We start from the raw sequence: 112,524 nt of genomic DNA on the forward strand, positions 1-112,524 counted from the left end.
GGCCCCTTGCGCATCCGCGCCTCGTCGACGTTGATCGATGCCCAATAGGGCAATTCGACGTCGGATTGCGCGGCGGCCGGCCCCACGGCGGCAGCGAAGGCTAGCAATGTTAGGATCTGGCGGCTGGTCATCGCTCTGCCTTGTCAAACTCGTCCGCGCTTTACAACCGTTCGCCGCGCGAAAGGCTGCGTCTGTCCCCAGCCTTTTCCACCGCCAGCCCCTTGACCCTTCGCCGCGAGCGCGCTCTATCGGCGGCCATGCCCGATTCATCCCGCCCCAAACGCCCGCGCGTTATCGTCACCCGCCAGCTGATGCCGCATGTCGAGGCACGCATGGCCGAATTGTTCGACGTCGCGCTCTCGGCAAACGACCATGCGTTCACCACCGACGAGCTGAAGGCCGCGGTCGCCGATTGCGACGTGCTGGTGCCGACGGTGACCGACGAGATCGACGCCGACGTGCTGAGCGCCGCGGGCGACCGGCTGAAGCTGATTGCGAACTTCGGCGCGGGGGTCGACCATATCGACCTGTCAGCCGCGCGCGCAAAGGGCATCATGGTGTCGAACACGCCGGGCGTGTTCACCGAAGACACGGCCGATATGACGATGGCGTTGATCCTGTCCGTCCCGCGCCGCCTTGCCGAGGGCGAGAAGCTGATGCGCTCGGGTCAATGGGCCGGCTGGGCGCCGAGCGCGATGCTGGGACACCGCGTCGGCGGCAAATTGCTCGGCATCATCGGCATGGGGCGCATCGGCCTCGCCGTCGCCCGCCGTGCGCGCGCCTTCGGGCTGTCGATCCACTATCACAACCGCCGCCGCCTGCCCGAGGCGATCGAGGAAGAATTGGGGGCGAGCTATCACGCCAGCGTCGATACGCTGCTCCGCATCAGCGACATTGTGACGCTTCACTGCCCGCACACCGCGGAAACGCACGAGATGGTCAACGCCGCGCGCATCGGATCGATGAAGCCGACGGCGTATCTCATCAACACCGCGCGCGGCGAGATCGTCGATGAAAAGGCCCTGATCGCGGCGCTTCAGACGGGCCGCATCGCCGGCGCGGGGCTCGACGTCTATACGCACGAACCCGCGGTCGATCCCGCGCTGCTCGCGCTCCAGAATGTCGTGCTGTTGCCGCATCTCGGCTCGGCGACGATCGAGGGCCGCGAGGCTTCGGGCGAAAAGGTCATCGCCAATATCCGCGCCTGGTGCGACGGGCACCGGCCCGCCGATCAGGTGCTGGAGGGGTGGGCCTGAGCGCCACCCCCAAAGCGGTCAATCCCCCGTCAGAATCCGGTCCACCAACTGCTTCACCGTCGGGGTGAAGTTGTTCGAGTAAAAGGGATCGGTCTTGAAATTGAAGGCGGCGTGGCCCGCAAACATCAGATTCTGTTCGGGATCGCCGCCGTGCGCGATATCCTGCAGCGTCTTCTGGATGCAAAAGCTGCGCGGGTCGGCGAGGTAGCCGGTGGTGTAATCGTCATGGTCCTTCCACGACGAAAAGCCGCAATGCGACAGGCAGCCCATGCAATCGGTCTGGTCCTTGCGGATCACCGCCTTGTCGGTCTCGGTAACGAACACCACCGTGTTGTCGGGGGTCTTCAGCGCCTCGGTATAACCCTCGGCCGCCCAGTCGCGCGCGCGCGCGCGCGGTCGTGCGGCGTGACCCAGAAATTCTTGCCCTTCACCCCGACATCGAGCTGGACGATATGATCGCCGGCTTCCTGTTTCGAATAAGGAATCTGGCGCTCCGAGCGCGCTTCCAGGTCGCGCAAAAAGGGTGTCCGCACCGCGCTGGAGTAGAATCCGGTGGGCGAGAAACGGTGGAGCAGCACGTCGCCGTCATCGAGGGTGCGGAGGCGGTCCTTCCACGCCTGCGGGATCGGGCTTTCTTCGGTCAGCAGCGGCCGCGTGCCGTACTGGAAAACGATCTGGCCGAGTTCGGGATTGTCGATCCAGTTCTCCCAGTCGCGCAGGTACCAGACGCCGCCCGCCATCACGATCGGCACATCGTCCGAAATGCCCTCGGCGCGCATCGTTTCACGCACCGCGGCGACGCGCGGATAAGGATCCTGCGGCACCAGCGGATCCTCGGCGTTCGACAGGCCGTTGTGACCGCCGGCGAGCCAGGGATCCTCGTAAACCACCGCGCCCAGAAGGTGCGGGACCTTGTGATACGCCCGCTTCCAGAGCGCGCGAAAGGCGCGCGCCGAGCTGATGATCGGCAAATACATGACATTATGCCGCTCTGCGATTTCGCTGAGCTTGTACGGCATGCCCGCGCCGCAGGTGACGCCGGCAACCATGCCCTTGGTCCGCGCCAGCACGCCTTCCAGGATCTCCTGCGCACCGCCCATTTCCCAGAGCACGTTGATGTTGATGGCGCCCTTGCCACCCGACACCTCATAGGCGCGTTCGACCTGCGCCACCGCGCCTTCGATGCCATAGCGGATCAGCTCTTCGTGCCGTTCGCGCCGCGTCAATGCGCTGTAAACCTGCGGGATGATCTTGCCCTCGGCGTCATAGCTGTCGGCGTTGACCGCCGACACCGTGCCGATGCCGCCCGCCGCGGCCCAGGCGCCGCTCGACATATGGTTGGTCGCCGACACGCCCTTGCCGCCCTCGACGAGCGGCCAAACTTCACGTCCACCATAGAGGATGGGCTTCAGACCTTTGAACACATGAACCTCTTTCTCTCCGCCGATCGCTTGCTCGCCGACCGACCCCGATACGGCTTCGCGTAAGCGGAAACCGGCAGGGAAAGTCAATGGTTGCACGCCCTATTCGGGAGAGAAGAGGCGGCGTCCCTTCAGCGCGCGACCATAGAGATTTTCATAGGCCGCGACCATGATTGATTCGTCGAACCGCGCCGCCGCGACGTCGCGGTTGGCGTGGCCGATCCGCGCGCGCAGCGCCGCATCGCCGACGAGCGCATCGAGCGCTTTGCGGAAGCCATCCTCGTCCGTTGCGATGAACGGGAAATTCTGTCCCGACACCATCGCCGCGACATCGCCGACATCGGGGCTGACGACGGGGAGGCCCGCCGCCATCGCCTCGATCACCGCGATCGGCGCCTGTTCGCTTCGCGACGATAACGCCAGCAGGTCGAAATGACCGATCCAGCGCGCTGGGTCGGTCATGAAGCCCGGCATGACCAAACGATCCGTCATGCCGCATTTCGCTGCTTCGGCGGCGATCGCCTCGCGTTCGGGCCCTTCGCCGACGATGACGAGCCGGACGGTTGCAGGCAATGCGGCGACGGCTCGCACCAGCCGCGGCAGGTCCTTGACCTTGCGCAGCCCGGCGACGGTGCCGATCCATATCTCGCCCTTGCGCCGTCCCACACCGGGGATCGGTACCGACGGCCCGTTGGCATAGGCGGCGACGTCGATCCCGTTGCGGATCAGGTGGACGCGCCGCCGTTTCCTCCATTCGTCGGCGGCGATCCGTTCGAGCAGGGTCGAAGGCACGACCAGCGCGTCGGTCGTCGGCAGCGCCAGGTGGCGGAAGGCGTTGCGCTTCCAGTTGCGCTTGATGCTCTCGTCCTCGTTGAATCCGTCCTCGTGATGGATCATCGGCGGCAGATGCAGGAACAGCGAAAACAGCCGGTGCGCCATCACTGCGTCCATCGATCCCCAATTATAGCTGAGGACGAGGTCGAAACGGCGCATATAGCGAACGAGCGCGCGATAACGCACGAGCCCGGGCTTGCCGTACAGCGGCGGCGCATCAGCCGGAAACCGAACGTCGATCGCCGGATCGATCGCATCGCGCGCACCCATGGCGTCGGGAACGGCCGACAGGATGACGTGGCGCGCGCGCGGCCCCATCAAATTCATCAGCCGGACGGCGCGCGCCTCCTTGCCGCCCAGCGAGAAGCTGGAATGAAGGTGCAGGAGACGCACGGGAGCGCGGGCGCCGGTCACGCGGCGGGCAGCTCCGATACCCAGCTGTCGATCGCCGCGCGCGCTTCGCTTTCGTCCATGGTCGGCGCGTGGCCGACGCCGGGCACTTCGACGAGCCGCGCTTTGGGTAGCGCGTCGGCCATTTTCTTCGACGCCGCGCCAGAGAGAATATCGGACAGCTCGCCGCGCAGGATGAGCAGCGGAATATCGCCGAGTGCCTGAAAGACGGGCCACAGGTCGACGCCGGCATCGCCGCCCCCCGGCACACGCAGCGGCGCCGCGATCTGCTTGTCGTAGTCGGTCACGATCCGCCCCTCGGGCGTCAGCCGGTGCGTGCGCTTGGTGATGCGCAGCCAATCGTGGATGTCGTAATGCGGATAAATGGCGCCGTTGAGGTCCGAATAGGCGCGCGCCGCGTGAATCCAGGTCGGCTGGCTGCCGCCCGAGCCGATATAGTCGCGGATGCGTTCCAGCCCTGCGGTCTCCAGCTCGGGTCCGACATCGTTGAGGACCGCGCCGACGACCCGCCCCGACTGCGTCGCTGCGAGCAGCATCGATATGAGTCCGCCGAGCGACGTACCGACCGTCGCGAAGCGCTGGATCTCCATCCCGTCGAGCAGCGCAATGACATCCTGCACATAGGTCAGCGGGACATAGGTCATCGGATCCTTGGCATAAGCGCTTTCGCCGCGCCCGCGGAACTCCACGACAATGACACGCCGTTTTGCTGCCATGAACGGCGCGACCCCTTCGAAATCGCGGGCGTTACGCGCGAGACCAGGCATGCAGAGGATCGGGGGTGCGGTTTCGCTGCCCGCGGGTCCGGCATAGATGCGCGCGTGCAGCCGGACGCCGTCGTGCGACCACCAATAGTGATCGTCCCAATCGCGCTTGATGTCCTGCCTCGCCGAAATCGCGCATCCCCTTCCGTCTCGCCCCGCCCGTCTATCGCCAACCAGCGCTCGCGGCGCAAGCCATCCGTGACCAAATGGGCCGGACCGGTTGCCGCCGCCGGTTTTCACCGATAAGACGCTAGTGACCATGAGCGAAGACCTGCTTTCCTTCGAACCCGCGACCGGCGACGAGCTATGGCGCGGCCCGGTGAGCAATGTCGATCGGGAAGTCGCGATCGCCCGCCGTGCCTGGCCCGAATGGGCCGCAAAAGCCGTCGCTTTTCGTTCCGAGACGCTCCGCCGCTTTGCCGACCGCGTAAAAGCCGAAGGCGAAGTGCTGGCCGACCTGATCGCGCGCGAGACCGGCAAGCCGCTGTGGGAAGCGCGTACCGAAGTCGAATCGGTCGCGAACAAGGTCGATATCTCGATCAAATCCTATGCCGAGCGCACCGCCAACCGCCGCATCGAAGGAGCCATGGGGCTTCGCAACGCGGTGCGCCACAAGCCGCATGGCACGCTGGCCGTTCTGGGTCCCTATAATTTTCCGGCGCACCTGCCGAACGGCCATATCGTTCCGGCGCTGCTCGCGGGAAATTCGGTGGTGTTCAAGCCCTCGGAAAAGACCCCGGCAGTTGGCGCAAAGCTGGTCGAGCTGTTCCACAGTGCCGGCGTGCCCGAAGAGGTGTTGCGGCTTGTCATCGGTGGGCCCGAGACGGGCAAGGCCTTGGCGGCGCATGACGGCCTCGACGGGCTGCTGTTCACTGGCTCGGCGCAAACGGGCGTCGCGTTGAATCGCCAGTTCGCCGACCGGCCGGGCAAGATCCTCGCGCTCGAAATGGGCGGCAATAATCCGATTGTCGTCTGGGACACGGCCGATATTGCGACTGCCGCCATCCTGGTCGTCCAGTCGGCGTTCCTCAGCGCCGGACAACGCTGTAGCAACGCGCGCCGCCTTATCGTCAAGGAAAGCGTGGCCGAAGCGCTGCTCGACGAAGTCAAGACGCTGGCGGGCCGATTGATTGTCGATCATCCGCACGCCGATCCCGCACCCTATATGGGGCCGGTGATCGACAATGAGGCGGCCGACCATCTGACCGAAAGCTTCCTGATCCTGATGTCGAACGGCGGGAAGGTTATCCGCCACATGGCGCGGCCCTTCCCGGGCCGCCCCTTCCTCACCCCCGGCATCATCGACGTGACGTCATTGCCCGAACGTCCCGACATAGAGCTGTTCGGCCCGCTGCTCCAGGTCGTCCGCGTCGACAGCTTCGAGGCGGCAATCGCCGAAGCCAACAACACCAGCTTTGGCCTGTCGGCGTCGCTGATCGGCGGCACGCCCCAGCTTTACGACCAGTTCTGGGCCAATGCCCGCGCCGGGGTAATCAACTGGAACCGGCCGACCAACGGCGCCTCCTCGGCGGCGCCGTTCGGCGGCATAGGCCTGTCGGGAAACCATCGCCCCAGCGCCTTCTATGCTGCCGACTATTGCGCCTATCCCGTCGCGAGCGCCGAAAGCGACGCGATCCGTGCGTCGATTGGCGTGGGCGTACGCGATCCCGAAGGGTCGCAGCTGGTGACCAAGAAGTATCTTTAGCCATCCTCCGACGTGACGGCGGCGGTTGAATAGCGACCCAATTTTACCTTCATCACCGTCAATAAAGCCTGCTTTGCGATTCCAGCGGCACGGGATCATCTATGCTGCATGGAAAAGACTCCCTCCCCTGCCGGTAAACTCTGGCTTGTCGGCGCCGGTCCCGGCGATCCCGACCTGCTGACGCTGCGCGCGGCGCGGCTGCTGACCATGGCCGATCTGGTCGTCCACGACGGGTTGGTCGGCGACGGCGTTCTTGCGCTGATTCCGCCGCATGTCGAACGGATCAGCGTCGCGAAGCAGCGCAGCCGCCACACGATGAAGCAGGAACTGATCAACGACCTGCTCGTCCGCGAAACGCTCGCGGGCAGACAGGTCGTACGGCTGAAGGGCGGCGACCCCTTCATCTTCGGCCGTGGCGGCGAGGAGCTTGAGGCCGCACGTGACGCGGGCGTCGCGTGCGAAGTCGTCCCCGGCATCACCGCCGCAGCCGGCTGCGCCGCACAGGCTGGTATGCCCCTAACCCACCGCGAGGACGCCAGTGCAGTCAGTTTCGTCGCTGGCCAGTGCAAGGACCTGACCGATCAGGACTGGTCGGGCCTTGCGGGCCATGGCCGCACGCTCGTCATCTATATGGGCCTCGCGACTGCCAGCGCGATCGCAGACAAGCTGATCGCCGACGGCGTATCGCCCGACCTGCCGGTCGCAGTCATCGAACGCGGCACCACCGCCGAAGCGCGCGTGCTGCGTACGCTTCTGACCGATCTCGGCGACCTTGTCGCGCGCGAGAAGATTGCCAGCCCGGCGCTGATCATCGTCGGCAAGGTCGCTGCGCGCGCCGACGCGCTCGATTGCCTCGGAGCACCCGGCGTTGCTGCAAAAATAAGGGACTTCACATGAAACTTCTCACGGGCAACGACCTGAAAACAGGATTTGTCACCTGGTGGACCGGCGCCGACTGGTCGCTGCATATCGAGGACGCCGCCGACGTCGGCGAGCATGGCGAGGCGATCCTTGCCGCCGAAGAAGGCGCGCGCCGCGTCAATGCGCCCTATATCATCGCGGGCGAGGCAACCGACGAAGGTCCGCGCCCCGCGCATATCAAGGACCGCATTCGCGCGCTCGGCCCGACCGTGCGCCCCGACCTGACATTGAAACCCGCCGATCCCGCGGCCGGCGACTGGGTGATCTGACATGTATAAATATGACGAATATGACCATGCGATGGTCGATGCGCGCGTCGCCGAGTTCAGCGACCAGGTGCGCCGCCGCCTCGCGGGCGAAATCACCGAGGATCAGTTCAAGCCGTTGCGCTTGATGAATGGCCTTTATCTCCAGCTTCACGCCTATATGCTGCGCGTCGCTGTGCCTTATGGCACGCTCGACGGGCGCCAGATGCGCATGCTCGCGCATATCGCGCGCAAGTACGACCGCGATTACGGCCATTTCACCACGCGCCAGAATATCCAGTATAACTGGATCAAGCTGGAGGACGCGCCCGCGATCCTCGCCGATCTGGCATCGGTCGAGATGCACGCGATCCAGACGAGCGGCAATTGCATCCGCAACATCAGCTCGGACCAGTGGGCCGGTGCCGCCGCCGACGAGATCACCGATCCGCGCCCATGGGCCGAACTGCTTCGCCAGTGGTCGAGCTTTCACCCCGAATTCAGCTATTTGCCGCGCAAGTTCAAGATCGCGGTGATCGCCGCCGATGAAGATCGCGCCGCGATGCGGCTTCACGATATCGGTATCCAGATCGTCGAGAAGGACGGCGTGCACGGCGCCGCTTTCTATGTCGGCGGCGGGATGGGCCGCACCCCGATGATCGCGCCGCTGATCAAGGATTTCGTGCCGCTGGGCGATATGCTGAGCTACGCCGAGGCGTGCCTGCGCGTCTACAACCGCTATGGCCGCCGCGACAATATCTACAAGGCGCGGATCAAGATCCTGATCCACGAGCTGGGCGCCGACGCATATCGCCGCCAAGTCGAGGAAGAATTCGCGCATGTGAAGTCGCTTGGCATCGACCCGCCAAAGGCCGAGTTCGATCGCATCGCCGCCCAATTCGCGCCGCCGCCGCTCGATGCCTCTGCTGCGGACGCGATCGACCGCAGCGATCCCGACTTCGCGGTGTGGGTCGACCAGAATGTCGCGAAGCACAAGGTGCCCGGCCATGCGATCGTCAACATCAGCCTGAAGCCCGTCGGCGGCATCCCCGGCGACGCCAGCTCGTCGCAGATCGACCTGATGGCCGACCTCGCCGAAAAGTACAGCCATGACGAGCTGCGCGTAACCCACGCGCAGAACATCGTGCTGCCGCACGTTCGCAAGGCCGACCTGTTCGCGATCTGGCAGGCGCTCGACGCCGCGGAGCTCGCGACGCCGAATCTCGACCTGATCAGCGATATCATCGCCTGCCCCGGCCTTGATTATTGCAGCCTCGCCAACGCGCGATCGATCCCGGTCGCGCAAAAGATCGCACAGCGTTTCGCCGACCCGGCGCGCCAACGCGACCTGGGCGAGCTGAAGCTCAAGATTTCGGGCTGCATCAACGCCTGCGGGCATCACCATGCGGGCCACATCGGCATTCTCGGCGTCGACCGCAAAGGCACCGAAAATTACCAGCTTCTGCTTGGCGGATCGGGCGCGGAGGACGTCAGCCTCGGCACGATCACCGGCCCCGGGTTCGACGAGGACGGGATCGTCGACGCGATCGAGCGCGTCACCGACAAATATCTGGCCGAACGGACCGATGGCGAACGCTTCGTCGATACCTATCGCCGCGTCGGCATGGCCCCCTTCAAGGAGGCGATCTATGGTTGAGCATATCCATTCGGACGGCGAGGAACCCTGCGTCACGCTCGACGCTTTTCTCGAGCAATCGAACGCGACCGCAGTGCGGCTCGAATCGGATGAGGACGCGCGTGCGCTGATTCCCTATCTCGACCGGCTCAAGCTGATCGAGGTCGCTTTCCCCAAGTTCCGCGACGGCCGCGGCTATTCGTCGGGGCGCATATTGCGTGAGGCGGGTTATGTCGGAGAACTGCGCGCGCAGGGCGACGTCCTCGTCGACCAGATCGCCTATTTGAAACGCTGCGGCTTCGACAGCTTTGCGCCGGAAAAGGACCTCAACCCCGCCGATGTCGAAGCAGCGCTGTCGCGCTGGCCCGAACATTATCAGGGCGCTGCCGACGGCGCGGTGCCGATCTGGAAATTAAGGCATGGCTGACGTGAAGACCTCTCCCCCCGATAACCGGACCGACCGCACCCGCGACCGGATCGACGTCGCGCCGCGTTTCACCCAATCCGACGTGATCCGCCTGAACAACCTGTTCCGTGGCCAGGACGCCGCCGAAGTCGTTGCAAGTGTGATCGGTGCGGGACTGCTCGGCGATACCGCGATCGTCTCCAGCTTCGGCGCCGAGAGCGCCGTGTTGCTCCATCTCGTGAGCCGCGCCGCGCCCGGCATGCCCGTGCTGTTTCTCGACACCGGCAAGCATTTCCCAGAAACGCTCGCCTATCGCGACGCGCTCGCCGCGCGGCTACAACTCAACATTGTCAACCTGACGCCCGATGCTGCCGATCTTGCCGCCAAGGACGCGACCGAGCTGCGCTGGTCCTATGATCCCGACGGCTGCTGCGAAATCCGCAAGGTGAAGCCGCTTGAAAAGGCGCTGGCCGATTTCGACACGTCGATCACCGGCCGCAAGGGATTTCAGTCTTCGACCCGCCAGGGCCTGCCGCGCTTTGAGCTCGACGGATCGACCGGACGCCTGAAATTCAACCCACTGGCCAACTGGACACGCGACGAACTCGACGCTTATTTCGACGCGCATGAACTGCCGCGCCATCCGCTGGAAGCCGACGGCTATCCGTCGATCGGTTGCTCGCCCTGCACGTCGAAGGTGCAGATCGGCGAAGACCCGCGTTCGGGCCGCTGGCGCGGCTGGGACAAGACCGAATGCGGCATCCATGAGGCGGTGTCGCCGATCGACGACAATCCGGCGAACGACCCGGCGTTCTGACGCCTATTCATAGTCGTCATATGCCATCGCATCATCCGCGAGGTCGCTGAACTTCGTCGTCTTCGCTTCGAAGTGCATGCGGATTTTGCCCGTCGAACCATGGCGCGATTTCGCGACGATCACTTCGGCCAGCCCGAAGACGCGTTCCATCTCCGCCGCCCATTCCTCATGCTGCGCGTGGATCTTGACATCGTCGCCTTCGATCGGCCGCTTGGGTTCGCGCGCCGCGACATAATAATCCTCGCGAAACACAAAGAGTACCATGTCTGCGTCCTGTTCGATCGAGCCCGATTCGCGAAGGTCGGAGAGCTGCGGACGCTTGTCTTCGCGGCTTTCGACCTGACGGCTGAGCTGCGACAATGCCATCACGGGTAGATTCAGTTCTTTCGCCAAAGTCTTGAGACCACGCGAAATTTCCGAAATTTCCTGGACGCGATTATCACCGCTCTTCGACGAGCCTTGCAGCAGCTGCAGATAGTCGACGACGATGAAGCCGATGTCATGACGGCGTTGCAGGCGGCGCGCGCGGGTGCGTAGGCTTGCGATCGTCAGACCCGGCGTATCGTCGATGAACAACGGCAAAGTCTGGAGCGTTTGCGCCGCGCGGCTCAGCTGCTGGAACTGCTCCTTGCTGATCTTGCCCATGCGCAGCGCTTCGCCCGACACGCCCGACTGTTCGGCAAGCACGCGCGTCGCGAGCTGATCGGCCGACATTTCGAGGCTGAAGAAAGCGACCTTCGCGCCCATATTCTTTTCGGGCGGAATACCGTCCTCTTCGTCGCGCCGGAACCGTTCGGCGGCATTATAGGCGATATTCGTCGCCAGCGAGGTCTTGCCCATGCCCGGACGCCCGGCAAGGATCATCAAGTCGCTGTTGTGCATGCCGCCGATCTTGGCGTTCATGCTGCCGATACCGGTCGTGATGCCCGACAGGTGACCGCCCGAATTGAGCGCGCGTTCGGCGGCCTGCAGCGCCGTCAGGCTCGCCGCGCTGAAGCTTTTGACCGATCCCATCTCGGCCTCACCGCCCGCGACGCGATACAGCGCGGTTTCGGCCTCTTCGATCTGCGCATGCGGATCGACGCTCTCGCTCGTGTCGAGCGCGCTGTCGACGAGCGTGCGGCCGACGCCGACCAGTTCGCGGAGCAGCGCGAGGTCGAAAATCTGCCGGGCAAAGTCGCGCGCACCGATCAGTCCCGCGCCGCTGCCAGTCAGCTGCGCCAGATAGCCGACGCCGCCAACCGCTTTCATCGCTTCATCGGCCTCGAAAAACGGCTTGAGAGTCACCGGCGTCGCAATGCTGTTGCGTTCGATCAGCGCCATCGCCTGCTGAAAGATGCGCCCGTGCAGCGGCTCGAAGAAATGCGCCGCGTTGAGCTGCACCGGCAGATCCTCGACGACTCGGTTGTCGATCAGGATCGCGCCCAGAAAAGCGGCCTCGGCCTCAATATTGCGCGGTAATTGACGCTCTTCCCCGGCGTTTGCCGGAGTGGCGAGACGGACGACATCTAACATGTGCGCTTCATGCTCCGTCACCCCGTTCGGTGCAACCGGTGATACTGTGCTGATCGGCAGAGCGGGGGGTGCTTCTGGGGATAAGTCCCCTTGCCCTTCAGGCGCGGCCAAGTAGAAGCACAGACAGCATGACCGACGCCGACCCTTCCCGACAGCGCATCATTTCCGTCGAACTCGATGAGGGCTCGATCGTCTGGCGCAATCCCGATGTCGAGCAGGAGCGGCGCGTTGCGATCTTCGACTTGATCGAAGACAATAAGTTCGTGCCGCAGCGCGGCCATCCCGACGGCTATGCCGGCCCCTACCGCCTGATGCTCCGCGTCGAGGAAGGTCGTCTGATCTTTGAAATCAGCCGCGAGGACGGCACGCCGCTCGAGGCGATCATCCTCGGCCTCGGCCGTTTCCGCCGTCCCATCCGCGACTATTTCGCGATCTGCGATTCCTATTATCAGGCAATCAAGACCTCGACCGCGCAACAGATCGAAACCGTCGACATGGCGCGCCGGGGGCTCCACAATGAAGCCGCCGAAATGCTCATGGACCGTCTCGACGGAAAGATTGCGGTGGATTTCGACACCGCACGGCGGCTGTTCACGCTGATCTGCGTGCTGCACATCAAGGGCTGACGATGGCAAAGGGGGCAGCCAGAAAGGCGACCACGGCGGCGCGCGACTGGCGCAGCACCGTCGCGCATTTTCTGCGCCGCGTTGCGGGCGGACTGCTGGCGCTGATCCTGCTGACCGGCCTGGCGCTGTGGTGGGCCGCGCGCTGGACGCCCGACCGCACCGATTTTCCGACCCAGGGCGTGACGATCAGCGCCGACAATGGCGAAGTCCATTGGGGATCGATGAAGGCCGCGGGCGCCGATTTTGCCTATATCGCCGCCACCGATGGCGCCGAAGGGCTCGACCCGATGTTCACCCGCAATCTGACGCACGCACGCGAGATCGGCGTTCAGGTCGGCGCGATCCACCGCTACAGCCTGTGCCAGCTCGCAACCGATCAGGCGGCAAATTTCATCCGCCACGTCCCGCGCCGAGCCGACGCGCTGCCCGCCGTTGTCTGGCTCGACTATGACGACCGGTGCCCCGATCGCCCGACGCGCGCGCTGCTGCTCTCCGAACTCGCGACCTTCCTCGCGCAGATAGAGGCGCACACCGGCAAGCGCAGCCTGATCGCTCCCGGCCCGTCGTTCGAGGCCGATTATAAGGTCACACAGGGTATCGCGCGCACAACGTGGCTTCGTCGCGACTTCTTCGAACCCGATTACGGCGCACACCCATGGGCGATGTGGCAGGCGAACAACTATATTCGCCTGACCGGGGCCGAAGGCACAGTCGGCTGGAACGTGCTGCGCCCGCAAGGAGAGATGCGATGAGTGAGACCCTCGACGAACTGATCGCCGCTGCGCGCGACGCGGCCAGCCGGGCCTATGCCCCCTATTCCAGCTTTCATGTCGGCGCCGCGCTGCTGCTCAAAAATGGCGACATCGTCACCGGCGCCAATGTCGAAAATGCCAGCTATGGCCTTACTCTCTGTGCCGAAACCGCAGCGATCGCAAAGATTGCGAACGAGGGCTGGATCGGCGAACTCGCCGAAGTCGCCATCGTCGGCGGCCGTCCGGACGGTGACGCGCTGATCGGCAGCGATCCCGTCAATCCGTGCGGCCGCTGTCGCCAGATACTGAACGAGGCCGCCGAGCGGTCAAAGACTGACATCCTTGTCCACTGCGCCTCGGGCGACGGTAAGGAAATCCGGACCTACCGGCTCAGCCAGTTGCTGCCCGCGGCGTTCGGGCCCAAGGATCTGGGGCTTATCGACTGACCGCTTGCGCAAGACGTACAGGACCGACAAGAAACACGCATGGCCATACTTTCCGACAAATGGATTCGCGAAGCCGCCCAAACGCAGGGCATGATCGAGCCGTTCGTGGAGGCGCAGCGCCGCGACGGCTGCATCAGCTACGGCCTCTCCTCCTATGGCTATGACGCGCGCGTCGCTCCCGAATTCAAGATTTTCACCAACGTCGACAGCACGATCGTCGATCCCAAGGATTTCAATCCGAAGAATTTCGTCGACCGCGAAACCGACGTCTGCATCATCCCGCCGAACAGCTTCGCGCTTGCCCGGACGGTCGAATATTTCCGTATCCCGCGCGACGTGCTTGTCATCTGCCTCGGCAAGTCGACTTACGCGCGCTGCGGCATCATCGTGAACGTCACGCCGCTCGAGCCCGGCTGGGAAGGCCATGTGACGCTCGAATTCTCGAACACCACGCCGCTGCCAGCAAAGATTTACGCCAACGAGGGCGCGTGCCAGTTCCTGTTCCTGCAAGGCAATGAGCCATGCGAGACGAGCTATGCCGACCGCGCGGGCAAATATATGGGGCAAAAGGGCGTTACCTTGCCCAAGCTCTGAATTCCAAGAGATCGTGATGGCGAACGGTGGAACAGCGCGTAATCCGGCGTCTCATAAATCGCCCCGGATTGCTTCGCACCGACCGCAGGGACGATGAGCGGTTGCCTCGGAGTCAAAGCATGATAACGTTCCCAAAAATAGAAACACGGGGACGAGGCCATGAAATTACGTTCGATCGCACTTGCCGTCGCTGCGTTGCTTTCCTCCGCCACTGCGCGCGCGGAAGGCTATCTGAAGGTCGAGGGCACCCAGATCGTCGACGACAGCGGCAAGCCAGTGATCCTGCGGGGCATGGGGCTCGGCGGTTGGATGCTGCAGGAAGGCTATATGTTGCAGCTCGGCGAGGTCGGGCAGCAGCATATAATCCGCGCCAAGCTCGTCGAACTGGTCGGTGAGGACCGAACCGCGGACTTCTACCGCGCCTGGCTCGACAACCACACGACGCGCGCCGACATCGACCAGATGGCTAAATGGGGCTTCAATTCGGTGCGTCTGCCGATCCATTTCGACCAGTTGACGCTTCCCGCAGACAAGGAACCGACGCCAGGTCAGGACACATGGCTTGAAGACGGCTTTCAGCGCATCGACCGCCTGCTCGAATGGGCCAAGGCGAGCCGCATGTACCTGATCCTCGACCTGCACGCCGCGCCGGGTGGTCAGGGCAACGACCTTGCCATCTCCGACCGCGATCCGACGAAACCGTCGCTGTGGGAGAGCGAAGAGAACCAGCGCAAGACCGTCGCGCTGTGGAAGAAACTGGCCGCGCGCTACAAGGACGAGCCGTGGATCGGCGCGTATGACATGATCAACGAGCCCAACTGGAGCTTCGCGACTCCGGGCAAAGGCAATGGCTGCGACGAAACCCAAAGCGAGACGGTGTGGGCGCTTCAACAGCGGATCACCCAAGCGATCCGCGAGGTCGACGCAAAGCATATCGTGATTATCGAGGGCAATTGCTGGGGCAATAATTACAAGGCCCTGCCGCCCGCGTGGGACGCCAATATGGCGATCAGCTTCCACAAATACTGGAATCGCAACGACATTGCGAGCATCGCCGACATGGTGAAAATGCGCGCGAGCTATGGCCGCCCGATCTGGCTCGGTGAGTCGGGCGAGAACAGCAATGTCTGGTATCGCGACGCCATTGCACTGGTCGAGGGCGAAGGCATCGGATGGAACTTCTGGCCCCTCAAGAAGATCGGCTTCAACCAGCCCCTCGAGATTGAACCTGGCCACGGCTGGGCAAGGATTGTTGCGTGGGCAACAGGAAAGGGGCCAAAACCCGACGCCGACGAGGCCTATGCCGCGATGATGGCGCTTGCTCGCAACAGCCGGTTCGACCGCAACATTCCGAAGCCCGATGTGATCGATGCGATGTTCCGCCAGCCGCATGGTGCAAGCTACACGCCGTTCGTCGCGCGAACTCTTGAAGGAGTGCCGTTGACAACAGGTGCTGCCGACTATGACCTCGGCTCTGCCGGGGAAGCCTATCATGATAGTGTCGACGCCAATTATCATGTCGCAACCGGCGGCAAGCGGGCGCCGTGGAACAATGGCACAACCTATCGCAACGACGGCGTCGACATCGCGCTTGCCGCCGACGGCGCCCCCTACGTCACCGACTTCGTCACGGGCGAGTGGATGCGCTACAGCGCCGACGTCGCGAAGGCGGGCCGGTGGACCGTCACTGCGCGCGTGCGCTCGGCAAAGGGCGGTCGCATCGGCATCGACGAAAGCGGCGTCGCCATTCCCGCCGGCACCGCGTGGCAGGTTATAAAGCTTGCCGAGCTGGACCTGCCCGCCGGACCTGGCACGGCCACCCTCCGCGCGATCGATTGCAGCGACTGCGAGGTCAGCGCGTTGATCTTCACGCCACGCTAGGCCGGAACTTCCCCTGCCCTTCGCGCGTCCTAACCGCAGAGGCGGAGGGGCACGCAAAGGAGGATGCCCCATGTCCATGATCGCCGTTTTCATCGGCCGCCTGTTCATTGCCGTGATCTTCGTCGTTTCGGGGATCAACAAGCTGATCCATGTCAGCGACACCAGCGCGATGATTTCCGCCGCCGGTTTGCCCGGCGGCCTGGCTATACCGACCGGTCTGTTCGAGTTGATTGCGGGTACATGCATCGCGCTTGGCATTTATGCCCGGCTCTTTTCGTTGCTGCTCGCCGGTTTCGTGCTGATGACCATCCTCTTTTTCCACCGCGAGTTTACCGATCCGATGCAAGCGATGGCCGCGATGAAGAATCTCGCGATCGCGGGCGGTCTGTTGTGCCTGTTCGGTTATGGCCATACGCGCTGGAGTTATGACGGCCTGCGCCAGCGTCGCCGCGACGAACTCGCCGCACACGACGCCGAACTCCGCGCCGTCCGCGCTGAAGCCCGTGCGGAAGCCGTGGATACGCCGGTTGCGGTGCAGCGCCCATGGTGGCGCCGCTGACGCTTCGCGCTTGGCATCGCGCGCGGTCTGCGCTAGCCTCTACTTAACGTTTACGTAAAGGGAGGGTTTGCCATGACCGCGGGCCGCGATCTCGATATCATCGTCTATGGCGCGACGGGCTTTACTGGTCGCCTTGTCGCCGAATATCTCGCGCACGACTATAAGGGCCGCAAGGACGCGCCGAAATGGGCGATGGCGGGGCGCAGCCTCGACAAGCTCGCGGAAGTCCGCGACCTCATCGGCGCGAGCGAAGAGACGCCGCTGATCGTCGCCGACGCAAGCGATCCCGCGAGCCTCGACGCGATGGCCGCGAGCACTCGGGTCGTGCTCACCACTGTCGGCCCGTACCAGCTCTATGGCAATGAACTCGTCGCCGCCTGCGTCCGTGCGGGTACCGCTTACGCCGACCTTTGCGGCGAACCGGGCTGGATGCGCGAGATGATCGACGAACATGAGGCGTCGGCCAAGGCTTCTGGCGCACGCATCACCTTCAGCTGCGGCTTCGACTCGATTCCGTTCGACCTCGGCGTGCTGTTCCTTCAGGCCGAAGCTGTGAAGCGTCACGGCAAACCGGCGCCGCGCGTCAAGGGTCGCGTGCGCAAGATGGCAGGCGGCGCGTCGGGCGGCACGATCGCCAGCCTGACCGAAACGCTGAAAGCGATCGCCAAAAAGCCCTCACTCGCGCTGCTGCTAAAATCCTCCTTCGCGCTGACACCCGGCTTTGAAGGTCCATCGCAGCCGACCGGATTGATGCCCGAATATGACAGCGCGACGGGAACCTGGACCGCGCCGTTCGTGATGGCTCCGATCAACACCAAAAATGTTCACCGCACCAATTTCCTGCTCGGTCACAAATGGGGCGACGATCTGGTCTATGACGAAATGGTGATGACCACGATCGGCGACGCAGGCAAGGCAATGGCCGAGGCGATGGCAAAGGCAAACCCCTTCGACCCGAGCATCAAACCCGGCGAGGGTCCAAGCAAGGAAGCGCGCGAAAGCGGATTCTATGACGTGTTGTTCATCGGCGAATATCCCGACGGCACGACAGTGCGCGCGAGTGTCCAGGGCGACCGCGACCCCGGCTATGGCTCGACGTCGAAGATGCTGGCCGAGACGGGTATTGCGCTGCTTGAAAACAAGGGCGCGGGCGGCGTCTGGACACCGGGTGCGCTGCTCGGCGATGCTTTGATCGCGCGACTGACTGCCTATGCCGGACTGACGTTCCAGATCGAGGAATAAGCTTCCCATGACGACCTCTCCCAGCGCGCTCGACGCGCTTCTCTCCACCGTGCGCGTCGAAGGCGACGTCGCCAAAGCGCATATCGACGAAGGCTGGATGCAGGGCCGCACCGCCTATGGCGGGATCAGCTCGGCAGTCGCGCTTGCGGGCACGATGGCGCTTCATCCGACCGATACACCGCTCCGCTATGCCCAGATCAGTTTCGTGGGCCCGGTCGGCGGCGATTGCACAGTAAGCACCCGCGTGCTCCGCCAGTCCAAATCGAGCCTGTTTATCGATGCCGGCGTGTCGAGCGATCAGGGCTTCGGCACCGCAGCCGTCTTCGCTTTCTCGGGCGACCGCGTAAGCCATCTCGACCACAACCGCCTGACGATCCCCGACACGCCTGATCCCGATACCTTGCAGCCGGTTCCCGATCATAAGGCGCGGCCATCCTTCACGCGCCATTTCGACATGCGGCCGACGACCGGGCCGAGGTTCGACTGGAAGAGCGAGGTCGGCGAATATCTGACCTGGGTCCGCTTCGTCGAAGAGCCGGCGTGCCATCCCGCGGTGGCGCTGCTCGCCATGGGCGATGCGCTGCCTCCGGCAGCGATGGCGCTTTTCACCGAGTTCGGCCCGATCAGCTCGATGAACTGGACGATCAACATGCTGACCGGCACGCCCGAAACCGACGACGGCTGGTGGCTGCTCTCGGCGAAGACCGGCTATGCGCGCGGCGGCGTGTCGGTGCAGGACATGATGCTGTGGAACCGCGACGGCGAGCCGGTACTGAGCGGCAGTCAGGCGATTGCGATCTACGCCTGAAGCGGCAGCGCAATGACCGCGTCGAGCCCGCCGCCCGCGCGGCTCGCAAGCGTCAGCGTGCCGCCCTCGCCACCCGCGATCTCGCGAGCGATCGAGAGGCCCAGTCCCGCACCGCCGGTTGCGCGGTTGCGCGACTGCTCGCCGCGCGCGAACGGTTCGATCAAGGTCCGGATCTGCTCGTCGGTCAGGCCGGGGCCGTCGTCCGATATGATGATCCGCGCGTCGCCACTCTCGCTTGCAACCGACAGTCGCGCGCGGATGCCATAGGCGAGCGCATTGTCGACCAGATTGCGTAGCGCGCGGCGTAGCAGCATCGGCCGCGCGAAAACCGCCGCATCGACAATCTCGCCAAGGCCGACGTCCTTGCCGCGCTCGCGGTAATCTTCCGTCAGCTCGCGCACCAGCGTGCGCAGGTCGATGCGCTCCTGCGCTTCGGTTCCCGCGCCCGATCGTGCGAGCGCGAGAATGTCGGTCAGCATCGCGGTCATCTCTTCGATCGAGGCGATCATCTTGTCGCGCAGCGTCTCGTCCTCAACCCCCTCGACGCGGACGCGCAGGCTCGCGAGCGGCGTGCGAAGGTCATGCCCGACCGCGCCGAGCATCCGGTCCTTGTCCGACAACATCGTACCGATGCGGATACGATAGGCGTTGAACGCGGCGATCAGGTCGCGGACGTCGGAGGGCCCCTCTTCCTCCAGCGGGATTGTGTCACGCAGCGCCGGATTGGCGCGCGCGGCACGGGTCAGGTCGCGCAGAGGCCGCGCGGCACGGTAGGCAATCACGATGATCGGGATCAGCAACAGCAGGTATAACGACAGCGTCTGCCAGACGAGGAAGCCCTGAAGCCGGTTACCCCCTGCGGCGATACGCGTGCGCACGGCAAAATATCGCCCGTCGACCTTTGCCACCACAGTCACGGCCCGGTCGGGAAAAGCCGCGCGCTGCAATCTTTGCCGCTGCCGAGGCGGCAGCACCCAGGCGTCGACCGTCTCGGCGTGGATATCGGTGTCTGCGAGTAGCCCGCTGACATAGCTGGACAAATCGGGAAGGCGCACAGCACCCGTCGGCAGTGGCGGCGCCTGGTCCGAGATCGACATTTTCGACGCGCGCTCGCGCGCCTCCTCATCGTCGCGATCGCGCGGCCGCCTGAAATCGCCACGCCGGTCGCGCTCCATCGCATCGATGATGCGCGCCACCGCCATGCCGCCGCCGTGCGCAAGCGTCTGTTGCTTCATCCCGCGGGCCAGCAGGACAAAATTGATCGCCTGTGCGAGAAACAGCATCACCGCGACCGCAAAGACAAGCTGGCCGACAAGGCTCTTGGGCCAGAGGCGCAGTTTCACGCCACCGGACCCATTCGCCTTACCTCGCATGCGAGCGTATATCCGCCGCCCCATACGGTCTTGACGATCTGGGGATGCGCGGCGTCGACCTCGATCTTCTTGCGCAGGCGGCTGACGAGATTGTCGATAGCGCGATCGAAGATGTCGGCTTCGCGTCCGCGGACCAGGTCGAGCAGGCGGTCGCGGCTCATCACCTGGCGCGGATGGCGCACCAGCGCGTGAAGTAGATGATATTCGCCCGACGACAGCGCCACTTCCTCGCCTGCCTCGTCGACGAGGACGCGCTCAACCTCGCGCAGCACCCATGGGCCGAAGGCATAGCTTGTTCCGCTGTTGTCGAGCGCACGGCCGTTCGCCTGCGTCCGGCGCAGGACGGTGCGGATGCGGGCAACCAGCTCGCGTGGGTTGAACGGTTTCACGACATAATCGTCGGCACCAATTTCCAGCCCGATAATCCGCTCGGTGTCCTCGGCGCGCGCCGTGAGCAGGATAACGGGAATGCTGCTCGTCTCGCGCAGATGGCGCGTCAACGACAGTCCGTCCTCGCCGGGCATCATGATGTCGCTGACCACCAGATCGACCGATTGCGCGCGCAAGATCGACCGCGCCTCGGCAGCACTCGCGGCGTCGGTCACGGCAAAACCCTGTGCCTCCAGATATTCGGAGAGGGGTTCGCGAATCGAAGGTTCGTCGTCGATCAGCAGGATGCGCGGCGTGTCGGTCATCGTCGATCCGTCATTCAGATACAGTAGTTCGCCCACCGATCCAAACGGACCGGTGGGCGATGCTGGCAGGGGCCGACGGCAAAGGCAATGCCGGGAGGGGGGTAGCCTGCGCTTCGCGCGGCGGCCCCTGCCAAAAGATTATTCGCTGGCCGGGGCCGCGGCGCGCTTCGCACGCCATTCAGCGGCCTTGGCTTTCCACGCCTCGCGCTGCGCTGCGCGTTCCTCGGCGGTCACCTGGCCATCCTTGTTGCCGTCGGCCGCATCGAAGCGTGCGAGCGCCGCAGTCTGGAACTCTGCCTGGCTGATCGCCCTGTCGCCATCGGTGTCGGCGCGAGCCATCATCCTGCCCTCGCCCATGTCATGACCACCACCGCGCTTGCCATGATGGCCGCGCATGCCGTGCCGTTTGCCTTCGCCGGGTCCACCGACATCGGCATGCTTCTCGCCGCGTTCGTCGCGCTTCGCTGCGCGGTCGGCGCCATGCTGGTCCCATTCGGCCTTGCTGATATTGCCGTCCCTATTCGCGTCCAGACGCTCGAACATCTTGGCCTGCGTCTCCGCGCGCTTCGCTGCGCGATCACTTGCGTCGAGCTTTCCGTCCTGGTTGGCATCAAGCTTCGCGAATTTTTCGGCGGCGTGCGCCTGAGCTTCGGTGCGGGTCAGCGTGCCGTTTCCGTCGAAATCGCCGCGCGCGCCGGCACCCGGAGCAGCAAGAACGGGCACGGCGATCAGCGCAGCGCCCAGCGTCAAAAGGGAAATCTTCTTTTTCACGTAACGAACTCCTCGTCGGAGGGACATCAAGGTGCCCCGATGAGGTCGTTCTAGATGCGAGTTGTCCCACTCCGTTGCCGGAAGAGCACAAAATTGTCGCAAATTGTCGTGAAATCGCGGCGCCGTTCATATCGGCGCAAGGGGAAGTCTCCCTAAACGAGTAAGCCCCGTCGCATTTCTGCGGCGGGGCTCCCTAGCTTCCGTCCTGAGACGGGAAGCATTATCTACCGTCTCTTTCGATCAGATAGACTGTTGAAACGCCTGCATGGCCGAATGGTTCCCGAGAGCCGCGAAAATTTTCGCGTTGCAAAGCTCAGGTGACTTTCCGCGCTGCAGCAGCGCCAAGGATGACGAACAGGACGACTAGCGCCAGCCCGATGAAGAACAGGATTTTGGCGATGCCGCCAGCCGTGCCGGCGATGCCGCCAAAGCCCAGCAGCGCGGCGACCAACGCGACCACGGCAAAGATCAAAGCCCATTTGAACATGTGAAGTCTCCTAGTTCGCCGACGCGCAAATCCGCTTCCGCAACCGGCGTGAAGAAGCCGAGTGCCGAAGCGCGGGAGAAACCGCCGCGCCGTTTTTTCGTGCATCGTAAGTGCGGTGATTAAACGGCGGCGGCGCCCGAAAGTTCCTGTTGGACAATCGACGCGCGAAGCGTGACCATCGGGACGCCGTCGCAGGAGTCGATGCGCGCAGGGGAGAAAGCGCCATGGTCACGCGTCCATTTCAATTTTCGGGATCGACCGGGAAACAGCTTTCGGGACGAATGGAATTGCCCGACGGGCGGGTGCGCGGCTGGGCAGTGTTCGCGCACTGCTTCACATGCGGGAAAGACAATCGCGCCGCGGTACGCATCGCGCGTTTGCTCGCACGCCAAGGGATCGGTGTCCTGCGCTTCGACTTTGCCGGGCTCGGCGAAAGCGAGGGCGATTTCGCCGACAGTCGCTTTTCCTATGACGTCCAGGATCTGCAAGCGGCGGCGCGCGCCTTGGCAGCCGACGACAAAGCGCCTTCGCTGTTGATCGGACACAGCCTGGGCGGCGCCGCCGCGATCGCTGCGGCGAGCAGCCTCCCCTCGATCCGCGGGGTCGCGACGGTGAATGCGCCCTTCGACGTCGCGCACACGCTGCACCAGTTCGACCCTGCAGCGCTTGCAGTGATCGATGCCGAAGGGGCGGCGGACGTGCGGCTTGCCGGGCGGCCTTTCCGCGTCGGCAAGGGATTGATCGACGATCTTCGCGGACAGGATCAGGGCGCGCGCATCGCTGCTCTTCGCCGCCCCCTGCTGGTTATGCACGCGCCGCTCGACGATACGGTTGGGATCGAGAATGCGACCAAGATCTACGTCGCCGCGCGTCATCCCAAGAGTTTCGTCTCGCTCGACGACGCTGATCATCTGCTCAGCCGTCCACAGGATGTCGAGCGCGTCGGAACGATGATCGCGGCGTGGGCCACGCCCTATCTGACGGCACCGATCCATCCGCCCGCGCCGACGGTCGATGCCGAAGCCGAAGAGACAGGCGACGGGAAGTTCCAGGTTGCGATCACGGCGGGCGATCATGTCTTTCTGGCAGACGAGCCTGCAAGTGTCGGCGGCCTGGGCTCCGGCCCCAGCCCCTTCGACCTGCTTTCGGCGGCGCTCGCTGCCTGCACAACGATGACGCTGCGTCTCTATGCCGACGGCAAGAGCCTGCCGGTAACGCGGATCCGCACGGTGGTCGGCCACCAGAAGGAAGTGAGCAATCCTCAGCCCGATCTTTTCAATGTTCGCGTATCTATCGAAGGCGCGATCGACGACAGCCAGCGGGCAAGGATGATGGAAATTGCCGAGCGCTGCCCAGTCCACCGGACGCTCGAACGCGGCGCGCGCTTTGCCATGGCAGAAGGCGAACCGCCCGCTCCGTGCGAACCGCCCGAAGCGCATATGGAAGCGATGGATCGCGCGACCGGGGATCGATGCGCAGGGCCATGATCATGATCCTGCTCGCGAAAACCGCGGCCGCTTGAAGCAGCGCCGCCTGCAAATCTCGCGTCACCAGCAAGTTGAGCGCGTGGATCAGGCCGAACAGGATGCAACCGTGCGAGAGCTCAACCGCGAATGATCGCGCTGTTTTCCGACCAAATTTGCGTGCGCGTCGGCGTCATAGTCGGGCTTGAGGCCCAGATTGCATTCGAACCGGGTGACAGCGGAGATGTCGGCTCGCACATCACCTTCGACCCAGATGGTCGCGTGCGACAGCAAGCCTGACCACCCCTGGCGCTGGCGGAACAATGACGCAGTACCCGCAATTTTCCGACCATCGACGATGATATTGAAACGGCCGTCGCAATGGCTCCGGGCGATCGCGCCCGTGGCGGCCGAAAATCCCAATGATCGCAGCGAACCCGCCAGATCGTCCGCGAACCGCCGAAAGCGATCGACGACGCCAATCTCGTCCGAACGCCATATGTCGAACCGGCTGGCGTTGAGCATTCCGGGTCGGTGGACAACCGTAGTCCCGCCGGATCGTCTGACAAACACCGGCCATCCCCGAGCATGGCTTTGCACTGCGGCGTCGTCGAAGTCCCGCATCGCTGCGAACCGCCGGGTCGTGACAAGGCACGCGCTATTGGTCCAGAGCCGCATGACCTGCCGCTCCTGCTGCTCGCCGAGCAGGCGATCGAGGCGATGGACATCCTCGTCGATCGCCGCGGCGCCGTGCCCTGGCTCGACCGGAATATCGGGAGCGATCGCTCGCGCGACCCGTTCCAGCAGCGGCGGAGGCCCTTGCGCTTCAATCGATCCGGGCAACGACTTGATCGGCCACGACTGGTGCCTCTGCCGCTACCGTTATGTAGAGCGTGCCTGAGGTGGGGGCGGGGAGTTCGTGGGTGGTTTTTTCCACCATGATCTCCGCAATCACGGCGCCTTCGGCGACGGCATCACCGTCGGCGTAGAACCACGCCGAGATCGCGGCTTCGTCGCTTTCGCGCCATAATCCGGCAGGGACACGCACATCAACCATCGACAGCGAACTCCATCATTTGCAGGGCGGCCGCCGTCACCTTGTCGGCATCGGGCAACACAAAATGCTCCATTACGGGCGTGAACGGCACGGGAATATCGGGGTGGGCGATGCGCGTGGGCGGCGCGCGCAGCGTGATGCCCGCTTCGCAGATCGTAGCGATGACTTCGGCGCCGACGCCATAGCTCGTATAATCGTCATCGACGACGAGCAGCCGGCCGGTCTTGCGCACCGATGCGCGCAGGGTGTCGCGGTCGAGCGGCGCGATGCTGCGCAGGTCGATCACCTCGGCCGAATGGCCCGCTTCGGCCAGACGCAGAGCGGCATCGAGCGCGTGGTGGACGCTGAGCCCCAGCCCGACGAGCGTGATGTCGCGGCCCTCGCGCACGACCGCCGCCTGCCCGAGCGGGACGTCGTAATCCCCATCGGGCACATCGGTGATCGAGCGCTGGACGGTGCCGAGCCAGCCCATGCCCTGAAGCGCCTTGTGATACATGAAGACGACGGGGTTGGGATCGCGGATCGCCGCGCGCATCAGCCCCTTGGCGTCATAGGCGTTCGACGGGATCACGACCTTCAGTCCCGGCAGGTGGCCGAAGGTCGCGTATAGCGCCTGGCTGTGCTGCCCGGCATCGCCATAGCCGCCGCCGACGCTGGTCATGAGCACCATCGGGCACGGCACCTGCCCGCCCGAGAAATAGCATTGCTTGGCCGCGAGATTGTAGATCGCATCCATGCACACGCCGAAGAAGTCGACGAACATCAGCTCGACCACGGGCCGCATTCCCGATGCCGCGAGGCCGACCGCGGCACCGATGAAAGCCGTTTCGGAGATCGGCGTGTCGCGTACCCGGTCGGGTCCGAATTTGTCGAGCAAGCCGGTGGTCGTGCCGAACACGCCGCCAAGCTTGCCAATATCCTCGCCCATGACGAGGACAGCCGGATCGCTCTCCATCTCCTGCCCGATCGCTTCGGCGATGGCGCGGGCGATGGTCAGCCGGCGGGAGGGCTTGGCGAGAGTGGCAACGTCAGGCGAAGACATGGGCAAAGGCCTCCTCGGGATCGGGATAGGCCGCCGCGCGCGCCGCGACGAAAGCGGCGTCGACGTCGGTCCGGGCCTGCGCTTCGGCGCGGTCGAGATCCGCCGCATCGAAACCGTCGGCGAGCAGGCGGTCGCGATAGGCCGGGATCGGATCGCCAGCCTTCAGTCGTGCGACCTCGCCTGCGGGGCGATACCCTTCGGCGTCGCCCATGAAATGGCCTTCGAGCCGGCAGGTCTCGATCTCGATCAGCGACGGTCCCTCGCCTCGCCGCGCTCGCGCGATAGCTTGACCGGCAATCGCGTGCACCGCGTCGGCGTCGTTGCCCGCAACATGATGCCCGGGCATCGCATAGGCGGCGGCGCGGTCGGCGTTGCGCTCGACCGCGGTGCAATCGCGCTTGGCGACCGAAATGCCATAACTATTGTCCTCGATCACGAAGATCGCAGGCACCTTCCAGACCGATGCCAGATTGAGCGACTCGTGAAACGCGCCCTGGTTCGCCGCGCCTTCGCCAAGGAAGGCGACCGCCACATGATCCTCGCCGCGCAGCTTCGCCGCGAGAGCGGCGCCGACCGCCGGGCCGAGCCCCTGGGCGATGATCCCCGAACAGGCAAAGTTCACCCGCGCGTCGAACAGATGCATATGCCCGCCGCGCCCACCCGACAGGCCCGTCGCCTTGCCGAAGATTTCCGCTGTCATCGCGTCGAGATCGACGCCCTTGGCAATAGCAATATGGTGCGGACGATGCGTCGCGGTCACCGTGTCGCCGGGGCGCAGATGCGCGCAGACGCCGACCGCGCAGGGCTCCTGACCGTCCGAAAGATGCATTTCGCCGGGGAGCGGCCCCTTCGCCATATTGAACACCGGGCTCTTGCCTTCGAAATAGGCCGGCTTGATCAACGCCTCGAAGTGGCGGCTCTTGACCATCGTGGCGTACATCCACAGTCGATCATTGCGATTGCCCAGCCCGCTCATCGCGCCACCCATCCGCCGTCGATGACCAGTTCGATGCCAGTCACGAAACGCGCCTCGTCGCTGGCCAGATAGACCGCGCCCATGGCGATATCCTGGGGGCTGCCCACAGCGTTCAGCGGGCAGAGCGACGCGACGGCCGCCCAGGGATCGTCGGCGGGGATCGACCCTTCGCGTACCCAGCCCTCGACGGCCATCTCCAGCATCGGCGTGCGGATGCAGCCGGGGTGAATCGAGTTGCAGCGGATCGGCAGCCCGTGCGCTGCCCATTCGATCGCGAGGCTCTTGGTCATATGGCGCACTGCGCCCTTCGACGTGTTGTAGGCGAGCTGATCGGGATAACCGACAAGGCCGGCGATCGACGATATGTTGACGACGCTGGCCGGACGCCCCTGCCCGCCCGCTGCCGCAAGCAACGGCTGAAACGCCCGGCAGCCGAGGAACAGGCCGTCGACGTTGACCGCCATCAGCGCGCGCCAGTCGGCGAGGCTATGCGCGGTCATCGGCTTGACCAGCTCGACGCCGGCGTTGTTGACAAGGATCGAGAGAGGCCCGTGCGTGGTCGCGACATGGTCCGCCGCGGCAGCCCAGCCGTCTTCGCTGGTGACATCGAGCATCCACGCCGTCGCGCCAATCTCTGACGCCAGTGCTTCGACCCCGGCGCGGTTGACGTCGGCGGCGATCACTGTCGCTCCCTCGGCAGCCATCGCTCTGGCGATCCCGGCGCCAATGCCCTGCGCCGCGCCCGTTACCAGCGCGACCTTGTCTCGCAATCGCTCGCCCATATCCCGTCCCTGCCCAATTTCCTTGACCAAGGGCTAGGTGGAACGCCGCATTCTGGCTTGCGTCAGAACGGCGATCTATTTGGGCAGGAGGGAACTCGCAGCGCGCTCGACCCGCGCGGCCTCGGTGGCAGACTGGCGGCAATCGCGCGGCGACATGCCGAAGGCGTCGCGGAAGGCATGGCTGAAATGCGACGCATCGGCAAAGCCGTGCCGCATCGCGATCTGCGTGATGCTGTATCCGGCCATCGCCCGGCTCGACAGGTCGCTGCGCGCGGCAACGAGCCGCCGCTCGCGGATCCAGGTGCCGACGGTGACCCCGAACTCCTCGAACAGGCGGTGCAGATAGCGCGGACTGAAGCGAAAGGCGGCGGCGATCGTCGCGGCGGACAACGACGGGTCGCCCAGATGCGCGACGATATATTCCTGCACCCGGCCGAGCAGCGCGCGACGGAAGGCGCTGCCCGTCAGCCGGTCGGGCTCGGGCCGGAAAGCGGCAGCGACAAGCTCGACGGTCGCGCGGAGGACAGCCGCTCGATCCTCCGGATCGACCCCCTCGACCGTCTTGTGAATCTGCCGCAGATGCGAGAGCAGGATCGACCCCAGCCCAGCGCTGCCATCGACGGTGAGGCCGCACATATCCTCGATGCCCGGCACGATGGTCTTGGCCATCTGATGCGGAATCAGGATCGACAGCTGGTGCAGTTGCTCGTCGCAATGGAACATCGCGGGGCGCGCGCTGTCCCAGACCGCGATGACGTCGCGGCGGATGATCGCTTCGTTGCGGCCCTGCTGGAGGAGGCAATTGCCTTCCTCGAAATACAGGAGGCAGAAATAATCGTCGGCGCCGCGCTTCACATCGTCCATCGTGCGATAGCCCGTCACCGGATCGCACACGATATCGGTGAAGACGAAATCGTCGATCGCGCGTCGGCGCACCTTGGCATTATAATGGTCTTCGCCCGAACCGCTGAGGCCCCAATGGAAATGGGTGCGGTCGAACATCTCCTGGAAACCGGGCAACTGGCGCGGCGGCGGCAGCGACGCGGACGTCCACCGTTCTTCGCTCGAAAGCATAGGTTCATCCCTCTCCGCCCGGAAAGCTACGGTGTTTGCGGCATCGATGCAATCGCGCGGCGCAGCGGGTTCGCGCTGGCACAAGACATGGGACGCAACGACGCAAATCAGGCAGTATTTGCCGCACAAATTGCAGCTTTTCCCTATCCTCGACCGGTTCGCTGCCAACCAACTTTTGGAGCACTCCCGCGCATGACCGGAGCGCTGACTGCCCTTTAGAAGGCAGGATGAAAGCGGCGCTCCAATGCAGGGCGCGGCGCCAATGAAGGGGGAGTCCATGTCCGACCATTTCCGATATTCGCTCTATGCCGCGACCGCGCTGGCCGCGTTCGCGCAAGCCGCGCCGGCCTTTGCGCAGGCGACCGAAGAGGCGCAGGCGGCAGGCGGGGTTGGCGAGATTGTCGTCACCGCGCAAAAGCGCGCGCAAAATCTGCAGGACGTGCCCATTTCGGTCACCGCGTTCGACGACAAGGCGATCAAGGAGGCCGGCTTCACCAACAGCCTGTCGATCGGCGATCAGGTCCCCAACCTGGAGATCAAGACCTTTGGCGGCGTCCCCAACATCTTCATCCGCGGTGTCGGCAACAACGATTTCAACGCCTCGTCGATCGGGCCGATCAGCATCTATCGCGACGATGTCGTCGTCGCCTCGACCGGCAGCCAGATCTTCTCGCTGTTCGACCTGGAACGGATCGAAGTCGTCCGCGGTCCGCAGGGCACGCTGTTCGGCAAGAACACCACCGGCGGCGCGATCCAGTTCTTCTCGAAACTTCCGGGCGACGTGTTCGAGGGCAACGCGCGCGCCGGATATGGCCGCTTCGACCTGTTCGAGGCGGAGGCCGCGGCCAGCCTGCCGCTCGCCGACGGGCTGTCGTTGCGCGTCGCCGGGATCGTCCGCCGCCGCGACGGCGAAAAGACGAACCTGTTCACCGGCGAAGATGCCATCAATGTCGACGAAGCGGCGGCGCGCGCGATCCTGCGCTGGCGGCCGACGGACGATACCGACGTGCGTCTGTCGGTCGGCGGCGGCCGCGACCGCAGCGACTATCTGGAGAACAAGCCCGTCGGCACGATCAACGGCGCCGACCTGTTCGGGTATAGCGATCCGTTTCCGGACAATTCCAACATCCTGAATTTCAACGGCGAGTCGCGGAACTACAGCGACAATGTCTTCGTGAACCTCAACATCGCGCAGAGCTTTGGAGACTTCACGTTCAAGTCGATCAGCGGATATGACAAGAGCGACGTCGACAACCGCGTCGACGTCGATGGCGGCACCAAGCGCGTCGACGAGATCACCTTCCTGACCGACGCCGAGCAGGTGACGCAGGAGTTCCAGCTCGCCTATGACGGCGGCCCGCTCAACGCGATCGGCGGCCTTTATTATTTCCAGGAGGATCTCGACGCCGACAGCAATGCCGATCTGCTCGGCGAACTGACCTTCGCGCAAGGCGCACTGCCGCTGATCACGCGCGCGACGCGCAAGAACCGGGCTTATGCGATTTTCGGGCAGGCTACCTATGCGATCATCCCGACGCTCCGCGTGACACTCGGCGGACGATATACGATCGACAAGGTACGCGCGACGCATCGCGCCGATCTGGTGTCCGGATTCTTCGACGCCAACATCGCCGATGGCGCGCCGGTACCGCTGGTCCCGTTCGCGGCGCTGCGCGATACGTTCAAATCTTTTTCCTGGCGCATCGGCGCCGACGTCGATGTCACCGACGATATCCTGGCCTATGCCAGTGTCGATCGCGGCTTCAAGGCGGGCGGCTTCAACATCGGCATCATCACGAGCGTCGCCGAACGGACGCAGGTCGATCCCGAATATCTGACCTCTTACGAAATCGGACTGAAGAGTACGCTTTTCGACCGGCGTTTGCGGCTGAACCTGTCGGCCTTCTATTACGACTATACCGATCTGCAGGTGCTGTCGGTCAACCGGCAGGCGGGCAGCGCAGTGCCGACGCTCGGTCTGGACAATGCCGCCGACGCGACGATCAAGGGGATAGAGGTCGAGGCGACGGCCGTGCCGACCGACTGGCTCGACCTCGGGCTCAACCTCGGCATATTGGATGCGAAGTACAAGAATTACCTGTCGGGGGCGATCGATCCCGTTACCGGCAATCCGCGCGATTTCTCCGGCAACCGGCTGCCCGGTGCACCCAAATTCACGCTCTCGACCTTTGCACAGGTGACCGTGCCCCTCGGGCGCTTCGAGACGCGCTGGCGCGCCGAGTATAACTACACCGGCAAGAAATATTACAACAATGCCGAGAGCGACCTGATCAGTTCGGGCGAAGGCTATGGCCTGCTCAACCTGCGCGTCGCCTTTGCCGATCCCGACCAGGGTTGGGAGCTTGCCGCCTGGGCCAAGAATGTCACCGGCAAGGCCTATATCGTCGATGCGACCGACACGAGCGGGTTCGGATTCGTGCCGCGCTATTATGGCGAACGCGCGACCTATGGCGCCGAATTCTCCGTCCGCTTCTGATCAACCAGCAAAGAGTATCCCGCCATGATGGACGAACATCTGACGACCGCCGCCGATATGACCTGGGCCAATCTGGCCGAGGGGATCGATTTCGCCCTACTCTATTCAAGCGCCGAGACAGGTCGCTGGACCGTGTTGTTTCGCGCCCAGCCCGGCAGTTTCTTCGGCCCGCACCGGCACCTCGGCGCCGGCGAATATTATGTGACGAAAGGGCGCATGACGTACCGCATGGGCGAAGCGCCCGCCGGGACCTATGGCTATGAGCCGCTCGACGTCGTTCATGACCACACGGCCTTTCCCGAATATACCGAACTGCTGTTCACCAACTACGGGCCGATTGCGTTTCTCGACGAACAAGGCGAGATATCGTCGATCCTCGACCATAAACTGCTCGAGGACCTGATCGCCGCCGTGTGAGACAATGAGCCGGATTTACGAACAAACCTATGCGGAAAGCCTGACCGACCCGGACGCCTTCTGGTTGAAGGCGGCCGAAGCGATCGACTGGATCGAAGCGCCGCAGACGGGCTGGAGCGAAGGCAAAGGCTGGTTTGCCGACGGCAAGCTCAACAGCTGTTACAACGCCGTCGATCGTCATGTGGTCGCGGGGCGCGGCGATGCGACGGCGGTCATCCACGAAAGCCCGGTGACCGGAACGCGGCAGCGCTTCAGCTTCGACGAATTGCTCGATGCCGTGGCGCGTACCGCCGGCATGCTCGCGGCGCTCGGCGTCGGCAAGGGCGACCGGGTCGTCATCTATATGCCGATGGTCCCCGAAACGCTGTTCGCGATGCTCGCCTGCGCGCGCATCGGCGCGGTTCATTCGGTAGTGTTCGGGGGCTTTGCCGCACCCGAACTGGCCAAGCGGATCGACGACGCGGCACCGAAGCTGCTGCTCACCGCGTCGTGCGGCATCGAGGGCGGGCGGATCATTCCCTACAAGCCGCTGGTCGACGAAGCGCTCGACCTGGCGCAGCATGGGGTCGATCATGTCGTGCTGTTGCAACGCGGCCAGGTTGAGGCACCGATGAGGGGCGGCCGCGATCTCGACTGGGCGGAACGGGTCGCCGAGGCGGGGCCGGTGCCATGCGTTTCGGTCGATGCGACCGATCCGCTCTATATCCTCTATACCTCGGGAACGACGGGGATGCCGAAAGGCGTCGTGCGCCAGAATGGCGGCCATGCCGTCGTGCTCGCGTGGAGCATGGCGCATGTCTATGGCGCGCGGCCGGGCGAGCTGTTCTGGGCGGCGTCGGACGTCGGCTGGGTCGTCGGGCACAGCTATATCGTCTATGGCCCGCTGATCGCCGGCTGTGCCACGCTGCTGTTCGAGGGCAAGCCCGTCGGCACGCCCGACGCAGGGACTTTCTGGCGCACGATCGCCGCGCACGAGGTCGACATCTTTTTCACCGCCCCCACCGCGATCCGCGCGATCCGCAAGGAAGATCCGGATGGCCGCTTCATCAGCGATCTCGGCACCGGGCGTCTTCGCGCGATGTTCCTTGCCGGCGAGCGCGCCGACCCCGACACGATCCTGTGGGCAGAACGGCACCTCGCGCTGCCGGTGATCGACCATTGGTGGCAGACCGAACTGGGCTGGCCCGCTGCTGCGACCTGCCTCGGCCTCGAGGACCTGCGGCGGCTGCCGGGATCGGCGGGTTTCCCGGTGCCGGGATTTCGTTTTGCCGTGCTGGGCGACGACGGTGCCCCCGTCGATTCGGGGGCGAGCGGCCATATGACGATCGCGCTTCCGCTGCCGCCGGGCTGCTATTCGTCGCTATGGAACAATGACGCAGCATATGGCCGCGCGTTCGAGAGCTTCCCCGGCCATTACGAAACCGGCGACGCGGGCCACATCGATGCCGATGGCCTGCTTCATGTCATGGGCCGGACCGACGACATCATCAATGTCGCCGGGCATCGCCTCTCGACCGGCCAGATCGAACAGATCGTCGCCAGCCACCCCGCTGTCGCCGAATGCGCGGTGATCGGGGCGGACGATGCGCTGAAAGGCATGGTGCCGCTCGCCTTCGCGGTCGTGAAGAGCGGCGCGGGCGCCGAAATCGACCTGCCGCGCGAGATCATCGCGCTGGTCCGGCAGCAACTCGGACCCGTCGCGGCGCTGAAGCAGGTCCTTATCGTCGAGGCCCTGCCAAAGACCCGCTCGGGCAAGATTCTCCGCGCCGCGATCCGCCGGCTCGCCAATGGGGAAGATGTCGGCATACCGCCGACCATCGAGAACCCCGACGCCATCCGCGCCATCGCCGCGCAATTGGGCGGTCATTCGATCCCGCTTCAGAAACTGCCCGGATAGAGGCCACCGTCCATCAGGATATTCTGCCCGGTCACATAGCCCGATTGGCGGCTGCACAGGAAAGCACACATCGCGCCCATCTCGTCGGGATCACCGATGCGGCCCGCGACGGCATTGCCGGTCAGATGCCTGGTGATTTCCTTCGAGTTGCGGAGCCGCCCGGTGTCGAAGGGACCGGGCAGGATGTTGTTGATCGTCACATTCTTCGCCGAATATTGCGGCACCAGGCCAAAGACGAAATTGGTCAGCGCCGCGCGCGTCGCGTTCGACAGGCCGATCACCGGGATCGGCACGCGCACCGCCGACGAAGTGATGTTGACGATCCGCCCGAAACCGCGCGCCGCCATGTCATCGGCGGTCAGCCGGATGAGCTCGACCGCGGCGAGGAGATTCTGGTCGATCGCCGCGATCCAGATGTCGCGGTCCCAGTCGCGATAGTCGCCTGGCGGCGGCCCGCCCGCATTGTTGACGAGAATATCGACCTCGCCTGCCGCGGCGACCAGCGCACTGCGGACAGCCGGATCGGTCACGCTGCCGACGATCGTCGTGACCGCCACGTCGGGTGCATGCGCCCGAATTTCGGCAGCGGCGTCCTCCAGCGTGTCGGCGGTGCGCGCGTTGATCACGACATGGACGCCCTCGCCCGCCAGCGCCTTCGCGCAAGCGCGGCCCAAACCACTGCTCGCGGCGCAGACGATCGCCGTGCGCCCCTTGATACCCAGATCCACTTGGCCTCTCCCCGACCTATTGTTTCAGCATGTCGAGCGCGACGTCGACGATCATGTCCTCCTGCCCCCCGACCATCTTGCGACGGCCAAGTTCGACGAGGATCGCGCGCGTGTCGAGTCCGTGATCGGCGGCCGCCTTTTCGGCATGGCGGAGGAAGGACGAGTAGACACCGGCATAGCCGAGCGTCAGCGTCTCGCGATCGACGCGCACCGGCCGGTCCTGCAGCGGACGGACAAGATCTTCGGCAGCGTCCATCAGCGCGAAGAGGTCGCAGCCATGGTTCCAGCCGTGAATATCGGCCGCAGCGATGAAGACTTCGAGCGGCGCGTTGCCTGCGCCTGCCCCCATGCCGGCCAAGGAGGCATCGACGCGGATCGCGCCGCCCTGGACCGCGACGATGCTGTTCGCGACGCCAAGGCTGAGATTGTGATGCGCGTGGACGCCGCGCTGCGTCTCCGGCTTCAGCACCCGGTCATAGGCCGCAAGCCGCGCGGCATATTGGTCCATCGTCATCGCGCCGCCGCTGTCGGTGACATAGACGCAATGCGCGCCATAGCTTTCCATGAGCTGGGCTTGCTGCGCCAACGGCTCGGGCTGGGACATATGGCTCATCATCAGGAAGCCCGAGACGTCCATGTCGAGGTTCCGCGCCGCTTCGATATGCTGCTTCGACACGTCAGCCTCGGTGCAATGGGTCGCAATGCGCACCGAACGCACGCCAAGGTCATACGCACGCTTCAGATCATGGACGGTCCCGATGCCGGGAAGCAGCAAAGTGGTAAGCACGCTGTGTTCGAGAACCTCGGCAACCGCGCCGATCCATTCCCAGTCGGTGTGGGCGCCAAAGCCATAGTTGAAGCTGGACCCCTGAAGACCGTCGCCATGTGCAACCTCGATCGCGTCCACTTTCGCCCGGTCGAGCGCGCGCGCAATCGCCTGCACATGATCGAGGCCATATTGGTGGCGGATCGCGTGCATCCCGTCGCGCAGCGTCACGTCCTGGATATAGAGTTTGGTGGTCGTCGGATCGAAGGTCATGCGGCGATCCTTTCGGCGATTTTCTCGGCGGTCCTGAGCGCCGCCGAGGTCATGATGTCGAGATTGCCCGCATAAGCCGGGAGATAATGCGCGGCACCCTCCACCTCGAGGAAGACGCTGACCTTCAGGCCGGTGAAGCTGCCGCCCATCTCCGGAATGCGCAGCGGCGCGTTGCTGCCGATGTTTTCGAATTGTACCGCCTGCTTGAGCCGGTAACCGGGGACATAGGTTTGCACCTCGGCGACCATCTGTTCGACGCTATCCGCGATCGCCGCGCGGTCGCCGTCGTCGCACAGGCAATAGACGGTATCGCGCATGATGAGCGGCGGCTCGGCGGGATTGAGCACGATGATCGCCTTGCCGCGCGTCGCACCGCCGACCTCGACAATCGCCTGGCTTGTCGTCTCGGTGAATTCGTCGATATTGGCGCGCGTGCCCGGCCCCGCACTTTTCGAGGCGATCGAGGCGACGATTTCGCCATAATGCACCTTCGAGACCCGGTTCACCGCCGCAACGATCGGGATCGTCGCCTGCCCGCCGCAGGTCACCATGTTGACGTTCGGCGCGTCGAGATGGGCGTCGCCGTTCACCGGCGGGATCGTGTAGGGACCGACCGCTGCCGGGGTCAGGTCGATCACGCGCTTGCCATGCCCGATCAGCACCTGGCTGTGCCGCTTGTGCGCGCCCGCCGAGGTCGCGTCGAACACGATCGCGATGTCGGCAAAGCCGGGCATCGCCACGAGGCCGTCGAGCCCGCCGGCGGTGATCGGTACGCCCATGCGCTCGGCGCGCTTCAGCCCGTCGCTCTCGGGATCGATGCCGACAAAGGCCCCCATTTCGAGGCTGTCCGAGAGCCGCATGATCTTGATCATCAGGTCGGTGCCGATGTTGCCCGACCCGATAATCGCAACCTTGGTTTTCGCCATCGCCTCAACCCTTGTAGGTAAAGCTGCACTCGCCGATGCCGGCGATGCGTGCATGGACAAGATCGCCCGGCGTCAGTGCGACCATCGGCCCCAGCGCGCCCGCGAGCAGGATATCGCCCGCCTTGAGCGGTTCGCCGCGGCTGGCCAACGTCTGCGCGAGCCAGGCCGCGGCGTTCAAGGGATTGCCGAGCGCGGCCGCGCCAACGCCGGTCGAGGCGGTCTTACCGCCTACGTCCATTTCCATCGCCGCGCCCTCCAGATCGAGCCCGGCCAGCGGCAGCCCCTCGTCAGCGAGCACGAAGAAGGCGGACGAGCCGTTATCCGCCACCGTGTCGGCAAAGGTGATTTTCCAATCGGCGATGCGGCTGTCGACGATCTCGATCGCGGCGTGCACGGTCGCAACCGCCGCCGCGACCTGTTCGACCGTGGTGCCGGGATCGAGAAGGTCGGCGCCAAGCACAAAGGCAATCTCCGCCTCCGCTTTCGGCTGCAAGGTCTTCGCCGGGTCGAGTGTGCCTCCGTCGGCGACGCGCATATCGTCGAACAACGCGCCGAAGTCCGGCTGGTCGACCCCAAGCTGCGCCTGCACGGCCTTGGCAGTCAGCCCCGCCTTGCGTCCGACAATGCGGCGACCCTGCGCTTCCCAGAACTGCGTGTTGATCGTCTGTACAGCATAGGCGCCTTCCACATCGGTGGGTTCGAGCCCCTCACGCAGCGGCGCAATGGTCGGCCCGGCATAGGCTGTTCGCAAACGCGCGGCGATTTCATCATAATTGGCCATGGTCATCCTCACTCCCATATTTGACGTGCATACGCGGTGCCGCTTTGACACGATAGGCCAAGGCCGTTAGAAATGCTCACTATATGAGCGATTCTAACATGCCAGGTTCGCAATCGGCGGCGCGCGCGCTGGCGCTGATGGAAGCGATTACGCTCGACGCCGGCCGCACGTCGGCGGCCGAGCTGGTCGCGAGCATCGGGCTGGCGCCCGCAACAGGACGCCGCTTGCTGGCGTTGCTCGTCGAACGAGGAATGGTGACGCGGATTTCCCGTGGACACTATGCGGGAGGCGAACGGCTGCGCCAGCTCGCGGCACGCGTCAGCCCGCACGCGCGGCTGATCGAAGCCGCGCGTCCCGTGCTGCGGCGGCTTGCGCAGGCGGATCGCGCGACCGCCTATCTCGGCGTCTTCGAAGGTGAGATGGTGACCTATCTTGTCAAGGAAGGCGCACAGACCGGCTTTACGCGCGAGCAGAACCAGCTCGAAGCCTATTGTACCGGCATAGGCAAAATCCTGTTGTCGCACCTGACCGAAGCGCGGCTCGACGCCTATCTTGCCGCACCGCTGGTGTCGCTCACCGAGCGCACGATCACTGACCCCGGGATGCTGCGTATCGAACTCGCGCTCACACTGGAACGCGGTTACGCCATCGACGACCGCGAAATGGCTGACGACCTTGGCTGCGTCGCGGTGCCGCTGACCCAAGCGCGGGGCAGCGACTATGCGATTTCTCTCTCGGGATCGCCCAGTCGCTTCCATCCAGGCACCGCCCCGGAATTCGCGGCAAGACTGCTGCGCGCCGCGACCGAGATCAGCCATAGGTGGGCCAAGTGATGCCCACGCATGGCCCCGCCCTGCCTTGCAGTCCGGTCAGAACGAATAGTCGACCCGGACGCCGATCGTCCGCGGTTTGCCATAGGCTGTGGTCGGGCTGACCCCGATGAAGCCTGGCGTCAGATAGATATTGTTGCGTTCGACATTATTTTCCAGATTCGTGGCATAGGCTGTCAGACGCAGGCCGGGATCGCTGAACCGGTAGGTGACCGTCAGGTCGGTCTTGGTATTCGCCGGCACGCGATCGATCGCATAATTGTTGAATTCACGCAGGAAGAAGTCGCTGTGGAAGTTGCTGTTGGCGGCCAGGGTCAGCGTACCCGAACCGATCGACACTTCATAGTTGATCCCCAGATTTACCGTGTGCTTCGACACGAAGGGCAGCCGGTTGCCCGACAGGTCGAGCGCAGGCCCTGGTCCCGCGAGCGGATCGCGGTTCACATATTCGTCGACGACGGCATCGATATAGGAATAGCCGGCGGTGAACCGGAAACGGGGCGACAACTCCCACCGCGTGTCGACCTCGATCCCCCAGATCGTGCTTGCCGCGGCGTTAGTGGTGAACTGTCCCGGCGTCACGCCGTCGGCCGCCACGCCCAGCGTCGTCAGCTGAAGATTGGTATAGTCGTAGTAAAAGGCGTCGACATTGATCCGGGCGGTGCGGTCGAACAGGTCCGATTTCACGCCGAATTCATAGGCCGTGATCGTCTCCGGATCATAAGGCCGGCCATCGGACGAGAGATTGAAACCGCCCGCCTTGTAACCGTTGGATACGCTGGCATAGGCAAGAACGTCGGATGCAACGTCATATTCGAGCCCGGCCTTCCACGTCACCTTGTCGAATTTGACGTCGGCCGGAAACATCGCGTTGGGCAAGTCGGGCGGAAAAGGCTGGCCGAAATTGCCGCGTGTGATCTTCCGCCCGTCCTTCTTGTCCTCTGTATAGCGGATCCCGCCGGTCAGGCGGAAGGCATCCGTGAGGGCATAGGTCACCGATGCGAAACCCGCGATCGCCGAGCTGTTGCCATATTCGTCGAGCAGGAAGTCGGGCAGGCTGATGATTCCGCCGGGGGTCCGTCCCTTCAGGCGAACGCGCCGCAGGATATATGTCTCCTCGTCGAAATAATATCCGCCGACGATCCACCTGAACGGACCGTCGCCGGTCGAGGACAGGCGGGCTTCGACACTCGTCGACTTGTTGTTCTGATCCTTGTTGAAGATCGACACGTCGACCGGCGAGCCATCGAAATCCTGCTGGTTATAGCTGTCCTGCCACATCCGGCCGACCTGCAGATATGCCTCGACGCCGCCAAAATCCTTGCGCAGACGGGCAAAGGCCAGCTTGGTTTCAACGGTCAGATACGCAGGCGCGTCAATGTCGGTCACCAATGGGTCGCTGGTCAGCGGCGGCAGCGTGCGCAGCAGCGCCTGAACCGGCGGCGGCCCCCCGATGTTGCGCAGCAGAAACTGGTTGGCCGTCCCGGTTCCCTTGAGCTTGCTGTACAGGCCATAGAGCAGCAGTTCGACGCTATCGACGTCGCCGACCTTGATCTGGCCGCGCACCGTCAAGTCGCCGTCGGTCCCGTAAAGGTCGCGGCCACCGAGGTTTTTCAGATAACCGTCTTCCTCGGTATAGACCGCCGAGATGCGCACCGCGGCGACGTCGCCGAGTGGCGCGTTGACCCATCCGCGGACTTCCCACAGATTTCGCGAGCCATAGCTCGCCCCCGCCTCGCCCGAAAATCCGCGGGTCGAGGGTTCGTTCGAAATCACGTTGATGACGCCGCCGGTCGCATTGCGACCGTAGAGCGTTCCCTGCGGCCCGCGCAGAACCTCGACACGGTTGACGTCATAGAAGACCGCGCTGCCACCGGCCGGGCGCGAGACATAGAAATTATCCTGGTAGAAGGCGACGCCATTGTCGGTGATCGAACTCGTGCCCTGAATGCCTATGCCGCGCAGCGTGATCTTGACCCCGTCCTGCTCCTGCCCGACGCGCAGATTGGGAACATAGCTTTGCAGGTTCGCCACATCGTCGATGCCGCGCTCCTCCATTGCGGCGCCGCCGATCGCCGAGATGGCAAGCGGGGTGTCCTGTAACGATGTCTCGCGCTTGGTGGCGGTGACGATGATCTCGTCGCTGCGATAGCCCCCCTCTTCTTCGGTCGCCGCCGTGGCCTGCGCTTGCGCCGCCTGCGCCGTAACGAGCGCGCCCAATGCACCGGCCGCGAGCAGCCCGCTGACTATCCTGTTCATCCCGTCTCTCCCCTTATGCATTCTAGCATGTAAGTTTGTGCCAGACCAAGCCACCGCTTCGCCCCCTCGCCCTTTTATCGCGTTGCGCTTTGCCGCATGATATCGCTTGCGCCGCCCCGCAGCGGGGCGACCAGATCGCGATCGATCTCTTCGGCGCGCCAGCGGGTCAGGATCTGCTCATATTCGAGCGGTCCGCCGCCATAGGTTGCGCCGACAAAGGTCGGCATGTCGCGAAACTTGCCCTCATTGTTGAGAAAGCCCGGCGTGCATTCCTCATAGAAATGCTCATGGTCGACATGCCTAGATTCGAGCAGATCGTGCCAGCGCTCCTCGGCGTCGGGCGTGGGTTCGAGCGCCGCGATGCCCCTCGCCTGGCAGTGCGCGATGATCTCGGCAGCATGTTCGGCCTGCATGCGCAGCGTGTGGGTGAAATTGAAGGCGGTGGTCCCCTGGGCAGTGCCGCCCACGATATGAAAGTTCGGAAAGCCGCTCAGCTGCGTGCCGTGGAGCGTGCGAAGCGCAATGTCCCAGCGATCGGTCAGGGTTACGCCGTCGCGTCCCGTCACCTCGTAACCGCCAACCTTGTGCGGCGGTGCGCCGACGTCGAAACCCGTCGCAAGAATGATCAGGTCGAGCGGATAGGCCTCGCCATTCGCGACGATCCCGCTTTCGGTGATCCGTTCGACCCCGCGTCCGTCGGTATCGACCAAGGTGACGTTCGGCCGGTTGAAAGCCGCCAGGAAATCGTCGCTGAACAGCGGCCGTTTGCAGAGGAAGTTATACCAGGGCTTGAGCCGCTCGGCGAGGACCGGGTCGGTGACTTCGGCAGCGACGCGGGCCCGGATCTGCTCCATCTTCTCGAAATCGGATTGCTGCATCAGCGCGTGCGGGTCGAGCGGCTCGCCCGCTGCCTGCGCGCTGCGGATCAGCTCGCCGAAGCGAAGGAACAGGTCGCCCCAGCGATCATCGACAAGCACTTCGGGCACCGGCTTGCCCGAGACGATGCCCAGGAAATTGTCCATCCGCCGGCGCTGCCATCCTGCGGGCTGCGCGGTCAGCCACGCCGTGTCGGTGGGCCTGTTGGCGCGCACGTCGATCGACGACGGCGTCCGTTGAAAAACGAAGAGCTGTTTCGCATGCTCGGCCACGCGCGGGACGATCTGCACCGCGGTCGCTCCGGTGCCGATCACCCCGACGCGCTTGTCGGCGAGCTTGTCCAGCGCGCTGCTCGCATCGCCGCCGGTATAATCATAATCCCACCGCGCCGAATGGAATATCCGGCCCTGGAAATCGCGAAGGCCCGGGATGCCAGGCAGCTTGACCTTGGCAAGCGGGCCCTGGCTCACCGTCACAAAGCGCGCCGCGATCCGGTCGCCGCGATCGGTCTCGACGATCCAGCGTTCGGCCGCGACGTCCCACGCCATGCGCTCGACCCGCGTCTGGAACAGGGCACGGTCATACAGATGGAAATGACGCCCGATCGCCTGGCAATGCGCAAAAATCTCGGCGCCCGTCGCATAACGCTCGGTCGGAACTGTGCCGACCTCTTCGAGCAAGGGCATATAGATATAGGATTCGATGTCGCAGCGGACGCCGGGGTAGCGGTTCCAGTACCAGGTGCCGCCGAAATCGCCGGCCTGCTCGATGATGCGGAAATCGTCGATACCGCGGCGGCGCAGCTCGGCACCGGTCTGAAGCCCGCCCATCCCGCCGCCGACGACCAGCACGTCGATTTCTTCGGCAATGGCGTCGCGCGTGAAGCCCGGATCGACATGGGGATCGGCCACGAAGTCCGCAAAATCCCCCGCCGCGTCGAGATATTGAGCGTCGCCCTCGGTGCGCAGGCGCTTGTCGCGCTCGGCGAGGTATTTCGCGCGCAGCCCTTCGCTGTCGATTTCCTGTACCGGGCGCTCGCCCATCGAAACCTCTCCTTGGCGGGCGCCTCTTTTTGGGCGCTTCGCGTTCAAACCGGGACCGTCCCTCGATTCGAGAGCAATGGCCTTTTCAGAGTGGACGACGTAGCCGAAGTCAAACTAACATGCAAGTATGTTAGTTCAGGCAGCCTTGCTGACGCGCATGCCGGCAAGCACCGAGGATGCGACGGCGGCGATATGCGATTCCGCGAGCGCGCGCGCCCGCGCGGGTGACTTCGACGCGATCGCTTCGATGATATCGTCATGTTCGCGCGCCGCGTCGGCCATGAAATGATCGAAGCCCCCCGCCTGGTTGATGAAGAAATCGGACATATTGAAATTGCTGTTCTGCCGCTCGTCGACAAAGGGCGACTGCGCCATGTCGTGGATCAACTGGTGAAAGGCGCGGTTGAGCTCGCCATATTCATGCGCATTCTCGGCATCAGCAAAATCGATCGCGAGGATGCGTCCCTGAAGCGCCCGCAAGGCACGCAATTGTCCGTCGGTGCGCCGCGCCGCTGCGAGTTCTGCAAGCAACCCTTCGAGCCGTTCGAACATCAGGTAAAAGTCAGCTATTTCGTTGCGGTCGGGCTTCACGACCTCGCACCCGACCTGCGGAATGATCCGAACGAATCCTTCTGAACTCAGCCGGTTGAGCGCCGCCATGATCGGTTGACGGCTCGCGCCGGTGTCACCTGCCAGCTCCTTGACGGAGAGTTTCTGGCCGAAGCTGTAATGCGCGTCGACCAACCGCTCGACGAGCAAGTCGTAGATTTCGTCCTTCTTGTTCACGCGGCTGCCCCTCGATCGACCTGTCTGCAATGACGCCACATAAGCTTGCCTAGTGCTAGAATGCAAGGACGCAACTTTTCGGTGCATCGCGGCGCGTATCTGCGCGCCGAAGATCGGTCCTGGGTCCGCGGGCATTTTCCGGCGGCGTTCCGCACCGTCCTTGCCCGCTTTCCGGCCCTTCGCAACTTCGGCTTGCGAACGATAACTAGCATGCTAGGATGCCTCAACGAATCAGAACGGGGAGAGGCGCATGTTTCTGTGGCCGGAAATCGCGGCGGGCACGATCCGCCTGGGCTATGTCGACGCGGGTCCGATCCGCACCCGCTATATCGAGGCGGGAGACGGAACGGCGCGCGAGGCGGTGGTTTTCATACCGGGCACCGGCGGCCATCTCGAAGCCTTCACTCGCAACATCCTGCCGCATGCCGCGCATTGGCGAACGATCGCGCTCGACATGGTCGGCCATGGATACAGCGACAAACCCGACCATGATTACGAGATCCGCCACTATGTGCGGCACCTCGTCGACTTCGCGGACGCACTGGGGCTCGATCGCATCCATGTTCATGGCGAGTCGCTCGGCGGCTGGATCGCGGCGCAGTTCGCGATCGACCATCCCGATCGCACCGCGTCGCTGACGCTCAACACGGCGGGCGGGCTCAACACCGACCCCAAGGTCATGGAGCGCGTCTACAACGTCACGATGAAGGCGGTGGCGGAAGCGAGCTATGACACCGTCCGCGCGCGCCTCGAATGGCTGATGAACGATCCCGCGCGCGTAACCGAAGATCTGATCGAACTTCGCCTCGGCATCTATACCCAACCCGGATTCCTTCAGGCGATGAAACATATCCTCTGCTTGCAGGACATGGACATCCGCATGCGCAACGTGCTGACCGACGAGAGTCTGACGCATATCAGCGCGCCGACGCTGGTCATCTGGACCGACCATGACCCGACCGCGCCGGTCGCGACCGGCGAGCGTTTCGTCGCCGCCATCCCGAACGCCCGGCCGCTGGTGGTCATGGACGATTGCGCGCACTGGCCGCAATGGGAGAAGGCGGACGAATTCAACGCGCTGCACATCGAATTCCTGCGCACCCACGCGCTGGCGCCGGCGTGACGGAGCGCGATCGATGACCGTGCGCCTGATCTGCGCATCGCACACGCCGCTGATGGACCATGTCGACGCCGATCCGGCTGTCGATGCCGAGGTGCGCGCAGCGTTCAAGGCGCTGGGCGCAGAGGTTCGCGCCTTCGATCCCGAACTCGTGATCCAGTTCGCGCCCGATCATTTCAAGGGCTTTTTCTATGACATGCTGCCGCCGTTCACGGTCGGCATTCGCGTAGAGGCAATCGGTGACTATGACATCGGAAGCGGTGCCTTCAACGTTCCGGAGGATCTGGCGCTCGACTGTGTCCGGTCGCTCCATAGCGCCGATGTCGATGTGGCGATGTCTTACCGAATGCAGGCGGACCATGGCTTTGCGCAGCTGCTCGTGCTGCTCGGCGGCAATGTCGATGCCTGGCCGGTGTTGCCGATCCACGTCAATTGTGCCGGCCCGCCGCTTCCGTCGATCAACCAGGTCCGCCGGCTTGGAACGGCGGTTGGCAAGTGGGCAGCGAGCCTTGGCAAGCGCGTGCTGATCCTGGGTTCGGGCGGACTGTCGCATGATCCGCCGATACCGAACATCCAGACGGCCGCGCCGCCTGTCGCCGAAATGCTGATCGCCGGGCGCAATCCCCCGATGGCGGCGCGACGCGCCCGCGAAGAGGCGAATTTCGAGACCGCGCGCAAGCTGGCCCGCGGCGAGGGCCGCGCGACCCCGCTCGCACCCGAGTGGGACCGCAATTTCATGGCGCAGATGGCGACGGGGGATTTTGCAAGCGTCGGCCGCTATGATGAGAGCGAACTGACGCGCGTCGCCGGCTGCGGCGGGCACGAGGTGCGCAACTGGGTCGCGGCCTATGCGGCCATGGCCGCGGCGGGGCCGTTTGCACCGCGACACATTCTTTATCATCCCATCCCGCAATGGAATGCGGGAATGGGCATCGCGGCGGCTGATCCGGTCGCCTAACCAAAGGACATTATCATGACGCGCGTGCTGATCCTCTATTATTCCAGCTATGGTCATGTCGAGACGATGGCGGGCGCAATCGCCGACGGCGTCCGCGCGGGCGGGGCCGAAGCCGTCGTCAAACGCGTTCCCGAAACGGCGCCGCCCGAAGTCGCTGCAGCAGCCCATTTCAAGACCGATCAGGCCGCGCCCGTTTGCACCGTCGACGAACTTCCCGACTATGACGCGATCGTTTTCGGCGTCCCCACGCGATACGGCCGAATGCCGTCGCAGATGGCGGCCTTCCTCGACCAGACAGGCGGCCTGTGGGCGCGCGGCGCGTTGCACGGCAAGGTCGGCAGTGCTTTCGTATCGACCGCGACGCAGCATGGCGGGCAGGAAACCACGCTCTTTTCGTTGATCACCAACATGCTGCACTTCGGCATGGTCATCGCGGGCCTGCCCTACAGCTTCCAGGGCCAGATGCGGCTCGACGAAGTGACCGGCACGTCGCCTTATGGATCGACGACGATTGCCGGTGGCACAGGCGAGCGCCAGCCGTCCGCGAACGAACTCGACGGCGCGCGACATCAGGGCGAACTGGTTGCAAAATTGGCCGCGAAACTGGCGTCATAAGCCACGGCAGGATGGGAGAGAGAAATGATCACGTCGATGCAGCATGTCGCCCTGGGCATTCCCGACCTGAAGGTCGGCGTCGACTTTTACGACGCCTTCGGGCTTGCAGCCGTCGAACGCGCCGATCATGTCGCGATGCGCTGTAACGGCCGCGATCAGGACCAGATCGTGCTCGTCGAAACGGGCCGCGACCGCAAGCTCCACCATTTCTCGCTCGGCACCGACGCCGCGGGCCTTGCCACGATCGAACAGCGCCTGCAGGACAAGGGAATCGCGCGGCTTGATCCGCCCTATGTCGGCGCGCCCGACGGCCTCTGGTTTCGCGATCCCGAGGGCACGCTGGTCAACGTCCAGGTCGCCGATCCGGCACCGTGGCAGGGACTGGACACTGCGCCCGCGATCAACCGCCCCGGCCTGATCGACCGCGTCGGCGCCAAGGGCTGCCCGCCGTTCGACATGAACCCGCGCCCGCGGCGCATGGGTCACTTCATCCTGTTCGCGCGCGATGTGATCGCGCAATCGGCTTTCTATTGCGATACGCTCGGCCTTGTGGTCAGCGACCGCATCGCCGACGGCTATGCAGCCTTCATGCGCCTGCCCGGCGACAGCGATCATCATGTGCTCGCGATGTTGAAATCGGACGCGCCGGGTTTCCACCACGCCAGTTTCGAAATGGCCAATATCGACGAGGCCGAGGTTGCCGCCGTGCGCCTCTATTCAAAGGGATATAAGCACGCCTGGGGGCCCGGACGCCATGGCGTGGGGTCGAACTATTTCCACTATTTCCGCGATCCGTGGAACGGCATGTGCGAATATTTCCATGACATGGATTTCATCCCTGCGTCCTTCCAATGGGAGGCGAAGGAATGGACCAAGAAGGACGGCATGTTCCTCTGGTCCGCGGACGGCCCGCCGCCTGCCGATTTCGGCCGCAACTACGAAATCGTCGACTGAGCGGAGGCTGTGGCTGCAATGGCCTGTCGAGTCGCAAGCCGGCCGCTGGCGTCGCACCCAAACCCTGTCGGCGGCCAAACCGGCGCGCGGACCAACCATCGTCCCGTCATGTCCGTTTCGGCCCTTCAAAATTTGCGCACGAAAAGCGCAGCTTGGCCAAGCGCCCCTTATCTGAACCGATGAATCTTGCAAAACTGTATCCATTTTTATTTGACGTGACACATAAGCAGCGCTAATCCCCACCTCATACACTAGCATGCTAGATAAATGCATGCATAATTGGGAGGGTAAGATGGGAACCAGTGCGCGGACGCTTCGCCTTTGTACGAGTATTTTGGCCCTGTCGGCCCCTTCCCTGCTCCATGCGCAGGAAGCATCCGAAGAAGGAGGCATTGCCGAGATCATCGTCACCGCCCAAAAGCGCGACGAGAATCTGCAACGCACCCCGGCCGCGGTGACTGCGGTCAGCGGCGACCTGCTCGTCGCTTCAGGGATCAAGGATCTCAGCTCCGCGCAGGAAATCGTCCCCGGCGCGCGCTTCCACCAGGAAGGCAATACGACGCAGGTCTTCCTGCGCGGGATCGGGTCCAACCTCGACTTCGCCAACGTCGAGCCGTCGGTCTCGTTCAACTTCAACGGCGTGAACATCCCGCGCGAGGCGACGAGCGTTCCGCTTTTCGACGTCGAACGGTTCGAAGTGCTGCCGGGTCCCCAGGGCACGCTTTATGGCCGCAGCGCGATCGGCGGCACCGTCAACGTCGCCTTCAAAAGGCCCGAGTTCGAAAATGGCGGCAATGCGACGCTGGAAGTCGGCAATTACGACCTGATCCACGGCACGGCGGTCGGCAATGCGATGCTGTCCGACCAGCTCGCGCTGCGCATCGGCGTCGATTACGCCTATCGCGACGGATATATGGAGACGGGGTCGGACTCGCAGGACGACATATCGGGACGCATCGGCCTGCTCTATCAGCCCAACGACGGCTTCAGCATCTATTGGTGGGGCAACACCACTCACAAGAATGGCAATACACCGAACCTGGTGAACAAGGGGTCGCGGCTGGTCGTCGACGCCAACGGAAATCCCGTGCGCGATGTCGGCGGGAACCTCCAGTTCGTGTTCGACGAAAAGGCGTTCCTGCGCGACCGCCCGTGGGACGATCTGCGCCCCGGCGTCCTCGCCGAAACCGCGCCCTTCGGCCAGCCGACGCCATCGACGCAAAATTACGAGAATTACGCGACGGGGTTGCAGATCGACGCCGATCTGACCGACAGCGTCTCGCTGACCAACATCACCGGCTATGTCTATCTGGACGCCGAAACCGAGGTCTACTGGCTCGGCGTGTTGCCGGCGTACAAGCTCGACAAATATCGCATGCTCAGCAACGAGCTGCGCCTGACGGGTGACAGCGACAAGTTCAAATGGCTCGTCGGCCTGTTCGCCTATCGCAACAAGGGCGTCGGCCAGGGCATCGTCGGCACCGCAGTCGGCCCGGGTGGCCCTGCCATCCCCGGCACGCCCTTCCCCTTCTTCTCGTCGAACGTGCAAAGCAATGTGATGAAGGGCGGCGCGATCTTCGGCCAGGCGACCTACAGCCTGTCGGACGTGTTCCGCGTGACGCTCGGCGGGCGTTACGGCATCGACAACAAGAAGGCGCGCGGCATCGCGCTCGACGATCAGGTGTCGCAATATACGTTCGAGAAGACCTTCCGCCGGTTCGATTACAAGGCGGGGCTGGAATATGACGTCGCCGACCGCGTGATGCTCTATGCCACCTACCAGACCGGCTATCAGCCCGGCACTTTCAACGAAGTCGTCGACCTGCCGGGCCGCCCGAACCTGGTGAAGACCGGCAAGATGAAGGGCATTTCGGGAGGGTTCAAGGCGCGCTTCCTCGACAATCGGCTACAGATCAACAACGAAGCTTTCTTCTATGTCTACACCGATCTTGCGATCCAGGCCTATGACGCGAGCAAGCTGTACAACGAGATCTTCAACGCCGGAAAGGTCGAGATTCCGGGGAACCAGCTGGACATCCTGTTCCAGCCCAATCCGAATACGAAACTGAATCTGTCGATCAGCTATGTCCACGCGCGCAACAAGGATTTCATCACCCCGGCCGGCCAGAATTTCAACGGGCTGGCCGGACCCTATGCTGCGGACTGGACGATCGGCGGCGGATTCAGCCAGGACTTCCATTTCGGCGGCGGCTACCTGCGCGCCGCGGCCGATGCCCGGTACGAAAGCGAATGGTACGCCGACTTCATCCACAACCCCGGCGTGCGACAGTCCCCTTATGCCAAGGTCAATGCGTCGCTGACCTGGTATAGCGATGACGAGCGCTGGAATATCGGCATCTGGGGCAAGAACCTGACCAACAAGGCGGTGATCGCGGCGACTGCAGCCGCGGGTATTCCGGGTCCGGCGACGGCCTATCTGTCGGCGCCGCGCACCTTTGGCCTGCGCGCCGGGCTGAACTTCTGACGATGCCGGCGGCGCTGTCCGGCAAGGTGGTGATCGTGACCGGCGCGGCCGGCGGGATCGGCCATGACGCGAGCCTGGTGCTCGGGCGTGCCGGGGCTCGCCTGGTGTTGACCGACGTCGCCGTCGCGGGAGGCGAAGCGGCAGCAGCGGCGGTTCGCGACGAAGGTGGCGACGCCATCTTCGTCGCCGCCGACCTTGCGAGCGAAGCCGATATCGCGGCGCTCGTCGATCAGGCGGTGGCGCATTACGGCCGGCTCGACGGTGCATTCAACAATGCGGGAGTCGAACAGCGGGGCAAGCCGCTCGACGAACTGACGCTCGACGAGTGGAACCGCGCGATCGCGATCGACCTGACTGCGGTGTTCCTGTGCATCAAATATCAGGTCCGCGCGATGCTCGCCTCGGGCGGCGGCGCGATCGTCAACACCGCCTCGTCGCTCGGCCAGGTCGCGATCCCCGGCGCGGGCGAATATGTCGCGGCCAAGCATGGTGTGGTCGGCCTCACGCGCGCCGCGGGCGCGGACTATGCGGCGCGCGGGGTGCGCGTGAACGCGGTGCTCCCCGGCATCGTCAACACGCCGATGATTTCGCGCCTGTCGGACGACCCTGCGTTTTCGGCGATGTTCGACCGCATCCGGGCCCGTCACCCGATCGGCCGCTTCGGCGAGCCGTCGGAAATCGGCGAAGCGGTCGCCTGGCTGCTCTCTGACGCCGCATCGTTTATGAATGGGGCCGCCGTGGCCGTCGACGGCGGATATCTCTCGATCTGAAAGGAATGCCCCGCGCATGTATACCCTCTCCCACGCGATCCCGGTCAACCCCGCAGGCGCCGAACCGACACTGACGCAGGCGCAGGTCTGGCGCGGGCTGGAAATAAAGGCCGAGAATGCCATGCCCTTCGTCGATGGCATGACCCAGTGCGACGTCGACAGCCGCGAAGCCAATGTCATCACGCGCACGATCACCTTTCGCGGCACCCAGCACCGCGAGCGCATCACGCTCTTCGCCCCGGTGAAGGTCCAGTTCGAGCGACTCGACGGCACCGGCTGGATCGACAATGTGATCAGCGAGTCGGCGGACGGCCTCCTGCTGGCCTTCACGTTCGGCATCACCTTCCCCGGCATCGCCGAAGGCAGCCCCGACGAGCAGGCGCAGGGCGACACTATGCGCGGCGCCTACACCGGCGCGGTCGCCGCAACGCTGAACCGGGTGCGCCAGATGGTGCGCGACGGAGAGCTTGCGTGACCGGCCCCGCGCACTCCGGTGACGACTGGGCCGGAGCGTTCCTGCGCGACGCCGATCGGCTCGATCTGCCGCTGCTGATGAACTGGTTCGGCCCGGACATCGACCTGCGCCTCGCCAATATCCCGCCGATTGCGGGCCGCGAAGCGGTCGAGGCGACCTTTGCCGATTTCTGGTCGGGGATCAAAGGCATGCGCCATCAGCGCGAGCAACTGGTCGTCGATGGCGACACGGCCTTTCAGGGCAGCCAGGTCACCTATACCCGGCCCGACGGCCGCGAGGTGACGATGCCGGTCGCCAGCCATCTGCGCCGCGACGCCGCGGGCACGCTCGACCGTCTGTGGATCTATATCGACCTGGGGCCGCTCTATGCCGACTGAGAATCCGATCATGACGCGCCTCAAGGGCAAGGTCTGTATCGTCACGGGGGCTGGCGGCAGCATCGGACGGGCCGCATGCCTCCGCCTCGCCGCCGAAGGCGCGCATGTCGTCGGCACCGACCTTGTCGCAGCGGGCGCCGAGGAAACGCTTGCCCTGGTGACCGCAGCGGCGGGATCGATGATCTCGATTCATCCCGCCGACCTGACCGACCGCGCCGAATGCGACCGCGTCGTCGCGGCGGCGGTCGAGGCCTTCGGGGGCGTCGACATGCTCTTCAACAATGGTGCGATGGCCTATTTTGCCTGGATCGAGGATATGGACGCCGCGACCTGGAGCAAAACGCTTAACGAGGAACTCGACATCGTCTTCCACATGACGCAGGCCGCATGGGAAGAGCTGAAAAAGCGCAAGGGCAATATCGTCAACACCGCCTCGCTGTCCGCCTGGGCAGGGATAGAACGCCTGCCCGGCCTCGCGCATGCCGCGGCCAAGGGCGGCGTGCTCGCGATGACGCGCCACCTCGCGATGGAAGGCCGTTCGCACGGCATCCGCGCCAACAGCGTGTCGCCAGGGACGATCGAGACCAACCAGACGCGCTTCATCCTGGAAGATCCCGAATGGTGCCGCGTCCAGCTGGGCCGCGCGATGATGAACCGCATGGGCCAGCCCGAGGAGGTCGCGAACGCGGTCGCCTTCCTCGCGAGCGACGATGCATCCTATGTCACCGGCGCCGATATCGCGGTCGACGGCGGCGTGCGTGCGTGGTGAGGGGGAAGTGACAATGAAGAACGCCTGGGTGCTCGAACGTTTTGCCGCCGTCGACCGCAAGGACATCGATGGATTCATCGACATGCTGAGCGCGGATCACCATTTCATCTTTGGCGCCCGCCCTCCGGTCGTCGGCAAGGACGACGCCCGCACTGTCGTCAATCATTTCTGGACGATGATCGGGCGGCTCCGCCACAATATCTGGCGCGTCCGCGAAGCCGGTGACATCGTCTATGTCGAGGCGCTGATCGAATATGAGCGGCTCGACGGCAAGGTGGTGCTCATCCCCTGCTGCGACGTGGTGCGCCACAACGGCCGCGAGCTGATCGAACAGCGCGCCTACCTCGACCAGACTGCGATCTTCGCCGACCTGTCGAGCGGTGAGCACCCCTACAAGGATCGGTGGATCGACGACATTCCGGCGGCACGCACCGCGCTGGGCCTTGCCCCCGAACCGGAGCTGTTGTGATGGATGTCGAAACCGCACTGCGCCGCCTGCTCGACGAAGAGGCGGTGAAGAAGGTCATCCTGCGCTTTGGGCGCTCGCTCGACCTCGGCGATTGGCCAGGCTATCGTAGCTGCTTCACCGACCGGCTGCTTGTCGATTTCGAGCGGCTGACGGGTAGCCCGCGCATCTTGGTCGATGCCGACGAATGGACGCGCTTTGCCGACCTGATCCTGACCCCGGTGCGGCGCCATCACAGCTATTTCAATTTTCATATCGACGTCGATGGCGATGCCGCGTCAGCGGTCTGGTATTTCACCGCGCGCCACTGGAAAGCGACCGACATGGGCGCGTCGGTCTATAACCAGCATGGCTGGTACGACGGGCATTTCGTGCGCGAGGGAGGCGTCTGGAAGATGTCCTACGTCAAGCACGACTTCCAGTGGGTCGAAGGCAATAATGCGCTGTTCGACATGGCCGAGCCGCATCTCGCCGCCCAGATGGCGCGCGTCTTCACGCCCGAAAATGTCGCGGCGGGCACGGCGGTGCGAGTCTGATGCCGATCATCAACGCCTCGATCCTTGCCGGCCGAACCGTCGATCAGAAGCGCGCGCTGATCCGCGAACTTGCCGAAGGCACGCAGCGCGCACTCGGCGTGCGCGAGGAGCAGGTGCGCGTGATCATCACCGAGGTCTCGCCCGAACATTGGGGCGCAGGCACCCGCAGCAAGGCCGATCTGGAAGGAAACGCATGACCAGCCTCTACCGCCTCGCCGTCATCCGAACCGTCGACGGCCCGCTTGCCGTCGCCGAACATGGTGGACGCATGGCGCCCCTGCACGTCCTGCTCGGCGAAGTGGCGCCGCGCATCGATCTCGGCCCGTTACTTGCCGACTGGCCCACAACCTCGGCGCGGATTGACGCCGCGATCGATGCCGGTGGCGGCGTCTTCGCACAGGCGGGCATCGAAGCCGCCAGCGCCGATTTCGCCCTGCCCTTTGCCAGTCCGGGCGCGCTGATGTGCATCGGCGCCAATTATCACGACCATATCGCCGAAATGCCGATGCCGATGACGCCCGAATATCCCTATGCCTTCGTCAAGCCGACGCACAACACGCTGAGCGCCAGCGGCGACGGCGTCGAAGCGCCGAAGGGCGTCGAGATGATGGACTGGGAAGCCGAGCTCGCGGCCGTGATCGGCACCGCGGCCAAGCATGTCGGCGAAGACGACGCGCTGACGCATGTCGCGGGCTACATCAATTTCAACGACCTGTCGGCACGCGACTGGGTCGCCTCGCGGCCTCCGATCGGCGTCGACTGGGTACGGCACAAGGCCCACGACGGCTTTGCCCCGATCGGTCCCTATTTCGTCCCCGCGCGCTTCATCGCCGACCCGCAGGATCTGCCGGTTCGGCTCACCGTCAACGGCGCCGTCAAGCAGGACAGCAACACCGCCCAGATGATATATGGCCTGAAGGCGATCATCCGGCATCTGTCGTCGATCATGACGCTGCAACCGGGCGACATCATCGCGACCGGCACACCCGCGGGCGTTGGCCACGGCCGCAAGCCGCCCGAATATCTGAAGCCCGGCGACGAAATCCGCATGGAGATCGGTCCGCTTGGCGAACTTGTGACGCCTATCGTATGACGGCGCGCACCCGCGCCCGAGGAAAATATGACATTATCGCTCGCTGAAATTCTGAAACCCATCGATCGCGAAGCCGACGGCGCGGGTCGTCGCACGGCGATCGACGTCTATGACGTGCTGCAATCCTATATTCTCGACGGAACGTTGCGACCCGGCATGATCGTTTCGCAAGTCGCAATCGCCGAAGCGCTGCAGGTCAGCCGCACGCCGGTACGCGAGGCGATGCGAATGCTCCAGGAAGGCGGCCTGCTGACGGGAGAACCCAATTATCGCAGCCGCGTCGTCGAATTCGACCCCGTCGATATCGACGCCCTTTATGCCAAGCGCATCGTGCTTGAAGCGCTGGGAGTCGCGATGACGGTCAAGCGGCTCGAAAGAGGGGGTGTCGGGGCGTTGGAGGCGATCGTGCTGTCGCTGGAAAGTCCCAAGGCGCACGATGATTTTGCCGAATGGCAGCGGCTGCATCGCCAGTTTCACCGCACCATCGTCGCAGGCGCCGGCGCAACGATGATGGCCGATCTCGAACAATTGGAAAAGCGCAGCGAGCGCTATCAGTCCGCCTATAAGGGCGCGCATCTGCCCGGCTGGTGGCAGCGCGGCGAGGCCGAGCATCGCGAATTGTTCGAGGCGATCGCCAAGGGCGATGCGTCGCAGGCGGGCGAACTCGCGGGACGCCATCTCGCGCGCACGGCGCTCGAACTGCTGGCGGCGCTCGCGCCCGAATATGACTCCAGCCGCGTCCGCGACAGCCTGCGTTTCGCTGCCGCCGGCGCGAAAGGGATCGAATGACCGAGGCAGCGATCCACGAGGCAGTCAGCGACCCCGCTCCGGCGCTGCGCCAACTGCGCAATTTTGTCGGCAACCGCTTCATCGAAGGCGGCAAGCCCTTTGCCGTGGTCGACCCCGCAACCGGCCGGCAGCACGCCACCGCCTATGAAGCCGATGCCGCGATCGTCGATTCCGCGGTTGCCGCAGCGCGCGCCGCGCTGGACGGCCCGTGGGGCAGCATGACGCTCGCGAAACGCCGCGCGCTGCTGATGAAGGTTGCCGACGGCATCGAGGCGCGCTTCGACGAATTTCTGGCTGCGGAAATCGCCGATACGGGCAAGCCGCACAGCCTCGCCTCCCACCTCGACATTCCACGCGGCGCGGCCAACTTCCGCGTATTCGCCGATGTGATTGCGGCGCTGCCGACCGAAAGCTTCGACTTCGACACCCCCGATGGCGGCAAGGCGATCAACTATGCCGTGCGCCGCCCGCTCGGCGTCGTCGCGGTGGTCAGCCCGTGGAACCTACCCCTGTTGCTGATGACGTGGAAGGTCGCGCCTGCGCTCGCGTGCGGCAACGCGGTGATCGTCAAGCCGTCGGAGGAGACGCCGTCGACCGCGACGCTGCTTGGCGAAGTGATGGCCGAGGCGGGGGTGCCCGAGGGCGTCTATAACGTCGTGCAGGGTTTCGGGCCGAGCTCGGCGGGCGAAATGCTCGTTTCGCATCCGGGCGTCCGCGCGATCACGTTCACGGGCGAGACCCGCACCGGCAGCGCGATCATGCGGAGCGCCGCACCGCATGTGAAGGCGCTGTCCTTCGAACTCGGCGGCAAGAATGCGGCGATCGTCTTTGCCGACGCCGATCTCGACGCCGCCGTCGCGGGCCTGTCGCGCGCGGTGTTCCTCAACACCGGCCAGGTCTGCCTCGCGCCCGAGCGCATATATGTCGAACGAAGCGTGTTCGATGCCTTTGTCACCGGCATGAAAGCAAAGGCAGCGGCGCTCAAACCCGGCCTGCCCAGCGACGCCGGCGTCGACTTCGGCCCGCTCATCTCCGCAGAGCATCGGAACAAGGTGCTCGATTACTACCGCCTCGCCGAGCAGGAAGGCGCGACCGTCGTGACCGGCGGCGGTATCCCCGTGCTCGATGGCGACGCGGCGGGCGGCTTCTTTGTCGAACCGACGCTGTGGACCGATTTGCCGCACGACGCGCGTGTGTGCCGCGAAGAAATCTTCGGCCCGTGCGCCGCAATCATTCCGTTCGACAGCGAGGCCGAAGCGGTCCGCCTCGCCAACGACTCGCCCTATGGCCTTGCCGCTTCGGTCTGGACCCGGGACCTGTCGCGCGGGCACCGCATCGGCGGCGCGATGGAGGTCGGGATCAGCTGGGTGAACTGCTGGTTCCTGCGCGACCTGCGCACGCCGTTCGGCGGCGCAAAACTGTCGGGAATCGGCCGCGAGGGCGGCGCGCACTCCATCAACTTCTATTCCGAACCGACAAATATCTGCATCAAATTATAGACGAGGAGAGGCGCGATGGCCGAGGCAGCTACGACGAGCAAAGGGGCCTTGAAGACCCGCTTCTATTCGCACGCGACGCTCGAATGTTTCGATATCGCGAAAACGCGCGCCTTTTTTGAGGAGTTCCTCGGCTTCGATACCGTGCAGATGGCCGATGTGTCCTTCTGGGCGCGGATGGGCGGCGATCAGGTGATCGTCGTCGTAAAAAGCCCGACAGGGCGAAAGGCCGACATGCCGTTCCTCAACCACAACGGCCTCGACGTCGCGACCGATGCCGAAGTCGATGCGGCGTGGGAGATCGTCCAGCGCGACAAGGAAAAATGGGGCATTCAAAAGGTCACGAAACCGATGGTCCAGCACGGCACCTATTGTTTCTACATGACCGATCTCGACGGCAATATCTGGGAAATCCTCTCGAACCCGGAGGGCGGCTATAGCTGGGGCTTCAAGCGGGGCGACCAGACCGGCAAGGGGCATATGGCGCGCGATTACGATCGTCCGGTGACGAACTGAACGATCATGGGCGCCGACCTTCACGATATTCGCTACGTCCGCATCGGGTGCGAGGATCTCGATACCAGCATCGCATTTGCCACCGATATCCTCGGTCTCGAGCTGATGGAGCGCGACGCGAACGCCGCGTACCTCCGCGGCGACGATCGCGACCATAATATCTGCTACACACGCGGCCGCGAGAGCGGTCAGGCGACCGGCTGGGAGGTCGATAGCATGGACGCCCTCGACACCGCGGCCGCCAGTCTTGAGGCCGCGGGCATCCGCGTCCGTGCTGGCACCAGCGCCGAACGCGAACAGCGCCGCTCGCGCGGCCTCGTCGTCATGAGCGACCCCACCGGCAACAGCATCGAACTCGTTGCACGGCCTGCGCATTGCGGCCGCCGTTATTACGGAACGCGCGACGCCGGCATCAATGCGTTCAGCCATGTCGGGCTGCGCACCACCAACGCGACCGCCGACGAGGCCTTTTGGGTCGGCCATCTGGGCGCGAAGGTGAGCGACTGGATCGGCGACGCGGCGCTGATCCGCATCAACGAAGTCCATCACAATGTCGCGCTCTTCCCATCGGCCTATGCGGGGATCCAGCACGTCAATTTCCAGGTCGACGAAGTCGACGACATCATGCGCAGCTTTTACTTCCTGCAGCAGCGCAATGTACGGATCGTCTTCGGCCCGGGCCGTCACCCGACATCGGGCGCGCGCTTCCTCTATTTCCAGGGGCCCGACAACATCATCTATGAATATAGCTGCGGCGTCCGCTCGATCACGGCGGAGGACGAGAAGAGCTATGTCCCTCGCTCTTTCCCTTTCGAGCCGTCGAGCTTTTGCATGTGGGGGTCGAAGCCCGATATTCCCGAATTCGACACGACGCGTGACGGCTGATCCGGCGCTTGCGGTCAGGCTCGCCGCGCGGGCCATGGCGCGGCATGGGCTTGCCCATGCCTATGGGCATGTCTCAGCACGATTGTCGGAAACGCATTTCCTGGTCAGCCCGGCACAGCCGCTCGGGACGATCGCGCCGGGACAGGGCGGAGTCGAGGTTCCGCTCGACGGCGACCTGCCGCCCGGTGCGCTGCCCGAGGTGCGCATCCACCGCGAAATCTATCGGCAGCGTCCTGATGTCGAGGGCATCTGCCGGTTCCAGTCGCCCGCGGTCATCGCCCTGTCGGCGCTCGGCCAGACCGCGCGTGTTCGCCACGGTCTCGGCAGCTATTTCGCGCCCGCGCCGCCGCTCTGGCCGGGCGTCGCGCTGGTGCGCGATGACGACAGCGCACGCGCCGTCGCGGCACGGATGGGACATGCCGCGGCGATCGTTCTCGCCGGCAATGGCGCAGTGACCGCTGGCGCATCGATCGAAGACGCCGCCTCGCTCGCCTTTTTCCTGGAGGATGCGGCGCGGATCGAACTCGCCCTGCTTCCCGCCATCGCGGCGGGACTAAGCCCGCGCGAATATACGCCCGATGAGGTCGCGGCGCGCGCCGTGCGCGCGGGCGGGCTCTTCGACCGCATGTGGCACTATCTCTGCCACGGCGACCCCGAATTTGACGGAGACCGAGCATGAATATCGCCGCCATCGCCGAACGGCTCGACACCGCAATGCGCGACGCCCACGCGGTGCCGCAGCTCGCCGAACCGCTGAGCCTCGATCAGGCTTATGCCGTCCAGGCCGCGTCGCTGGCGCGGCGCTATGCCCGCGGCGAACGGCGTGTCGGCGTGAAGATGGGCTTCACCAGCCTCGCCAAGATGGAGCAGATGGGGATCGGCGAAGTCATCTGGGGCCGGCTGACCGATGCAATGCAGGTGGCGGATGGCGGGACGGTGCCCTTCACCCGCTTCGTCCATCCGCGCATCGAACCCGAAATTGCCTTCCTTCTCGGCACCGACCTTGCCGCTGAAGTCAGCGAAGCCGAAGCCTATGCGGCACTCGCGGGTGTTGCCCCCGCGCTCGAGCTAATCGACAGCCGCTACGAAAACTTCCGCTTCTCGCTAAGCGACGTTGTGGCCGACAACAGCAGTTCGTCGGCCTTCGTCGTGGGGCCGTGGAGCGCCCCCTTTCCCGATCTGGCGAACCTGAACTTCACGATGTCGATCGGCGGCGAAACCAAGCAGACGGGCTCGAGCGCCGCCATTCTCGGCGACCCCATCCGGTCGCTCGTTCGGGCCGCGCGTCTTGCCGCAACGTCGGGCGAACCGCTGAAGGCGGGAGATATCGTGATGGCGGGCGGCGCCACCGCCGCCGAAGCGCTTGCACCCGGCGACAGGACGACGCTCGACGTCGAGCGGCTCGGTCGCGTCATATTGTCGGCCAGCTAGAACGCCCGACCACCGAGCGCGCCGTTCCGCGATGCAACGATGCGATACGCATCCGGCCGAACTGCATCGGGCTGCAACCTGGAGCGGTAGCGGGAATCACACTTATCCAGTACCTTTTTGATTTATTTAAATTATAATAGAACCATTTTCAGATATGCCCCCAAAGATGCCCCCTAAGCACCGGGATTAGTGACTTCGATGATCGTCCTCCCCTCCACGCACCCTGTGCCTTCCTGGGAAATCGACTAAGATTGGCCGCTAGGAGACGGTCGGCTTTTGATCGAGAATTAGCGAGAGCCGACGTTTGCGGGCATGCGTTCGCTGTCGAGGACAAATGTTCCCAATGAGATCATTACGATACTATCGATGCTTCTAAGGCGTTTCAAAACCGCATTGTTATCGCGATGCCGCCGCTCTTTGTGTCACCCCAGGGAAAAACCTGGACGCGATCATTGGCTTTGCGCGTAATCAGGAAACCCGACGCTTCGCCGATCGCTGCACCCACCAGCACATCATGGACATGATGCTTGTTCGCCTCGACACGGCTCAGACCCACAAACGCAGCGACCAATTGCGCGGGTACGCCCACCTTCCAGCCGTATCGGTTTTGCAAGGTCGCCGCCGCGGCAAAGGACACCGATGTGTGGCCCGACGGAAAACTCTTGTTGTCGCTGCCATCGGGGCGGCGTTCGGGAAAGGCTTCCTTTAGCCCGTACGACAGCCCGCCGGCCACAACGACGCTGCCGCCGGCCTGTAATGCGCCGTCCCAATCGCCCTGCACGGCGGGCACGCCGAACGCCGCGACGACGAGCGCGTCGCGCGCGATCGAACCAGCATCGTCCCAGCTCTTGTCGCTGGCATGGGCTGGCGCTGCGATCGACAACAGCGTTGCAGCGCCGACGGAAGTCAGAAATTTATGCATGGCAATATCCCTCATCTCGAGGACCAAAGGGGCCCGTACACGGCAAGCAAAGCCCCTTGACTGCCAAGCGCGATATTAGACCGGCGGATTTGCAAAGCAAGGCCTTGTGACCGCGCGGCGCCAGGCGGCGCGCGCCGGCACATTTTTTCCGCGATTGCATTTTCCCGACTGTGGAGGTGGCGGAGCGGCGGCGTCTTTCGTGTGAGTGCAAGGAGATATGCATGTCGCGCCACGCAGAATTGCAGATGATCGGCCACCGTTATCGCGAAACCTTCGGGGCCAATCTGTCGCCGAACTTTGCGGCTTATATCAGTTGCCGCACCGATCAGGAATCGACCGCGGCGCTGGGCTATGCCCGCGCCGGGATCGATCCGCTCTTTCTGGAGGCCTATCTCGATCAGCCGGTCGAGACACTGGTCAGTGCGGCCTATTCGCGTCCCGTCGCGCGGACGCAGATTATCGAGATCGGCAATTTCGCCGCAGTCAGTCCGCAGGCGATGATCCTGCTGTGGGGCGCCGCTGCGAACGACCTGTCGGCCCTCGGCGAGATTGCCGTCGCCACGCTGACCCGACCGTTGCGACACATGTTCCGGCGCATCGGCGTGCCGATCGTCGAGATCGCCGAAGCGCGTGCCGACCGGCTTGGACCAGCGGCCGCCGACTGGGGCGGCTATTTCGACCAGGACCCCCGCATCTGCACGGGCGTCATTTCGGATGGCCAGCAAGCCATCAACGCCTTTCTCGACCGCCGATTTCGCCGCGAGGTTGCCTGACATGCCGTTATTCGAAGCCATTGCCGCCCATGCCGCGGCCGATCCTCAGCGCATTGCACTCGATGCACTCGATGGTGCTCCCGTCACCTATGGCGCCTTGTCCGCCGAACTGACCGAGCGGTCGATAGCGCTGGCAGCACGGTACGAGACCAGCCGTGCCGTGGCCCTGCAAAGCGATCATGGCGCCGCCACGTCGATCATCGAACTCGCGCTGCTCAGCGTCGGGATCCCCGTTCTATCGCTGCCGGCCTTTTTCACGCGCGAGCAATCGCGCCACGCCATCGCCCTCTGCGGCGCCGAACCCGACCCGATACAAAGCCCCTTGGGAACGGCCCGGTCCCGCAGGTCCGCGCCCGTCCCGCTGCCAAGCGGGACGGCGCGGATTACCTTCACCTCAGGATCGACGGGTACGCCCAAAGGCATCTGCCTTTCGTCCGAGCATATGCTCACGGTTGCGCAATCGGTCGTCGACGCCGTGGGCGCCGAGCATGCCGGGCGCCATCTCGCACTCTTGCCGCCCGGTATTCTTCTGGAGACCGTGGCGGGCTTCTTCCCGACGCTGCTTGCGGGCGGCTGCTATGTCTGTCCGCCGCAGGCCATGATCGGGCTCGCCGACCCTTTCCGGCCCGATTTCGCCAAGGCAGCGACGATCATCGCTGAACAGCGCATCACCTCGCTGATCCTTGTTCCCGAATATCTCGAGGGCTTGGTTCGCGTCATGGAGACGACGGGCCTGCGCCTGCCGCTCCTGACGCTAGTCGCGGTCGGCGGCGCGCGGACATCGATCCCCTTGATGGACCGCGCCCGCGGGCTCGGCCTGCCCGTCCGGCAAGGCTATGGCCTAACCGAATGCGCGTCGGTCGTTTCGCTGCAGGACGCACGCGACGACGGCCCGTCGTCAGTCGGCCGTTGCCTGCCCCATATGACCGCACGGGTCGCCGAAGATGGCGAAATCATCCTTGACGGTCCGATCTGCCTCGGCGCGGTGGGCGGCGAAGCGCCCGCATCGCCGCTCCACACCGGCGACATAGGTTCCATCGACAGCGATGGCCGACTGCATATCGAGGGTCGTAAATCGAACCTGATCATCACCAGTTTCGGCCGCAATATATCGCCAGAATGGGTCGAGGCGGCGATAATCGAGCAGCCTGAAATCATGCAGGCGATGGTTTATGGCGATGGATTGCCGGCGCCTGCCGCGCTGCTCGTTCCAAGCCACCCCGACGCCGATCTGGTGGCGGCGGTCGCAAGGGCAAATGAGAATCTGCCCGCTTATGCCCAAATAAGCGCGTGGCGCGAGGCCGCGCACTTTACGCCGATGAACGGACAACTGACGGGCAATGGCCGCCTCCGCCGCGAAGCGATACGCGCCGCCCATCTGGACGGTCCGCCCCTTTTCTTCACCGAGCTCGAGGCCCGCACCGTCCGCGAGCGGCTGCGCTTCCTGACGGTCCCGCAACTGCAGGCGGGGCTCAACGGCACGATCAGCCGGAGCGCCTATCTCGACTATCTGGCGCAGGCCTATCACCATGTTCGCCATACCGTGCCGCTGATGCAGGCCGCGCGCGCGCGGCTGACCGATCGCGCCGATATCGTCGCCGCGCTCGACGATTATATCGCCGAGGAAACCGGACATGAGGAATGGATCTTGTCCGACATCGCAGCAGCGGGCGGCGATGCCGAGGCGGTGCGCGCGAGCGAGCCCGCACCCGCCACCGCAGCGATGGTTGACCATGCCTATGCCCGGATCGCGAGCGGCAATGCGATGGCCTTTTTCGGCATGGTCTATGTGCTGGAAAGCGTCAGCGTCGCCTTTGCAACGCGTGGAGCTTCGGCGGTCGCTAAAAATCTCGGCTTGCCACCGCAGGCCTTCACCTATCTGACCTCGCACGGCGCGCTCGACCAGGAGCATATGACCTTTTTCGCCAAGATGGTGAATGGGCTCGACGATCCTTCGGACCGCGACGCCATCCTGACGATGGCGCAGGAGATATTCGGCCTGTTCGGCGGCATATTCGCGGCGATCGAACTGGAGCCAGCACATGCGCTCGCTTGAAGGGCAACGTGTGGCGATCACGGGAGCCGCGGGCGGGCTCGGCACGCCCGTCGCGCGCTTGCTCGCTGCGGCGGGGGCGCAGACCATCGGCATCGACCGTATCGAAAGCGTGGCATGCGACGCGAATATCGTCACCGACCTCGCAGACGACATTGCGCTCGCAGCGCTCACGGAGCGGCTCGCGAAAGACACGCCTGACATCCTGGTCAACATTGCAGGCATCCAGCGCTTCGGATTGCACGAGAGCCAGCCGGTCGATGCGCTCGCCCTATGCTACCGCGTCAACCTGCTCGTCCCTGCGGTACTGGCGCGCGCGGTGGCAGGACCGATGCGGCGGCGCGGCCATGGCCAGATCGTCAATATCGGATCGGTGCTGGGATCGATCCCCTACCCCTGGTTTGCTGCCTATTCGAGCAGCAAGGCCGGGCTCGCCGCACTCAGCCAGGGGTTGCGGCGCGAACTCGGCGGCACCGGCGTGACCGTCACCCACATCAATCCACGCGCCGCGCGCACGGCGTTCAACAATGCCGACGTCAATCGCTTTCTCGAAATTACGGGTATGAAGGCCGATGCGCCCGACTGGGTGGCGAAGCGTATTGTCGCGGCGATCCTGGCCAAGCGGGCGACGGTCAACATCGGCCTGATCGAGCGCGTCTATGCGGCGCTCAACGCCGTGTCCCCCGCGCTGATCGATTCCGGCCTCGCGCCGCAGATCAAGCGCGCCCGCGCCGAATTTTCCTGATCGAAGCCAAAGGAGCATAAAATGAAAAAACGTCTCACCCTGTCGAGCGCAGTCGCCGCAATCCTTCTTGCCGCTATGCCCGTCGGCGCCTTCGCCGGCGTCACCGAAGATGTGAAGTCGATCAACGATGGCTGGGCGCATATCGTCTATGAAGTGCGCGGATCGAGCACCCAGACCAAGGCTCTCGACGCGCTCGCGAAACAGGCCGCGCAGATCGTCGCGCGCAATCCGGGCAAGGCCGAACCGCTGTTGTGGCAGGGGATCGTCACCAGCGAGCAGGCCAACCGCGCTAATTTCCTGCACAAGCTCGGACTCGCCACCAAGGCACGCGATATTATTGCCCGCGCCTATGCGATCAATCCGCGCGCGGCGAATGGTGGCGCCGCGATGAGCCTCGGCGTCCTCTATTTCAAGGTGCCCGGATCACCGATCGGCTTCGGTGACGATGACAAGGCGCGCAAGCTGCTCAAGGAAGCGCTGGCACTCGATCCCGGCGGGCTCGACGCCAATTATTTCTATGGCGACTTCCTGCTCGATCAGGGGGACCCCAAAGGCGCACGCTCCTTCCTGCAAAAGGCGCTCCGCGCGCCGCACGATACCGCGCGCCCTGTCTGGGATGCTGGTCGTCGGCGCGAGGTTCAGGCGCTGCTAGCCAAGGCTAAGTAGGTCGTGGCACTGGCGACCGCTTTTGCCGGGCAGCTCGCCCGGCCGCACGGCGCGGCCGGGCGGTTCGTCGGCCTTGCCATGGACTTCGCGAACCGCAAGCCGACCCGCCTCGCGCTCGACCTGCTCCATCCCTGTTCGGGAGAGCATATCCTCGACGTGGGCTGCGGCACGGGCTCGGCGCTCGCTGCCTTGCGGCGACGCGCTCCGGCGAGCGTGACCGGCATCGATCCTTCCGACCTGATGGCGCGCATGGCCGCGGCGCGGCTCGACGGCGTCGGCAAGGTGCATCGCGCAAGCCTCGAGACGATGCATTTTCCAGAAGCGAGCTTCGACGGCGCGCTGCTTCTCAACATGCTCTATTTCTGCAAGGCAGACGGGATTGCCCTCGCGCGCCTGCGTCGCATACTCAAACCCGGCGGGCGGGTCGTTGCCTATGTCACCCATCGCGACGCAATGCGCGGCTGGTCGTTCACCCGCGCGGGCCTCCACCGGCTCTATGACGAAAGCGCGCTGTTCGACATCTTCGTCGCGGCGGGATTTGCGCATGATTGCATTTCGGTGCAAGCGCAGCCGATCACAAAGTCTGTAACGGGGCTTTTCGCCATTGCGACCCGATGAGTTTCGGCGCGGCGCCCCCGGTCGGGAGACATTCGCCACAATGGAGCCGACCGCCGGCCTCGCATCGCTGTTCGATCGGCATCGCGGCGAATTGCTGCGGTTCCTGCACGCGCGCTGTGGCAACGCGCCCGACGCCGAAGACTGTATTCAGGAATTATGGCTGAAGGCCGCCAACGACCCGAGCGGCCCGATCGCCAATGGCCGCGCCTATCTGTTTCGGATGGCCAACAATCTTTTGCTCGATCGGCGCCGCGGACAATATCGCGCCATGCAGCGCGACCGGCGCTGGCTGGAGGGCGATGGCGAAGCCGTGGCGAGCGAGATTCGCGCCGATCCCGACCCTCCCGCCGACGAAGCGCTGGCGCTGCAACAAGAAGCCGATCTTCTGGCACAAGCGATCGCGGCGCTGCCCCCCGGAGCCCAGCGCGCCTTGCGCCTGCACCGCTTCGAAGGGCATGGCCAGGCCGAGGTCGCCGCGATCATGGGTATCAGTCGCAGCGGCGTGGAGAAGCATCTCGCGCTTGCGATGAAACATTTGCGCGATGCGCTGGCCGACTGCGGATTTTTCGACGCCGCGGCGTTACAATCACATGGGCGGTCAGACGCGGCCAGACCGCGACCGGATGAAAAGCTATGAATGGGGAAATGGACAGGATCATCGCCGAAGCCGCCACATGGCACGCCGCGAGCGACACCGACGAGATAGATTGGGACGGCCTGACGCTGTGGCTGGAGGCCGATCCGCGCCATGCCGCAGCCTATGATCAGATGATGCTGACGGGCGCCATTGTCGATGACCATCGCGAGACGCTGGCGCCGCGCATCGCTGTGCCCGCCAACGATGAAGAAGCCGCGCCGGCGGTCCCTCGCCGCGCAAAATGGCTGGGTTGGGGCGGCGGCGCTGTTGCCGCAGCGTTGGTCGCAACGCTGCTCGTGCCACGCCTCGCCCAACCCGACCCCGCCATCTACGTCACCGACGCGACAACACGCGCGATCGCGCTCGACGACGGATCGCGCATCGAACTTGCGCCGCACAGCCGGCTCGAAGTGGCGGGCCGCGATCAGGATCACCTCGTGCTGGCGGGCGGGGCGTGGTTCGATATTCGTCACGATCCCGGCCGCAAAATGGTAATCAGCGCCGAAGGCCTGACGATCAGCGACATCGGCACGCGGTTCGACATCCAGACGGCGGCCGGCGGCGTGCGCGTCGCGGTCGCCGACGGCAGCGTGAAGGTGTCGGGCGCGCGCCTCGCGCGCAGCGTCGAATTGTCCGGGGGCCGCAGTTTGCAGGTCGATGGCAGGACGCACATCGCGCAAGTTCGCGCCATCCCCGGCGAGCAGGTCGGCGCGTGGCGCAGCGGCCGGCTCAGTTATGATCGCGCCCCATTGGCGCTGGTCGCGACCGACCTGTCCCGCTATGCGGGCGTCAAGGTCGTGGTCGCCGACGCCGTCGCCGCCCGGCAGTTTTCGGGGACGTTGGTCATTGGCGATGGACAGGCAGCGCTTCGCGATCTTTCGCGGCTCATGGGCCTTCGGCTTGACCGCCGCGATGACGGCTATCGCCTGGAATTGCCCGCCCGCTGACGCGCGCGAACCCGCGCGGCAGACAATCGACATCCCCGCCGCGACTTTGCCGAGGGCGATCGACCAACTGTCGCGCGAAGCGGGCGTTTCGATCGGGATCGAGGGACGGCTTCCCAATTTGCGCACACCCACCATTCATGGCCAATTGACCGTCGATCAGGCACTCGTGCGCTTGCTGGCGGGCACCGGTTATGTCGCCCGACGTGTCGGCGAAAATGCCTGGCGGATCGAGCGTGCGCGCGCCTCTATGGCCCCGCACCCGCCGCCCTCCGGCTCCAGCCCACAAGATTGGAACGATCCCGGAACGATCATCGTCACGGCGACAAAGCGCGAGGCCCCGCTCGCCAATCTGCCGTTAGCGGTGTCGCTCTACATTCCCTCCTCGTCCGACGCGGTGGATCCAGCGTCCGACACCGCACGCGTCGCATCGGCGGTGGAGGGCTTTTCGATGACGGGCCTCGGCCCCGGCCGAAATCGAATTTTCCTGCGCGGTATCGCCGACAGCCCGTTCAATGGCGAAAGCCAATCGACTGTCGCAATCGTCCTCGACGGCTCGCGTCTTACCTATTCAGCGCCCGACCCCGACATCCGACTTGTCGATGTAGAACGTGTCGAGGTGATCAAGGGGCCGCAAGGCTCGCTCTACGGGACCGGGGCGCTTGGCGGAATCTATCATATCGTCACCCGGCGCCCGGATACCGAGAACTTCGCGGCAAGCACGACGGGCGGCGCAACAATAATGTCGGGCGGCGGCACCGGATTATCGGGATCGGCGATCGTCAATCTGCCGCTCGCTGAGGGAAAGGCAGCGCTGCGACTGGTCGGCTATCTCGCTGACGAGCCAGGGTGGATCGACACCGGTACCCGCCACAACGCCAATCGCTCCCGCGTCGAGGGCGCCCGCGCGGCGCTTGGCGTCGAACTGGGCGAACGCTGGCGGCTCGACCTGTCCGGACTCGTCCAGTTTCTCGGGTCGCGCGACAGCCAATATGTCTATGCCCCCGGCGCGCGCTCGCGTGCTGCCCAGCTCCCCGAACCGCACGACAATGACCTCCGCCATATTGCCGCCCGCCTGACTCGCGAAGGCGATGTGACCATCGAACTGGTCAGCGGCATGACTTGGCACGAGGTCGACGACCAACTCGATGCGACGATCGGCGCCAGCCAGTTTGGGCTCGCCGATCCGCTCATCCTGAGCGACGACCGTCAGTATCGCGTGCTCGACAATGAGCTGCGCATCAGTGGCGATCGCGGACCGATCCGCTGGCTCGTCGGCCTCTCCCATATCCGCGCCACGCAGGACATTTTAGTTTCACTGGCGTCGGCCAATGCGGCGCGGCTCATCGATGACGATCGGCGAACGACGAGCAACCTCGCGCTGTTCGGCGATGTCGGCGTCGCGCTCACGCCCTCTGTCAGCCTCGACGTCGGCGGCCGCGTGTTCCACACCCGTGTCTCGGAATCGCGGCTCGCTCCTTTGGGGACCGAATATGAACGCGTCGGGCGAACCGGCTTTACACCCAGCGTCGCGCTGTCCTGGCGTCCGCGCGGGGATCAACTGATCTACCTCCGTTATGGGTCGGCCGTCCGGCAAGGCGGGTCGGACATTAATCCGGCGGGTCAATTGCAATTGCTCAAGCGCGACGAGTTGCAAACGCTCGAAGCCGGCTGGCGACAGCAGCTGGGCAGCGGGCAGCTCGACGCCGGCGTCTGGTACAGCCGCTGGGACCATATCCAGTCCGACCTGCTCGAGAGCGATGGACTGATCGAAACCCGCAATGCTGGGCAAGGCCGGATCTTCGGGGCCGAGGTGAGCCTTTCCTTGCCGCTCGGCGGAGGGTGGAAGCTTGATAGCGGCGCCAATCTCGTGTCGGCGAGCCTCATTCGGAATGAGCTTGGCATCGCGCTCGACGACCGCCGCTTACCCGTTGTGCCTTCCTATGTCGTCCGTGCCGCCCTCAGCCACGACTTCGATATTGTAGGCGCACCGGCCTCGCTTGTGCTGCGCCTGCGTTACGTGGGACCTTCAAGGCTGAGTTTCGACCCGTTGGTCGACCGACCGATGGGGAAACTCATCGAGGGCGGGCTCGAAGGGCGCGTGGAGCTGGCAGGCTTCGATCTGACCGCGAGCGTCGAAAACCTGTTCGGCGAGGACGAGGACAGCTTTGCGTTCGGCAATTCCCTCCGTTTCGCGACGATGCGGCAATATACGCCCATGGCGCCCCGGCAATTCAGTATCGCGCTTTCAAAACGCTTTTAGCGCGTGATCCCCGCTATTTGCGTCTCGATTGAAAAATCGCACGTCACGCAGCGGGCAAAGGAATATCCAGGTTACGCGCTCAGTTACCTGGAGCGCTAATGATCGAGTATCAACTCGCCATAGCGTCTAGCCATATGGCGCCCAGTTCGAGGTCGATCCAGTCCGCAGCGAAGGGGTCGAACCCTGAACCGGGATACAGACAGAATTCGCCAAAATAGGGACGGCCGTCGACTTCATAGAAATCGACGCGAAGAAAGCTCATGCCGCGCGACAGGGTTTCGGCTGCGGCTAGCATCGCTGACAGCGATGCCGGCGCGTCAGGCCGATCCGTGGCGTCAACCAAGGGCCTCCAATTGCGGTCGTGCAAAATCCAGCGATGTCGGCCGCCACGATCCAGATGAACCTGCACATGGGTCGCGTGACCCCCGAAAACGTAGATCTTATAGTCAATCGGCAGCGGCAATTTTCCGCCAAGCAATGGTTCGGCAATCAAGCCGCGCGGAACGTCGCGGTAGGCCCATTCGTCGAGCCAAATGCCATATGGCGCCCGCTGCCAGCGCCGCGACCGGTGTTGCAGTCGGCGCCATTGCGACCTGGCAGGCGCTTTGCAGAGCACGGCATTTTGATTGCATCCGTGGCGCGCTTTAAGGATGGCGGGAAACGGGAAAGGTGTCTCGTCGGGCAAGGTCTTCCCCGACCAAAGTGTCGGAACCACCCATTCCGTTCCAAGCGCGACCTCGGCGAGGTGCTTGGCTGCGACTTTGTCCATCAGCAGCGTTTGGTCGGGAGACCGATCATATAATTTGCGCATCTGAACCAGTTCGGTGAACCGGATCGGCGCGTCGAGATTGAGCAGGCGACGATGACGCCAGCCGTAAATCACGGCGACCCGACACCGAGCAAGCGCCGCGCCGATGTCGCCGGTCGTCGAGGAAGCCACCCGTTCGATCGGCATGACAGCCAGATCAGCCGACGGCATAGTGAATCGGTTTGAAACTGCCGCCGTTCGACGCGTAGGCGGAGCAGGCGGTGAGCCCGACGATGCAGTCGATCGTGGCGCGCAGGCGGATGAAGTCGCCAGCGCGGCTGCGCGGCGCTAACACCGACAGGCTACCCGTTGCCGGATCGACCGGGACGTTCATGAAGATGTTGAAGGCGACGGGAATGGAATCCGGCCCGATCCCGTATGGCGCGAGCGCTTCGACGAGATTTCCGAGACAGCCACGATGCACGGGCTTATCGGGGTAGAAATGCCGGAAGGTCGCCTCGCCGCATGGCGTGAGGAGAAAATCATGGGTTCCCACGCGGTCTTCCTCAATCTCGAACATGACTTGCGAGCGGTTCGACCACAGGCGATTGCCCGCGGTCAGCCGGATTGTCTCTTCATAGTCGAAGGTGCGCCCGTTCGACATATATTCCGCCGTATCGCGGCGCGCATAGGCGACCATGTCGGACACCTGTTCGCCGCACGGGTCCCAGACCGTCAGCGCCTGCCCCGCCGCCATGGTGAACGCCACGCCGCTGCGCGGGAAGATTTCAAGTCGCACGGCCGTCAAGTGCGTGGATCGCGAAAGGGGCAGCTCCAGTCGGCATCGACCTGCCGCCCGCTATATTGCCTGGCCTCGCTGGTTTCGCCGTGCTGGGCTAGCATCGGATTGGCAAAGCCCGCGAGAGCCACATCGCGTTCAACAATGACGTCACGCATTCTTTCATATCTTCCATTTGTCCTGAGCTCCTCGAACTGGTCGTGCAGATTGAACACGAGCACGGGCCTTGAAAATCGTCGCGCCGGACGCGAAGCATTTGGGTGCAACCCGACGACGAAAAATGCGGCGCCGCCGAAGCTCAGCGAAAAATGCGCATCTTCCGGATCGGAACTGACAGCAGCGTCATACGGCTGGCCGAGCCAAGCATCTTTGTCGGCGAACGACTGAAGGCGCGTCCACATTGCGGCTTCGAAATCTTCCTCGCACAAGTCCGCTGGGCCATCGAACAAGACGGCAAGACTGCGTAGCCCCTCCGGCGCTCCTCTGAAATCGCGGGCCCAATCGATCAAGGCGCGGTGAATCTGCAGGTCGTTCCACGCACTCGTCATATCTCGCGCCTGGATAATCCGCAGATTGCCTCGCGCCGCCGCCGATTTGGCGCCCACGCAAGGAAAGCTGGGGTCCGAAACATAAGACAGGAATTCGGCTTCGCCGCACTTGTACATTGGCTCTCCCTAGATTGTCGAAACGCTGAACGTTTTCGATCGGAATTGGTTCAGAAATGACGCTATCGGCCGAAGACATACTGCGGGATTGCGAGATCAGAAGTCGACCTCTGGCCGCATTGCGGGCCGCGAGGCCAGGCATAAGCAGATGCTTACACCCGTGATCCTAAGCAGTTTGCCGATAGCCTGGACCCTTTACCCATGATCAGAACCTTCATGTAACGAAGGAACGTGTCATGCCTATCTCGCCCCCTCTAAATTCTGACGAAGTTGCCAGGAAAGCCGTTCGCGCGCGCCGAAGCTGGGATCCTGTCGTAAAAATAACGCATTGGTCGATCGTCATCGCCATCCTCGCCAACGCACTGGTCACCGAGGAAGGGTCGGGCGCGCATATCTGGGTCGGCTATGCATTGGCCGCTATCCTCGCGCTTCGCCTGCTGTGGGGATTGATAGGCCCCGCCGAGGCCCGCTTCTCGGCCTTCCCCCCGAGCCCGCGCCGGGCGCTGGACCACCTGCGCGACATACGGGCCGGCAAAAAGCAGATTCATCGTTCGCACAACCCGCTCGGCGCGCTGATGGTCTATGCGATCTGGAGCATGCTCGGGGTGATCATCGCCAGCGGCATAGCGATGGCGGGGCCACCCTCGACGGCTTTCCTCGATCAAGCGAAGCGGTCGAGCGAGATTTCCCAGAAGGCTGTCGTGGAACGGCGCGATCATGATGCCGATGAAGCGGCCGAAGGCGCAGGCGGCGAGGAGGACGTGTGGGAAGAGGTGCATGAGACGGCAGTCAACCTGCTCTACGTTCTTATCGCGCTGCATATCGCCGGGGTGATCTTCGAGACGCGCCGCAGCGGCCGGGAAATCCTGTTGGCTATGTTGCCGGCGCGCGCGTAAACCGTGGCCATGCAGGAAAGACGCAGAGCGCTGGAACGTCGAGCGGTCGCGACCAGCTTTCTGGTGATCCTCCAGGCCCTGGCGACGATCTTCTTCGTCGCCGACGTCGCTGGCGACATCGCCGACAATGGCTGGAGCATGCACCTGCTCGTCGAAAGCGGAGCGACCGTCGCGCTTCTCGCCGGGGTCGTCTTCGGCGCGCTCCAGCTGCACTGGCTGATCCTTCGCGCCCGGCTGGATGAGACGGCCGTCGCAACGGCGCGCGGCGCCATGTCGGACCTTATCCGGCAGCGCTTTCTAGACTGGCAACTGACGGGTGCCGAGGCCGATGTCGCGCTCTTCGCGCTCAAGGGTTTCGATGCGGCCGAAATTGCGCACCTTCGCGGCGCGGCATCGGGGACGATCCGGGCACAACTTGCGCGCATCTACGCCAAGGCCGAGGTGCATTCGCAAGTCGGCCTGATGGCCCTGATGGTCGAGGATCTGGTCGATGGCGACGCGATCAAGCCGGTCGAAACCAAACTGCAGGGGAACCATGGATGAGAAGCCACCGCGAAAGCCATCTTGTGTCGCGCATCGGCTGGCTGCGAGCCGCCGTTCTGGGCGCCAATGACGGTATCGTCTCGACCGCAAGCCTCATCATGGGCGTCGCCGCATCGGGCGCACCGCGCGCCGCAATCCTGGTCTCGGGGATCGCCGGGCTTGTGGCGGGCGCGATGTCGATGGCGGCCGGGGAGTATGTCTCGGTGAGCTCGCAGTCGGACACGGAACACGCCGACCTCGAACGCGAAGAGCTTGAACTGGCCACAAGTCCCGAAGCGGAACTTGAGGAACTTGCCGGCATTTACCGGGCACGCGGCGTCGATGCCGATGTCGCGAGAACTGTCGCCGCGCAGATGACCGCGTTCGATGCGCTCGGCACCCACGCCCGCGACGAGCTTCACATAACCGATATGACCTCGGCGCGTCCGATCACTGCGGCGTTCACCTCCGCTGGTACGTTTACCATTGGCGCCCTCCTCCCGGTGTTGGCCGCCGCCCTGCTTCCCCAAGCCTCGCTTGTCCCCGGCGAGGCGGTCGCGTCGCTACTGTTTCTTGCCCTGCTGGGATGGGTCGGAGCTACCGCCGGCGGATCAAGGCCGCTGAAGCCCGTGGTGCGCGTTATATTCTGGGGGGCGCTCGCCATGGCGCTGACGGCAAGTATCGGCCGACTGGTTGGAACCGCCGTTTAACCGCGAAGGAACGGGCGCTTGGACATTATCGGGTTTGCGCTGGCGGTGCTGCTGATCGAGCTGACGCCCGGCCCAAACATGGCCTGGCTTGCCGGCCTTGCCGCAACCGAAGGCCGGCGTTGCGGCCTGGCTGCCGTCGCAGGCGTCGCGCTGGGACTGCTTGCAAACGGCGTTCTTGCAGCAGTGGGACTCGCTGCGCTGCTGCAGGCGGCCCCGCAACTCTGGACCATCCTGCGCTTCGCGGGCGCGGCGATGATGCTGTGGCTTGCAATCGAGGCATGGCGCGGCACCGGCGATGGATCGCGCTCCTCACGTAAGGGCAGTTCGCTTCGCCGTGCCTTCGCGACCGGGGCCTTGATCAATCTGCTCAACCCCAAGGCCTATATCTTCTTCGTAGTGGTGGCGCCGCAGTTCCTTAATGGCGAGGCGCTCGGCATTCGCAATGCGCTTATCCTGTCGCTGATCAGCGTCGCCATTGCGACATCCATTCACCTGTTGATCGTCACCGCCGGAAGCACGGCGCATGACTGGCTATCCGACCCGGGGCGCACCAAGATCGTGCGGCGCGTGTTTGCGGTAATCATGCTGGCTGTCGCAGCGTCATTTCTTCTGGCCGATCTCGGCTGACGGAAATCCTGGTGCGCGTGCTACAAATGGCTTGGCCTGGCCGGAACCGGACCGGCATCTTTTGGCTGCACGGCTGAGCAAGCGGACATTGTTCGTGCGCCAATATGTACTAGCTTCAATCCCCGCCTCGGATGAGCTAGGCTGGAAGCGCTCTTGCGAGGGGGATGGCAATGCCTGGATTTGCACCGCAGCGCGATGACGTCTTGTATCTGACCGAAGGCGGCCAAGAGACGGAAATCCAATATCGGCACGGGCATGATCTGCCCGAGTTTGCAATGTATCCGCTGCTAGGAAATGCCGACGCGATGGCAGACCTGGCCACAATGTACGGCCGGGTGCTCGACGTTGCAGCAAAACACGGCTTCGCCGCGATGATCAGCGGGCTCGATTACCGCGCTAGTCCCGATTGGGGAGAGAAGCTCGGCTATACTCGTGAAGGGCTGGCGGATGCGATAGAACAATCGATCACGTTCCTCCGCACCGTCGCTCGGCCCTACGAAGGCCAAGTCCCGGACATATTGATCGGCGGAATGCTTGGCCCGAGGGGCGACGCCTACTCGATCAACCGGACAATCACGGCCGGCGAGGCTGAAGATTATCACAGCTTTCAGCTTGAGATACTGAAGCGCGCAGAGGTCGACTTCGTCAGCGCAGTGACATTCAATAGCGTTCCTGAGGCGGTCGGCGTCGCACGAGCTGCCGCACGGTTGGACTTGCCGCTGGGCATCTCGTTCACCCTGGACAGCAATCATCGCCTCAAATCAGGCCCAAGCCTGAAGGAAGCGATAGAGACGGCCGATGCGGATGCAGGCGACGCGAGGCCGGACTTCTATGGCATCAACTGCTCGCATCCGATAGAATTCGAGCCGGCGCTCGAACCCGGAGACTGGATGCTGCGGATCCGCAGCGTGAGGCCGAACGCCAGCGCGAAAGACAAGATCGACCTCTGCCAACTCGGCCATATCGAAGACGGTGACCCGGTCGATCTCGGGCACCGTATCGGGGCATTGGCGCGGCGGTATCCGCATATCGATATGTTCGGCGGCTGCTGCGGAACATGGGCGCCCCATCTCGACGAGATGGCTCGCAACGTGCGTCAGGCGCGACGTTAGATCTGCCTCCGACGGCGCGCAGTATCGTTCGCACAAGCCTGCTCAACTATCTCCACGACTCCACAGCTATTCTGGCCGGATGGAGACGGTCTGTTTCGGGGAAGCCACTATGGAAAGCGGACATTGATCACCGATTTAAGCGGAGCGACATGAAGTCCGCTATTTGCCGGAATTGGGATACATGGATCCGCAGGAACGAACCCGGCCGCACTTATTGACAGGTTGTCCATCCACAAGCTGCCCCTGATGAAAAAGGACTCTGGACATAAGCATCAGGAGACATTGAGACATGACGAAGGCGACTTCCCCAGCTCACGAATATAGCGGCAAGGCGCCCTTTCTCAAGAACAGCTTGCGTAACCAGCCGGACGAGAACGGGCGCTTCGGTGAGTTCGGTGGGCGCTTCGTCCCCGAAACGCTGATGCCATTGATCCTCGATCTCGAACGCGAATATAGCTCGGCGAAGACCGATCCGTCCTTCCAGTCCGAGTTCGACGACCTCTTGGAACATTATGTGGGCCGGCCAAGCCCGCTCTATTTCGCTCCCCGCCTGTCCGATGAGCTGGGCGGTGCACAGGTCTGGTTCAAGCGCGACGAACTCAACCACACCGGAGCTCACAAGATCAACAATTGCGTGGGCCAGATCCTGCTGGCGATCCGAATGGGCAAGACCCGCATCATCGCCGAGACCGGCGCGGGCCAGCATGGCGTGGCAACCGCCACCGTCTGCGCGCGCTTCGGCCTGCCTTGCGTGGTCTTCATGGGAGCCGCGGACGTGGCGCGCCAGGCACCCAACGTATTTCGTATGAAGCTGCTCGGCGCAGAGGTGGTGCCCGTTACGGCCGGTGCCGCAACCCTGAAGGACGCGATGAACGAGGCTCTGCGTGACTGGGTCGCCAATGTTCACGATACCTTCTACATCATCGGCACCGCAGCCGGTCCGCACCCCTATCCCGAAATGGTCCGTAATTTCCAGAGTGTCATCGGGAAGGAGGCCCGCGAGCAAATGCTGACCCGCACCGGCAGGCTGCCCGACCTGCTAGTGGCAGCGATCGGCGGCGGATCGAACGCGATCGGTCTTTTCCACCCCTTCCTCGATGATGCGTCAGTCAAGATGCTGGGGGTCGAGGCGGCCGGCCATGGTCTGGACAAGCAACATGCCGCATCGCTGGCCGGCGGACGTCCCGGCATCCTCCACGGCAACAAGACCTATTTGTTGCAGGATGACGATGGGCAGATCGTCGAAGGTCACTCGATCAGCGCCGGCCTCGATTACCCGGGCATCGGGCCTGAACATGCGTGGTTGAAGGAAACTGGTCGGGTGGACTACACGTCGGCGACCGACGCTGAAGCACTCGACGCTTTCCAACTGCTCTGCCGCACTGAAGGGATTATCCCTGCCCTCGAACCGAGCCACGCAATCGCCGCCGTCGCCGCGGTAGCGCCCACCATGCCGAGAGATTGCATCATTTTAGCCAATTTGTGCGGACGAGGCGACAAGGACTTCTTTTCAGTTGCGAAGCATCTTGGCGCCACGCTCTAGGGTTTGGCACGTCGAGATCTGGGTTGGATTTTGCCCGAAGGGTCATATTGGCAGTGCGCCTGATTAAATCCATCTCCTCTCTATCCTCGGATCACTTCCCCCCAGATCATGAGGTATTTGAAAGGATTATTCGATGAAGCTTTCGCTTATCACCTTCCCGCTCGCAGCCGCTGCCTTGATCGCCACCGGCGGCGCCGCTCTCGCCAAGAACCCGATGGTCGGCGGCGCCGCCATGTATGAGACCAAGAACATCGTCGAAAACGCCGCCGCCTCCGCCGATCATACGACGCTTGTTGCCGCCGTGAAGGCGGCCGGGTTGGTCGATACGCTCGCGTCGCCCGGCCCCTTCACGGTCTTCGCCCCCACGAACGCGGCCTTTGCGAAGCTGCCCGCGGGAACCGTCGAGACTCTGCTCAAGCCGGAAAACAAGGGCACGCTCACCGCGGTGCTGACCTATCACGTCGTCCCCGGCCGGTTGACCGCTGCGGACATCGCGGCGCAAGTGAAGGCCAACGGCGGCAAGGCAGTGCTCACCACAGTGCAGGGTGCCAAGCTCACCGTGTGGCAGAAAGACGGCGCCTTCTACGTAACTGATGCGAAGGGCGGCGTGGCAAAGGTCGGGCCAGCCGATGTCCTGCAATCGAACGGCGTAATCCATGTTGTCGACGGCGTACTTTTGCCTTCGTGACCAAATGGCGGGTCCGCCGGAAAATTCCGGCGGACCCGTATTTCACGCGGGCAAGGGCCCCAACCACGACCGTTTCAATAAATGACAGGGTCGCCGTTCCAGGCAAAGAATCCACCGTTATGATCTTGGGTCAGCCCGTCGATCACCTCTAGAAGATGCGTGGCGCTCCGTTCGGCCGAAAAGAGCTGTTCGGCAGGGACGCCCCGCTGGAACGGCACGGAGAGGCTTGTATCGACCGTTCCGGGATGTAGCGCGACCACGATCGCCTGCGGATTGCGCGCTCGCATTTCGATCGAGAAACAGCGAACAAGGGCATTAAGCGCCGCCTTCGACGAACGATAGCTATGCCATCCGCCAAGACGGTTGTCGCCGATTGATCCGACCCGCGCTGACAGGAATGCGATCACCGATTGACGCCCCCGATGCAGCAGTGGCAGGAGATGTTTCGCGGCAATCGCCGGACCAATCGTGTTGACCGCAAAAACCTCCGCCATCGCACCGGCGTCCAGCTCCCGATAGCTTTTCTCCGGTCGGATGTTCGTGGCACGGTGCAGCAAGCCGGTTGCGACGATGATGAGATCGAGCGGCCCTTCATCCGCTATGCGATCCGCAACGACTGACAGCGTCGCCTCATCGGCAAAGTCAAACGCGAAACCCTCGACCGGCGACTGGCGCTTCGCGACTTCACGCCGTGCGCCCGCATAGATTTTGCCAAAATTACCCGATGTCGCCAGTGTCTCGACGATCGCGCCGCCGATGCCGCCACTCGCGCCCAATACGCAAGCCCGTTTATCCATCACGCCACCTGCCCTTCGCCCTGCGGCCCTGTCTCACTCAGAGCGACGTCCGACGCGCTGCCATGACGCAACGGGTCGGAGATAGATGACCTTAGGTGCAGTTGAAGCGACCCGGCCTGCGACAGGCGCGCTAGAATCCAGCCTCCACGGCGAGCCGAATGGCATCGGCCGTCGTCTCGACCCCGAGCGAGCGCAACAGCGCGGCGCGGTGCATCTTGACAGTGCGCTCGGACAGACCCAGCTCGAAGCTGATCTGCTTGTTGAGATTACCAGCCGCCATCAGCAACAAGACTTCGCGCTGCCGAGGCGAGAGGCGCTCGACTGCCTGGAGCGCAAGGGCTCGCCGCTCGGAGAAACGTGCCGCATCATCGTCCACTTCCATCTGCGAGCCGAGAAAATACTCAAGTCTCCCCTCGCTCCCGAAGATCGATGCGACAAGAACGGCATTGCGGAAAGGCGATCCATCCTTTTTGTAGTTGAGGATTTCGACGAGCGCAGGACGCCGTTCACGGATCGCGGCGCGCAGCGTCTCGCTAAGTTCGTCTTCCGTGCCGGGGCCCGTCAGGAAGCGGCAATTGTGCCCGATGATTTCGTCGGCAGTATAGCCGGTCAACGCGATGAAGGCATCATTGCACTCGACGATCGGATTGTCGGGGAGCCGCGGATCGCTGATAACCGCCGCGATCGGGCTCGTTGCGATCATCGCCTTGAGGGACATCCGGGAACCAAACCTTGCACCGAGCCAGAGGCCATATGCCCCAAGGGACATGTTGTGCCATGTGGCCGCGCTCATGCAAGCCCCATCCTGAAGGAACGCCGCCCTCGCGTTCCCGCTCGAGGTTTTGCTCAATGAATTTTGTTCCCAAAGACGGTTTCGAAACCGACGAGTATGCTGGCGAGCAGGTGCCGTCGCAGGTCATCGAGGCTGTCAAGGCGATCCTGCGCTGGGCCGGCGATGACCCTGACCGCGAAGGTCTGGCGGGGACTCCGGAGCGCGTGGCGCGCGCTTGGCGAGAATATTGCGGCGGATATCGCGACGACCCTGCGGTTCATCTGAGCAGAACATTTTCAGAGGTCGGCGGTTATGACGAGATCGTCCTTTTGAAAAACATCCCTTTCCACTCACACTGCGAGCATCATCTCGCGCCGATCACGGGCAAGGCATCGATCGCCTATTTGCCGAAGGACCGTGTCGTCGGCATTTCCAAGCTCGCGCGTGTGCTCGAAGCTTATGCGCGGCGGTTGCAGATCCAGGAACGGCTGACCGCCGAGGTGGCCAGCTGCATATGGAACAATTTGCAGCCCCACGGTGTCGCCGTGGTCATTGAAGCGCAGCATGGCTGCATGACGGGGCGCGGCGTGCGAACCCCGGGAGTGGGCATGGTGACGAGCCGGTTACTGGGCTGTTTTCTCGACGATCCGGGCAGCCGCCGCGAGTTGCTCGCACTGATGGGCTACTGATGCGCGTCGCAATCGTCGGCGCCGGGATCGCCGGGCTTGCCTGCGCCGACCGGCTGCACGAGACGGGCCATAACATCACGCTTTTCGACAAGGCGCGGGGCGCCGGCGGCCGGATGTCCACCCGCCGGGTAACGACGCCGTCCGGCCACATGGCGTACGATCATGGCGCGACGCATTTCACCGCGCGCTCGCTCGAGTTCCGTTCGCTCGTCGATCTTTGGCACGCGCAGGGTCTGGTCGCCCCGTGGCCCGTGGCCGGAGTGCACGCTTGGGTCGGCACTCCCTCGATGAACGCACCGATCAGAGCACAGGCGAACGCCCATGATGTCTGGTGGTCGTCACCCGTCACCGCGCTGACCCGCGATGGGCAAGACTGGTGGGTGCATATCGAAGCGGTCCGGCACGGGCCCTTCGAGGCAGCGGTCGTCGCCATACCCGCCGAACAGGCAGCGCCGCTGTTGTCGCTTCACGATTTCGACATGGCCCGCGCCGCGATGTCGGTCCGCTCGCACCCCTGCTGGAGCGCGATGTATCTGTTTGCAAAGCCCATCGTTACGCTGCCCGATTTCATTCGCGGCGTGGGACCCATAAGTTATGCGGTGCGCAACAGCGCCAAGCCAGCGCGCGCGCCCGGCGAAACATGGGTGGTCCAGTCGGACTGGGCATGGTCCGAGCAGCACCTGACGCGCGATCCGGCGCGCGTGTGCGATCTCCTGCTCAGCGCGCTTGGGGAAGCGGGCGGCACGGCGATGCCCGAGCCACTCCACGCCGATGCGCACCGCTGGCTCTTCAGCCAGCCCTCCGGCCGCGAACCTGAATTGCTATGGAACGACGCGCTCCGGCTGGGTGCCTGCGGAGACTGGCTTTCGCATGGCTTCGTTGAATATGCTTGGCAAAGCGGCTCCGCGCTGGGACGAGCGATTGCGCGTTGACAGAGGAAATCAAGGCCCGCCATTCTCAGAGACTGGCGGCAGCAAGGGTGAGTAGACCGAGACCGATCGAAAGTCGTTGCCGTAATTCCAGCCATGGCGCGGCCTCGGGTTCGCCGGCCAACAGAACCCGATCGACCAGAGGCGATGCGAGCAATCCGACAGCGAGCAGAACCAGTGAGGGGCGCGGCCAGGGAAGACCAACCATCCAGGGGATGAAGGAGCCAAGCGCGACAAGGCTTGGTGCGACCGCTGCGACCGGCGCCATGCGCGAAATATTCGGGCGTGTCAGGGAGAGACCCCACCACACGCCACCGAGGAAAGTCAGTATCAACGCGGCATAGCAGGCCGTGAGGGACAACCCGGCGAAATAGACCGCCGGGCTGTGTGAGGCGATCATGGCGACGCCGGCGACCTGCGGCAACAAACCCGCCCAGCCGAGGCCGCGCGCAAGCGGTGAAATGCGAAACGAATATTGCATCGTGGCAAAGCATCACGCCCGCGGCCACGCTACAATATGTCCTTTCAGGCAGACCGGCGCCCCAAAGGACAGGTGGTGACTGTTCCGTGCCCCATCTAGGCCCGCGCCAACTTCCCTGATGCCACGGAGGCGCAACATGAAGAATGCAGCTGTTATCGGCGCCGGAATCGGCGGCCTCGCGCTTGCCATTCGCCTTCAATCTGCTGGCGTGGCGACCACGATCCTCGAGGCGCGCGACCGACCGGGCGGCCGCGCCTATGTGTGGGAGAAGGACGGCTTCACCTTCGATGCCGGTCCGACCGTCATTACCGACCCGGCATGCCTTGCCGAGCTTTGGGAACTGAGCGGGCACGCCATCGGATCGGATGTCGATCTGATCCCGGTCACCCCCTTTTACCGGTTGAGCTGGCCCGATGGCACGAAATTCGACTATGGCAATGATGAGGCCGCGATGGAGGCCGCCATTGCGGCCCTGAACCCGCGCGATGTCGCTGGCTATGCCCGCTTCCTCGCCTATTCTGCTGCGGTGCACGAGGAGGGCTATGTCAAACTTGGCGCGGTCCCGTTTCTCGACTTCCGCTCGATGCTCAAGGCAGCGCCAGCCCTCGCACGGCAACGCGCATGGCGATCCGTCTATAAAACCGTTTCCGGCTATGTCGAGAATGAGAAGCTGCGTGAAGCACTGTCCTTCCATACCTTGCTGGTCGGCGGGAATCCGATGGCGACCAGCGCCATCTACGCGTTGATCCACAAGCTCGAGCAGGACGGCGGTGTCTGGTTCGCGCGGGGCGGAACCAACCGGCTGGTCGCGGCGATGGTACGACAGTTCGAGCGGCTCGGCGGCGAGCTTCGACTTGACGATCCGGTCGAACGTATCTCCACGGAGGGCGATCGCGTGCGCGAAGTCAAAACACGCGCGGGCTACCGGATCGAGGTCGATGCCGCCGTGTGCAATGCCGACGTTCTCCACAGTTACCGAGACCTCATCGATCACCCGAGCGCCAAGCGGAGCGCGCGGCGGCTGGCGCGAAAAAACTGGTCGCCGAGCCTGTTCGTGCTTCATCTGGGGGTACGGGGCCTGTTCCCGGACATTCCCCATCACATGATCCTGTTCGGCCCGCGTTATCGGGGACTGCTCGACGACATCTTCAACAACGGTGTGCTCGCCGAGGATTTCGCGCTCTACCTCCATCACCCTAGCGCCAGCGACGCGTCGCTGGCCCCGCCTAGCCACAGCACTTTCTATGCGTTGGCACCGGTGCCGCATCTTGGCGATGCCCCGCTCGACTGGGCGATCGAGGGGCCCCGGCTGGCGAGGCGCATCGTCGCCGAAATCGAGAAGCGGCTCGTTCCGGACTTCGGTGAAAGGATCGTGACGCAATTTAGCTATGCGCCGCCGGACTTCGAGACCGATCTCGCCGCGCATCATGGGAGCGCGTTCAGCCTTCTCCCCTCGCTTACGCAGAGCGCATACTTCAGAACCCATAATCGCGACGACGTGATCGAAAATCTCTATTTCGTAGGCGCCGGGACGCACCCAGGAGCCGGCATCCCTGGCGTGGTCGCCAGCGCCAAAGCCGCCGCTTCGCTATTGCTGGCGAAGCCCGGCTGAGGTGCTTCGAGGGCGATCGACCTCCTGCCCCAATACCGGAACGACGTTCCTACGCTTCTGGGGCAACCTGTCTGCGAGACGCTGCGAGCAACCGCTTGATATGAGCGACGACCTTTTTGGCCTCATAAGGTGGCTTGAGATGCGGGCCTTCGTCGCACAATTCGCCTGCGGCCTGAGGATCAGCGTGCAATAGGCACCCCCGTCGGGGGGTGATCGGCGTGTAAAAAGGACCCCTTCATCCCGAGGATTTAGGCGGCTGACTGGTTTGATCAGTTGGCGAGAACGGGATGTTGGTAGTGGAGACAGTGGTTCGGATTCGGCGTGAGCATGCGTCTGGGAAGGCGATCAAGGCGATCGCCCGTGATCTTCGGTTATCGCGCAAGGTGGTCCGGAAGGCGATCCGGTCGCCGGAGGCGGTGTTCAACTACCAGCGCACAGTCCAGCCTTTACCGCGGATTGGCCCCTATCAGGAACGGCTCGATGTGCTTCTCGAGGAGAACGAGGCGCGAGGTCGCCGCGACCGGCTGCGGATGACGCGTATCCATGATCTGCTTGCGCGCGAAGGGTTCGAAGGTTCTTATGATGCGGTGCGCCGCTATGCGGCGCGCTGGCGTGTGACGCGCCGGAAGGATGCGGGCGAAGGTGCTCCGGCCTTCATCCCGATGACCTTCCATCCTGGCGAGGCTTATCAGTTCGACTGGAGCCACGAGGATGTAGAGATCGCCGGCAAGCCGATGCGGGTAAAGGTTGCGCACGCTCGTCTCTGCGCATCGCGCACACCTTACGTCCGGGCCTATCCGCGTGAGAGCCAGGAGATGCTGTTCGATGCTCATGCTCGGGCGTTCGCTTTCTTCGGCGGCGTGCCCCGGCGCGGTATCTACGATAATATGAAGACGGCGGTGACGAGCGTGTTCGCCGGTAAGGAGCGCGTGTTCAACCGCCGCTTCCTGATCATGACCGATCATTACATGGTCGAGCCGACGGCCTGCTCACCAGCAGCGGGATGGGAGAAGGGCCAGGTTGAGCAGCAAGTCCAGACGATCCGGGGCCGCTTCTTCCAGCCGCGGCTTCGGTTCGCCAGCCTAGCCGAGCTCAACGGGTGGCTGGAGGCGGAGTGCCGACGCTGGGCCGAGCATCACGCCCATCCCGAGCGCAGCGACATCACCGTCGCCGAGGCGCTGGAGATGGAACGACCGGCCCTGCAGCCGATCCTGGCACCGTTCGACGGCTTCCATGAGAGCGAGCACGCCGTCACCGGAACCTGCCTCATCAGCTTTGATCGGAACCGCTACTCGGTCATGTCGACGGCCGCGCGCCGGACCGTGCAGGTGCGTGCCTATGCCGATCGTATCGTCATCCGTTGCGGCGAAGAGATCGTCGGGGAGCATGAGCGCCACTTCGGTCGGAACCGCACCATTTACGATCCTTGGCATTATCTGCCGGTCCTCGCGCACAAGCCCGGCGCGCTCCGTAATGGCGCGCCGTTCCAGGACTGGGATCTGCCGCCCGCGCTGCATCGATTACGGCGAAGGTTGGGCGTCGGGGACGAAGCAGATCGCAGGTTCGTGCGGGTCCTCTCGGCGGTGCTCACCGATGGTCTGGAGTTGGTCGAAGCTGCCACGCGCGAAGCGCTGGCGACCGGAACGGCCAGCGACGAGCTGATCCTCAACATCCTCTCGCGGCACAGCGAGCCGGCGACGCCCCATAGCATCGTCACCTCGGAAGACCGGATGCTGCGCCATCCTCCGGTTGCCGACTGCGCTCGCTATGATCTGCTGCGAGGCTATGATGCAGCGGCATGATATGATCGATACGATGCGTGGCCTTGGCCTCAAGGGTATGGCTGCGGCGTTCGACGAGGCCGTCACCACCGGCCTCCAACGCAAGCGCACCATTATGGAGATACTGACCGACCTGCTCCGCGCTGAAGCGACCCACCGGGATGCAGCCTCGATCCGTTATCGCATGACGGCGGCCAGGCTACCCGTGGTGAAGGATCTGGAGCGGTTCAGCTTCGACGGCACTCCGATCAATGAGGAGATGATCCGGTCCCTTCATGATGGCTCCTTCCTGCCATCCCGGCGCAATATCGTGCTTGTCGGCGGCACGGGGACGGGGAAGACCCACCTTGCCATCGCGATCACCGCCAATGTCGTGCGAAGAGGCGCTCGCGCCCGCTACTTCAACACCGTCGATCTGGTGACACGCCTCGAAGAGGAGACCCGGATCGGCAAGGGCGGGACCCTGGCGGCGCAGCTGTCGCGGCTCGACCTGATCGTGCTCGACGAGCTTGGATATCTGCCGTTCGCACGCTCGGGAGGGCAGTTGCTGTTCCACCTCATCAGCAAGCTTTATGAGCGCACCAGCGTCATCATCACCACGAACCTCGCGTTCGGCGAGTGGCCTACCGTCTTCGGCGATCCCAAGATGACCACGGCGCTGCTCGACCGCGTCACCCACCACTGCGATATCGTCGAGACGGGCAACGATAGCTGGCGCTTCAAAAACCGCAGCTGACCGCCACCTTCGCCGCCTTCAAAAATCTATCTTGCGCTGCGTGCGCCTCCGGTCGGGCTACGCCCGACCTCCGCCGCACGCAGCGCAAGGCTCACCTCAACAAACCCCCATCATATCCGCAAGGGGGTCCTTCTTCGACGCCGATCGGGGGTCCCGTTTGAACGCCGTTTGACATGGAATCACCTCGTATCTCGTTGAACGAGATCCAAAAACGCCACATCGAGATCACGCGGCAAAGACGCTTTTCGCGTGCTCCGCGTGAAAAACCGCGTAAGGTAAGCCTTTGAATTAAATTCCTTTTATTTTGCGCCACGCGGGACGAAACACATCTTCGCGTGAAAGGCCTGCGTGCGAAGGATCCGCGTGGAAATCCCGCCACGCCTTGTCCATACCGTTGCCCTTTCCGGATTTTATCCAGTTCTCGCACCACAGCATGACGTCTTCTTGGCGCATGCGGGGTGCGCCGCGCGGGTTTGGCCAACAGCGAACGACCCCCGCGCGCTCGGCCTCGACGAAGAGGTAGCCGTCAGCCATGCACGAGTCGGTACCAAGCGCGTCGAACTCGCGGTCGAAGCCGTCGGGATGGTCGCGCCAAAGCATGTCCGGGGACCCTTCAGGTTGGCGTCGAATACCGCCAGTCGAAACATCGAATTGCGAGAAAGTAGCGAGCACATTGCGAGAGAGGTCCGTCGTATCTGCCACGGCTGCCTCGGCGCGCGTAAAGTGATGCGCGTAGCGGCCACGCACGGTAAGGTTGCCTCGCTCCGCTTTTTCGCGAAGTTGCTGCCAGGCGTCGGCCAGCCGCTGCAACCCGCGCTCGCGATTCTCAAAATAGCCGGTTCCCGGACCGTCCGCTGGTTTCGCATCGTGACTTCCGAAAAACGACCGAAGCCTGTCCTTGGCACTAAGGGGCTCGGTGGAGCTATGGCCCGCAATCTGTTCGAGCAAATGGTCGTGAGACATCGCGTCCGCGAACGCGATCCAGGTCAATGCTTCGACGAATGAGACAAAGGGGTGCTCAGCTAAATACCGTCCTTTCGCTGACACGCGGGTCATTGGCGTGCCCCAATAAAGGCGGCTTCGTCACCGCGCCGCAACTCGTCCAGATAATCGCTCCACCATTGCGCCATCTCTACGCGCTCCTGCCAATGCGCGCCGCGGTGATAGGCCGCGCGCACCTTGTCGGCATCGCCGTGCGTGAGCGCGCGCTCGATCGCATCCGGGGACCATTTTCCGCTCTCGTTGAGAAGCGTCGATGCCATCGCCCGGAACCCGTGCGCGGTCATCTCGTCGCTAGAATAGCCAAGGCGCCGTAAACCGGCGTTGATGGTATTCTCGCTCATCGGGCGAGCGCGCGTGCGGATTGACGGAAACACATATCCCACGGGGCCGGACAAGGGAGGAACCTCTCGAAACAACGCCACGACCTGTCGGGAAAGCGGGACATGATGAGGCTTGCGCATTTTGGTCTTCTCGGCCGGTATTGTCCAGACGGCCGATCCCAAGTCGACTTCCTCCCACAGCGCATGACGGAGTTCACCTGGTCGGACGAAGACATGAGGCGCGATCTGCATTGCCAGCTTCGCAACGCCCATGCCTTCGTACCCATCGATAGCACGGAGTAACTCGCCGACCCGTTCGGCTTTCAGAATCGCGCCATAGTGCGTCACCTTTGGAGCAGTGAGCGCGCCCCTGAGATCGCGCGTAGGATCGGAGCGGAGGCGTGCCGTTGCGACCGCGTAACGAAAGACCATGCTTGCCAGCTGCAGCGTCCGCCGCGCGCTCTCGAGATTTCCTTTCCGCTCGATCCGCCTGACAGCGTCGAGAACATCGGCCGGCTCGATTTCCGAGATCGCCATCGGTCCGATCGACGCCTTGAGCAAGCTGAGCAAATATTCGCTCCGCGTCGCCGTTGCTGGTGCCCACCGCTTGTCGCCGTCGCGCTTACGCTTGGCGCAGTATTCCTCCGATATCACGTTGAACGAGTTTTCCGCTGCAACGCGCGAGCGGACCTTCTCGCGGCGCTTTTCCTGCGAGGGGTCCTTGCCGTTCGCGATGAGCGTACGGGCTGCCTCGCGCCGCTTGCGCGCCTCGCTCAAACTGATTTCTGGGTAGGACCCGATCGCGAGCTGCTTCTCGCGCCCGTTGAGCCGATATTTGAGTCGCCAGAGCTTGCCGCCCGCCGGCGTCACAAGAAGATGCAGGCCGCCCGCGTCAGCGAGCTTAATCGGCTTGCCACCGGGCTTCGCATTCCTGATTGCCACGTCGGTAAGCGCCATAATCGGTTCCCTCCGGGTTCATCATTTCCCGAAATGCCCCCAACAGTGGGGGCATCGAATTGACCGTCAGCGAGATGCCCCCAAAAAATGCCCCCAAGGATTGGCGGCTTGGGATGGACGCTATGGAACGCCAACGGTCCGAATATTGAAGAATATGGCGAATCTCGCGGCCATGTCCAGATGAATACGAACATCATGGAATGCGAGCTTGGAGCGGGTAGCGGGAATCGAACCCGCCTAGCTAGCTTGGAAGGCTAGAGCATTACCACTATGCTATACCCGCATTTCCAAGGCTGGCGGCGATTGCCATTTTGGCCCGCCTTCGTCAAGCGTGGCGTCAAGCGCGGCGTTGAGAACATTTCAGCAACATGCTAGGTTGCGCCTGTGGACGACAGCGAGAGCCCTGCCCCCGACGACGGTCGCGATGCGCCAGTTCGCAAGATCATCCACGTCGACATGGACGCGTTCTATGCATCGGTCGAACAGCGCGACGATCCGTCGCTGCGTGGCAAGCCGGTCGCGGTAGGCGGCTCGTCGCGGCGTGGGGTCGTGGCCGCCGCGTCGTATGAGGCGCGCAAATTTGGCGTTCGATCCGCAATGCCCAGCGTGACCGCGAAACGCCAATGCCCCGAACTGATCTTCGTGCCGCCGCGGTTCGACGCCTATCGCGAGATATCGCACCAGATCCGGGCGATCTTTCGCGACTATGCCGACGAGGTCGAGCCGCTGTCACTCGACGAGGCCTATCTCGACGTCAGCGCGGACAAGGCCGGCATCGGCAGCGCCACGGCGACGGCCAGGCTGATCCGCCAGCGCATTCGCGACGAAACGGGCCTCACCGCTTCGGCCGGCGTCTCGTACAACAAGTTTATCGCCAAGCTGGCGTCGGACCAGAACAAGCCCGACGGGCTGACCGTGATTCCGCCTGGCAAGGGCGCCGATTTCGTCCAGACGCTCTCGATCCGGCGCTTCCACGGCATCGGCCCGGTGACCGCGGCGAAGATGGAAGGACTCGGGATTTTTTCGGGCGCCGATCTGGCGGAAAAAGAGCCGCTGTGGCTCGCCGAGCATTTCGGCAACAGCGCCGAATGGCTGTTCAATCTGGCGCGCGGCATCGACCATCGCCGCGTCAAGTCGAACCGGCCGCTGAAATCGCTCGGCGGCGAGCGCACCTTCTTCAACGACCTGATCACCGATACCGAAATCCGCGAAGCGCTGGCGCACGTCTGCACCGTCGTGTGGGACCGCGCGGCGAAGAAGGGCGCGCGCGGCCGGACGGTGACGCTGAAGCTGCGCTATGCCGATTTCCAGACGATCACCCGCGCCAGATCGACCCCCTCGCCCATCCTCGACGGCGCCGCGCTGCTCGCCGCAGGCGAAGCGATTCTGACGCCGTTGCTCCCGACCGAACAGGGCATCCGCCTGCTCGGCGTCACGCTCAGCAAATTCGAGGGTGAAGAGGATGAGGACGACGACGAGGCTGCGGCGGCGCCCGCCGACCTGCTGAGCCTTATTTGACCGCCAGCGCGGGCGCCAGCCGCTTCAAGGCGGCCTGCATCCTGGGCGACAGCGTCTTGAAATCGCAGCGAATGATCGCATCGTCCATCACCTGAATGCCCTCGGGAGACGGAGCGCCGGTGCGGAGGATCGCCTTGCCCGCCGCAACGGCCTTCAAATGGAAATAGCCGACGCCCTGGTAGTCGCCGAGCTGCATATTCGTGAAACCGCCCGGCACGCTGTTGGTCCGCCCGATCTTCTCGAGCTCGGCGACCGGCCCCATGCTGGCGTTGGGGCCATAAAAATAGACCGCGCCCCAGCGCGCGCCGTCAAAGGCATAGCCGTTGGTGACGGTTGCGCATTTGTCCTTCGCGGCAACCCAGAAGCCTTTGGCGATCGGCATGCTGATCGTCTGCGCCGCCGCCGGTACGCTGCTCGCGGCAACCGCGAGCGCCAAAATCCATCCGCGCATCGATACCCCCACCTGTGACCGAAACTGGCGTCATGGTGGCGGACTTGAGCGGCGCGATCAACCCGCGTTGGCGAACACGCGCTCTTTCGTCGCGGTAAAGCGGATCGCGGGGTGGCGCTGCGTCACATAGCCGACTTCCCATGCATCCTTCGCCATGAACACCGGCGCGCCATCGCGATCGGTCGCGCTGGCGCCGCGATGGTCGGCCTGGAAGGCCTTGAGCGCCGCCGGATCGTCGCTCGCGATCCAGCGCGCGGTATCCCAGGGCGACTGCTCGAGCTTCGCCTCGACCTTATATTCGGCATCGAGTCGGCTGATCAGGACCTCCAGCTGCAACTGGCCGACGACGCCGACGATCATGTTGGACCCGATTTCGGGATAGAAGACCTGGATGATCCCTTCTTCGGCCATGTCGTCGAGCGCCTTGCGAAGCTGTTTGGTCTTGGTCGGGTCGACGAGCGCGACGCGGCGCAGCAGTTCGGGTGCAAAGTTCGGCAGGCCGGTGATCGTGATGTCGGTCCGTTCGGACAAGGTGTCGCCGACGCGCAACGTGCCGTGGTTTGGAATGCCGATGATGTCGCCCGGAAAAGCCTCTTCCGCCATCTCGCGGTCCTGCGCCAGGAACAGCATCGGGCGGCTGATCGCGATCGCCTTCCCCGTTCCGCCCTGCATCAGCCGCATCCCGCGCTCGAACTTGCCCGAGCAGAGCCGCATGAACGCGATGCGGTCGCGGTGCGCGGGGTTCATGTTCGCCTGCACCTTGAAGACGAATCCGGTGACGGCCTCGTCATCGGGCTGAACCGGTGCGGGCTCGGCCGGCTGCGGTTGTGGCCCCGGTGCGTGCGTGGCCAGCGCATTCAACAGATCGACCACGCCGAATTCCTTGAGCGCCGATCCGAAATAGACCGGCGTCAGATCGCCGTTGCGATAGGCGGCCGCGTCGAACGGCGCATAGCAAGCCGACGCCAGCTCGGTCTCTTCGACGAGGAGCGCGAGCGCATCGGCACTGAGCTTCGCCGCCAGCGCCGGATCGTCCAGCCCGGAAACCCCGAACCGGTCGCCCTCATACATGCGCGACGCATCGCCGCCCGGCTTCATGATGGCCGGATCGACGAGATCGTAGATCCCCTCGAACTGCCCGCCCATACCGGCGGGCCAGTTCATGGGGCACACGTCGAGCGCAAGCCGGTCGGCAACCTCGTCGAGCAGTTCGAACGGCGGCAGGCCTTCGCGGTCGACCTTGTTGATGAAGGTGATGATCGGCACCGAGCGGAGCCGGCAGACCTCGAACAGCTTCAGCGTCTGTGGCTCGATGCCCTTGGCCGCGTCGATCACCATGACCGCGCTGTCGACGGCGGTCAGCGTGCGATAAGTGTCTTCGCTGAAATCCTCGTGCCCCGGCGTGTCGAGCAGGTTGAAGACGAGACCCGCATGTTCGAAGGTCATCACCGACGACGTCACCGAAATCCCGCGCTGCTGTTCGATCTTCATCCAGTCGGAGCGCGCGCGCCGCGCCTGACCGCGCGCCTTGACCTCTCCGGCGATATGGATCGCGCCGCCGGCGACGAGCAGTTTCTCGGTCAACGTCGTCTTGCCGGCGTCGGGATGCGAGATGATGGCGAAGGTGCGGCGGTCGGGATGGGGCATGGCGCGGGCGGTTAGCAGGTGGGGCGGGATGTGGAAAGGGGCTGGCATCCGCAGAACCCCCGGCGCATGGTCGGTTCATGCGAACCCTGCTCCTCGCCGCCGCGCTGATCGCCGGCCCAGCCGCCGCCCAGGATTCGCCCTTTGTGGGCGAATACAGCCTGGCCGAAGGGCCCGACGTGGGCGGCGGGCTGCTCATCCGGACCGACGGCCGCTTTCAATATGCACTCGCTGCGGGCGCGCTCGACGAACGCGCCGAGGGGCGCTGGGAAACGCGCGGCGACACGGTATGCCTGATCACCGAGCCCAAGCCGGTGCCCCCGGCGTTCGAGAAGGGAGCGCTGATCGAGGTCGACGCGGCGATCCCCACCCTGCTCGTCACCTGGCCGAACGGCAACGGGATTGCCGGCGTCGATTTTCGCATCGGCTTTGACAGCGGCGACCCCGCCGAAGGCTATACCCAGGATTATGGCTGGACGATGCCCGACGACGACACGCGCGTTCCGCGTTGGGTCGAGATCAGCGAGCCCATCCATGGCATCGCCGCACCGCGATATGAGTTGACCGAAGCCGACGGCGGCAAGCTGCGCGTCACGATCATTCCCAATGATTTGGGCGTCGTGAATTTCGAGGGGGCCTGCGCCGAAAGGACCGATCGCGGACTCAAGCTGCATCGCGCCGAGGGCGACATGCGGTTCGTTCGCGTGGAGACCCCCTAAAGCCACAAAAGCCCCGCACGCACACACGCTTTTTGTGTCCTTTGTGGCTTTAAGGCGGCGAAAGATACGCGTGCGCACGGCAAAACCGTCTCCTTTGTCGCTTGAAGCGAAGGAGTGGATATCGACGAGATCAAAGAGCCAGACCCGAGGCTGGCACAGCGGAATAATGTAGGACAGCGTTTATTTGCGCTCGGCGATGGGCCGGTTAGGGTGGGAAGCGGACGTTCGTCCGTCCCAGCGTGTTCCCCGGCGAAAGCCGGGGCCCAGGGTGTTGCAGAGTCGGCGTTGCGTGCGCACGCTGTGGACCCCGGCTTTCGCCGGGGAACACGTCACGATCGTCCGCAATCGGTCGCTAGCCCTCCGTCATGCTGAACTTGTTTCAGCATCCACGGCCGGACCTTTCATTTCGCGCGGTGCTGAAGGGTACGGCGCCCCATGGATCCTGAAACAAGTTCAGGATGACGAGGAATGAGGGGTTCCTCCCTGTGGCGCAGCCATGGGGAGGGGGACCGTCCGCGAAGCGGATGGTGGAGGGGGCCTTGCGACGGCGGTGTCATGGCCCCTCCGTCAGCGCTGCGCGCTGCCACCTCCCCATCGCTGCGCGACAGGGAGGATCAACGGCAACAATTGGTCGTTAGCCGCCATTGCATCGAGATCGGGAGCGAGCGTCGGCTTTGGGGTGGGAAGCGGATGTTCGCCCGACCCAGCGTGCTCCCCGGCGAAGGCCGGGGCCCAGGGCGTTGCAGCGCCCACGTTGCGTGCGCACGCTCTGGACCCCGGCCTTCGCCGGGGAGCACATCAGCATCGTCCGCAATGGGTCGTTTGCCCTCCGTCATGCTGGACTTGTTTCAGCATCCATGGCCCGACCTCTCATTTCGCGCCGTGTCGAAGGGAACGGCCGCCCATGGATCCTGAAACAAGTTCAGGATGACGAAAAAAGGGACGTCGTCTGTTGGTCGGCATCTGCCGCTGTCTTCACCCTTCTCTCTTGCACTTGGCGATCGAATCGGTCACAACTTTACGTGAACGTAAAGGTAAAGACCAACGGCCTAGCGCAGAGGATTTCTTCCCCATGACCGACATTCCCACCTTCGAGATGATCAAGCTCGACGTCGCCGACAATGTCGCGACAATCACGCTGAACCGCCCCGAGCGGCTGAACTCGATGCCGCCCGCGATGGCCGACGAGATCCGTGCCGCGCTCGACCATCTGCCCAGCCTTGGCGCGCGCGCGCTGCTGATCACCGGCGAGGGCCGCGGTTTCTGCTCGGGTGCCGACCTGGGCGGCGACCGCGCGGCTTCGGCCGTCGGCGGCGGCGCGAACAGCCGCAAGGCGCTGCGCAACCATTATAATCCGATGCTGCTGGCGATCGCCAATCTCGACATTCCGGTGGTCACTGCGGTCAACGGGCCCGCGGCTGGCGTCGGTTGCAGCTTCGGCCTGTCGGGTGACTTCACCCTCGCCGCCAAGAGCGCCTATTTCCTGCAGGCGTTCGTCAATATCGGCCTGGTTCCCGACGGCGGATCGTCGTGGCTGCTGCCGCGCCTTGTCGGCCTGCCGCGCGCGACGCAGATGATGATGCTCGGCGAAAAGATCGGCGGCGAACAGGCGGCCGACTGGGGCCTGGTCTATAAATGCGTCGAAGATGCCGACCTGATGACCGAAGCAAAAGCGCTCGCGACGCGCCTCGCCAACGGGCCGACCGTCTCGTTGGGGACGATGCGCAAGATCCTGCGCGACGGCCTGTCGCAAAGCTTTGCCCAGACGCTCGACGCCGAAGCGATGGGTCAGTTCGTCGCGGGCAACAGCGAGGATGCGGTCGAAGGCGTGCTGGCCTTTGTCGAAAAGCGCAAGACCGCGTTCAAGGGCAAGTGATGATCCGTCGCCCCCGTGAAAGCGGGGGCGACGGCATGATTTATTCCGCCGCTTCTTCGATCATGATCTTCTTGTAGATGCTCGCCTTAGGATAGGAGCAAAGCCGCTTCACCATCGGCTCGAAAAACTCGAGCGGCAGCGTGTCGTAATCGGGGTCGAACGCCGGGGCGTCGTATTTCTCGCAGAATTCGGCGCAGGCCGCCGCATGGGGACTGTCGGCGAACTGGTCGCGCATATCGCGGTCGAGCCCGATATAGTGGAAGAAATAATGGCCCTGGAAAATGCCATGGTGCTGCACGATCCACAGATTCTGTTCTGACAGAAAGGGTTTGAGGATCGCCGCCGCGACCTCGGGATGGTTGAACGCACCCAGCGTGTCGCCGATGTCGTGGAGCAGCGCCATCACGACATATTCCTCGTCGCGTCCGTCGCGATGCGCGCGCGTCGCGGTTTGCAGGCAATGCTCGAGCCGGTCGACCGGAAAGCCGCCATAATCGCCGCCGAGCAGCTTCAGATGATCGAGGATGCGCGCGCCGTTGTTCGGAGCAAACTGCTTTTGCTCGCGCGCGATGATGTCCCAGTCTTCCTGCTTCCCGTCGATCATCGACCGGAATGTCGCATGTTCATGCGTCATGTCGTTCATGGCAGCCTCTCCTTATCGGCCGCCAATCTACGTCATTCGTTGTTATTTGCAACGTTATAGGTCTTGACCTCGGCCTGCGTCAGGCAACGGCGGGTCGATTTGTCTTCGGCGTTCGCAAGCGCTTTCTGCTGATACATGACTTCGGTCAACAGCTTGCGCGACACGCCCATGCGGATCAGGAAATCATTGTCCTCGCTTGCGAGCAGTGCCGCATCCTGTTCGATGTCGCCGATCAGTTCCTTGGTCGCATCGGTGCCCATCGCCACGCTCATGTCGATCGACTGGCGATCGCCCGTCCGCGTGAACATATGGACGATGAACAGCCCGCCCGGATCGATCACGCGCGGCTGCCCGCCCATGAAGATGAAATTGCACGCGCTGAAACAGGCCCAGCCCGCCGGGATACGCGTCGTCAGCCCGAAGTTCGACCGGATGATCCGTCCCGCCGCATTGCCCGCGCGCGCATCGCCGCCAGGCGAGCGCAGCCATATCTCGGCAACGTCAGGGTTCGCAGCGAGCACTTTCTTGAGGCGATCGGGCGCGCCGGCGTCGATCCGACCCTCGGCCAGAAGCACCTTGGCACTGCCCTTTTTCACCGGCGTAAACAGCATCGTCGTATTGGCAGACCAGTCGGGGCTGACCGGGCAGGTCGGGTTTGCCGGGTCCATCTTGCCCTTGGCGGCGCCGGTCAGGCACGCGAGCGCGGCACCGGCAAGGACGAGGCGGAAAAATTTAGGCGGCAAGGACATAACGCGACTGACCGCGACCTCTGCACATCTTCTTCGACACGCGCGTTTCTTCGCCCTCGACGATGACGATGTCGGTTACGTTCATGCAGCTCGAACCGTCGGCGAGCTGGTTCTTCGACGCCACGGTCGAGGATCCGGCAACATTTTCGCGTGTTTCGCTGGTCCAGTTGGCGGTTTCGCCAACCTCACCGCTCCGCGTGATTTCCTCGGTCGCTGCCGCCGCTTGCACCTGTTCCGCCGGATCGAGTTTGCACGCAATCGCATTGGTCAGCGTCCCGCTCACCTCTGCGATCGGCACATAGCTGTAGACGCCCGCCCTGCTCGCGGCGCTGCCGATCGCACTGTCGAGCACGCCGCCGACGATCGCGCGTCCGGCGCTGCTGCCCTTCTTGCCCTTCGGGCAGCCGCCGCTATCGTCCTCGCTCTGTTTCGGCTTCGGCGTCGTCACCTTGCGCAGCAGGCCGCCGAACTGGGCCTGCGCCGGCGCTGCCGCAAGCAGGCAGGCCGCGAGTACCGCGGGAGCAGCCAATAATTTCCGCATCATCTCATTCACCCTTGTCGCGCCCGTGACCGGGCAAGTTCGCGACCCCTGTAGGGGTGGTTCATGCCACCCGCTGTGATTTTCATCAACCTCGCACCAATATCTCATCCAGACAGGTTGAATTAAGGATGAATATGTCACACTACGCCTGTCATGCTGTCGCAAAAGACCCGTTATACGATCCGCGCATTCCAGCATCTTGCCGACCATTGGGGCAAGGGGCAGGTCCAGCTTGCGGATATCGCCGACGCGCAGAATATCCCGCCGAAGTTCCTGACCGTCATCCTGTCCGAAATGGCGCGCGAAGGCCTGCTCATCTCGCAGCGCGGCCGCGACGGCGGGTATCAGCTTGCGCTGCCGCCGGTCGACATCAGCTATGGCGATCTCGTCCGCCTGACGCGCGGGTCGCTGGCGCTCGTCCCCTGCGCTGCGCGCAACGCGCACGAGCAATGCAAGAATTGCCTGCCCGAGGCCGAATGCCGGATGCGCAGCCTGATGCTGAAAGTCCGCGACGACACCGCCTCGATCCTCGACCGCATCACGCTGGCCGATCCGATCCAGATCGAACCGCTGTTCGAGAAGGAAGAGGCGGCCGAATAGGGCCGGTCCGCGCGGAGAGAGGCATCGCATGAATTCGGTCACGGCATTCCGCACCCAGTTGGCAAAGCTGCCCGATATATTGGCAGCCGATCCAGGCCGCTTCGGCGCGGGCGTGAAAATGCTGCTCTCGTGCGGAAGCCGCAATATCCTGCCCGCTCTTGCCGAAGCCGAAGCCTGCGGGATCGAGGCCAGAGGCGTCGGACGCAGGCACATATTGGTGGAAATCGAAGATGCGGTACCCGACGCCCAGTGGGTCGAAACCCGGGGCCGCGACATAGCGCAATATTTCGAACGCATCAGCGGCACCGATCCGCAAATCGGCTTTGACCGAAGCGCCTGAAGGCATCGCCGCCTCAGGACCAATAGCGCTTGCGGATCAGTTGTTTATAGAGCTTGCCGGTTTCGTGCCGCGGAAGCGCGGGGTCGAAATCGACCGAGCGGGGGCATTTGAGATGGCTCAGATGCGCGCGACAATGGTCGATCAGCCGCGCGGCCAGTTCGGGACCCGCATCCTCCCAGCGGTGCGGTTGCACAACCGCCTTCACCGCTTCGCCCATCTCCGGGTGCGGGACGCCGATGACCGCGGCGTCGGCGACCTCGGGGTGCAGGATCAGAAGATTTTCCGTTTCCTGCGGATAGATGTTCACGCCGCCCGAAATGATCATGAAGCTCTTGCGGTCGGTGAGGAAAAGATAGCCCTCCTCGTCGACATGGCCGATGTCGCCGAGCGTGCTCCATCCCGGATGCGCGGGGTGCCGCGCGTCGCGCGTCTTTTCGGGATCGTTGAGATACTGGAAATCCCATCCGCCTTCGAAATAGACGAGCCCGTCGGACCCCGGCGGCAATTCACCGCCGTCCTCGCCGCAGATGTGGAGCGTCCCCCAATCGGCGCGGCCGACCGATCCAGGCTTTGCCAGCCACTCGCCGGGCGTTATGAACGTCGACCCATTACCCTCTGATCCACCGTAATATTCATAGACTATGGGGCCGAGCCATTCGATCATCCGGCGCTTGACCTCGACGGGGCATGGCGCGGCGGCATGGACGATCTTTTCGAGCGACGAAAGATCGTAACGGCCGCGCGTTTCGACCGGCAGCGCGAGCAGGCGAATGAACATGGTCGGCACCATCTGCATGAACGACACGCGATAGCGCTCGATCAGCCGCAGCACGTCCTCGGCATCGAACTTGTCCATGATCACCAGCGTCGCGCCCAGCCGGTGCGCCGCCATCCCATAGGCCAGCGGCGCAGTGTGATACAGCGGCGCGGGGCACAGTAATATGCTTGCCTCGCCCACGCCATAGCGCCCGGAAATACGGTCGGCGAGCATATGCGGCTCGTCGGCAGGCCCCCCGGTCAGCGGCAGCCTTATGCCTTTGGGGCGCCCCGTCGTGCCCGACGAATAGACCATATGAAAGCCGGCGCTTTCATCGGCGATCGGCACGGGCGGATGGCCCGCGAGCGCGTGGTCCCATGACTCGGCACCCGCAAGCTCCGCGCCGATGTCGAAAATATGCCGAACACGCGGCGCGAGCGATGACCGGTCGGCGAGCAGCGCCGCCGACGCAGCGACGTCCGCGTGCGTCACCAGCAATGTCGCGCTGCTGTCGTTCAGGATATAGGCCGCTTCCTCGGCGGTCAGCTGCGTCGATATCGGGCATATATAAAGGCCAGCCCGTTGAGCCGCCCAATATATCTGATAAAATTCAAGGCAGTTCTTGAGCCAGACCGCGACCGTTTCGCCCGCGGCGACGCCAAGCGCACGGAACAGTCGCGCACCGCGGTTCGCCACCGCTTCCAGCTCGCCGTAGCTGGTTGCCGACCCGTCGGCGGCCATGACGAGCGCAGGACGGTCGGGCGCCGACCGCGCGAACAATCGTGGATGCATCGGCAACCTCTCCCCATCTTCGATGAGTTATATAACTACGTTTACTTTCTATGTCGATTGACATATTGGCAGGCAGAAGCCGACAGCATGGCGTAAGCTGGCGCGCTATGGGAAAGGATAAGCTATCATGGACCTCAAACCGGGTTCGCGCTGGAAGAGCGCGGTGTGCGACGCCCAGCTCGTTGTCGTCCGGCCCCCGAAAGCGACGGGCGAACTGCAATGCGGCGGCGCTGCCGTGTTGCCGATCGACGATCCGGCCGCTCCGACCGGCGCGATCGATCCCGCCTTTGCCGAGGGCGTCGCGATCGGCAAACGCTATGTCGACGAGGAAAGCGGGCTGGAAGTGCTCGGCGCCAAGGCCGGCAAAGGCTCGCTGGCCTTCAACGGTGCCGCGATGACGGTCAAGGGCGCCAAGCCGCTTCCCGCTTCGGACTGATCTTCATGCGGACGTCGTTGCTCCTCGATATTGCCGCCGACGCCTGTCCCGAGCGCACCGCGCTCGGCAGCCGCGACGACGCCTTTGATTTCCTGTCCTATCGCGCCCGCGCGCGCTGCGTCGCTGGATGGCTTGCCGAACAGGGCAAGGCGAACACGGCCTTTCTGGGCATGAATGGCACCGCCCTTCCCGTGCTTCTTTTCGCTTGCGGCATTGCGGGGACGCCGTTCGTACCGCTTAATTACCGCCTCGCCGACGGCGATCTCAACAAGCTGGTCGCGCGGAGCGCCCCGTCGGTGCTGATCGTCGACGACGATATGCTGCCGCGGATCGTACCGACGGACGGCGTCGAGCTGATCGCGCGGAGCGATTTCGAGGCCGAATTCATGGCCGGCCCGACGCCCGAAACGGCCGAGCCGCCCGAAGCCGAGAATGACATCGCGGTGCTGCTGTTCACCAGCGGCACGACAGGCGATCCCAAGGCGGCGGTGCTGCGCCATGCGAACCTTACCTCTTATGTCATGTCGACCGTCGAGTTCCTGGGCGCCGACGAAGCCGAAGCGGCGCTGGTCAGCGTACCCGCCTATCATATTGCCGGAATTTCGGCGATCCTGACCGCGGCCTATGGCGGCCGACGCATCGTCTATCTGCCCGCCTTTACCGCCGAGGACTGGGTCGCGACCGCCGCTGCCGAGGGCATCACCCATGCCATGGTGGTTCCCACGATGCTCGACCGCATTCTCGACGTCATGGCCGCGACGGGCCAGACGCTGCCCGCGTTGCGCGCCTTGTCCTATGGCGGCGGAAAAATGCCCGAGCCGGTGATCGCGCGCGCATTGACGACGTTGCCCCATGTCGCTTTCGTCAACGCTTATGGGCTCACCGAAACCAGCTCGACGATTTCGCTGCTTGGCGCCGACGATCATCGGGCGGCATTCGCCTCCGACGATCCAGCCGTGCGCCGGCGCATCGCGTCGGTCGGCCAACCGCTGCCAAGCATCGAACTGGAAATCCGCCGCGAAGACGGGTCGTGCTGCGCCGCCGGCGAGCATGGCGAAATCCATGTCCGCGGCGAACAGGTCTCCGGCGAGTATCTGCACAAGAAAGCCATTGCCGACGACGGCTGGTTCGCGACCAACGACGCGGGCTGGATCGACGAGGGCGGGTATCTGTTCGTCGAAGGGCGGCTCGACGATGTCATCGTGCGCGGCGGCGAGAATATATCGCCGGGCGAGATCGAGGATCTGCTGCGCGGCTTCGACGATATCGCCGATTGCGCGGTGCTGGGGATTCCTTGCGAAAAATGGGGCGAAAAAGTCGTCGCGGTGATCGTGTCGCGCTCGGGCCAGCCCGATACCGGCGCGATGGCGGCAGCGATCCGCGGTCGCCTGCGGTCGACCAAGACGCCAGAGGCATGGTTCGTCCGCGACGAGCTTCCGTACAATGAAACGGGAAAGCTGCTGCGCCGAATCCTGAAGGCCGAACTGGCGGAAGCCGTCTGCGCCGATTAACAAGGCCTATGACCGGCCCCGACCATCTCGACGCCGACCGCCTCTCGGCGCCGGGCGGCAATCCGGTGCTGGTCACCGATGCGGCGACGTGGCGGCGGCCGGAAGCGCCGATCCAGGCCGTGGTCATCGGCGTCGATCGCGACGGCGCCCTGCCTGCGACTATGGCCGACGATTTCGATGTGCTGCTCACCGCAGCACCCGACGCGACGCGCCCGTGGGTCTCGCTCGACGCCAGCAATTTCGATGCGCAGGTCGGACGGTTGACGGACGCCGCGAAGGCGAACCCGCAAGCAGCGACGATTGCTGCTGCGACCCTGCGGCTGAACAGCACGCTGCCGCTGGCCGATGCTCTCACGGTCGAATCGCTCGCCTATTCGGCGCTGCTCGGCGGAACGGAGTTCGCGCGGTGGCGGGAAGCGGCCAGCCGCGGCTCTGTCAGCGAAGCGCCGGCCGTGCCCGTGCTCGTCGCGCGTGACGGCGACTCCATCGTGCTGACGTTGAACGATCCTGCGAACCGCAACGCGATGTCGGCGGCGATGCGCGATGCGCTGTATGAAGCGCTCGCCAACACACTCGACGATCCGACCCGACCGACGGTTCGCATTGACGGTGCGGGCAGATGTTTTTCGACCGGGGGCGACCTCAGCGAGTTCGGCACCGCGCATGACCTGGCCGAAGCGCATCTTGTCCGCACGTTGCACAGTTGCGCGCGCGCACTCGACGCACTCGGCGATCGCGCGACGGTCTGCATGCACGGCGCGTGCGTCGGGTCGGGGATCGAGGTGGCGGCCGCCGCGCACCGACGCGTGGCGGCGGCGGATAGCTGGTTCCAACTGCCCGAACTGGCGATGGGACTGATCCCCGGTGCGGGCGGCACAGCAACCGTTGCGCGCGTGATCGGGCGCCACCGGACCATGTGGATGCTGTTGTCGGGCAGAAGGGTCGGTGCAGCGCAGGCGCTCGATTGGGGCCTTTTTCATGCGGTCGAGAGCGGACGATGAGCCGGCTTCTCGACGCCGTCGCGGCAGCAGGCGACCGACTGGTTGCGGCCTCGCAGAACGCGATCGTTTTCGACCCGCGCCGCGCCCTGTCGCGTGCCGACGACCTCGCGCTCGGCGAGCCCGGCCTTTGGTCACCCAATCGGCATTGCCGCCTTGTGCGATGCCGCGACGGATGGATCGCGATATCGCTCGCTCGCGAGGAAGACCGCGACCTTGTGCCCGCGTGGACCGGCGCGGATTTCGACGAGAATCCCTGGCAAGCGATCGTTGCCAGCGCCGCCAATCGAACGGCGTCGGAAATGGTCGAGGCCGCGATCCTGTTGCATATGCCCGCCGCGCGCGTGGGCGAAGCGGCGCCGCTCGCGCGGCAACCGCTGACAGACGGCGCGCGCGTCGATGGCGGCGTGCTGGACCTGTCGGCGCTGTGGGCCGGCCCCTATTGCGGTGCCCTGCTCGCCGAGGCAGGCCATGACGTCATGAAGGTCGAAAGTACGACGCGGCCCGATCCGACCCCCATCCATACGCCCGGCCTCGATGCGCGGCTGAATGGCCGAAAGCGCAGGTTGCGCATGACGCTCGAACCGTCGGAACTGGGCGCCTTGATCGGGGCCGCAAAAGTGCTGATCACGTCGGGGCGGCCGCATGCGTTGGCAAGGCTCGGCCTCGACGAGCGGCGCGTGTTCGCGCTCAACCCCGGATTGCTCTGGATCGCGATCACCGCGCATGGCTGGCGGGGCGAGGCGGCGATGCGTGTCGGGTTTGGCGACGACTGCGCCGCGGCGGGCGGGCTGGTGGGCTGGCCCGAAGGCGAGCCCCGGTTTCTGGGCGACGCGCTGGCCGACCCGCTGACCGGACTGACCGCGGCGACGCTCGCGCTCGAAGCGCTTGCGGCGGGGCAGTGCGGATTGCTCGACGTTCCGCTCGCGCCGACCGCCGCGCGCTTCGCGGCGGCGCTTGCATGAGCGAGCGCTTCGATCTCCTCATCCGTAACGCCCGGGACGCATCGGGCGCGAACCTCTCCATCGGCATAAGCGACGGGCGGATTGCCGCGATGAGCCCCGATGTCGAGGGTTTCGGCCCCGAATATGACGCGCGCGGTCAGACCGCAGGGCCGGGCCTTCACGACCACCACCTCCACCTTCTGGCAACCGCAGCGCGGATGGAGTCGGTCGACCTGGCCGATGCGGCGAATGCCGACGCCGCCATAGCCCGGCTGCGGACGAGCGCCGGCGCACCGGGCACCTGGGTGCGCGCGATCGGCTATGACGAACGAACCGCCGGCCTTCCCGATCGCGTGCTACTCGACGCCTGGTTGCCCGACCATCCGCTGCGGATACAGGATCGCACCGGCGCCTTCTGGCTGCTCAACGGCGCGGCGCTCGAAAAACTAGGCAGCCCGCCGTTTCCCGACTGCGTCGAGCGCGACGGCGATGGCCGCCCCAGCGGGCGCATCTGGCGCGGCGATGCCTGGTTGCGCGATCGGATCGGCGGTGCGCCGCCGTCGCTTGACGCGCTGGGCGCGCGGTTCGCTCGATGGGGTGTCACCGGCGTGACCGATGCCGGCGCGTCGAACGGCGCGGCCGAGGCGAAGCTTCTTGCGATGGCGATGCCGCAGCACCTGGTCCTGATGGGAACCGAAGATCTGCCCGCCGGCGATGGCTATACGCTGGGGCCGGTCAAACTGCTGCTCGATGAAAACGACCTGCCCGAGATCGAAACCGTCGCTGCCCGGATCGCAGCGGCGCGCGCGCATCGCCGTCCTGTCGCTGCGCATTGCGTGACGCTTGGCGAACTCGTCTTCTTTTTGCAGGCGCTCGCACAGGCGGGCGGATCGCGGCCGGGCGACCGCATCGAGCATGGCGGGATCATCCCCGAAAGCCTGATCGGCGACATCGCGGCGGCGGCGCTGACCGTCGTGACCCAGCCCAATTTCATTCATGATCGCGGCGACCGCTACCGCGCCCAGATGGACGAGCAGGATCTGGGCGATCTCTATCGAACCGGGTCGCTGCTCTGCCGCGGCGTCCGGGTGCTGGGCGGATCGGACGCGCCCTATGGCGACGCCAATCCATGGATCGCGATCCGCGCGGCAACCGACCGGCGCACCCGCGGCGGCGCTATCATCGGGCCGGACGAACGGATCGGCCGCCCGGCTGCGCTGGCGCTCTATCAATCGCGTCCGCTGAGGGTCGGAGCGCCTGCCGATCTGATCCTCTATGACTGGGCCAAGGACAGCGGCGCACTGGCCGATGTCGGCCTGACCCTGATCGGCGGAACCATCGCCTGGCAGCGCTAGGCAGCGCGAAGCACGGCGATCAGGCGAGCAGCGCGAATTTCGTGTCGGCGAGGCCGCCCATCGCGTCGGCCATCAGCGCCGCCTCGCGCGTTTCGTGCGCGTTGCAGAGGATGATCGCGGGTTCGGGCGCGATCCGGTCCCCGGCCACCGCATCGCGAAACGCCGCCCACGCGGCGGAATGGTCGGCAAAACCCAATGCCAGCGCAGTTTCGATTTCGCGCTTTTCGGCGGCCTGGAAAGCCGGTTCGTACCGTTCGATCGCGCGCCACCATTTGATCAGCCGCGCCAGCCCCTTGGCCTTCACCGCCGCCTGCTGGTCGGCGATGCGCGGCACGATGCTGTCGCGGACGTCGTCGAGCGCGATGGCGAAGCTGCGGTCGTGCGCGCCGCGCGGAGCGTCGGCCAGGGCGACCGGCGGCAGCGCGATCCCCGCCGCCTCGGCCAGCGCTTCGGACAAGACACGCCGGTGGATCGTCGAATAGACGAGGTTCATGCCAAGGTTCGGAGGCGGCGGCGCATCGGGATCGTCATAGCGCGAGCGCCGCGCAAAACCGGTCTGGAACAGCAGGCGCCAGTACCGGATGCGCGCAAGATCCACCGGGTGACCGCCCGCCGCTTCATAGGCTGCAAAGGCCTGCGGCAAGGGCACGAAGCCCTGAAACAGCATCCGCAGGCACAGCATCGCAAGGTCGGCCATGGGGTCGCCATAGTGGACGAGCTCCCAGTCGAGCAGCGCGGTGACGCGGTCGCCTTCGTACAGGAAATTGCCGGGACCGGCATCGCCGTGGACAATCACCGGCGCGGGCATGTCGCCGGGGACATTCGCCTCGAGCCACGCCAAGGACAGGTGAATGAGCGGATCCCAGGCCTTGCCGCTGTTCGCGGCCTGCAAGGCAGCGATGCGGCGCCGAACGAACATGTCGGCCGGCTCGACCGGCCCCATGCCCTCGACCGGCCTTGCAACCGCGTCGATGCGGTGGAGAGCGGCGAGCTGCGCCATGAAGTCCTGGGCAAGCGCGGTCCGCTGCGCGGCGTCGGCGATGGCGCCAAAGCGATCCTTGCCGGACACCATGCCGCAGACGAGCGCGCGCTGATCGGGAACCGAGGCGTAATAAGGGGCGACCCGGACGCCGGCATCGGCGAGCGGCCCCGAAAGGGCACGAAGCACCGCGGCCTCGCGGAGGAACGCCGCATCGTCGCCCGCCCCCGCCTTGTGAACGTCGTAATTCATATAGGCGCTGGCGACGCGCCCGTCGGGCCATGCGAGGTCGAGTTCGGCGCCGTCGCGCGACGCGCCGCCCCCGCCGCGCGGCCGGACGGCGGTGATACCTGCGCCGCTCGCGGCTTCGACCGCGGCGGCGAGGCCGTCGGGAAGCAGCGAGGCCGGATCCATCGTCAACCGACGATCCCGGCGTCGCGGAATGCCGCGATCTCGGCATCCGAATATCCGATTTCGCGCAGGATCTCGTCGCTATGCTGTCCGACTGCCGGCGCGCAACGCTTGAAGACGACCGGCATATCGCCGAAATTCCAGAAGGCGCCGGGCTGTTCGACGATGCCATAGAGCGGTTGCGGCAGAACCGAGACGAGATTGAGCGCGCGGTTCAGCGGATCGTCGAAGAAGCGGTGCATCGCATTTTCGAAATTCACCGCGTCGCAGGGGACGCCCGCGGTTTCGAGCGTCGCGATCAACGCATCGGCTTGCCGGCTTTTGGCCGCATCCGCGAACCCGGCTTCGTCGCTTCCCATCGCTTCGCGCATCGCGGCTTGTTGCCCGGGCTTGCGCGCAGCCACGGCGACCCAATTGCCGTCGGCACACTCGAAAATGCGGTGGTAGGGCGAAAAGCCGGTCTGGTCGCTCGTGAGGTGACAGGTTTCGGTCAGTTCGCCGTCGGCGCCGATCAGCCTTTCGCCCTGGGTGAAGGCTGCGAGCCCGAGCAGCGAGGTCTGCGTCGTATAGCCGCGGCCCGTGGTGCGCTTGGCATAAAGCGACGCCATCAGTTCGACCAGGCAGCTTTGCGCGGTCGAAACGTCCATCGTGCCGGGACGGTTGAAAACCGGACGATTGCCCTCCCCCGCATTTTCGAATTCCCAACCGGCGATCGCGTTGAAGATCGAGTCGTAACCGGGCCAGTTGCCGCGATTGCCGCGCTGGCCATAGGCGCTCGAATAGTTGAACGCGATATCGGGATTATATTTGCGAATGCCCTCTTCGCTGAGCCCGAGCTTCGCGGCCCCCTTGAAGCGCATATTGTGGTGGACGAGTTCGGCCCATTGCAGCAGCCGTTCGAGGATCGGCTGCGCGGCGGGATTGGTGAGGTCGAGCGCGAGGCTGCGTTTCGACCGCGCCGCCGCCTGATAATAGCGGTGCATGAAGCGGATCCGGTCGCCGGTCAGCGCTTCGACCTTGATGACGTTGGCGCCCATGTCGCCCATCATCGACGGCCCCATCGGCCCAGCGAGGAACATGCCGAGGTCGAGGACGCGGACGCCTTCCAGGACTTCTTCAGGGCCCGGATGGGCGGCGGGGACCGGCTTGGCCGCCCATGCAACCTCGCCGCCCTCGCCCAGGCGCGGTGCTGGGCGGCCCTGCGGCAGGTCGGCGTCGGTGTGGAACGGGACATTGGGCTGACGGGTCTTGCCGAGGTCGGGGTCGTCGACCTCGATCACATACAGGTTCGCCTCGGCATCGTCGTGGCGCAGCACTTCGCCCATCGGATAGGCAGGCTCGGCGGCGATGTCGGCGGCGCGAAGGTCGGCGAGCCAGCTAGCGAGCGGGCGGCGGCGAAACGCGTCGATGATGCCTGCCTCGCTTTCCAGATCGACGTCGGTCTCGGCCATCACGTCCCACATCGTCGGCATCGTGGCATAATCGAACTGCCGGGTCGGATCCATGATCTGGAGCCAGTCGCCGCCGGCGCATTGGAACAATTGCTGTGCGATCGGCCGCGGCCCTGGCGGATAGGTGACGGGGTCGGGCATCGGCCCTTCGCTGTTGCGCGCCCAGACGAGCGGCAGCGTCGAGAGAAAGCCCTGAAAGATCGAGGTGTGCGCTGCGCCGCCCTGCCCCGTCTGCAATCGCATGACGAGGCGTGCGAGGAGCGCCGAAGCGGCAAGATGCGCAGCCGCCCAGCTGCCCTGCCGATAGCGATAGACGATCGGACCGGCGCGGTGGCCATCATTCTCGTACATCGCCCCGACGCGCGCGGCGACGAGCAGTTCGTCATCGCTGCGCTCGACATCGGGGTGGTTCGCGGGCGAGCCGGTGACCGCCGTGACGACCAGATGCGGGTGAGTTTCCGCAAGCGTAGCGTCATCGAGACCGAGCGCCCTGGCGCGCGCGGGGGTGAACTGGTGAATCAGGGCATCGGCGCCGACCAGGCGGTCGTGGAGCGCGGCCAGCCCGTCGACGCTGTCGAGGTCGAGGACGACGCTCCGCTTGCCCCTGTTCCAGTTCGCGAAGGGCGCGGTACCGCGGGCGGGGTCGCCGCCGGGGCGCTCGACCTTCGCAACGTCGGCGCCGAGTTCGGCCAGCATCAGCCCGGCGACCTGGACGGCCATCCCTTCGCCGATCTCGACGATGCGAAGGTCTCCGAGCATCGGTCAGGCCTTGCGGAAGTTGGGAAGAACCCAGTCGTCCTGGATCGGAGTCCAGTCGACGACGACCTTCATCCCGATATGGACGTCCTCGGCATCGCAGCCCGAGACGTTGGCATTGAGGCGCGTACCCGGCGCGCCGTCGAGGTCGACGACGACGGGGACATAGACATAATCCTCGCCATTCTTGGGATTCTTGTTGCAGATCGCATAGCTGAACACCGTGCCAGTGCCGGGGAGTGCCGGCCATTGCTTCTCGCGGCTGCCGCATTCAGGGCAAACCGCAGTCGGGGGCATCCGGAAATGGCCACACTCGCCGCATTCGCAGGCGGTGAGCTTATGCGCCTTTGCCGCCTGCCAGAACGGCTCGGTGTCGGGGTTGGTGGTGATACGGATCTGGTCGCCGGGGAGCGCGCGAGCGGGGCCATAGGTCATGTCGATCAATCCTTGCGCAGGATGAGGCTGGAGACGGGGAGCGACGCGGGGCCGCCCGAGACGAGCGCGAATTCAGCATCCTTGACCTGGTTGATCGCGGTGCCGCGCACCTGTTCGACACCTTCGACGATATGCGTCATGCCGATGATATAGGCCTCGTTGAGGTTGCCGCCGTGGGTGTTCACCGGCGTGCCGCCGTTGACACCCTTGCCGGTCGCGGGATCATAGCGCAGCTTGCCCGACAGGACATAATCATTGCCTTCGCCCTTCTCGCAAAAGCCATAATCCTCGAGCTGCATCAGCACCATCGGGCTGAAATGATCATAGATCAGCGCGACGTCCATATCCTTGGCACTGAGCCCCGACTGCGCCCAGACGCGGTCGGCAGTGAATTTATGGCCCGAGCTCGCGAAATGCGGGTCGGGCATCCCCATCCACGCAAAGGCACGGCCCCATTCGCGCTGTCCGCCATGCGCGGCGGCGTGGACGACCGCAGGCTTGTGGCGGCAGTCCTTTGCGCGGTCCATCGTGGTCGTGATCACCGCAACCGCACCATCGGTTTCAAGACAGAAGTCCAGTCGGCGAAGCGGATCGGCGAGCATCACCGACGCGTCATACTGCTCCTTGGAAAGCGGCTCCTTGCGTACCGCTTTCGGCCGATTGTGCGTGTTGGCCCGGGTTGCCATCACCACTTCCCCGAAGGCGTCCTGTGTCGTGCCGTAAAGATGCATGTGGCGACGCGCGAGAACCGACATCAGGTGGCCGGGACCGACGAGGCCCGACGGCTGGAGGAAGCTGTTTTCGGGGTTGGGCGCCGCCGAGCCGAAGACGACACCCAGGCGATGCTGCGGCAATTGCTGCAGCGCCATCAGCGTCACCGTATAGGTGCAATCCTCGTTCATCAGCCCTGCGGTCGCCAGGCCGATCGCACCCGGGCAACCGCCGCCGCCACTGGTCAGCGTCGCCGACCAGCTGATATGCGGCATGCCCAATGTCTCCATCAGGCTGGCGGTGTCGAACTTGTCGAGATAGCCCGCGCCCGCAGTCGAATAATAGGAGAAGCCGTCGATCTGCTTATGGCTGATCCCCGCATCGGCGCAGGCGTTCATGATCGCCTCGACCGCCATGTCGTTGATCGTGCGCGGCCAGCTTTTGCCGCGCACATAATAGTCGGTCGCCCCGACACCGACGATCGCGCATTTATCCTGATTGGCCCAGGCCATGCTTCTCTCCCGATTCCCAGTTATCTAACTAGGTTTAATATGATCGTGGCGAACGCTTGTCCAGCGGTCAAGCGAAATGGAGCGTTCGATACTTGCCGCGAAAATAAAGCAGCGGGTCGCGTCGCGGCTCGAAAATCGCCTTGAGCACGCGCCCGACGAGGATGAAATGATCGCCGCCGTCGTGGACCGCGTCGCGCGCGCATTCAAAGCTGCTGAGCGATCCGGTGAGCACCGGCGTACCATATTCCCCCGTTTCCCATGGCGTTGCCGCAAAGCGGTCCTCGCCCTTCCCTGCGAAGCGGTTCGAGGCGGGTTGCTGACCGATCTGGAGCACGTTGACCGCAAAGCGTTCGGCCTCGCGCAGGAAGGGAGCGCTGCCGGCGCCGTTCGCGATACAGGCGAGCAGCAGCGGCGGGTCAAGCGACACCGAGGTGAAGCTGTTCGCGGTGAGCCCGACCGGTGTCCCGTCGGGGCAAAAGGCCGTGACGATCGTCACGCCGGTCGCGAAGCAACCAAGCGCATCGCGAAACGTGCGTGCGTCCGATCCGGCGCGATACTCAGGCGAACCGCGTGGCGCCCGGCGCTCCAGAAAATCGATCAAATGCCCATTCAGCGCATCGATCCGGTCATCGACAACGACGAGCGCGGCATCCTCCACCTCGATCAGTTCGCCGTCGGGAAGCAGCTCGACAAAGGCGGCCGCGTCATCGTGCGACACAAGCTCGCTCATCGCGCCGCGAACATAGAGCGTCGGCAAAGCGATATGGGCGGCAACGCCCTTGAGGCGCTCGGTCATCGATGCCGTATCGAAGGCGCCGAGCATCCGGACATCCCACTCCGCCTGCCCCGGAGCGAGCGCCGCAGCGTCGCGCAGGCGCGCACCGATCTTTCGCGACACGTCGGGATCGACGTTGAGCGGCAGATCGACGAGGACCAGCCCCGCGGCGAGCAGCGCCGCGTCGCGTTCGAGCGCCGCGCTGGCGATCCAGCCGCCAAGCGTCGATGCGACGATGACCGGGCGCGTGCCCAGCTGCGCGAGCACGGCGCGCAAATCCTCGACCATCGCCTCAAAATCATAGCGGCCGTCCTCGGGCCACTCGCTGCCGCCATGGCCGCGCAGATCGAGGCTGATCACGCGCCGTCCCGCCTGCTGCAGCGCGTCGGCGACGCGGTCCCACACCCGGCGCGTCTGTCCGGCCCCGTGGAGCAACAGAACCGCGGGATCATGGTCAGCCCCGATCACATCCGCCTCGATCCGGACGCCCGCGAAACCGCGATACTGGGCGATGCTCATGCGGCGTTGCCCGGCGCTGCGCCGACACCAAGCCACACGTCGAATTGTTCCGACCGGCGCCGCATCATCAGGCGGGCAATATCCTCGTCGCCGTCGATGATCGCACTGCACAGGCTTCGCTGCATCGCGCGCGTTCGTGCGCGCCGGTCGGGATCGGCGTACAGGTCGCTGTCCCGTTCATCGAGGCCAAAGCTGTATCCGATCTCCATGACCAGCTCGACCACGGGATTGCCGCTCATCCGTGCGATCATGCGGGCGAGTTCGACCTCCGCCACGATCAGTTCGCGCGCCGTGTCATGGCCGTCGATCCGGCCGACGAATTCGCGCATCCGTTCGGCATCCTCGTCGGTTCGCAAGCGCGCCGCTGCGACGGCCGCCTCTTCCGACACCGGGCGCGTGACCTGGATGACGTCGCCAAGGTTCGCGCCGCGCATGCGCAGGAAGCGCGCGAGCGACTGGATCGCGTCGCGGGCGTCGGGCCGCTCGGCAAAATAACCGCCCTTGGTGCCGCGCCGGATGCTGATCAGCCGGTCGCGTTCGACCATCTTGGCCGCCTGTCGAAGCGTCGGCCGACTGACCCCGAAGCGCCCGAGCAATTCGTCCTCGGCGCCCAGATAATCGCCAGGATCGGCCGCGAGACTGAGCCCCGCCAGCGCACGCGCGGTGCGGCTTGCGAGCGTTTCATTGCCACCGGCCAATTGCATGATCCTCTCCCTTAATAGGTATCTATTTACGGGATGATATGCCGATTGTCCAGATTATCCTTGCCGCGACTTATATAACTAGGTACTTGTTATGCGAAACCGGATCAAGCCGAGTCGAGAGGATATTCGCCATGAAACCCTTCATATTCAGCGCCGACAGCCACATCATGGAGCCTGGCGACATTTTCCTGGAGGGCCTGCCGGCGTCGTTGAAGGATCATGCGATCCACGCGCGCAAGGAGGGCGAATATCTGATCACCGGCACGAAGGACAAGATCATCTATCGCCTGCGCGTCGGGCAGCATCGCGAAAAGGCGCTGGGCGACAGCGAACGGCGCGGCATTCGCGAGATTGCGGGGCGACTGGAGGATATGGAGCTTGAAGGGATCGACAGCGAGATCTGCTTCCCCTCGCTCGGCCTGTGGCTCTATTGCCTCGACAACCCGGACGCCGAAGCCGCGTCGGCGCGGCTCTACAATGACTGGAACGACAGTTTCCTCGGCGGGCATCCGAACCGCTTCGTTCGTTGCGGCATGCTGCCGGTGCTCGATTTCTCGAACACGCTGGCCGAACTCGACTATCTGGCATCGAAGGGCTTTACCGCCGCCATGCTGCCCGCGGTGACGCCGCCGACCCTGCCCAAATATAATAGTGAGGCGTGGGATCCGGTGTTCGCAAAGGCCGCGTCGCTGGGCATCGTGTTCGTGATGCACACGGGGACCGGCCTGGAAAGCGTCATCGTCGAACGCGGCCCTGGCGCAGGGATCATCAACTACACCAACCAGATGAACGACGCGCAGCACAGCGCCATGTATCTGGTGTCGGGCGGCGTGCTCGACCGCAATCCCGGCGCCAAGGTCGCGTTCATCGAAAGCGGTGCCAGCTGGCTCGTCGCGCTTGCCGAGCGCATGGACGAGGTGTCGGTTGCGCACGCGAATTTCGTCTTCCCCAAACTCAGCCGCTCGCCGAGCCAGATCGTCGATGACCAGATCTGGGTCAGCTTTCAACACGACCGCGCGTGCATCGCGTCGGCGTCGGCGGGCCTGCCGGGCGCGAAGAATGTCATGTGGGGTTCGGATTATCCGCACGCCGAGGGGACCTTCCCGATCAGCCGCCGCATCGTCGACGAACTGTTCGAAGGGATGGACGTCAGCGACGAGGTGCGGCGCAATATCCTGGGTCTGAACGCTGCGCGGTTGTTCGGAATTACGCCCGAGGTGTCGACGAGCGCGAAGGTCGCGGCGTAAATTTATCCTCCCTGTGGCCGCAGGCCATGGGGAGGTGGCAGTGGCGTAGCCGCTGACGGAGGGGCGATGGCGCATCGGTCGCTGGCCCCTCCACCACTCGCTTCGCGAGCGGTCCCCCTCCCCATCGCTTCGCGACAGGGAGGATTATCGTTCACTCCGCCAGCGGCTTTGCCGTCCGCCCTGCCATGATCGCGGCGATTCCGCCGACGAGCAGGCACCCCGACAGGATCGCCAGCGACGGCTGCAGCGACAGGGCGCCATAAGTCGGGGTGAAAGCCTTGCTGAGATAGCCCGCAACGGTGCCGCCAAGACCGACCCCGGCAAGTCCGATGAACATATTGATCGTCGCCGACATCATCGCGCGCATCTGCACCGGGACCTGCGCAAAGCACAGAGCGATGATCGGGCCGAGGTGCAGCGTCATCATGAACTTCACCACGACGAAGCAGGCGAGCGCCACATAGGCGTTGCTCGTGAGGGCAAAGCCGACGCCGAACGGAAAGGAAATCAACAGGCCGATGCCCGCGAACCAGCCGTTGAAGCGCGGGTTTGCCTGGCCATAGCGGTCGCTGACCCAGCCCGCGACGAGATTGCCGATGACGAGCCCCGCGGCCATCGCACCGCCGAGCCAGAAGCCCGTTTCGGTCTTGTCCATGCCGTGCACGCGCTGAAAGAAGGACGCGCCCCACAAGATGAAGGCAAAGCCGGTGAGCGGCACCATGCAAAGCAGCAGCCCCACCCAGCGGAGCGACGGATTCGACGCCATGGTGCGCAGCACGTCGCCGAGACCGGCCTGCGGGGGAAGAACCGTTTCGACAACGCCGCGGCGGCGGGGTTCGGCAGCCAGCAGATAGACGGCAAGACCGATGGCGACGCCCGGCAGGCCGACGATCAGAAAGACCGTGCGCCAATCATACCACTGCGACAGCCAGCCCGCGAGAGCGAGCCCGCCCGACAGGCCCACGGCATTGGCGGCAAGCATGATCGAGATGACGGTGGTGCGCCGCTCCTTCGGGAAAATGTCGGTGAGCAGCGACAGGCCCGCCGGACCCGCGCCAGCCTCGGCAGCCGCAAGACCGATGCGCGCGAGGAGCATTTGCCAGAAGCTGTGCGCATAGCCCGACAGCGCCGTCGCGGCGCTCCAGATCGACACGCAGACCGCGATGACCAGCCGCCGGTCGCCGCGGTCGGCATAGCGCGCGATCGGAAAAGCAGCGATCGCATAAAAGGCGGCGAAGGCGATGCCGGTAAGCAGGCCGAGCTGGCCATCATCGAGACCGAGTTCGACCTTTATGTCATCCTGAAACAGCGTGAAGACCTGTCGGTCGACATAGCTGAGGATCGCAACGATCACGAGCAGACCAAGGGTCAGACCGCGGCGATTTGACGATTCCGAAGCCATAATGATCCTTTCGCGGGGAAAAAAAGAGGGAGGTCCGGTTGCCCGTCCCTCCCCCAATGCTCCAATGGAGCGCCCTGTGGTCTCTAGAATTTCACGGTGCCGGTCAGGCCGAACGTGCGCGGCTCCTGCCGCGTCGATGAGACATAACCCACCGGTGCGACGAGCAGATTGTTCACATAGGTCCGGTCGTTGGTGATGTTCCGCACGAAGACCGCGACTTCGTACATGTCGTCGGCGAAGCTGACCGCAGCCCGCGCACCGAAAAGATCCTGCGCATCGCGTGTGGTCGTCAGAACGACCGCATTGTTCTGCGTGTTGACCGCGTTCGGAACGGCGGTCGATCCGGGCGGAACCGTCGCCGCATTCTG

Annotated in this window: 114 protein-coding genes, 1 tRNA gene and 1 pseudogene (2 of these 116 cut by a window edge); 70 read left to right on the forward strand and 46 right to left on the reverse strand. The window is 64.3% G+C overall.

All coding sequences use genetic code 11. The features are described 5' to 3' along the window. On the reverse strand, positions 1–131 hold the 5' end (the start) of the coding sequence (locus ACO055_RS04640; RefSeq protein ID WP_422061429.1) for an SH3 domain-containing protein. Its footprint begins 328 nt before the window's first position; the window shows 131 of its 459 coding nt (coding positions 1–131); the start codon lies at positions 129–131; the stop codon falls past the left edge of the window. Between the two features lie 126 nt (positions 132–257). Between ACO055_RS04640 and ACO055_RS04645 the strand changes: the two genes are divergently transcribed. Beyond that, positions 258–1,256 (forward strand): 2-hydroxyacid dehydrogenase, encoded by a 999-nt coding sequence (locus tag ACO055_RS04645; protein WP_422061430.1) that lies wholly within the window; start codon positions 258–260, stop codon positions 1,254–1,256. A gap of 18 nt (positions 1,257–1,274) precedes the next feature. On the opposite strand, the pseudogene ACO055_RS04650 reads toward ACO055_RS04645, so the two are convergent. From ACO055_RS04650 to ACO055_RS04660, 3 genes and pseudogenes are all read right to left on the reverse strand, one after another. Continuing rightward, a pseudogene (locus tag ACO055_RS04650) lies at positions 1,275–2,680 on the reverse strand (NAD(P)H-dependent flavin oxidoreductase). Between the two features lie 99 nt (positions 2,681–2,779). Then, positions 2,780–3,925, reverse strand: coding sequence for a glycosyltransferase family 4 protein (locus ACO055_RS04655; protein ID WP_422061431.1), 1,146 nt, complete (start codon positions 3,923–3,925; stop codon positions 2,780–2,782). Continuing rightward, a complete protein-coding gene (locus tag ACO055_RS04660) occupies positions 3,922–4,818 on the reverse strand; it encodes an alpha/beta fold hydrolase (RefSeq protein WP_422062416.1) in 897 nt (298 codons plus the stop codon). Before ACO055_RS04660 ends, ACO055_RS04655 begins: the two co-directional genes overlap by 4 nt. 127 nt (positions 4,819–4,945) lie before the next feature. On the opposite strand from ACO055_RS04660, the gene astD reads away from it, so the two are divergent. From astD to ACO055_RS04690, 6 genes are all read left to right on the forward strand, one after another. Continuing rightward, a complete protein-coding gene (astD, locus tag ACO055_RS04665) occupies positions 4,946–6,391 on the forward strand; it encodes a succinylglutamate-semialdehyde dehydrogenase (protein WP_422061432.1) in 1,446 nt (481 codons plus the stop codon). Positions 6,392–6,499: 108 nt separating this feature from the next. Continuing rightward, a complete protein-coding gene (gene cobA, locus ACO055_RS04670; protein ID WP_422061433.1) occupies positions 6,500–7,288 on the forward strand; it encodes a uroporphyrinogen-III C-methyltransferase in 789 nt (262 codons plus the stop codon). Beyond that, positions 7,285–7,581, forward strand: coding sequence for a DUF2849 domain-containing protein (locus ACO055_RS04675; RefSeq protein WP_422061434.1), 297 nt, complete (start codon positions 7,285–7,287; stop codon positions 7,579–7,581). The genes cobA and ACO055_RS04675 overlap by 4 nt, the downstream gene beginning before the upstream one ends. Position 7,582: 1 nt before the next feature. After that, on the forward strand, positions 7,583–9,214 hold the full coding sequence (locus ACO055_RS04680; RefSeq protein WP_422061435.1) for a nitrite/sulfite reductase: 1,632 nt from the start codon (positions 7,583–7,585) through the stop codon (positions 9,212–9,214). Beyond that, complete coding sequence (locus ACO055_RS04685; protein ID WP_422061436.1) at positions 9,207–9,620, forward strand: DUF934 domain-containing protein; 414 nt, start codon at positions 9,207–9,209, stop codon at positions 9,618–9,620. The genes ACO055_RS04680 and ACO055_RS04685 overlap by 8 nt, the downstream gene beginning before the upstream one ends. After that, positions 9,613–10,416, forward strand: coding sequence for a phosphoadenylyl-sulfate reductase (locus ACO055_RS04690; RefSeq protein ID WP_422061437.1), 804 nt, complete (start codon positions 9,613–9,615; stop codon positions 10,414–10,416). Before ACO055_RS04685 ends, ACO055_RS04690 begins: the two co-directional genes overlap by 8 nt. Before the next feature lie 3 nt (positions 10,417–10,419). Here ACO055_RS04690 and ACO055_RS04695 read toward each other — a convergent pair whose 3' ends face one another. Further along, positions 10,420–11,931 carry a replicative DNA helicase gene (locus ACO055_RS04695; protein ID WP_422061438.1) on the reverse strand — a complete coding sequence of 504 codons (1,512 nt, stop codon included), beginning with the start codon at positions 11,929–11,931 and terminating at the stop codon, positions 10,420–10,422. A gap of 128 nt (positions 11,932–12,059) precedes the next feature. Between ACO055_RS04695 and ACO055_RS04700 the strand changes: the two genes are divergently transcribed. The 8 genes from ACO055_RS04700 to ACO055_RS04735 all read left to right on the forward strand — a co-directional run bounded on the left by ACO055_RS04700 (position 12,060) and on the right by ACO055_RS04735 (position 18,839). After that, positions 12,060–12,557: a UPF0262 family protein gene (locus tag ACO055_RS04700; RefSeq protein ID WP_422061439.1), complete on the forward strand. Its 498-nt coding sequence runs from the start codon at positions 12,060–12,062 to the stop codon at positions 12,555–12,557. A 2-nt stretch (positions 12,558–12,559) separates the two neighbouring features. After that, complete coding sequence (locus tag ACO055_RS04705) at positions 12,560–13,309, forward strand: glycoside hydrolase family 25 protein (RefSeq protein ID WP_422061440.1); 750 nt, start codon at positions 12,560–12,562, stop codon at positions 13,307–13,309. Continuing rightward, positions 13,306–13,755 carry a cytidine deaminase gene (locus tag ACO055_RS04710; RefSeq protein ID WP_422061441.1) on the forward strand — a complete coding sequence of 150 codons (450 nt, stop codon included), beginning with the start codon at positions 13,306–13,308 and terminating at the stop codon, positions 13,753–13,755. Before ACO055_RS04705 ends, ACO055_RS04710 begins: the two co-directional genes overlap by 4 nt. Before the next feature lie 39 nt (positions 13,756–13,794). Then, complete coding sequence (dcd, locus tag ACO055_RS04715; RefSeq protein ID WP_422061442.1) at positions 13,795–14,349, forward strand: dCTP deaminase; 555 nt, start codon at positions 13,795–13,797, stop codon at positions 14,347–14,349. 159 nt (positions 14,350–14,508) lie between these two features. Beyond that, positions 14,509–16,230 (forward strand): cellulase family glycosylhydrolase, encoded by a 1,722-nt coding sequence (locus ACO055_RS04720; RefSeq protein WP_422061443.1) that lies wholly within the window; start codon positions 14,509–14,511, stop codon positions 16,228–16,230. Between the two features lie 70 nt (positions 16,231–16,300). Further along, a complete protein-coding gene (locus tag ACO055_RS04725) occupies positions 16,301–16,789 on the forward strand; it encodes a DoxX family protein (RefSeq protein ID WP_422061444.1) in 489 nt (162 codons plus the stop codon). Between the two features lie 72 nt (positions 16,790–16,861). Further along, the gene (locus ACO055_RS04730) at positions 16,862–18,031 is read left to right on the forward strand and encodes a saccharopine dehydrogenase family protein (protein WP_422061445.1); all 1,170 of its coding nucleotides are present in this window, start codon (positions 16,862–16,864) and stop codon (positions 18,029–18,031) included. Between the two features lie 7 nt (positions 18,032–18,038). Continuing rightward, positions 18,039–18,839, forward strand: a complete 801-nt coding sequence (locus ACO055_RS04735) for an acyl-CoA thioesterase (protein ID WP_422061446.1) — start codon at positions 18,039–18,041, stop codon at positions 18,837–18,839. On the opposite strand, the gene ACO055_RS04740 is transcribed toward ACO055_RS04735, so the two are convergent. From ACO055_RS04740 to ACO055_RS04755, 4 genes are all read right to left on the reverse strand, one after another. Further along, complete coding sequence (locus ACO055_RS04740; protein ID WP_422061447.1) at positions 18,830–20,182, reverse strand: sensor histidine kinase; 1,353 nt, start codon at positions 20,180–20,182, stop codon at positions 18,830–18,832. The genes ACO055_RS04735 and ACO055_RS04740 overlap by 10 nt on opposite strands. Further along, positions 20,179–20,907, reverse strand: a complete 729-nt coding sequence (locus ACO055_RS04745; RefSeq protein ID WP_422062417.1) for a response regulator — start codon at positions 20,905–20,907, stop codon at positions 20,179–20,181. Before ACO055_RS04745 ends, ACO055_RS04740 begins: the two co-directional genes overlap by 4 nt. A gap of 138 nt (positions 20,908–21,045) precedes the next feature. Next, on the reverse strand, positions 21,046–21,678 hold the full coding sequence (locus tag ACO055_RS04750; protein WP_422061448.1) for an EF-hand domain-containing protein: 633 nt from the start codon (positions 21,676–21,678) through the stop codon (positions 21,046–21,048). Between the two features lie 313 nt (positions 21,679–21,991). Further along, complete coding sequence (locus ACO055_RS04755) at positions 21,992–22,165, reverse strand: DUF1328 family protein (RefSeq protein ID WP_422061449.1); 174 nt, start codon at positions 22,163–22,165, stop codon at positions 21,992–21,994. Between the two features lie 224 nt (positions 22,166–22,389). Between ACO055_RS04755 and ACO055_RS04760 the strand changes: the two genes are divergently transcribed. Further along, positions 22,390–23,652 carry an alpha/beta fold hydrolase gene (locus ACO055_RS04760; RefSeq protein ID WP_422061450.1) on the forward strand — a complete coding sequence of 421 codons (1,263 nt, stop codon included), beginning with the start codon at positions 22,390–22,392 and terminating at the stop codon, positions 23,650–23,652. A gap of 84 nt (positions 23,653–23,736) precedes the next feature. Here ACO055_RS04760 and ACO055_RS04765 read toward each other — a convergent pair whose 3' ends face one another. From ACO055_RS04765 to ACO055_RS04790, 6 genes are all read right to left on the reverse strand, one after another. Next, on the reverse strand, positions 23,737–24,471 hold the full coding sequence (locus tag ACO055_RS04765; RefSeq protein WP_422061451.1) for a lipoyl protein ligase domain-containing protein: 735 nt from the start codon (positions 24,469–24,471) through the stop codon (positions 23,737–23,739). Continuing rightward, on the reverse strand, positions 24,455–24,685 hold the full coding sequence (locus ACO055_RS04770) for a biotin/lipoyl-containing protein (protein ID WP_422061452.1): 231 nt from the start codon (positions 24,683–24,685) through the stop codon (positions 24,455–24,457). The genes ACO055_RS04765 and ACO055_RS04770 overlap by 17 nt, the downstream gene beginning before the upstream one ends. Next, the gene (locus ACO055_RS04775; protein ID WP_422061453.1) at positions 24,678–25,727 is read right to left on the reverse strand and encodes an alpha-ketoacid dehydrogenase subunit beta; all 1,050 of its coding nucleotides are present in this window, start codon (positions 25,725–25,727) and stop codon (positions 24,678–24,680) included. Before ACO055_RS04775 ends, ACO055_RS04770 begins: the two co-directional genes overlap by 8 nt. Next, entirely contained in the window at positions 25,714–26,703 is a 990-nt protein-coding gene (locus ACO055_RS04780) for a thiamine pyrophosphate-dependent dehydrogenase E1 component subunit alpha (protein WP_422061454.1), read from the reverse strand. Before ACO055_RS04780 ends, ACO055_RS04775 begins: the two co-directional genes overlap by 14 nt. After that, positions 26,700–27,485: an SDR family NAD(P)-dependent oxidoreductase gene (locus tag ACO055_RS04785; RefSeq protein WP_422061455.1), complete on the reverse strand. Its 786-nt coding sequence runs from the start codon at positions 27,483–27,485 to the stop codon at positions 26,700–26,702. Before ACO055_RS04785 ends, ACO055_RS04780 begins: the two co-directional genes overlap by 4 nt. Positions 27,486–27,560: 75 nt before the next feature. Further along, positions 27,561–28,559: a helix-turn-helix domain-containing protein gene (locus ACO055_RS04790; RefSeq protein ID WP_422061456.1), complete on the reverse strand. Its 999-nt coding sequence runs from the start codon at positions 28,557–28,559 to the stop codon at positions 27,561–27,563. A gap of 277 nt (positions 28,560–28,836) precedes the next feature. On the opposite strand from ACO055_RS04790, the gene ACO055_RS04795 reads away from it, so the two are divergent. Genes ACO055_RS04795 through ACO055_RS04805 form a run of 3 tightly spaced genes read left to right on the forward strand, consistent with a single transcriptional unit; the run spans position 28,837 to position 33,370 of the window. Then, a complete protein-coding gene (locus ACO055_RS04795; RefSeq protein ID WP_422061457.1) occupies positions 28,837–31,056 on the forward strand; it encodes a TonB-dependent receptor in 2,220 nt (739 codons plus the stop codon). 24 nt (positions 31,057–31,080) lie between these two features. Further along, positions 31,081–31,473, forward strand: coding sequence for a 2,4'-dihydroxyacetophenone dioxygenase family protein (locus tag ACO055_RS04800; protein ID WP_422061458.1), 393 nt, complete (start codon positions 31,081–31,083; stop codon positions 31,471–31,473). Positions 31,474–31,477: 4 nt separating this feature from the next. Continuing rightward, on the forward strand, positions 31,478–33,370 hold the full coding sequence (locus ACO055_RS04805; RefSeq protein WP_422061459.1) for an AMP-binding protein: 1,893 nt from the start codon (positions 31,478–31,480) through the stop codon (positions 33,368–33,370). Here the strand turns inward: ACO055_RS04805 and ACO055_RS04810 are convergent. From ACO055_RS04810 to ACO055_RS04825, 4 genes are read right to left on the reverse strand one after another with little or no spacing between them, the layout of a single operon-like run. Next, positions 33,352–34,098 (reverse strand): SDR family oxidoreductase, encoded by a 747-nt coding sequence (locus tag ACO055_RS04810; RefSeq protein WP_422061460.1) that lies wholly within the window; start codon positions 34,096–34,098, stop codon positions 33,352–33,354. The two genes, ACO055_RS04805 and ACO055_RS04810, sit on opposite strands and share 19 nt — an antisense overlap. Before the next feature lie 16 nt (positions 34,099–34,114). After that, a complete protein-coding gene (gene dmpG, locus ACO055_RS04815; protein WP_422061461.1) occupies positions 34,115–35,137 on the reverse strand; it encodes a 4-hydroxy-2-oxovalerate aldolase in 1,023 nt (340 codons plus the stop codon). After that, on the reverse strand, positions 35,134–36,063 hold the full coding sequence (locus tag ACO055_RS04820) for an acetaldehyde dehydrogenase (acetylating) (RefSeq protein WP_422061462.1): 930 nt from the start codon (positions 36,061–36,063) through the stop codon (positions 35,134–35,136). Before ACO055_RS04820 ends, dmpG begins: the two co-directional genes overlap by 4 nt. A gap of 4 nt (positions 36,064–36,067) precedes the next feature. Next, positions 36,068–36,844, reverse strand: a complete 777-nt coding sequence (locus ACO055_RS04825) for a 2-keto-4-pentenoate hydratase (RefSeq protein WP_422062418.1) — start codon at positions 36,842–36,844, stop codon at positions 36,068–36,070. A gap of 83 nt (positions 36,845–36,927) precedes the next feature. Between ACO055_RS04825 and ACO055_RS04830 the strand changes: the two genes are divergently transcribed. Continuing rightward, a complete protein-coding gene (locus ACO055_RS04830) occupies positions 36,928–37,677 on the forward strand; it encodes an IclR family transcriptional regulator (protein ID WP_422061463.1) in 750 nt (249 codons plus the stop codon). A 36-nt stretch (positions 37,678–37,713) separates the two neighbouring features. Here the strand turns inward: ACO055_RS04830 and ACO055_RS04835 are convergent, their stop codons facing one another. From ACO055_RS04835 to ACO055_RS04845, 3 genes are all read right to left on the reverse strand, one after another. Further along, the gene (locus ACO055_RS04835; protein WP_422061464.1) at positions 37,714–39,933 is read right to left on the reverse strand and encodes a TonB-dependent receptor; all 2,220 of its coding nucleotides are present in this window, start codon (positions 39,931–39,933) and stop codon (positions 37,714–37,716) included. Positions 39,934–40,007: 74 nt separating this feature from the next. Continuing rightward, positions 40,008–41,852 carry a flavin-containing monooxygenase gene (locus tag ACO055_RS04840; RefSeq protein ID WP_422061465.1) on the reverse strand — a complete coding sequence of 615 codons (1,845 nt, stop codon included), beginning with the start codon at positions 41,850–41,852 and terminating at the stop codon, positions 40,008–40,010. 135 nt (positions 41,853–41,987) lie between these two features. Continuing rightward, positions 41,988–42,638, reverse strand: coding sequence for a GntR family transcriptional regulator (locus ACO055_RS04845; protein WP_422061466.1), 651 nt, complete (start codon positions 42,636–42,638; stop codon positions 41,988–41,990). A gap of 250 nt (positions 42,639–42,888) precedes the next feature. Between ACO055_RS04845 and ACO055_RS04850 the strand changes: the two genes are divergently transcribed. The 19 genes from ACO055_RS04850 to ACO055_RS04940 all read left to right on the forward strand — a co-directional run bounded on the left by ACO055_RS04850 (position 42,889) and on the right by ACO055_RS04940 (position 58,373). Beyond that, on the forward strand, positions 42,889–43,761 hold the full coding sequence (locus ACO055_RS04850) for an alpha/beta fold hydrolase (protein ID WP_422061467.1): 873 nt from the start codon (positions 42,889–42,891) through the stop codon (positions 43,759–43,761). Positions 43,762–43,774: 13 nt separating this feature from the next. Beyond that, positions 43,775–44,716: a 3-carboxyethylcatechol 2,3-dioxygenase gene (locus ACO055_RS04855; protein ID WP_422061468.1), complete on the forward strand. Its 942-nt coding sequence runs from the start codon at positions 43,775–43,777 to the stop codon at positions 44,714–44,716. A 15-nt stretch (positions 44,717–44,731) separates the two neighbouring features. Further along, the gene (gene wrbA, locus ACO055_RS04860) at positions 44,732–45,331 is read left to right on the forward strand and encodes an NAD(P)H:quinone oxidoreductase (RefSeq protein WP_422061469.1); all 600 of its coding nucleotides are present in this window, start codon (positions 44,732–44,734) and stop codon (positions 45,329–45,331) included. A gap of 24 nt (positions 45,332–45,355) precedes the next feature. Further along, positions 45,356–46,285, forward strand: coding sequence for a VOC family protein (locus tag ACO055_RS04865; RefSeq protein WP_422061470.1), 930 nt, complete (start codon positions 45,356–45,358; stop codon positions 46,283–46,285). 292 nt (positions 46,286–46,577) lie between these two features. After that, positions 46,578–48,770 (forward strand): TonB-dependent receptor, encoded by a 2,193-nt coding sequence (locus ACO055_RS04870; protein WP_422061471.1) that lies wholly within the window; start codon positions 46,578–46,580, stop codon positions 48,768–48,770. Positions 48,771–48,772: 2 nt separating this feature from the next. Next, the gene (locus ACO055_RS04875; RefSeq protein ID WP_422061472.1) at positions 48,773–49,540 is read left to right on the forward strand and encodes an SDR family NAD(P)-dependent oxidoreductase; all 768 of its coding nucleotides are present in this window, start codon (positions 48,773–48,775) and stop codon (positions 49,538–49,540) included. Positions 49,541–49,556: 16 nt separating this feature from the next. After that, the gene (locus ACO055_RS04880) at positions 49,557–50,015 is read left to right on the forward strand and encodes an SRPBCC family protein (protein WP_422061473.1); all 459 of its coding nucleotides are present in this window, start codon (positions 49,557–49,559) and stop codon (positions 50,013–50,015) included. Then, entirely contained in the window at positions 50,012–50,392 is a 381-nt protein-coding gene (locus tag ACO055_RS04885) for a nuclear transport factor 2 family protein (protein ID WP_422061474.1), read from the forward strand. Before ACO055_RS04880 ends, ACO055_RS04885 begins: the two co-directional genes overlap by 4 nt. Then, complete coding sequence (locus ACO055_RS04890) at positions 50,382–51,161, forward strand: SDR family NAD(P)-dependent oxidoreductase (protein ID WP_422061475.1); 780 nt, start codon at positions 50,382–50,384, stop codon at positions 51,159–51,161. The genes ACO055_RS04885 and ACO055_RS04890 overlap by 11 nt, the downstream gene beginning before the upstream one ends. Before the next feature lie 13 nt (positions 51,162–51,174). Beyond that, the gene (locus tag ACO055_RS04895; RefSeq protein ID WP_422061476.1) at positions 51,175–51,630 is read left to right on the forward strand and encodes a nuclear transport factor 2 family protein; all 456 of its coding nucleotides are present in this window, start codon (positions 51,175–51,177) and stop codon (positions 51,628–51,630) included. Continuing rightward, positions 51,630–52,163 (forward strand): nuclear transport factor 2 family protein, encoded by a 534-nt coding sequence (locus tag ACO055_RS04900; protein ID WP_422061477.1) that lies wholly within the window; start codon positions 51,630–51,632, stop codon positions 52,161–52,163. The genes ACO055_RS04895 and ACO055_RS04900 overlap by 1 nt, the downstream gene beginning before the upstream one ends. Beyond that, complete coding sequence (locus tag ACO055_RS04905; RefSeq protein WP_422061478.1) at positions 52,163–52,360, forward strand: tautomerase family protein; 198 nt, start codon at positions 52,163–52,165, stop codon at positions 52,358–52,360. Before ACO055_RS04900 ends, ACO055_RS04905 begins: the two co-directional genes overlap by 1 nt. Further along, positions 52,357–53,256 carry a fumarylacetoacetate hydrolase family protein gene (locus ACO055_RS04910; protein ID WP_422061479.1) on the forward strand — a complete coding sequence of 300 codons (900 nt, stop codon included), beginning with the start codon at positions 52,357–52,359 and terminating at the stop codon, positions 53,254–53,256. The genes ACO055_RS04905 and ACO055_RS04910 overlap by 4 nt, the downstream gene beginning before the upstream one ends. Before the next feature lie 27 nt (positions 53,257–53,283). Continuing rightward, positions 53,284–54,045, forward strand: coding sequence for a GntR family transcriptional regulator (locus ACO055_RS04915; RefSeq protein WP_422061480.1), 762 nt, complete (start codon positions 53,284–53,286; stop codon positions 54,043–54,045). Next, positions 54,042–55,544: a 2-hydroxymuconic semialdehyde dehydrogenase gene (locus ACO055_RS04920; protein ID WP_422061481.1), complete on the forward strand. Its 1,503-nt coding sequence runs from the start codon at positions 54,042–54,044 to the stop codon at positions 55,542–55,544. Before ACO055_RS04915 ends, ACO055_RS04920 begins: the two co-directional genes overlap by 4 nt. A 15-nt stretch (positions 55,545–55,559) precedes the next feature. Beyond that, a complete protein-coding gene (locus tag ACO055_RS04925; protein ID WP_422061482.1) occupies positions 55,560–56,057 on the forward strand; it encodes a VOC family protein in 498 nt (165 codons plus the stop codon). A gap of 6 nt (positions 56,058–56,063) precedes the next feature. Next, on the forward strand, positions 56,064–56,942 hold the full coding sequence (locus ACO055_RS04930; RefSeq protein ID WP_422061483.1) for a VOC family protein: 879 nt from the start codon (positions 56,064–56,066) through the stop codon (positions 56,940–56,942). Then, complete coding sequence (locus tag ACO055_RS04935; RefSeq protein WP_422061484.1) at positions 56,932–57,621, forward strand: class II aldolase/adducin family protein; 690 nt, start codon at positions 56,932–56,934, stop codon at positions 57,619–57,621. The genes ACO055_RS04930 and ACO055_RS04935 overlap by 11 nt, the downstream gene beginning before the upstream one ends. After that, positions 57,618–58,373, forward strand: a complete 756-nt coding sequence (locus ACO055_RS04940; RefSeq protein ID WP_422061485.1) for a 2-keto-4-pentenoate hydratase — start codon at positions 57,618–57,620, stop codon at positions 58,371–58,373. Before ACO055_RS04935 ends, ACO055_RS04940 begins: the two co-directional genes overlap by 4 nt. Positions 58,374–58,755: 382 nt before the next feature. Here the strand turns inward: ACO055_RS04940 and ACO055_RS04945 are convergent, their stop codons facing one another. Beyond that, entirely contained in the window at positions 58,756–59,295 is a 540-nt protein-coding gene (locus ACO055_RS04945; protein ID WP_422061486.1) for a phosphatase PAP2 family protein, read from the reverse strand. 221 nt (positions 59,296–59,516) lie between these two features. On the opposite strand from ACO055_RS04945, the gene ACO055_RS04950 reads away from it, so the two are divergent. The 8 genes from ACO055_RS04950 to ACO055_RS04985 are packed head-to-tail and all read left to right on the forward strand — an operon-like array spanning position 59,517 to position 67,994. Next, a complete protein-coding gene (locus tag ACO055_RS04950; RefSeq protein ID WP_422061487.1) occupies positions 59,517–60,068 on the forward strand; it encodes a thermostable hemolysin in 552 nt (183 codons plus the stop codon). 1 nt (position 60,069) lies between these two features. Continuing rightward, positions 60,070–62,124, forward strand: coding sequence for an AMP-binding protein (locus ACO055_RS04955; RefSeq protein WP_422061488.1), 2,055 nt, complete (start codon positions 60,070–60,072; stop codon positions 62,122–62,124). Beyond that, positions 62,111–62,866 carry an SDR family NAD(P)-dependent oxidoreductase gene (locus ACO055_RS04960; RefSeq protein ID WP_422061489.1) on the forward strand — a complete coding sequence of 252 codons (756 nt, stop codon included), beginning with the start codon at positions 62,111–62,113 and terminating at the stop codon, positions 62,864–62,866. The genes ACO055_RS04955 and ACO055_RS04960 overlap by 14 nt, the downstream gene beginning before the upstream one ends. 21 nt (positions 62,867–62,887) lie before the next feature. Beyond that, positions 62,888–63,532 (forward strand): tetratricopeptide repeat protein, encoded by a 645-nt coding sequence (locus ACO055_RS04965; protein ID WP_422061490.1) that lies wholly within the window; start codon positions 62,888–62,890, stop codon positions 63,530–63,532. Between the two features lie 3 nt (positions 63,533–63,535). Then, a complete protein-coding gene (locus ACO055_RS04970; RefSeq protein ID WP_422061491.1) occupies positions 63,536–64,150 on the forward strand; it encodes a class I SAM-dependent methyltransferase in 615 nt (204 codons plus the stop codon). A 40-nt stretch (positions 64,151–64,190) separates the two neighbouring features. Continuing rightward, entirely contained in the window at positions 64,191–64,787 is a 597-nt protein-coding gene (locus tag ACO055_RS04975; protein ID WP_422061492.1) for an RNA polymerase sigma factor, read from the forward strand. An 8-nt stretch (positions 64,788–64,795) separates the two neighbouring features. Next, entirely contained in the window at positions 64,796–65,734 is a 939-nt protein-coding gene (locus ACO055_RS04980) for a FecR family protein (RefSeq protein WP_422061493.1), read from the forward strand. Continuing rightward, entirely contained in the window at positions 65,700–67,994 is a 2,295-nt protein-coding gene (locus ACO055_RS04985) for a TonB-dependent receptor domain-containing protein (RefSeq protein WP_422061494.1), read from the forward strand. The genes ACO055_RS04980 and ACO055_RS04985 overlap by 35 nt, the downstream gene beginning before the upstream one ends. Positions 67,995–68,103: 109 nt before the next feature. On the opposite strand, the gene ACO055_RS04990 is transcribed toward ACO055_RS04985, so the two are convergent. From ACO055_RS04990 to gntA, 3 genes are all read right to left on the reverse strand, one after another. Then, the gene (locus ACO055_RS04990) at positions 68,104–68,805 is read right to left on the reverse strand and encodes an ATP-grasp fold amidoligase family protein (RefSeq protein WP_422062419.1); all 702 of its coding nucleotides are present in this window, start codon (positions 68,803–68,805) and stop codon (positions 68,104–68,106) included. Positions 68,806–68,959: 154 nt separating this feature from the next. Then, positions 68,960–69,499, reverse strand: coding sequence for a DUF1989 domain-containing protein (locus tag ACO055_RS04995; protein WP_422062420.1), 540 nt, complete (start codon positions 69,497–69,499; stop codon positions 68,960–68,962). Between the two features lie 47 nt (positions 69,500–69,546). Beyond that, positions 69,547–70,206 (reverse strand): guanitoxin biosynthesis heme-dependent pre-guanitoxin N-hydroxylase GntA, encoded by a 660-nt coding sequence (gene gntA / locus ACO055_RS05000; protein ID WP_422061495.1) that lies wholly within the window; start codon positions 70,204–70,206, stop codon positions 69,547–69,549. A 236-nt stretch (positions 70,207–70,442) separates the two neighbouring features. Here gntA and ACO055_RS05005 point away from each other — a divergent pair, with 236 nt between their 5' ends. The 7 genes from ACO055_RS05005 to ACO055_RS05035 all read left to right on the forward strand — a co-directional run bounded on the left by ACO055_RS05005 (position 70,443) and on the right by ACO055_RS05035 (position 76,304). Next, entirely contained in the window at positions 70,443–71,102 is a 660-nt protein-coding gene (locus ACO055_RS05005; RefSeq protein WP_422061496.1) for a cytochrome b/b6 domain-containing protein, read from the forward strand. A 9-nt stretch (positions 71,103–71,111) separates the two neighbouring features. After that, the gene (locus ACO055_RS05010) at positions 71,112–71,645 is read left to right on the forward strand and encodes a helix-turn-helix transcriptional regulator (protein ID WP_422061497.1); all 534 of its coding nucleotides are present in this window, start codon (positions 71,112–71,114) and stop codon (positions 71,643–71,645) included. Next, positions 71,642–72,334 carry a VIT1/CCC1 transporter family protein gene (locus ACO055_RS05015; protein ID WP_422061498.1) on the forward strand — a complete coding sequence of 231 codons (693 nt, stop codon included), beginning with the start codon at positions 71,642–71,644 and terminating at the stop codon, positions 72,332–72,334. The genes ACO055_RS05010 and ACO055_RS05015 overlap by 4 nt, the downstream gene beginning before the upstream one ends. A 45-nt stretch (positions 72,335–72,379) precedes the next feature. After that, the gene (locus ACO055_RS05020) at positions 72,380–72,961 is read left to right on the forward strand and encodes a LysE family translocator (protein ID WP_422061499.1); all 582 of its coding nucleotides are present in this window, start codon (positions 72,380–72,382) and stop codon (positions 72,959–72,961) included. A 170-nt stretch (positions 72,962–73,131) separates the two neighbouring features. Then, complete coding sequence (locus ACO055_RS05025) at positions 73,132–74,073, forward strand: homocysteine S-methyltransferase family protein (RefSeq protein ID WP_422061500.1); 942 nt, start codon at positions 73,132–73,134, stop codon at positions 74,071–74,073. A 289-nt stretch (positions 74,074–74,362) separates the two neighbouring features. Next, a complete protein-coding gene (trpB, locus tag ACO055_RS05030; protein WP_422061501.1) occupies positions 74,363–75,616 on the forward strand; it encodes a tryptophan synthase subunit beta in 1,254 nt (417 codons plus the stop codon). 133 nt (positions 75,617–75,749) lie between these two features. Next, positions 75,750–76,304, forward strand: a complete 555-nt coding sequence (locus tag ACO055_RS05035) for a fasciclin domain-containing protein (RefSeq protein ID WP_422061502.1) — start codon at positions 75,750–75,752, stop codon at positions 76,302–76,304. 74 nt (positions 76,305–76,378) lie between these two features. Here the strand turns inward: ACO055_RS05035 and ACO055_RS05040 are convergent, their stop codons facing one another. Further along, entirely contained in the window at positions 76,379–77,101 is a 723-nt protein-coding gene (locus tag ACO055_RS05040; RefSeq protein ID WP_422061503.1) for an SDR family NAD(P)-dependent oxidoreductase, read from the reverse strand. Positions 77,102–77,231: 130 nt separating this feature from the next. Next, positions 77,232–77,819: a PAS domain-containing protein gene (locus tag ACO055_RS05045; protein ID WP_422062421.1), complete on the reverse strand. Its 588-nt coding sequence runs from the start codon at positions 77,817–77,819 to the stop codon at positions 77,232–77,234. Positions 77,820–77,950: 131 nt separating this feature from the next. On the opposite strand from ACO055_RS05045, the gene folE reads away from it, so the two are divergent. Beyond that, complete coding sequence (gene folE / locus ACO055_RS05050) at positions 77,951–78,562, forward strand: GTP cyclohydrolase I FolE (RefSeq protein WP_422062422.1); 612 nt, start codon at positions 77,951–77,953, stop codon at positions 78,560–78,562. Beyond that, positions 78,562–79,494 (forward strand): NAD(P)/FAD-dependent oxidoreductase, encoded by a 933-nt coding sequence (locus ACO055_RS05055; RefSeq protein ID WP_422061504.1) that lies wholly within the window; start codon positions 78,562–78,564, stop codon positions 79,492–79,494. Before folE ends, ACO055_RS05055 begins: the two co-directional genes overlap by 1 nt. Before the next feature lie 25 nt (positions 79,495–79,519). Here ACO055_RS05055 and ACO055_RS05060 read toward each other — a convergent pair whose 3' ends face one another. Next, complete coding sequence (locus ACO055_RS05060) at positions 79,520–79,972, reverse strand: DUF3429 domain-containing protein (RefSeq protein WP_422061505.1); 453 nt, start codon at positions 79,970–79,972, stop codon at positions 79,520–79,522. A 136-nt stretch (positions 79,973–80,108) separates the two neighbouring features. Here ACO055_RS05060 and ACO055_RS05065 point away from each other — a divergent pair, with 136 nt between their 5' ends. The 3 genes from ACO055_RS05065 (at position 80,109) to istB (ending at position 84,101) form a co-directional block, all read left to right on the forward strand. Next, positions 80,109–81,584 (forward strand): phytoene desaturase, encoded by a 1,476-nt coding sequence (locus ACO055_RS05065; RefSeq protein WP_422061506.1) that lies wholly within the window; start codon positions 80,109–80,111, stop codon positions 81,582–81,584. A 287-nt stretch (positions 81,585–81,871) separates the two neighbouring features. Beyond that, entirely contained in the window at positions 81,872–83,386 is a 1,515-nt protein-coding gene (gene istA / locus ACO055_RS05070) for an IS21 family transposase (protein WP_422059577.1), read from the forward strand. Further along, complete coding sequence (istB, locus tag ACO055_RS05075) at positions 83,373–84,101, forward strand: IS21-like element helper ATPase IstB (protein ID WP_095385564.1); 729 nt, start codon at positions 83,373–83,375, stop codon at positions 84,099–84,101. The genes istA and istB overlap by 14 nt, the downstream gene beginning before the upstream one ends. 288 nt (positions 84,102–84,389) lie before the next feature. On the opposite strand, the gene ACO055_RS05080 is transcribed toward istB, so the two are convergent. The 3 genes from ACO055_RS05080 to ACO055_RS05090 form a co-directional block, all read right to left on the reverse strand. Then, positions 84,390–85,157 (reverse strand): hypothetical protein, encoded by a 768-nt coding sequence (locus tag ACO055_RS05080; protein ID WP_422061507.1) that lies wholly within the window; start codon positions 85,155–85,157, stop codon positions 84,390–84,392. Then, positions 85,154–86,380: a tyrosine-type recombinase/integrase gene (locus ACO055_RS05085; protein WP_422061508.1), complete on the reverse strand. Its 1,227-nt coding sequence runs from the start codon at positions 86,378–86,380 to the stop codon at positions 85,154–85,156. Before ACO055_RS05085 ends, ACO055_RS05080 begins: the two co-directional genes overlap by 4 nt. Before the next feature lie 209 nt (positions 86,381–86,589). Continuing rightward, positions 86,590–86,663 (reverse strand) — tRNA-Gly (locus tag ACO055_RS05090). Positions 86,664–86,836: 173 nt separating this feature from the next. On the opposite strand from ACO055_RS05090, the gene dinB reads away from it, so the two are divergent. Continuing rightward, complete coding sequence (gene dinB / locus ACO055_RS05095) at positions 86,837–87,898, forward strand: DNA polymerase IV (RefSeq protein ID WP_422062423.1); 1,062 nt, start codon at positions 86,837–86,839, stop codon at positions 87,896–87,898. On the opposite strand, the gene ACO055_RS05100 is transcribed toward dinB, so the two are convergent. Further along, positions 87,891–88,349 (reverse strand): hypothetical protein, encoded by a 459-nt coding sequence (locus tag ACO055_RS05100; RefSeq protein ID WP_422061509.1) that lies wholly within the window; start codon positions 88,347–88,349, stop codon positions 87,891–87,893. The two genes, dinB and ACO055_RS05100, sit on opposite strands and share 8 nt — an antisense overlap. Positions 88,350–88,406: 57 nt before the next feature. Beyond that, the gene (locus ACO055_RS05105; RefSeq protein WP_422061510.1) at positions 88,407–89,996 is read right to left on the reverse strand and encodes a peptide chain release factor 3; all 1,590 of its coding nucleotides are present in this window, start codon (positions 89,994–89,996) and stop codon (positions 88,407–88,409) included. A 77-nt stretch (positions 89,997–90,073) separates the two neighbouring features. Here ACO055_RS05105 and ACO055_RS05110 point away from each other — a divergent pair, with 77 nt between their 5' ends. Together ACO055_RS05110 and ACO055_RS05115 are read left to right on the forward strand one after the other, a co-directional pair. Beyond that, positions 90,074–90,712, forward strand: coding sequence for a hypothetical protein (locus ACO055_RS05110; RefSeq protein ID WP_422061511.1), 639 nt, complete (start codon positions 90,074–90,076; stop codon positions 90,710–90,712). A 1,072-nt stretch (positions 90,713–91,784) separates the two neighbouring features. Continuing rightward, entirely contained in the window at positions 91,785–92,588 is an 804-nt protein-coding gene (locus ACO055_RS05115; RefSeq protein WP_422061512.1) for an enoyl-CoA hydratase-related protein, read from the forward strand. A gap of 40 nt (positions 92,589–92,628) precedes the next feature. Here ACO055_RS05115 and ACO055_RS05120 read toward each other — a convergent pair whose 3' ends face one another. The 3 genes from ACO055_RS05120 to ACO055_RS05130 are packed head-to-tail and all read right to left on the reverse strand — an operon-like array spanning position 92,629 to position 94,521. Then, entirely contained in the window at positions 92,629–93,231 is a 603-nt protein-coding gene (locus ACO055_RS05120) for an HD domain-containing protein (protein WP_422061513.1), read from the reverse strand. A gap of 32 nt (positions 93,232–93,263) precedes the next feature. Next, positions 93,264–93,980 carry a hypothetical protein gene (locus ACO055_RS05125; RefSeq protein WP_422061514.1) on the reverse strand — a complete coding sequence of 239 codons (717 nt, stop codon included), beginning with the start codon at positions 93,978–93,980 and terminating at the stop codon, positions 93,264–93,266. Then, positions 93,964–94,521: a hypothetical protein gene (locus ACO055_RS05130; RefSeq protein ID WP_422061515.1), complete on the reverse strand. Its 558-nt coding sequence runs from the start codon at positions 94,519–94,521 to the stop codon at positions 93,964–93,966. The genes ACO055_RS05125 and ACO055_RS05130 overlap by 17 nt, the downstream gene beginning before the upstream one ends. A gap of 153 nt (positions 94,522–94,674) precedes the next feature. On the opposite strand from ACO055_RS05130, the gene ACO055_RS05135 reads away from it, so the two are divergent. After that, positions 94,675–95,121: an RrF2 family transcriptional regulator gene (locus tag ACO055_RS05135; protein ID WP_422061516.1), complete on the forward strand. Its 447-nt coding sequence runs from the start codon at positions 94,675–94,677 to the stop codon at positions 95,119–95,121. Positions 95,122–95,149: 28 nt separating this feature from the next. Then, positions 95,150–95,461: a hypothetical protein gene (locus ACO055_RS05140; RefSeq protein WP_422061517.1), complete on the forward strand. Its 312-nt coding sequence runs from the start codon at positions 95,150–95,152 to the stop codon at positions 95,459–95,461. 13 nt (positions 95,462–95,474) lie between these two features. Here ACO055_RS05140 and ACO055_RS05145 read toward each other — a convergent pair whose 3' ends face one another. Then, on the reverse strand, positions 95,475–97,010 hold the full coding sequence (locus ACO055_RS05145) for an acyl-CoA synthetase (protein ID WP_422061518.1): 1,536 nt from the start codon (positions 97,008–97,010) through the stop codon (positions 95,475–95,477). Positions 97,011–97,137: 127 nt separating this feature from the next. Between ACO055_RS05145 and ACO055_RS05150 the strand changes: the two genes are divergently transcribed. From ACO055_RS05150 to ACO055_RS05170, 5 genes are read left to right on the forward strand one after another with little or no spacing between them, the layout of a single operon-like run. Continuing rightward, on the forward strand, positions 97,138–97,446 hold the full coding sequence (locus tag ACO055_RS05150) for a hypothetical protein (protein ID WP_422061519.1): 309 nt from the start codon (positions 97,138–97,140) through the stop codon (positions 97,444–97,446). 5 nt (positions 97,447–97,451) lie between these two features. Then, a complete protein-coding gene (locus ACO055_RS05155; RefSeq protein WP_422061520.1) occupies positions 97,452–98,957 on the forward strand; it encodes a class I adenylate-forming enzyme family protein in 1,506 nt (501 codons plus the stop codon). A gap of 8 nt (positions 98,958–98,965) precedes the next feature. Next, positions 98,966–99,958 (forward strand): enoyl-CoA hydratase/isomerase family protein, encoded by a 993-nt coding sequence (locus ACO055_RS05160; RefSeq protein WP_422061521.1) that lies wholly within the window; start codon positions 98,966–98,968, stop codon positions 99,956–99,958. Beyond that, complete coding sequence (locus ACO055_RS05165; protein ID WP_422061522.1) at positions 99,955–100,920, forward strand: CoA transferase; 966 nt, start codon at positions 99,955–99,957, stop codon at positions 100,918–100,920. The genes ACO055_RS05160 and ACO055_RS05165 overlap by 4 nt, the downstream gene beginning before the upstream one ends. Continuing rightward, entirely contained in the window at positions 100,917–102,254 is a 1,338-nt protein-coding gene (locus ACO055_RS05170; RefSeq protein WP_422061523.1) for an amidohydrolase family protein, read from the forward strand. The genes ACO055_RS05165 and ACO055_RS05170 overlap by 4 nt, the downstream gene beginning before the upstream one ends. Positions 102,255–102,273: 19 nt before the next feature. Here the strand turns inward: ACO055_RS05170 and ACO055_RS05175 are convergent, their stop codons facing one another. The 6 genes from ACO055_RS05175 to ACO055_RS05200 all read right to left on the reverse strand — a co-directional run bounded on the left by ACO055_RS05175 (position 102,274) and on the right by ACO055_RS05200 (position 109,507). Then, on the reverse strand, positions 102,274–103,647 hold the full coding sequence (locus ACO055_RS05175) for a phosphotransferase family protein (protein ID WP_422062424.1): 1,374 nt from the start codon (positions 103,645–103,647) through the stop codon (positions 102,274–102,276). Between the two features lie 2 nt (positions 103,648–103,649). Next, a complete protein-coding gene (locus tag ACO055_RS05180) occupies positions 103,650–105,854 on the reverse strand; it encodes a CoA transferase (RefSeq protein ID WP_422061524.1) in 2,205 nt (734 codons plus the stop codon). A 3-nt stretch (positions 105,855–105,857) separates the two neighbouring features. Then, a complete protein-coding gene (locus ACO055_RS05185; protein WP_422061525.1) occupies positions 105,858–106,286 on the reverse strand; it encodes a Zn-ribbon domain-containing OB-fold protein in 429 nt (142 codons plus the stop codon). Between the two features lie 5 nt (positions 106,287–106,291). Beyond that, complete coding sequence (locus ACO055_RS05190; RefSeq protein ID WP_422061526.1) at positions 106,292–107,509, reverse strand: thiolase C-terminal domain-containing protein; 1,218 nt, start codon at positions 107,507–107,509, stop codon at positions 106,292–106,294. Between the two features lie 67 nt (positions 107,510–107,576). Further along, the gene (locus tag ACO055_RS05195; RefSeq protein WP_422061527.1) at positions 107,577–108,803 is read right to left on the reverse strand and encodes an alpha/beta fold hydrolase; all 1,227 of its coding nucleotides are present in this window, start codon (positions 108,801–108,803) and stop codon (positions 107,577–107,579) included. Then, on the reverse strand, positions 108,800–109,507 hold the full coding sequence (locus tag ACO055_RS05200) for a FadR/GntR family transcriptional regulator (RefSeq protein WP_422061528.1): 708 nt from the start codon (positions 109,505–109,507) through the stop codon (positions 108,800–108,802). Before ACO055_RS05200 ends, ACO055_RS05195 begins: the two co-directional genes overlap by 4 nt. Before the next feature lie 131 nt (positions 109,508–109,638). Here ACO055_RS05200 and ACO055_RS05205 point away from each other — a divergent pair, with 131 nt between their 5' ends. Beyond that, positions 109,639–110,754, forward strand: a complete 1,116-nt coding sequence (locus ACO055_RS05205) for an amidohydrolase family protein (protein WP_422061529.1) — start codon at positions 109,639–109,641, stop codon at positions 110,752–110,754. Positions 110,755–110,905: 151 nt separating this feature from the next. Here ACO055_RS05205 and ACO055_RS05210 read toward each other — a convergent pair whose 3' ends face one another. After that, on the reverse strand, positions 110,906–112,156 hold the full coding sequence (locus ACO055_RS05210; RefSeq protein ID WP_422061530.1) for an MFS transporter: 1,251 nt from the start codon (positions 112,154–112,156) through the stop codon (positions 110,906–110,908). Positions 112,157–112,239: 83 nt separating this feature from the next. Next, a protein-coding gene (locus tag ACO055_RS05215) for a TonB-dependent receptor (protein WP_422061531.1) crosses the window boundary here: on the reverse strand, positions 112,240–112,524 show its final stretch. 2,226 nt of this gene lie beyond the right edge of the window; only the last 285 of its 2,511 coding nucleotides appear in the window; the start codon falls outside the window, past its right edge — the gene reads right to left on this strand; it ends in the stop codon at positions 112,240–112,242.

The sequence above is a fragment of the Sphingopyxis sp. genome (genome assembly GCF_965227415.1).
Lineage (GTDB): Bacteria > Pseudomonadota > Alphaproteobacteria > Sphingomonadales > Sphingomonadaceae > Sphingopyxis.

Bases quoted from the DNA above. Each gene is read 5' to 3' on its own strand.
- ACO055_RS05155 (WP_422061520.1), top strand. From the start codon at position 97,452: ATGCGGACGTCGTTGCTCCTCGATATTGCCGCCGACGCCTGTCCCGAG.
- trpB (WP_422061501.1), top strand. From the start codon at position 74,363: ATGACGAAGGCGACTTCCCCAGCTCACGAATATAGCGGCAAGGCGCCC.
- ACO055_RS05210 (WP_422061530.1), bottom strand. From the start codon at position 112,156: ATGGCTTCGGAATCGTCAAATCGCCGCGGTCTGACCCTTGGTCTGCTC.
- ACO055_RS04985 (WP_422061494.1), top strand. From the start codon at position 65,700: ATGACGGCTATCGCCTGGAATTGCCCGCCCGCTGACGCGCGCGAACCC.
- ACO055_RS04980 (WP_422061493.1), top strand. From the start codon at position 64,796: ATGGACAGGATCATCGCCGAAGCCGCCACATGGCACGCCGCGAGCGAC.
- ACO055_RS04775 (WP_422061453.1), bottom strand. From the start codon at position 25,727: ATGTCTTCGCCTGACGTTGCCACTCTCGCCAAGCCCTCCCGCCGGCTG.
- ACO055_RS04855 (WP_422061468.1), top strand. From the start codon at position 43,775: ATGACCGTGCGCCTGATCTGCGCATCGCACACGCCGCTGATGGACCAT.
- ACO055_RS04720 (WP_422061443.1), top strand. From the start codon at position 14,509: ATGAAATTACGTTCGATCGCACTTGCCGTCGCTGCGTTGCTTTCCTCC.
- ACO055_RS04725 (WP_422061444.1), top strand. From the start codon at position 16,301: ATGTCCATGATCGCCGTTTTCATCGGCCGCCTGTTCATTGCCGTGATC.
- ACO055_RS04645 (WP_422061430.1), top strand. From the start codon at position 258: ATGCCCGATTCATCCCGCCCCAAACGCCCGCGCGTTATCGTCACCCGC.
- ACO055_RS04825 (WP_422062418.1), bottom strand. From the start codon at position 36,844: ATGGCCAATTATGATGAAATCGCCGCGCGTTTGCGAACAGCCTATGCC.
- ACO055_RS05010 (WP_422061497.1), top strand. From the start codon at position 71,112: ATGCAGGAAAGACGCAGAGCGCTGGAACGTCGAGCGGTCGCGACCAGC.
- ACO055_RS04895 (WP_422061476.1), top strand. From the start codon at position 51,175: ATGAAGAACGCCTGGGTGCTCGAACGTTTTGCCGCCGTCGACCGCAAG.
- ACO055_RS04675 (WP_422061434.1), top strand. From the start codon at position 7,285: ATGAAACTTCTCACGGGCAACGACCTGAAAACAGGATTTGTCACCTGG.
- ACO055_RS04745 (WP_422062417.1), bottom strand. From the start codon at position 20,907: ATGACCGACACGCCGCGCATCCTGCTGATCGACGACGAACCTTCGATT.
- ACO055_RS04780 (WP_422061454.1), bottom strand. From the start codon at position 26,703: ATGAGCGGGCTGGGCAATCGCAATGATCGACTGTGGATGTACGCCACG.
- ACO055_RS04795 (WP_422061457.1), top strand. From the start codon at position 28,837: ATGTCCGACCATTTCCGATATTCGCTCTATGCCGCGACCGCGCTGGCC.
- ACO055_RS04735 (WP_422061446.1), top strand. From the start codon at position 18,039: ATGACGACCTCTCCCAGCGCGCTCGACGCGCTTCTCTCCACCGTGCGC.
- ACO055_RS05105 (WP_422061510.1), bottom strand. From the start codon at position 89,996: ATGCCCCATCCCGACCGCCGCACCTTCGCCATCATCTCGCATCCCGAC.
- ACO055_RS05185 (WP_422061525.1), bottom strand. From the start codon at position 106,286: ATGACCTATGGCCCCGCTCGCGCGCTCCCCGGCGACCAGATCCGTATC.
- ACO055_RS04870 (WP_422061471.1), top strand. From the start codon at position 46,578: ATGGGAACCAGTGCGCGGACGCTTCGCCTTTGTACGAGTATTTTGGCC.
- ACO055_RS04820 (WP_422061462.1), bottom strand. From the start codon at position 36,063: ATGGCGAAAACCAAGGTTGCGATTATCGGGTCGGGCAACATCGGCACC.
- ACO055_RS04925 (WP_422061482.1), top strand. From the start codon at position 55,560: ATGGCCGAGGCAGCTACGACGAGCAAAGGGGCCTTGAAGACCCGCTTC.
- dmpG (WP_422061461.1), bottom strand. From the start codon at position 35,137: ATGACCTTCGATCCGACGACCACCAAACTCTATATCCAGGACGTGACG.
- ACO055_RS04710 (WP_422061441.1), top strand. From the start codon at position 13,306: ATGAGTGAGACCCTCGACGAACTGATCGCCGCTGCGCGCGACGCGGCC.
- ACO055_RS04805 (WP_422061459.1), top strand. From the start codon at position 31,478: ATGAGCCGGATTTACGAACAAACCTATGCGGAAAGCCTGACCGACCCG.
- gntA (WP_422061495.1), bottom strand. From the start codon at position 70,206: ATGTACAAGTGCGGCGAAGCCGAATTCCTGTCTTATGTTTCGGACCCC.
- ACO055_RS04875 (WP_422061472.1), top strand. From the start codon at position 48,773: ATGCCGGCGGCGCTGTCCGGCAAGGTGGTGATCGTGACCGGCGCGGCC.
- ACO055_RS05170 (WP_422061523.1), top strand. From the start codon at position 100,917: ATGAGCGAGCGCTTCGATCTCCTCATCCGTAACGCCCGGGACGCATCG.
- ACO055_RS04865 (WP_422061470.1), top strand. From the start codon at position 45,356: ATGATCACGTCGATGCAGCATGTCGCCCTGGGCATTCCCGACCTGAAG.
- wrbA (WP_422061469.1), top strand. From the start codon at position 44,732: ATGACGCGCGTGCTGATCCTCTATTATTCCAGCTATGGTCATGTCGAG.
- ACO055_RS04950 (WP_422061487.1), top strand. From the start codon at position 59,517: ATGTCGCGCCACGCAGAATTGCAGATGATCGGCCACCGTTATCGCGAA.
- ACO055_RS04755 (WP_422061449.1), bottom strand. From the start codon at position 22,165: ATGTTCAAATGGGCTTTGATCTTTGCCGTGGTCGCGTTGGTCGCCGCG.
- ACO055_RS04830 (WP_422061463.1), top strand. From the start codon at position 36,928: ATGAGCGATTCTAACATGCCAGGTTCGCAATCGGCGGCGCGCGCGCTG.
- ACO055_RS04915 (WP_422061480.1), top strand. From the start codon at position 53,284: ATGACATTATCGCTCGCTGAAATTCTGAAACCCATCGATCGCGAAGCC.
- ACO055_RS05055 (WP_422061504.1), top strand. From the start codon at position 78,562: ATGCGCGTCGCAATCGTCGGCGCCGGGATCGCCGGGCTTGCCTGCGCC.
- ACO055_RS05060 (WP_422061505.1), bottom strand. From the start codon at position 79,972: ATGCAATATTCGTTTCGCATTTCACCGCTTGCGCGCGGCCTCGGCTGG.
- ACO055_RS04840 (WP_422061465.1), bottom strand. From the start codon at position 41,852: ATGGGCGAGCGCCCGGTACAGGAAATCGACAGCGAAGGGCTGCGCGCG.
- ACO055_RS05150 (WP_422061519.1), top strand. From the start codon at position 97,138: ATGGACCTCAAACCGGGTTCGCGCTGGAAGAGCGCGGTGTGCGACGCC.
- ACO055_RS04990 (WP_422062419.1), bottom strand. From the start codon at position 68,805: ATGCGCAAATTATATGATCGGTCTCCCGACCAAACGCTGCTGATGGAC.
- ACO055_RS05025 (WP_422061500.1), top strand. From the start codon at position 73,132: ATGCCTGGATTTGCACCGCAGCGCGATGACGTCTTGTATCTGACCGAA.
- ACO055_RS05160 (WP_422061521.1), top strand. From the start codon at position 98,966: ATGACCGGCCCCGACCATCTCGACGCCGACCGCCTCTCGGCGCCGGGC.
- dcd (WP_422061442.1), top strand. From the start codon at position 13,795: ATGGCCATACTTTCCGACAAATGGATTCGCGAAGCCGCCCAAACGCAG.
- ACO055_RS05145 (WP_422061518.1), bottom strand. From the start codon at position 97,010: ATGCATCCACGATTGTTCGCGCGGTCGGCGCCCGACCGTCCTGCGCTC.
- ACO055_RS04955 (WP_422061488.1), top strand. From the start codon at position 60,070: ATGCCGTTATTCGAAGCCATTGCCGCCCATGCCGCGGCCGATCCTCAG.
- ACO055_RS04785 (WP_422061455.1), bottom strand. From the start codon at position 27,485: ATGGGCGAGCGATTGCGAGACAAGGTCGCGCTGGTAACGGGCGCGGCG.
- ACO055_RS04960 (WP_422061489.1), top strand. From the start codon at position 62,111: ATGCGCTCGCTTGAAGGGCAACGTGTGGCGATCACGGGAGCCGCGGGC.
- folE (WP_422062422.1), top strand. From the start codon at position 77,951: ATGAATTTTGTTCCCAAAGACGGTTTCGAAACCGACGAGTATGCTGGC.
- dinB (WP_422062423.1), top strand. From the start codon at position 86,837: ATGGACGCGTTCTATGCATCGGTCGAACAGCGCGACGATCCGTCGCTG.
- ACO055_RS04995 (WP_422062420.1), bottom strand. From the start codon at position 69,499: ATGGCGGCGGGGCAGGCGCTGACGGTCTGGGACCCGTGCGGCGAACAG.
- ACO055_RS04695 (WP_422061438.1), bottom strand. From the start codon at position 11,931: ATGTTAGATGTCGTCCGTCTCGCCACTCCGGCAAACGCCGGGGAAGAG.
- ACO055_RS05200 (WP_422061528.1), bottom strand. From the start codon at position 109,507: ATGCAATTGGCCGGTGGCAATGAAACGCTCGCAAGCCGCACCGCGCGT.
- ACO055_RS04930 (WP_422061483.1), top strand. From the start codon at position 56,064: ATGGGCGCCGACCTTCACGATATTCGCTACGTCCGCATCGGGTGCGAG.
- ACO055_RS04890 (WP_422061475.1), top strand. From the start codon at position 50,382: ATGCCGACTGAGAATCCGATCATGACGCGCCTCAAGGGCAAGGTCTGT.
- ACO055_RS04680 (WP_422061435.1), top strand. From the start codon at position 7,583: ATGTATAAATATGACGAATATGACCATGCGATGGTCGATGCGCGCGTC.
- ACO055_RS04920 (WP_422061481.1), top strand. From the start codon at position 54,042: ATGACCGAGGCAGCGATCCACGAGGCAGTCAGCGACCCCGCTCCGGCG.
- ACO055_RS05100 (WP_422061509.1), bottom strand. From the start codon at position 88,349: ATGCGCGGATGGATTTTGGCGCTCGCGGTTGCCGCGAGCAGCGTACCG.
- ACO055_RS04770 (WP_422061452.1), bottom strand. From the start codon at position 24,685: ATGGTTGATGTGCGTGTCCCTGCCGGATTATGGCGCGAAAGCGACGAA.
- ACO055_RS04800 (WP_422061458.1), top strand. From the start codon at position 31,081: ATGATGGACGAACATCTGACGACCGCCGCCGATATGACCTGGGCCAAT.
- istB (WP_095385564.1), top strand. From the start codon at position 83,373: ATGCAGCGGCATGATATGATCGATACGATGCGTGGCCTTGGCCTCAAG.
- ACO055_RS04905 (WP_422061478.1), top strand. From the start codon at position 52,163: ATGCCGATCATCAACGCCTCGATCCTTGCCGGCCGAACCGTCGATCAG.
- ACO055_RS04700 (WP_422061439.1), top strand. From the start codon at position 12,060: ATGACCGACGCCGACCCTTCCCGACAGCGCATCATTTCCGTCGAACTC.
- ACO055_RS04975 (WP_422061492.1), top strand. From the start codon at position 64,191: ATGGAGCCGACCGCCGGCCTCGCATCGCTGTTCGATCGGCATCGCGGC.
- ACO055_RS05135 (WP_422061516.1), top strand. From the start codon at position 94,675: ATGCTGTCGCAAAAGACCCGTTATACGATCCGCGCATTCCAGCATCTT.
- ACO055_RS04705 (WP_422061440.1), top strand. From the start codon at position 12,560: ATGGCAAAGGGGGCAGCCAGAAAGGCGACCACGGCGGCGCGCGACTGG.
- ACO055_RS05140 (WP_422061517.1), top strand. From the start codon at position 95,150: ATGAATTCGGTCACGGCATTCCGCACCCAGTTGGCAAAGCTGCCCGAT.
- ACO055_RS05005 (WP_422061496.1), top strand. From the start codon at position 70,443: ATGCCTATCTCGCCCCCTCTAAATTCTGACGAAGTTGCCAGGAAAGCC.
- ACO055_RS04730 (WP_422061445.1), top strand. From the start codon at position 16,862: ATGACCGCGGGCCGCGATCTCGATATCATCGTCTATGGCGCGACGGGC.
- ACO055_RS05130 (WP_422061515.1), bottom strand. From the start codon at position 94,521: ATGCGGAAATTATTGGCTGCTCCCGCGGTACTCGCGGCCTGCCTGCTT.
- ACO055_RS04790 (WP_422061456.1), bottom strand. From the start codon at position 28,559: ATGCTTTCGAGCGAAGAACGGTGGACGTCCGCGTCGCTGCCGCCGCCG.
- ACO055_RS05180 (WP_422061524.1), bottom strand. From the start codon at position 105,854: ATGCTCGGAGACCTTCGCATCGTCGAGATCGGCGAAGGGATGGCCGTC.
- ACO055_RS05035 (WP_422061502.1), top strand. From the start codon at position 75,750: ATGAAGCTTTCGCTTATCACCTTCCCGCTCGCAGCCGCTGCCTTGATC.
- ACO055_RS04690 (WP_422061437.1), top strand. From the start codon at position 9,613: ATGGCTGACGTGAAGACCTCTCCCCCCGATAACCGGACCGACCGCACC.
- ACO055_RS05190 (WP_422061526.1), bottom strand. From the start codon at position 107,509: ATGGCCTGGGCCAATCAGGATAAATGCGCGATCGTCGGTGTCGGGGCG.
- ACO055_RS05015 (WP_422061498.1), top strand. From the start codon at position 71,642: ATGAGAAGCCACCGCGAAAGCCATCTTGTGTCGCGCATCGGCTGGCTG.
- ACO055_RS04940 (WP_422061485.1), top strand. From the start codon at position 57,618: ATGAATATCGCCGCCATCGCCGAACGGCTCGACACCGCAATGCGCGAC.
- ACO055_RS04850 (WP_422061467.1), top strand. From the start codon at position 42,889: ATGTTTCTGTGGCCGGAAATCGCGGCGGGCACGATCCGCCTGGGCTAT.
- ACO055_RS04910 (WP_422061479.1), top strand. From the start codon at position 52,357: ATGACCAGCCTCTACCGCCTCGCCGTCATCCGAACCGTCGACGGCCCG.
- astD (WP_422061432.1), top strand. From the start codon at position 4,946: ATGAGCGAAGACCTGCTTTCCTTCGAACCCGCGACCGGCGACGAGCTA.
- ACO055_RS05205 (WP_422061529.1), top strand. From the start codon at position 109,639: ATGAAACCCTTCATATTCAGCGCCGACAGCCACATCATGGAGCCTGGC.
- cobA (WP_422061433.1), top strand. From the start codon at position 6,500: ATGGAAAAGACTCCCTCCCCTGCCGGTAAACTCTGGCTTGTCGGCGCC.
- ACO055_RS05080 (WP_422061507.1), bottom strand. From the start codon at position 85,157: ATGACCCGCGTGTCAGCGAAAGGACGGTATTTAGCTGAGCACCCCTTT.
- ACO055_RS04760 (WP_422061450.1), top strand. From the start codon at position 22,390: ATGGTCACGCGTCCATTTCAATTTTCGGGATCGACCGGGAAACAGCTT.
- istA (WP_422059577.1), top strand. From the start codon at position 81,872: ATGTTGGTAGTGGAGACAGTGGTTCGGATTCGGCGTGAGCATGCGTCT.
- ACO055_RS05110 (WP_422061511.1), top strand. From the start codon at position 90,074: ATGCGAACCCTGCTCCTCGCCGCCGCGCTGATCGCCGGCCCAGCCGCC.
- ACO055_RS04900 (WP_422061477.1), top strand. From the start codon at position 51,630: ATGGATGTCGAAACCGCACTGCGCCGCCTGCTCGACGAAGAGGCGGTG.
- ACO055_RS04880 (WP_422061473.1), top strand. From the start codon at position 49,557: ATGTATACCCTCTCCCACGCGATCCCGGTCAACCCCGCAGGCGCCGAA.
- ACO055_RS05045 (WP_422062421.1), bottom strand. From the start codon at position 77,819: ATGTCCCTCAAGGCGATGATCGCAACGAGCCCGATCGCGGCGGTTATC.
- ACO055_RS05085 (WP_422061508.1), bottom strand. From the start codon at position 86,380: ATGGCGCTTACCGACGTGGCAATCAGGAATGCGAAGCCCGGTGGCAAG.
- ACO055_RS05065 (WP_422061506.1), top strand. From the start codon at position 80,109: ATGAAGAATGCAGCTGTTATCGGCGCCGGAATCGGCGGCCTCGCGCTT.
- ACO055_RS04685 (WP_422061436.1), top strand. From the start codon at position 9,207: ATGGTTGAGCATATCCATTCGGACGGCGAGGAACCCTGCGTCACGCTC.
- ACO055_RS04945 (WP_422061486.1), bottom strand. From the start codon at position 59,295: ATGCATAAATTTCTGACTTCCGTCGGCGCTGCAACGCTGTTGTCGATC.
- ACO055_RS05115 (WP_422061512.1), top strand. From the start codon at position 91,785: ATGACCGACATTCCCACCTTCGAGATGATCAAGCTCGACGTCGCCGAC.
- ACO055_RS05125 (WP_422061514.1), bottom strand. From the start codon at position 93,980: ATGTCCTTGCCGCCTAAATTTTTCCGCCTCGTCCTTGCCGGTGCCGCG.
- ACO055_RS05175 (WP_422062424.1), bottom strand. From the start codon at position 103,647: ATGGATCCGGCCTCGCTGCTTCCCGACGGCCTCGCCGCCGCGGTCGAA.
- ACO055_RS05195 (WP_422061527.1), bottom strand. From the start codon at position 108,803: ATGAGCATCGCCCAGTATCGCGGTTTCGCGGGCGTCCGGATCGAGGCG.
- ACO055_RS05165 (WP_422061522.1), top strand. From the start codon at position 99,955: ATGAGCCGGCTTCTCGACGCCGTCGCGGCAGCAGGCGACCGACTGGTT.
- ACO055_RS04965 (WP_422061490.1), top strand. From the start codon at position 62,888: ATGAAAAAACGTCTCACCCTGTCGAGCGCAGTCGCCGCAATCCTTCTT.
- ACO055_RS05040 (WP_422061503.1), bottom strand. From the start codon at position 77,101: ATGGATAAACGGGCTTGCGTATTGGGCGCGAGTGGCGGCATCGGCGGC.
- ACO055_RS04835 (WP_422061464.1), bottom strand. From the start codon at position 39,933: ATGAACAGGATAGTCAGCGGGCTGCTCGCGGCCGGTGCATTGGGCGCG.
- ACO055_RS05120 (WP_422061513.1), bottom strand. From the start codon at position 93,231: ATGAACGACATGACGCATGAACATGCGACATTCCGGTCGATGATCGAC.